The 114,257-nt window shown below is 59.6% G+C and carries 101 protein-coding genes, 1 tRNA gene and 5 pseudogenes (1 of these 107 running past the window's edge); 76 read left to right on the top strand and 31 right to left on the bottom strand.

What is annotated here, in order from left to right:
- From fliS to V0R59_RS05395, 10 genes are all read left to right on the top strand, one after another.
- Positions 1-217, top strand: the 3' portion of a protein-coding gene (fliS, locus tag V0R59_RS05440) for a flagellar export chaperone FliS (RefSeq protein WP_330072678.1). It extends 179 nt beyond the left edge of the window; only the last 217 of its 396 coding nucleotides appear in the window; its start codon lies off the left edge, out of view; it ends in the stop codon at positions 215-217.
- An 8-nt stretch (positions 218-225) separates the two neighbouring features.
- Positions 226-591, top strand: a complete 366-nt coding sequence (locus V0R59_RS05435; protein ID WP_330072677.1) for a flagellar protein FliT — start codon at positions 226-228, stop codon at positions 589-591.
- A 326-nt stretch (positions 592-917) separates the two neighbouring features.
- The gene (gene flhD, locus V0R59_RS05430; RefSeq protein ID WP_330072676.1) at positions 918-1,253 is read left to right on the top strand and encodes a flagellar transcriptional regulator FlhD; all 336 of its coding nucleotides are present in this window, start codon (positions 918-920) and stop codon (positions 1,251-1,253) included.
- A 4-nt stretch (positions 1,254-1,257) separates the two neighbouring features.
- A complete protein-coding gene (flhC, locus tag V0R59_RS05425) occupies positions 1,258-1,824 on the top strand; it encodes a flagellar transcriptional regulator FlhC (protein WP_330072675.1) in 567 nt (188 codons plus the stop codon).
- Positions 1,825-1,926: 102 nt separating this feature from the next.
- Positions 1,927-2,799 carry a flagellar motor stator protein MotA gene (gene motA / locus V0R59_RS05420; protein ID WP_330072674.1) on the top strand — a complete coding sequence of 291 codons (873 nt, stop codon included), beginning with the start codon at positions 1,927-1,929 and terminating at the stop codon, positions 2,797-2,799.
- A complete protein-coding gene (gene motB / locus V0R59_RS05415; RefSeq protein ID WP_330072673.1) occupies positions 2,796-3,647 on the top strand; it encodes a flagellar motor protein MotB in 852 nt (283 codons plus the stop codon). Before motA ends, motB begins: the two co-directional genes overlap by 4 nt.
- A gap of 179 nt (positions 3,648-3,826) precedes the next feature.
- A complete protein-coding gene (gene flhB, locus V0R59_RS05410; RefSeq protein WP_330072672.1) occupies positions 3,827-4,996 on the top strand; it encodes a flagellar biosynthesis protein FlhB in 1,170 nt (389 codons plus the stop codon).
- A complete protein-coding gene (flhA, locus tag V0R59_RS05405; protein ID WP_330072671.1) occupies positions 4,993-7,086 on the top strand; it encodes a flagellar biosynthesis protein FlhA in 2,094 nt (697 codons plus the stop codon). The genes flhB and flhA overlap by 4 nt, the downstream gene beginning before the upstream one ends.
- Before the next feature lie 106 nt (positions 7,087-7,192).
- A complete protein-coding gene (locus V0R59_RS05400; RefSeq protein WP_330072670.1) occupies positions 7,193-7,885 on the top strand; it encodes an RNA polymerase sigma factor FliA in 693 nt (230 codons plus the stop codon).
- Between the two features lie 88 nt (positions 7,886-7,973).
- On the top strand, positions 7,974-9,296 hold the full coding sequence (locus V0R59_RS05395) for a UDP-glucose dehydrogenase family protein (protein ID WP_330072669.1): 1,323 nt from the start codon (positions 7,974-7,976) through the stop codon (positions 9,294-9,296).
- Positions 9,297-9,305: 9 nt separating this feature from the next.
- Here the strand turns inward: V0R59_RS05395 and V0R59_RS05390 are convergent, their stop codons facing one another.
- A complete protein-coding gene (locus V0R59_RS05390; RefSeq protein WP_330072668.1) occupies positions 9,306-12,692 on the bottom strand; it encodes an O-linked N-acetylglucosamine transferase family protein in 3,387 nt (1,128 codons plus the stop codon).
- Positions 12,693-12,819: 127 nt separating this feature from the next.
- Positions 12,820-13,872, bottom strand: coding sequence for a FliC/FljB family flagellin (locus tag V0R59_RS05385; protein ID WP_330072667.1), 1,053 nt, complete (start codon positions 13,870-13,872; stop codon positions 12,820-12,822).
- Between the two features lie 251 nt (positions 13,873-14,123).
- Between V0R59_RS05385 and V0R59_RS05380 the strand changes: the two genes are divergently transcribed.
- Positions 14,124-14,948 carry a motility protein A gene (locus V0R59_RS05380; protein WP_330072666.1) on the top strand — a complete coding sequence of 275 codons (825 nt, stop codon included), beginning with the start codon at positions 14,124-14,126 and terminating at the stop codon, positions 14,946-14,948.
- Complete coding sequence (locus V0R59_RS05375; RefSeq protein ID WP_330072665.1) at positions 14,855-15,799, top strand: OmpA/MotB family protein; 945 nt, start codon at positions 14,855-14,857, stop codon at positions 15,797-15,799. The genes V0R59_RS05380 and V0R59_RS05375 overlap by 94 nt, the downstream gene beginning before the upstream one ends.
- Positions 15,800-16,248: 449 nt before the next feature.
- On the opposite strand, the gene ycaC (V0R59_RS05370) is transcribed toward V0R59_RS05375, so the two are convergent.
- Complete coding sequence (gene ycaC, locus V0R59_RS05370) at positions 16,249-16,875, bottom strand: isochorismate family cysteine hydrolase YcaC (RefSeq protein ID WP_330072664.1); 627 nt, start codon at positions 16,873-16,875, stop codon at positions 16,249-16,251.
- Positions 16,876-17,082: 207 nt separating this feature from the next.
- Between ycaC (V0R59_RS05370) and V0R59_RS05365 the strand changes: the two genes are divergently transcribed.
- From V0R59_RS05365 to V0R59_RS05355, 3 genes are all read left to right on the top strand, one after another.
- A complete protein-coding gene (locus V0R59_RS05365) occupies positions 17,083-17,553 on the top strand; it encodes an MbcA/ParS/Xre antitoxin family protein (RefSeq protein WP_330072663.1) in 471 nt (156 codons plus the stop codon).
- A complete protein-coding gene (locus V0R59_RS05360) occupies positions 17,550-18,041 on the top strand; it encodes an RES family NAD+ phosphorylase (protein WP_330072662.1) in 492 nt (163 codons plus the stop codon). The genes V0R59_RS05365 and V0R59_RS05360 overlap by 4 nt, the downstream gene beginning before the upstream one ends.
- Before the next feature lie 509 nt (positions 18,042-18,550).
- Positions 18,551-18,772, top strand: coding sequence for a hypothetical protein (locus tag V0R59_RS05355; protein WP_330072661.1), 222 nt, complete (start codon positions 18,551-18,553; stop codon positions 18,770-18,772).
- A gap of 182 nt (positions 18,773-18,954) precedes the next feature.
- Here the strand turns inward: V0R59_RS05355 and ycaC (V0R59_RS05350) are convergent, their stop codons facing one another.
- On the bottom strand, positions 18,955-19,578 hold the full coding sequence (gene ycaC, locus V0R59_RS05350) for an isochorismate family cysteine hydrolase YcaC (protein WP_330072660.1): 624 nt from the start codon (positions 19,576-19,578) through the stop codon (positions 18,955-18,957).
- Positions 19,579-19,832: 254 nt separating this feature from the next.
- Here ycaC (V0R59_RS05350) and V0R59_RS05345 point away from each other — a divergent pair.
- Positions 19,833-19,946: pseudogene (locus V0R59_RS05345) on the top strand (IS5/IS1182 family transposase); the annotation flags it as partial.
- Positions 19,947-19,948: 2 nt separating this feature from the next.
- On the opposite strand, the pseudogene V0R59_RS31840 reads toward V0R59_RS05345, so the two are convergent.
- A pseudogene (locus V0R59_RS31840) lies at positions 19,949-20,070 on the bottom strand (IS5/IS1182 family transposase); the annotation flags it as partial.
- Between the two features lie 485 nt (positions 20,071-20,555).
- Here V0R59_RS31840 and V0R59_RS05340 point away from each other — a divergent pair.
- The 6 genes from V0R59_RS05340 to V0R59_RS05315 all read left to right on the top strand — a co-directional run bounded on the left by V0R59_RS05340 (position 20,556) and on the right by V0R59_RS05315 (position 26,503).
- Positions 20,556-22,250, top strand: coding sequence for a carbamoyltransferase family protein (locus tag V0R59_RS05340; protein ID WP_330072659.1), 1,695 nt, complete (start codon positions 20,556-20,558; stop codon positions 22,248-22,250).
- On the top strand, positions 22,237-23,412 hold the full coding sequence (locus V0R59_RS05335) for a hypothetical protein (RefSeq protein WP_330072658.1): 1,176 nt from the start codon (positions 22,237-22,239) through the stop codon (positions 23,410-23,412). Before V0R59_RS05340 ends, V0R59_RS05335 begins: the two co-directional genes overlap by 14 nt.
- A gap of 6 nt (positions 23,413-23,418) precedes the next feature.
- Positions 23,419-24,648: a DUF6270 domain-containing protein gene (locus V0R59_RS05330; RefSeq protein WP_330072657.1), complete on the top strand. Its 1,230-nt coding sequence runs from the start codon at positions 23,419-23,421 to the stop codon at positions 24,646-24,648.
- Positions 24,645-25,229, top strand: a complete 585-nt coding sequence (locus tag V0R59_RS05325) for a D-sedoheptulose-7-phosphate isomerase (protein WP_330072656.1) — start codon at positions 24,645-24,647, stop codon at positions 25,227-25,229. Before V0R59_RS05330 ends, V0R59_RS05325 begins: the two co-directional genes overlap by 4 nt.
- Positions 25,219-25,803 (top strand): histidine phosphatase family protein, encoded by a 585-nt coding sequence (locus V0R59_RS05320; protein WP_330072655.1) that lies wholly within the window; start codon positions 25,219-25,221, stop codon positions 25,801-25,803. Before V0R59_RS05325 ends, V0R59_RS05320 begins: the two co-directional genes overlap by 11 nt.
- Positions 25,804-25,918: 115 nt before the next feature.
- Positions 25,919-26,503 carry an HAD-IA family hydrolase gene (locus tag V0R59_RS05315; protein WP_330072654.1) on the top strand — a complete coding sequence of 195 codons (585 nt, stop codon included), beginning with the start codon at positions 25,919-25,921 and terminating at the stop codon, positions 26,501-26,503.
- 830 nt (positions 26,504-27,333) lie between these two features.
- Here the strand turns inward: V0R59_RS05315 and V0R59_RS05310 are convergent.
- Positions 27,334-27,579, bottom strand: coding sequence for a hypothetical protein (locus tag V0R59_RS05310; protein WP_017676523.1), 246 nt, complete (start codon positions 27,577-27,579; stop codon positions 27,334-27,336).
- A gap of 337 nt (positions 27,580-27,916) precedes the next feature.
- On the opposite strand from V0R59_RS05310, the gene V0R59_RS05305 reads away from it, so the two are divergent.
- From V0R59_RS05305 to V0R59_RS05275, 7 genes are all read left to right on the top strand, one after another.
- The gene (locus V0R59_RS05305; RefSeq protein WP_003288362.1) at positions 27,917-28,387 is read left to right on the top strand and encodes an antitoxin Xre/MbcA/ParS toxin-binding domain-containing protein; all 471 of its coding nucleotides are present in this window, start codon (positions 27,917-27,919) and stop codon (positions 28,385-28,387) included.
- Positions 28,384-28,875 carry an RES family NAD+ phosphorylase gene (locus tag V0R59_RS05300; RefSeq protein ID WP_017676524.1) on the top strand — a complete coding sequence of 164 codons (492 nt, stop codon included), beginning with the start codon at positions 28,384-28,386 and terminating at the stop codon, positions 28,873-28,875. Before V0R59_RS05305 ends, V0R59_RS05300 begins: the two co-directional genes overlap by 4 nt.
- A 595-nt stretch (positions 28,876-29,470) precedes the next feature.
- Positions 29,471-31,750: an AAA family ATPase gene (locus tag V0R59_RS05295; protein ID WP_003288360.1), complete on the top strand. Its 2,280-nt coding sequence runs from the start codon at positions 29,471-29,473 to the stop codon at positions 31,748-31,750.
- A gap of 57 nt (positions 31,751-31,807) precedes the next feature.
- Positions 31,808-33,115, top strand: coding sequence for a condensin subunit F (locus V0R59_RS05290; protein WP_003288359.1), 1,308 nt, complete (start codon positions 31,808-31,810; stop codon positions 33,113-33,115).
- Positions 33,112-33,792 (top strand): chromosome partition protein MukE, encoded by a 681-nt coding sequence (locus V0R59_RS05285; RefSeq protein ID WP_017679353.1) that lies wholly within the window; start codon positions 33,112-33,114, stop codon positions 33,790-33,792. The genes V0R59_RS05290 and V0R59_RS05285 overlap by 4 nt, the downstream gene beginning before the upstream one ends.
- Positions 33,789-38,210, top strand: a complete 4,422-nt coding sequence (gene mukB / locus V0R59_RS05280; protein ID WP_330072653.1) for a chromosome partition protein MukB — start codon at positions 33,789-33,791, stop codon at positions 38,208-38,210. The genes V0R59_RS05285 and mukB overlap by 4 nt, the downstream gene beginning before the upstream one ends.
- Positions 38,210-39,196, top strand: coding sequence for a Wadjet anti-phage system protein JetD domain-containing protein (locus V0R59_RS05275; protein ID WP_003288356.1), 987 nt, complete (start codon positions 38,210-38,212; stop codon positions 39,194-39,196). Before mukB ends, V0R59_RS05275 begins: the two co-directional genes overlap by 1 nt.
- Before the next feature lie 22 nt (positions 39,197-39,218).
- On the opposite strand, the gene V0R59_RS05270 is transcribed toward V0R59_RS05275, so the two are convergent.
- Positions 39,219-39,449 carry a helix-turn-helix domain-containing protein gene (locus V0R59_RS05270; protein WP_003288355.1) on the bottom strand — a complete coding sequence of 77 codons (231 nt, stop codon included), beginning with the start codon at positions 39,447-39,449 and terminating at the stop codon, positions 39,219-39,221.
- Between the two features lie 444 nt (positions 39,450-39,893).
- Here V0R59_RS05270 and V0R59_RS05265 point away from each other — a divergent pair, with 444 nt between their 5' ends.
- Complete coding sequence (locus V0R59_RS05265) at positions 39,894-40,715, top strand: hypothetical protein (protein WP_057383679.1); 822 nt, start codon at positions 39,894-39,896, stop codon at positions 40,713-40,715.
- A gap of 113 nt (positions 40,716-40,828) precedes the next feature.
- Here V0R59_RS05265 and V0R59_RS05260 read toward each other — a convergent pair.
- The 5 genes and pseudogenes from V0R59_RS05260 to V0R59_RS05240 all read right to left on the bottom strand — a co-directional run.
- A pseudogene (locus V0R59_RS05260) lies at positions 40,829-41,639 on the bottom strand (ISL3 family transposase); the annotation flags it as partial.
- Positions 41,640-41,767: 128 nt separating this feature from the next.
- Positions 41,768-42,289, bottom strand: coding sequence for a signal peptidase II (gene lspA / locus V0R59_RS05255; protein ID WP_008930575.1), 522 nt, complete (start codon positions 42,287-42,289; stop codon positions 41,768-41,770).
- A gap of 53 nt (positions 42,290-42,342) precedes the next feature.
- Positions 42,343-43,782 (bottom strand): apolipoprotein N-acyltransferase, encoded by a 1,440-nt coding sequence (lnt, locus tag V0R59_RS05250; RefSeq protein ID WP_058147053.1) that lies wholly within the window; start codon positions 43,780-43,782, stop codon positions 42,343-42,345.
- Between the two features lie 294 nt (positions 43,783-44,076).
- Positions 44,077-44,838, bottom strand: a complete 762-nt coding sequence (locus V0R59_RS05245) for a ZIP family metal transporter (RefSeq protein WP_009686175.1) — start codon at positions 44,836-44,838, stop codon at positions 44,077-44,079.
- Positions 44,839-44,980: 142 nt separating this feature from the next.
- On the bottom strand, positions 44,981-45,877 hold the full coding sequence (locus tag V0R59_RS05240; RefSeq protein ID WP_033991403.1) for a cation transporter: 897 nt from the start codon (positions 45,875-45,877) through the stop codon (positions 44,981-44,983).
- A 98-nt stretch (positions 45,878-45,975) separates the two neighbouring features.
- Between V0R59_RS05240 and cadR the strand changes: the two genes are divergently transcribed.
- Positions 45,976-46,410, top strand: coding sequence for a Cd(II)/Pb(II)-responsive transcriptional regulator (gene cadR, locus V0R59_RS05235; protein ID WP_008175821.1), 435 nt, complete (start codon positions 45,976-45,978; stop codon positions 46,408-46,410).
- 329 nt (positions 46,411-46,739) lie between these two features.
- Here the strand turns inward: cadR and V0R59_RS05230 are convergent, their stop codons facing one another.
- The 11 genes from V0R59_RS05230 to V0R59_RS05180 form a co-directional block, all read right to left on the bottom strand.
- Positions 46,740-47,516 carry a M48 family metallopeptidase gene (locus V0R59_RS05230; protein ID WP_052029286.1) on the bottom strand — a complete coding sequence of 259 codons (777 nt, stop codon included), beginning with the start codon at positions 47,514-47,516 and terminating at the stop codon, positions 46,740-46,742.
- The gene (locus V0R59_RS05225; RefSeq protein ID WP_033991400.1) at positions 47,513-50,788 is read right to left on the bottom strand and encodes a type I restriction endonuclease subunit R; all 3,276 of its coding nucleotides are present in this window, start codon (positions 50,786-50,788) and stop codon (positions 47,513-47,515) included. The genes V0R59_RS05230 and V0R59_RS05225 overlap by 4 nt, the downstream gene beginning before the upstream one ends.
- Positions 50,785-52,284, bottom strand: coding sequence for a VWA domain-containing protein (locus tag V0R59_RS05220; protein ID WP_033991398.1), 1,500 nt, complete (start codon positions 52,282-52,284; stop codon positions 50,785-50,787). Before V0R59_RS05220 ends, V0R59_RS05225 begins: the two co-directional genes overlap by 4 nt.
- Entirely contained in the window at positions 52,275-53,810 is a 1,536-nt protein-coding gene (locus tag V0R59_RS05215) for an AAA family ATPase (RefSeq protein WP_330072652.1), read from the bottom strand. The genes V0R59_RS05220 and V0R59_RS05215 overlap by 10 nt, the downstream gene beginning before the upstream one ends.
- An 82-nt stretch (positions 53,811-53,892) precedes the next feature.
- A complete protein-coding gene (locus V0R59_RS05210) occupies positions 53,893-54,987 on the bottom strand; it encodes a PD-(D/E)XK nuclease family protein (protein ID WP_003291345.1) in 1,095 nt (364 codons plus the stop codon).
- A 36-nt stretch (positions 54,988-55,023) separates the two neighbouring features.
- Complete coding sequence (locus V0R59_RS05205; RefSeq protein ID WP_003291346.1) at positions 55,024-56,037, bottom strand: virulence RhuM family protein; 1,014 nt, start codon at positions 56,035-56,037, stop codon at positions 55,024-55,026.
- Position 56,038: 1 nt separating this feature from the next.
- A complete protein-coding gene (locus tag V0R59_RS05200) occupies positions 56,039-57,271 on the bottom strand; it encodes a DUF6161 domain-containing protein (RefSeq protein ID WP_126071267.1) in 1,233 nt (410 codons plus the stop codon).
- Positions 57,268-58,509 (bottom strand): restriction endonuclease subunit S, encoded by a 1,242-nt coding sequence (locus V0R59_RS05195; protein ID WP_071534856.1) that lies wholly within the window; start codon positions 58,507-58,509, stop codon positions 57,268-57,270. Before V0R59_RS05195 ends, V0R59_RS05200 begins: the two co-directional genes overlap by 4 nt.
- On the bottom strand, positions 58,499-60,022 hold the full coding sequence (locus V0R59_RS05190) for a type I restriction-modification system subunit M (protein ID WP_033991389.1): 1,524 nt from the start codon (positions 60,020-60,022) through the stop codon (positions 58,499-58,501). The genes V0R59_RS05195 and V0R59_RS05190 overlap by 11 nt, the downstream gene beginning before the upstream one ends.
- A gap of 3 nt (positions 60,023-60,025) precedes the next feature.
- Positions 60,026-60,703 carry a restriction endonuclease subunit S gene (locus V0R59_RS05185; protein WP_223656452.1) on the bottom strand — a complete coding sequence of 226 codons (678 nt, stop codon included), beginning with the start codon at positions 60,701-60,703 and terminating at the stop codon, positions 60,026-60,028.
- Positions 60,642-60,923 (bottom strand): hypothetical protein, encoded by a 282-nt coding sequence (locus V0R59_RS05180; protein ID WP_033991388.1) that lies wholly within the window; start codon positions 60,921-60,923, stop codon positions 60,642-60,644. Before V0R59_RS05180 ends, V0R59_RS05185 begins: the two co-directional genes overlap by 62 nt.
- Before the next feature lie 422 nt (positions 60,924-61,345).
- Here V0R59_RS05180 and V0R59_RS05175 point away from each other — a divergent pair, with 422 nt between their 5' ends.
- From V0R59_RS05175 to V0R59_RS05165, 3 genes are all read left to right on the top strand, one after another.
- Entirely contained in the window at positions 61,346-61,528 is a 183-nt protein-coding gene (locus tag V0R59_RS05175; RefSeq protein ID WP_033991386.1) for a hypothetical protein, read from the top strand.
- Between the two features lie 158 nt (positions 61,529-61,686).
- Entirely contained in the window at positions 61,687-61,950 is a 264-nt protein-coding gene (locus V0R59_RS05170) for a BPSL0761 family protein (protein ID WP_071534857.1), read from the top strand.
- A gap of 2 nt (positions 61,951-61,952) precedes the next feature.
- On the top strand, positions 61,953-62,555 hold the full coding sequence (locus V0R59_RS05165; RefSeq protein WP_033991383.1) for a DUF6088 family protein: 603 nt from the start codon (positions 61,953-61,955) through the stop codon (positions 62,553-62,555).
- A gap of 121 nt (positions 62,556-62,676) precedes the next feature.
- On the opposite strand, the gene V0R59_RS05160 is transcribed toward V0R59_RS05165, so the two are convergent.
- Positions 62,677-63,195 (bottom strand): hypothetical protein, encoded by a 519-nt coding sequence (locus V0R59_RS05160; protein WP_235583574.1) that lies wholly within the window; start codon positions 63,193-63,195, stop codon positions 62,677-62,679.
- 436 nt (positions 63,196-63,631) lie between these two features.
- Here V0R59_RS05160 and V0R59_RS05155 point away from each other — a divergent pair, with 436 nt between their 5' ends.
- The 4 genes from V0R59_RS05155 (at position 63,632) to V0R59_RS05140 (ending at position 69,671) form a co-directional block, all read left to right on the top strand.
- Entirely contained in the window at positions 63,632-64,099 is a 468-nt protein-coding gene (locus V0R59_RS05155; protein WP_071534858.1) for a hypothetical protein, read from the top strand.
- The gene (locus tag V0R59_RS05150) at positions 64,096-65,628 is read left to right on the top strand and encodes a hypothetical protein (protein WP_330072651.1); all 1,533 of its coding nucleotides are present in this window, start codon (positions 64,096-64,098) and stop codon (positions 65,626-65,628) included. Before V0R59_RS05155 ends, V0R59_RS05150 begins: the two co-directional genes overlap by 4 nt.
- Before the next feature lie 18 nt (positions 65,629-65,646).
- Complete coding sequence (locus V0R59_RS05145; protein ID WP_330072650.1) at positions 65,647-66,543, top strand: site-specific integrase; 897 nt, start codon at positions 65,647-65,649, stop codon at positions 66,541-66,543.
- A 68-nt stretch (positions 66,544-66,611) separates the two neighbouring features.
- A complete protein-coding gene (locus V0R59_RS05140; protein ID WP_175563952.1) occupies positions 66,612-69,671 on the top strand; it encodes a hypothetical protein in 3,060 nt (1,019 codons plus the stop codon).
- A gap of 17 nt (positions 69,672-69,688) precedes the next feature.
- On the opposite strand, the gene V0R59_RS05135 is transcribed toward V0R59_RS05140, so the two are convergent.
- On the bottom strand, positions 69,689-69,901 hold the full coding sequence (locus V0R59_RS05135; RefSeq protein WP_003282467.1) for a helix-turn-helix domain-containing protein: 213 nt from the start codon (positions 69,899-69,901) through the stop codon (positions 69,689-69,691).
- 148 nt (positions 69,902-70,049) lie between these two features.
- Here V0R59_RS05135 and V0R59_RS05130 point away from each other — a divergent pair, with 148 nt between their 5' ends.
- The 3 genes from V0R59_RS05130 to V0R59_RS05120 are packed head-to-tail and all read left to right on the top strand — an operon-like array spanning position 70,050 to position 71,732.
- On the top strand, positions 70,050-70,283 hold the full coding sequence (locus tag V0R59_RS05130; protein WP_003282466.1) for a hypothetical protein: 234 nt from the start codon (positions 70,050-70,052) through the stop codon (positions 70,281-70,283).
- The gene (locus tag V0R59_RS05125; RefSeq protein ID WP_003282465.1) at positions 70,276-71,436 is read left to right on the top strand and encodes an Arm DNA-binding domain-containing protein; all 1,161 of its coding nucleotides are present in this window, start codon (positions 70,276-70,278) and stop codon (positions 71,434-71,436) included. The genes V0R59_RS05130 and V0R59_RS05125 overlap by 8 nt, the downstream gene beginning before the upstream one ends.
- Positions 71,437-71,447: 11 nt before the next feature.
- The gene (locus tag V0R59_RS05120; protein WP_003282464.1) at positions 71,448-71,732 is read left to right on the top strand and encodes a hypothetical protein; all 285 of its coding nucleotides are present in this window, start codon (positions 71,448-71,450) and stop codon (positions 71,730-71,732) included.
- A gap of 292 nt (positions 71,733-72,024) precedes the next feature.
- Here the strand turns inward: V0R59_RS05120 and V0R59_RS05115 are convergent.
- Positions 72,025-72,101, bottom strand: a tRNA-Arg gene (locus V0R59_RS05115).
- A 283-nt stretch (positions 72,102-72,384) separates the two neighbouring features.
- Between V0R59_RS05115 and V0R59_RS05110 the strand changes: the two genes are divergently transcribed.
- The 11 genes from V0R59_RS05110 (at position 72,385) to V0R59_RS05060 (ending at position 84,222) form a co-directional block, all read left to right on the top strand.
- Positions 72,385-73,134 carry a GntR family transcriptional regulator gene (locus tag V0R59_RS05110; RefSeq protein ID WP_330072649.1) on the top strand — a complete coding sequence of 250 codons (750 nt, stop codon included), beginning with the start codon at positions 72,385-72,387 and terminating at the stop codon, positions 73,132-73,134.
- Positions 73,131-74,855, top strand: a complete 1,725-nt coding sequence (locus tag V0R59_RS05105) for a fumarate reductase/succinate dehydrogenase flavoprotein subunit (protein WP_330072648.1) — start codon at positions 73,131-73,133, stop codon at positions 74,853-74,855. Before V0R59_RS05110 ends, V0R59_RS05105 begins: the two co-directional genes overlap by 4 nt.
- Before the next feature lie 121 nt (positions 74,856-74,976).
- Positions 74,977-75,222, top strand: a complete 246-nt coding sequence (locus V0R59_RS05100; RefSeq protein ID WP_009400169.1) for a 4Fe-4S dicluster domain-containing protein — start codon at positions 74,977-74,979, stop codon at positions 75,220-75,222.
- Between the two features lie 117 nt (positions 75,223-75,339).
- Entirely contained in the window at positions 75,340-76,746 is a 1,407-nt protein-coding gene (locus V0R59_RS05095) for an ABC transporter substrate-binding protein (protein ID WP_330072647.1), read from the top strand.
- A 15-nt stretch (positions 76,747-76,761) separates the two neighbouring features.
- On the top strand, positions 76,762-77,544 hold the full coding sequence (locus V0R59_RS05090; protein WP_330072646.1) for an ABC transporter permease: 783 nt from the start codon (positions 76,762-76,764) through the stop codon (positions 77,542-77,544).
- Positions 77,544-78,401, top strand: a complete 858-nt coding sequence (locus V0R59_RS05085; protein ID WP_330072645.1) for an ABC transporter ATP-binding protein — start codon at positions 77,544-77,546, stop codon at positions 78,399-78,401. Before V0R59_RS05090 ends, V0R59_RS05085 begins: the two co-directional genes overlap by 1 nt.
- Positions 78,398-79,354, top strand: a complete 957-nt coding sequence (locus tag V0R59_RS05080; RefSeq protein ID WP_330072644.1) for a HEAT repeat domain-containing protein — start codon at positions 78,398-78,400, stop codon at positions 79,352-79,354. The genes V0R59_RS05085 and V0R59_RS05080 overlap by 4 nt, the downstream gene beginning before the upstream one ends.
- Entirely contained in the window at positions 79,351-79,626 is a 276-nt protein-coding gene (locus V0R59_RS05075; protein WP_330072643.1) for a DUF971 domain-containing protein, read from the top strand. Before V0R59_RS05080 ends, V0R59_RS05075 begins: the two co-directional genes overlap by 4 nt.
- A 346-nt stretch (positions 79,627-79,972) precedes the next feature.
- Entirely contained in the window at positions 79,973-81,415 is a 1,443-nt protein-coding gene (gabD, locus tag V0R59_RS05070; protein ID WP_330072642.1) for an NADP-dependent succinate-semialdehyde dehydrogenase, read from the top strand.
- Between the two features lie 178 nt (positions 81,416-81,593).
- Complete coding sequence (gabT, locus tag V0R59_RS05065; protein WP_330072641.1) at positions 81,594-82,871, top strand: 4-aminobutyrate--2-oxoglutarate transaminase; 1,278 nt, start codon at positions 81,594-81,596, stop codon at positions 82,869-82,871.
- Between the two features lie 142 nt (positions 82,872-83,013).
- Positions 83,014-84,222, top strand: a complete 1,209-nt coding sequence (locus V0R59_RS05060; protein ID WP_330072640.1) for a response regulator — start codon at positions 83,014-83,016, stop codon at positions 84,220-84,222.
- A gap of 262 nt (positions 84,223-84,484) precedes the next feature.
- On the opposite strand, the gene V0R59_RS05055 is transcribed toward V0R59_RS05060, so the two are convergent.
- Positions 84,485-85,471, bottom strand: coding sequence for a GGDEF domain-containing protein (locus tag V0R59_RS05055; protein ID WP_330072639.1), 987 nt, complete (start codon positions 85,469-85,471; stop codon positions 84,485-84,487).
- A 136-nt stretch (positions 85,472-85,607) separates the two neighbouring features.
- The gene (gene desA, locus V0R59_RS05050) at positions 85,608-86,792 is read right to left on the bottom strand and encodes a delta-9 fatty acid desaturase DesA (RefSeq protein ID WP_330072638.1); all 1,185 of its coding nucleotides are present in this window, start codon (positions 86,790-86,792) and stop codon (positions 85,608-85,610) included.
- A 149-nt stretch (positions 86,793-86,941) separates the two neighbouring features.
- Between desA and dibA the strand changes: the two genes are divergently transcribed.
- From dibA to V0R59_RS05020, 6 genes are all read left to right on the top strand, one after another.
- On the top strand, positions 86,942-88,834 hold the full coding sequence (gene dibA, locus V0R59_RS05045) for a phosphodiesterase DibA (protein WP_330072637.1): 1,893 nt from the start codon (positions 86,942-86,944) through the stop codon (positions 88,832-88,834).
- A 264-nt stretch (positions 88,835-89,098) separates the two neighbouring features.
- Positions 89,099-89,281, top strand: a complete 183-nt coding sequence (gene oscA, locus V0R59_RS05040; protein ID WP_007941032.1) for a sulfur starvation response protein OscA — start codon at positions 89,099-89,101, stop codon at positions 89,279-89,281.
- A gap of 57 nt (positions 89,282-89,338) precedes the next feature.
- Positions 89,339-90,346, top strand: a complete 1,008-nt coding sequence (locus tag V0R59_RS05035) for a sulfate ABC transporter substrate-binding protein (RefSeq protein WP_330072636.1) — start codon at positions 89,339-89,341, stop codon at positions 90,344-90,346.
- A gap of 87 nt (positions 90,347-90,433) precedes the next feature.
- Entirely contained in the window at positions 90,434-91,252 is an 819-nt protein-coding gene (cysT, locus tag V0R59_RS05030) for a sulfate ABC transporter permease subunit CysT (protein WP_330072635.1), read from the top strand.
- 13 nt (positions 91,253-91,265) lie between these two features.
- Entirely contained in the window at positions 91,266-92,138 is an 873-nt protein-coding gene (gene cysW / locus V0R59_RS05025; RefSeq protein ID WP_330072634.1) for a sulfate ABC transporter permease subunit CysW, read from the top strand.
- A 3-nt stretch (positions 92,139-92,141) separates the two neighbouring features.
- A complete protein-coding gene (locus V0R59_RS05020; protein WP_330072633.1) occupies positions 92,142-93,131 on the top strand; it encodes a sulfate/molybdate ABC transporter ATP-binding protein in 990 nt (329 codons plus the stop codon).
- Between the two features lie 102 nt (positions 93,132-93,233).
- Here the strand turns inward: V0R59_RS05020 and V0R59_RS05015 are convergent, their stop codons facing one another.
- The gene (locus tag V0R59_RS05015; RefSeq protein WP_330072632.1) at positions 93,234-94,109 is read right to left on the bottom strand and encodes a LysR family transcriptional regulator; all 876 of its coding nucleotides are present in this window, start codon (positions 94,107-94,109) and stop codon (positions 93,234-93,236) included.
- A 339-nt stretch (positions 94,110-94,448) separates the two neighbouring features.
- Here V0R59_RS05015 and V0R59_RS05010 point away from each other — a divergent pair, with 339 nt between their 5' ends.
- Genes V0R59_RS05010 through V0R59_RS05000 form a run of 3 tightly spaced genes read left to right on the top strand, consistent with a single transcriptional unit; the run spans position 94,449 to position 96,420 of the window.
- Complete coding sequence (locus V0R59_RS05010) at positions 94,449-95,261, top strand: energy transducer TonB (protein WP_330072631.1); 813 nt, start codon at positions 94,449-94,451, stop codon at positions 95,259-95,261.
- Between the two features lie 33 nt (positions 95,262-95,294).
- Positions 95,295-96,017, top strand: a complete 723-nt coding sequence (locus tag V0R59_RS05005; protein ID WP_042130055.1) for a MotA/TolQ/ExbB proton channel family protein — start codon at positions 95,295-95,297, stop codon at positions 96,015-96,017.
- A gap of 1 nt (position 96,018) precedes the next feature.
- A complete protein-coding gene (locus tag V0R59_RS05000) occupies positions 96,019-96,420 on the top strand; it encodes an ExbD/TolR family protein (RefSeq protein ID WP_009041659.1) in 402 nt (133 codons plus the stop codon).
- Between the two features lie 313 nt (positions 96,421-96,733).
- Here the strand turns inward: V0R59_RS05000 and V0R59_RS04995 are convergent, their stop codons facing one another.
- Positions 96,734-97,174: a hypothetical protein gene (locus V0R59_RS04995; RefSeq protein ID WP_330073011.1), complete on the bottom strand. Its 441-nt coding sequence runs from the start codon at positions 97,172-97,174 to the stop codon at positions 96,734-96,736.
- Positions 97,175-97,685: 511 nt separating this feature from the next.
- Here V0R59_RS04995 and V0R59_RS04990 point away from each other — a divergent pair.
- From V0R59_RS04990 to V0R59_RS04940, 11 genes and pseudogenes are all read left to right on the top strand, one after another.
- Positions 97,686-97,985 carry a DUF3077 domain-containing protein gene (locus V0R59_RS04990; protein WP_330072630.1) on the top strand — a complete coding sequence of 100 codons (300 nt, stop codon included), beginning with the start codon at positions 97,686-97,688 and terminating at the stop codon, positions 97,983-97,985.
- A 134-nt stretch (positions 97,986-98,119) separates the two neighbouring features.
- The gene (locus tag V0R59_RS04985) at positions 98,120-98,701 is read left to right on the top strand and encodes an alpha/beta hydrolase (RefSeq protein WP_330072629.1); all 582 of its coding nucleotides are present in this window, start codon (positions 98,120-98,122) and stop codon (positions 98,699-98,701) included.
- Between the two features lie 68 nt (positions 98,702-98,769).
- The gene (locus tag V0R59_RS04980; protein WP_330072628.1) at positions 98,770-99,711 is read left to right on the top strand and encodes a sigma 54-interacting transcriptional regulator; all 942 of its coding nucleotides are present in this window, start codon (positions 98,770-98,772) and stop codon (positions 99,709-99,711) included.
- A gap of 175 nt (positions 99,712-99,886) precedes the next feature.
- On the top strand, positions 99,887-100,672 hold the full coding sequence (locus V0R59_RS04975) for a MetQ/NlpA family ABC transporter substrate-binding protein (RefSeq protein WP_330072627.1): 786 nt from the start codon (positions 99,887-99,889) through the stop codon (positions 100,670-100,672).
- 170 nt (positions 100,673-100,842) lie between these two features.
- A pseudogene (locus V0R59_RS04970) lies at positions 100,843-101,037 on the top strand (RHS repeat-associated core domain-containing protein); the annotation flags it as partial.
- Positions 101,038-101,769: 732 nt separating this feature from the next.
- On the top strand, positions 101,770-102,702 hold the full coding sequence (locus V0R59_RS04965; protein WP_330072626.1) for an RHS repeat-associated core domain-containing protein: 933 nt from the start codon (positions 101,770-101,772) through the stop codon (positions 102,700-102,702).
- Positions 102,703-102,892: 190 nt separating this feature from the next.
- Complete coding sequence (locus V0R59_RS04960) at positions 102,893-103,558, top strand: amino acid ABC transporter permease (RefSeq protein WP_330072625.1); 666 nt, start codon at positions 102,893-102,895, stop codon at positions 103,556-103,558.
- Entirely contained in the window at positions 103,539-104,198 is a 660-nt protein-coding gene (locus V0R59_RS04955) for an amino acid ABC transporter permease (RefSeq protein WP_330072624.1), read from the top strand. The genes V0R59_RS04960 and V0R59_RS04955 overlap by 20 nt, the downstream gene beginning before the upstream one ends.
- On the top strand, positions 104,195-104,968 hold the full coding sequence (locus V0R59_RS04950) for an amino acid ABC transporter ATP-binding protein (RefSeq protein ID WP_330072623.1): 774 nt from the start codon (positions 104,195-104,197) through the stop codon (positions 104,966-104,968). The genes V0R59_RS04955 and V0R59_RS04950 overlap by 4 nt, the downstream gene beginning before the upstream one ends.
- Positions 104,965-105,846: a transporter substrate-binding domain-containing protein gene (locus V0R59_RS04945; RefSeq protein WP_330072622.1), complete on the top strand. Its 882-nt coding sequence runs from the start codon at positions 104,965-104,967 to the stop codon at positions 105,844-105,846. The genes V0R59_RS04950 and V0R59_RS04945 overlap by 4 nt, the downstream gene beginning before the upstream one ends.
- 142 nt (positions 105,847-105,988) lie before the next feature.
- Positions 105,989-106,813, top strand: coding sequence for an RHS repeat-associated core domain-containing protein (locus V0R59_RS04940; protein WP_330072621.1), 825 nt, complete (start codon positions 105,989-105,991; stop codon positions 106,811-106,813).
- Positions 106,814-106,815: 2 nt separating this feature from the next.
- Here the strand turns inward: V0R59_RS04940 and V0R59_RS04935 are convergent, their stop codons facing one another.
- Complete coding sequence (locus V0R59_RS04935) at positions 106,816-107,979, bottom strand: AAA family ATPase (protein ID WP_330072620.1); 1,164 nt, start codon at positions 107,977-107,979, stop codon at positions 106,816-106,818.
- A 263-nt stretch (positions 107,980-108,242) separates the two neighbouring features.
- On the opposite strand from V0R59_RS04935, the gene V0R59_RS04930 reads away from it, so the two are divergent.
- The 4 genes and pseudogenes from V0R59_RS04930 (at position 108,243) to V0R59_RS04915 (ending at position 114,126) form a co-directional block, all read left to right on the top strand.
- Entirely contained in the window at positions 108,243-109,328 is a 1,086-nt protein-coding gene (locus tag V0R59_RS04930; protein ID WP_330072619.1) for an efflux RND transporter periplasmic adaptor subunit, read from the top strand.
- Positions 109,325-110,392, top strand: a complete 1,068-nt coding sequence (locus tag V0R59_RS04925; RefSeq protein WP_330072618.1) for an efflux RND transporter periplasmic adaptor subunit — start codon at positions 109,325-109,327, stop codon at positions 110,390-110,392. The genes V0R59_RS04930 and V0R59_RS04925 overlap by 4 nt, the downstream gene beginning before the upstream one ends.
- A complete protein-coding gene (locus V0R59_RS04920) occupies positions 110,389-113,442 on the top strand; it encodes an efflux RND transporter permease subunit (protein ID WP_330072617.1) in 3,054 nt (1,017 codons plus the stop codon). Before V0R59_RS04925 ends, V0R59_RS04920 begins: the two co-directional genes overlap by 4 nt.
- A 223-nt stretch (positions 113,443-113,665) precedes the next feature.
- A pseudogene (locus tag V0R59_RS04915) lies at positions 113,666-114,126 on the top strand (REP-associated tyrosine transposase).
- Positions 114,127-114,257: the final 131 nt, after the last annotated feature.

Here is a 114,257-nt window from a genome sequence, read left to right as displayed (position 1 = left end):
GGCGATCAATATCGTCAGCCGGGGATTGCGTGCATCGCTGGACCTGCAGCAGGGCGGTGCCATCGCCCGGCAGCTCGATGATCTCTATGACTTCGTCGTGCGCCTGTTGCTGCGTGCCCATCTGGAGAACGACGAAGCGTCCCTGAGCGCCGCCGCGGAGCTGTTGCAGCCCATCGCCGCGTCGTGGCAGGCGATTGGCCCGGAAATCGAGGAATAACGGTATTTATGTTGCAAGCTCAAGTGATCGCGGCCTACGAACGGCTGCTCGAACAGTCCCGGCGCATGCTCGAATGCGCGGAAAACGCCGACTGGGAAGGCATCTTCGCGATCAAGTCGCAGGGACTGCTGGACGCCGCGAGCCTGCAACGCGCGGAGAGTCATGTCGAACTCGATGAGGCCGGGCAATTGCGCAAGCATGATTTGATCGTCGAGATACTTGAGCTGGACAGTCGGGTAACCAGCCATTTGCATGCGCGACAGAATCATCTGGGACAACTCATGCAAGTGACGCGTAACAAAGGTGAATTGAACAACGCCTACCGGGTACTTGGCGGGCAGGTGATCGCCATGAACCAGCGCTTGTGCCAGTAGGGCCGATGGCGGATCATGAGCAGGCTAACGATCGCCCTGTCAGGGCCAATGTAAGGTTTTCGTAAACTCGCTTGTACACAACAACCAAAGTCTGCCCCTATCTGTTATCGAGCGAATCACTTGATACTTTAGGAAAGAACTAAAGAATTTTTTCGATGCCCCGGAAGAGGGCACTCGAAGGCTGAGAACAATCGCCAGGCCGCACACGGACAGGCATTCAAGCACCACGCTGGAGGCTTCGATGAATTGGAGCCAAGGTACAGACGTGTTTGCCTGGACCGCCGCGACCTGTCGGGCGTGAGTAACTATCGAAGGGGGGGAGAAAGTTGCCAAACACCAATAGCGACCTGGCGGATATCCAGGAGTTGAATCTTTCCTACTTGCTGCTGGCGCAGAACTTGTTGCGCAAGGATCGTGAAGTAGCGATGTTTCGCCTGAAACTCAGCGACAACATGGCGGACTTGCTCACCAAGTTGAGCAGCAAGCAGATGACCCAGTTGTCACGGATCAACCAATTGATCTGCCGACCCATCTTCGAGGAAGCGGAGCGTATTTCCCGGGCCCTGGACAACTCCCGCGAGCTGGGGATGGTCGAGATGCACACTTCCCTGTTGATGGCGGCTGCCGACCGGTCCTGCGACCTGCACAGCAGCGGTGGCTGAAATCATGTCGGAGAAAAGTCTGGTCGCCGAGATGCAACAGGTGCATCTGGCCATCGAGTTGATCCAGCTGGGGGCACGCCTGCAGGTCGTGGAGACCGAGACCTCCCTCAGCCGCGGACGGCTCATCCGCCTGTACAAGGAAGTGCGTGGAGCGCCGCCGCCCAAGGGCATGCTGCCGTTCTCCACGGACTGGTTCGTGACCTGGCTGCCGAACATCCATTCCTCGCTGTTCTACAGCATCTACCGCAGCATGCTGGAGATCGGCGGGCACCGTATCGATGCCTTCATCAAGGCCTACCGCCTGTACCTGGAACACGCCGGCAGCCCGGACGACGAGCGCGTCCTCGGCCTGACCCGGGCCTGGACCCTGGTGCGCTTCGTCGAGAACGGCATGCTCGAACAGATCCGCTGTTCCTGCTGCTCCGGCGATTTCATCGCCCACTCGCACTCGCCGAAGCACAACTACGTCTGCGGTATCTGCCAGCCGCCGTCCCGCGCCGGCAAGACCCTCAAGCGGCGCGACATCGAACCCGACACCCTCGACAGCCTGCGGCCGCTGCGCCAGCGCTGACTCCGGTCAGCCCGCAGCGCGGGAGCGGCAAAGTTTTTTCAAGACGCCCCTCGCGATTGCCGATCTTCAGCGGACTTTCACTGGAACCTGGGGAGCGGCGACGTGCTCATTCTGATCGGACTATTCGTGGCGGCGGCGTCGATATTCGGTGGTTTCGTGCTGTCCGGCGGCAGCCTCGGGCCGTTGTACCAGCCCACCGAACTGCTGATGATCGCCGGCGCGGCCATCGGTGCCTTCATCGCCGCCAACAACGGCAAGGCGATCCGCGCCACACTCGGTGCGGTGGGCAAGTTCAAGCGCAGCACCGGTTACGACAAGCGGTTCTACCTGGAACTGCTGGCGATGATGTACGACCTGCTGAGCAAGGCACGCCGGGAGAGCCTGCTGGCGGTGGAGCGGGATATCGACGATCCGCGGCAGAGCCCGGTGTTCTCCAAGTATCCACGGCTATTGGACGATCCGCTGGTGCTGGGCTTCGTCGTCGACTACCTGCGCATCCTCATCAGCCTGTCGATCCAGCCCCATGAGCTGGACGAACTGATGCAGCACGAGATCGAGGAATTCGAGCACGAGGCGCACCTGCCCTCCGACGCGCTGTACAAGGTCAGCGACGGCCTGCCGGCGTTCGGCATCGTTGCGGCGGTGATGGGGGTGGTGAAGGCGCTGAGCGCGGTGAATGTCGGGCCCGACCTGATGGGGCAGATGATCGCCCATGCCCTGGTCGGGACCTTCCTCGGCATCTACCTTGCCTACGGTGTGGTCGCCCCGCTGGCCTGTCGCATCGAGCGGCAGACCGCCGAGTCGACCAAGATGCTGCACTGCCTGCGGGTGACCCTGCTGGCCCACCTGCAGGGCATCCCGCCGCAGCTTTCGGTGGAGTTCGGGCGCAAGGCGTTGCACATCATCGAGCGGCCCGGCGCCGATGAGTTGGAGCAGTACGTGCGCGGCGGCCGGCCCGAGGTGGCCACGGCATGAGCGAGCAGCCACTGATCATCCGGCGCAAGAAGAAGGGCGGCCACGGCCATCACGGCGGCGCCTGGAAGATCGCCTTCGCCGACTTCATGACCGCGCTGATGGCGCTGTTCCTGGTGCTCTGGGTGCTGTCCAACGCCGGCAAGGGCGACAAGGAGGCGATTGCCGAGTACTTCAGCACGCCGTTGCTGGTGGCCATGAGCAAGGGCGACAAGAACACCGCCAGCACCAGCGCTATCCCCGGCGGGGGAACGGTGCCGAGCCTGTCCGAAGGCGAGATGGCGCGCAAGGCGCGGCGGCCCAGCCATCTGTCCAGCGAGGAGCGCAAGCATCTGCAGGCGCTCAAGCAGCGGCTGGAAAGTGCGGTGGAGCATGATCCGAAGCTGCGCGAACTGAAGCAGCAGATCGCCATCGAGCTGAGCCCCGAGGGCCTGCGCGTGCAGTTGCTGGATACCGACAAGCGACCGATGTTCGAGCTGGGCAGCGCGCGGGTGGCGCCGTACATGAGCCAGCTGTTGCGCACCTTCGCCCCGGTGCTCAACGAGCTGCCCAACCAGATCCAGATCAGCGGCCACACCGACAGCCACCCCTATGCGGGCGGCGAGGCGTACTACAGCAATTGGGATCTTTCAGCCGACCGGGCCAAGGCGTCCCGCCAGGAACTGGTGGCAGGCGGGCTGGATGCGGCCAAGCTGCTGCGGGTATCCGGCATGTCCGACCGCATCCGCTTCCGGGGCGCCGCGCCGTTCGATGCGGTGAACCGCAGGATCGAGATCATCGTGCTGGACAGCCAGGTGGCAGAGCGGATTCTCAACCAGGAGGAGTTCGGCACCGGGCAATCGGGGCAATAGGGCGGGATTGGCGTGGGTTTTTCTCGATTCGGCGGCGACCGTGGCTGCACACAATTGCCCTTTGATTCTGCGCGGCCCCTGTAGGAGCGGCTTCAGCCGCGATGACGTCGGTGGGCTCACTACCGTCATCGCGGCTGAAGCCGCTCCTACAGGGGGCGCGTCACACCAAGGTATGGGCCGTGGCCGAAACCAGCAGCGAAGACCGGACGGAAGCGGCCACCCCCCGCCGCATCGAGAAAGCCCGTGAAGAAGGCCAGGTCCCCCGTTCCCGCGAACTGAGTACCTTCATCATGCTGCTGGCCGGCATCGCCGGGTTGTGGGGCATGGGCGGGCACCTGTACGACCGCCTCGGCGGCATCGTCGAACAGGCCCTGCTGTTCGACCGCGCCCAGCTGTTCGACACCTCGCGCATGCTCGGCACGTGCTGGTCCCTCGGCCAGTCGGCGCTGCTGGCGCTGGTGCCGTTCTTCGCCCTGATGGTCTTCGCCGCCCTCGCTGCGCCGGCCTTGATCGGCGGCCTGGTCATCACCGGCGGCGCCCTGCGCCCGCGCTTTTCCCGGCTCGACCCGATCAGCGGCATGGCCCGCCTGTTCTCCGTGCAGGTCCCCGTGGAGCTGGCCAAGGCCATCGCCAAGACCGCACTGATCGGCACCGTGCTGTACCTGTTCCTCGACGCCCATCTCGGCCAGTTGCTCGGCCTGCCCAGGCTGCCGCCGCAGCAGGCCCTTGCTGCCTTGCTGGGCCTGACCGCCAAGTCCTGCGCCACCTGCGTCGGCGCGCTGATCGTGGTGGTCGGCATGGACACGCCGTACCAGCTGTGGACCTACGCCAGGAACCTGCGCATGACCAAGGAGGAAATCCGCCAGGAACACAAGAATTCCGACGGCGACCCCCACGTCAAGGCGCGCATCCGCCGCCTGCAGCAGGCCCGCGCGCGGCGGCGGATGATGAGCAAGGTGCCCAGGGCCGACGTGGTCGTCACCAACCCCAGCCACTTCGCCGTGGCCCTCAGCTACCGCAAGGACAAGGACGGCGCGCCCCGGGTCATCGCCAAGGGCGCCGACGCCGTGGCCCTGCGCATCCGCGAGATCGCGCTGGAGCACGACCTGCCGATCCTGGAGGCGCCGCCGCTGGCCCGCGCCCTGTATTTCCATGTCGACCTCGACCGCCTGATTCCCATGGAGCTGTACACCGTCGTCGCCGAGGTGGTGGCCTGGGCCATCCGCCTCAAGCGCGTCAGCGAATACGGCGGACCGCCACCCCCGGCACCGCACAACCTCAACGTGCCTGAAGGCATGGACCAGCCCGGCCGCCGCGCCCGCCAACCCGAGGACCCCACGACCCCATGAAAGGCCTGACCGCCCTGCTGCGCCGCGACACCTGGCCCGCCCGTGCCGACCTCAAGGTCATGACCGGTCCGGTACTGATCGTGCTCATCCTGTCGATGATGATCCTGCCGCTGCCGAGCTTCATCCTCGACCTGCTGTTCACCTTCAACATCGCCCTGGCGATCATGGTGCTGATCGTCAGCATGCTCACCGAGAAGCCACTGGACTTCTCGGCGTTTCCCTCGGTGTTGCTGTTCACCACGCTGCTGCGCCTGTCGCTCAACGTGGCGTCGACCCGGGTCATCCTGGTGCACGGGCACACCGGCACCGATGCCGCCGGCAAGGTCATCGAGGCCTTCGGCGAATTCCTCGTCGGCGGCAATTTCGCCGTGGGCCTGGCGTTGTTCCTGATCCTGGTGACCATCAACTTCATGGTGGTCACCAAGGGCGCGGGGCGCATCGCCGAGGTCGGCGCGCGCTTCACCCTCGATTCCATGCCTGGCAAGCAGATGGCCATCGACGCCGACCTCAACGCCGGCCTGATCGGCGAGCCGGAAGCGCGCAAGCGCCGCAAGGAAGTGGCCCAGGAGGCGGACTTCTTCGGCTCCATGGACGGTGCCAGCAAGTTCGTCCGTGGCGACGCCGTGGCCGGCCTGGTGATCATGGCCGTGTGCGTGATCGGTGGCCTGGCCATCGGCCTGCTGCAGCACGGCATGAGCTTCGCCGATGCCGCCCACACCTACACCATGCTGACCATCGGCGACGGCCTGGTGGCGCAGATTCCCGGGCTGGTCATCTCCATTGCGGCGGGTGTGATGGTGTCGCGGGTGAACACCGAGGAAGACGTCAGCCGGCAGATGGTCGGCCAGCTGTTCAGCCGCCCGAAGATGCTGATGATGACCGCCGGCGTCATGGGCCTGCTGGGCCTGGTGCCGGGCATGCCCAACCTGGTGTTCCTGCTGCTTACCGCGGTACTCGGCGGGCTCGGCTGGTGGCTGTCGCGCCAGGCGCAACAGACGGAGCAGGCACCGGCTGCCGTGGCCTTGCCGAAATCCGCCGTGCAGAGCAGCGAAGCCAGCTGGGACGACGTGAAACTGGTGGACACCCTGAGCCTGCGCGTCGGTCATCGCCTGATCCCGCTGGTGGACGTGCGCCAGCAGGGCGAGCTGAGCACGCGGATCAAGAGCCTGCGCAAGAAGTTCGCCCAGGACATGGGTTTCCTGCCGCCGGTGATCCATGTCCGCGACCACCTGGAACTGGCGCCCAACACCTACGTCATCAGCCTCAAGGGCGTGGAGATCGGCCGCGGCGAGATCCATCCCGGCAAGTGGCTGGCGATCAATCCCGGCAAGGTCACCGGCCAGCTGGACGGCAAGGAGGCGGTGGACCCGGCCTTCGGCCTGCCGGCCATCTGGATCGAGCCGAGCCTGCGCGAGCACGGCCAGATCTACGGCTACACCGTGGTTGACGCCAGTACCGTGGCCGCCACCCACCTCAACCACCTGCTGCACCAGCACGCCAAGGACATGCTCGGCCGCAGCGAGGTGCAGAAGCTGCTGGACAAGCTCGGCAGCGACGGCAAGAGCCTGGTCGAGGAAGTGGTGCCCAAGCTGCTCGGCCTGACCCACCTGCAACGCATCCTGCAGAACCTGCTGGACGAGAACGTGCCGATCCGCGACCTGCGCACCATCCTCGATGCCCTGGTCGAGCACGGTGGCGTGCAACAGCCACCGGACATCCAGGAACTGACGGCGGTGGTGCGCGTCGCCCTCGGCCGCTCCATCGTCAACCAGTACTTCGGCAACAAGGCCGAGCTGCGGGTGATCGGCCTCGATTTCAACCTGGAGCAGGTGGTACTGCAGGCGGTGGGCAATGGCGGCTCGCTGGAGCCGAGCCTGGCCGACACCCTGATGGAGGAAACCCGCAAGGCCCTCAAGCGCCAGGAACTGGGCAACGATCCCGCCGTGCTGGTGGTGCCCAACCGCCTGCGCCCGGTGCTTTCGCGTTTCCTGCGCCGACGCCTGCGCCAGTTGGCGGTGATTGCCCTGAGCGAGATCCCCGACGACCGCACGTTGCGCATCAGCAGCATCATCGGCGCGCCATCCACCTAAGCAGCGAATACCCCGGAAAGTCCGTGGTTATTCGCCGCTTGGGCGCCTCGGGGCCGGGCCGATAATCCCGCCGCATCGCCACTCTTGTTCTTCACGGGCACGCACGATGTATACGGCACAAGGCAGGATGTACCAGCAGGAGCTGCTTGAGCAGTACCTGCCCTTGGTCAAGCGTCATGCGCTGAACCTCAAGACCCGCTTGCCCCCCAGCATCGACCTGGACGACCTGATCCAGGCCGGCAGCATCGGCCTGCTCGACGCCATCACCCGCTACGACCAGGACCAGGGCACCACCTTCGGCACCTTCGTCATCCACCGCATCCGCGGGGCGATGATCGACGAGCTGCGCTCCCGTGACTGGGCGCCGCGCAGCGTGCGGCGCAACGCCCGGCTGCTGGAGAGCACCCTGTCCGGCCTGGAGCAGCGCCTCGGGCGCAGCGCCAGCGAGCGGGAGATCGCCACGGCCATGGGCCTGTCCCTGGGCGAGTACCAGCAGTTGCTGTGCGAAACCAATGGCAGCCAGATGCTGCCCTTCGACCTGATGAGCGAAGAGCACCTGCCCACCGCCGAGGCCCATGGCCGCAACCCGTTGCATGACCTGCTCGAAGCCAGCAACCGCACGCGCCTGGTGCGCGCCATTGACACCCTGCCGGAACGCGAGCGCCTGCTGATGGCCCTGTATCACCAGGAGAAGCTCAACATGCGCGAGATCGGCCTGGTCCTGGAGATCAGCGAATCCCGGGTCTGCCAGTTGCACAGCCAGGCCATCGCCCGTCTGCGCTCGAAGCTGGCGGACTGAAATACCCCGCCGCGACGCGGTTATCCGGGGCTTTGTCGGCGAGCCCGGTTGCTAGCCTGTGGACCTGCCCTGGTCTGTAGGAAAACCCATGAAAATCAGCGTGTTTGGTTCCGGTTACGTGGGCCTGGTGGCGAGCGCGTGCCTGGCGGATGTCGGCCATGAAGTCCTGTGCATGGACGTCGATCCCTGGCGTATCGAGCTGCTCGCGGCCGGTGAAGTGCCGATCCATGAACCCGGCTTGAAGCATCTGGTCGACGCCAACCTGCGGGCCGGGCGCCTGCGTTTCACCACCGTTGCCGCCGAGGCCGTGGCCTTTGCCGACCTGCTGTTCATCGCCGTGGGCACGCCGCCGGACGAGGACGGCTCGGCCGACCTGCAATACGTGCTGGCGGTGGCGCGGGATATCGGCCGCTACATGGACGACTACAAGGTGGTGGTGGGCAAGTCCACGGTGCCGGTTGGCACCGGCGAGCGGGTGCGCGCCGCCATCGCGGCGGAGCTGACCGGCCGCGGGCGCAAGCTGCCGTTCGAGGTGTGCTCCAACCCGGAATTCCTCAAGGAAGGCGCGGCCATCGAGGACTTCACCCGGGGCGCGCGGATCGTCGTGGGCACCGATTCGGAAACGGTGCGCCGACTCATGCGCGAGTGCTACGCCCCCTACAACCGGCACCGCGACAAGCTGATGTTCATGAGCCTGCGCGCGGCGGAAATGACCAAGTACGCGGCCAATGCCATGCTCGCGACCAAGATCAGCTTCATGAACGAGATGGCCAACCTGGCCGAGCACCTGCGGGTGGATATCGAGGAAGTGCGCCAGGGTATCGGCAGCGATCCACGGATCGGCTACGACTTCATCTATCCCGGCTGTGGCTATGGCGGATCGTGCTTTCCCAAGGATATCCAGGCGCTGAGCCGCAGTGCCCGGGAGGTGGGCTACGAGCCGCAGTTGCTGAGTGCCGTCGAGGCGATCAACCAGCGGCAGAAGGCCTCGCTGTTCCGCAAGCTGGAGCGGGCACTGAACGGGCAACTGCGGGGCAAGACCATTGCCGTGTGGGGACTGGCGTTCAAGCCGGACACCGACGACATGCGCGCGGCACCGAGCCGGGCCTTGATGGAGGCGCTGTGGCAGGCCGGGGCGCGGGTGCAGGCCTATGACCCCGAGGCGATGGCGGAGTGTCGGCGGATCTATGGCGAACGGGATGACCTGCGCCTGGTGAACGACCGCATGCAGGCGGTGGAGGGCGCGGATGCACTGGTGATCTGTACCGAGTGGAAGGCCTTTCGCAGTGTCGATTTCCAGTGGTTGAGGCAGCGCCTGCGCGCCGCGCTGGTGATCGATGGGCGCAACCTGTACGAGCCGCGGGCGGCGGCCGATGCCGGTTTGACTTACCTGGCGGTCGGCCGCGGTTGAGCTGACGACTCAGGTCGGCGTGGGGGTGGCGTAGGCGACCTCGTTGAAACTGGCCACCAACCAGGTCAGCTCTTCACGTGGAAGCCCGGCCATCGGCTGCACATCGAACCGCGCCATCCGCCCCACGTACTCCGTCGGCTTCACCAGCCGTTCCACCACGTGATAGTGAGGCCGGTCCAGGTAGTCATCGAACAGCACGATGGTCGGCCGGGTCACCCGCAGGCAGGCGGTGACGAAGCAGGCGATCCGGAAGCGCCCGTCGATCAGGATCACATCCGGCGGCTCGAAGAACGGCTCGTCCCACACCTGCAGCGGATACTGGTGAAAACGCTTCCACGCCCGCGCATCCTTCGGCCGGGCCCAGGCCCCGGTCTGGCCGACATCGACCGCATGGATCCTTGGCGGCGACGCCAGGTCGGCACCTTCGATCCAGCGTTGCATGCCTTTGGCCCAGCGCAGGTCGTTCTCGACCGTGATCACCGTCTTGCCCGGCATGCGCCCGGCAAGAATGGTCGAGCCGCCGCTGCCATATTCGAGAATCACCGAGGCCTCGCTGTAGAGCGTGCGCACGTAGCGCGCCACCTCGGCCGGGAAGGTCAGCTGCGGTTCCTCGAAGGGCGTTTCCGGGGCTTGCGCTGCGGCCACCGCAGGCGCGGAGACGTCGAGCCGGCAGTGCCGCACATAGCGTCTGGCAACGTCTTCGTCGAGGTCCTTGAGCAGTTGCAGGGCCATGTCCCGGGCGTCGTAGACCGTGTGCAGGAGGAACGCCAGCTTGCGCCGACGGTTTTCGTCGAGCCGCGCCAGGCGCTGCGGATCCGGCAGGAACAGGGCGTCGGCGCAGACCATCCGCGAGGCGGCGAATGCACCGGGTTCGGCGGCCTGTTCCTGGTGCCGCAGGTCATGCAGGCGGTGGAAGGTGAAGCCGAGCGCAGCCAGGCGCTGGCTTAGCGCGGCGAGGTCCGCCTGCCCGGCATGGGTCGGCACGAAGGCAATGCGCGCCTGTACCAGCAGGGTGTCGGCCAGGGTGCGCTGGCCATGGTCGAGCAGCGCCAGGCTGTCGCTGAGGTTGTCCAGCAGCAGCCAGTCCACGGTATCGAGGCCCTCGATCACGTCCAGGCGGATCGTCGGCACCGGCAGGCGCGCCAGCACTTGCGCTACCGGGCCTTGGGTCGCGCCGGGCAAGGGCTCCAGGGTGGCACTCAAGGCCGGGTCGAGGCAGGCGCGCAGGGTGGCGGTGCTGCCGTCCCCCAGCGCGGTGTTGGCGTAGTAATGCAGTTCGCCCAGTTCGGCCAGCTGGTGGGCATTGCCGATGCGGCTGGCGGGGTCGAAGGCGATGGTCGAGAGCACGCCAAGGCGCTGCAGGGCGACGAAACGGGGCGACCCCAGCAAGGTCGCGCCATGGTCCAGCGCGACGATGCGACCCTGGAACCTGAAGCTGAAACCTTCGTCGCTGGCGGGTGCGGGCGGGTGCTGGATGAGCATGGCGCTGTCCTCGCCCTCGAAGAAGGCGCTGCCCTCCTTGTCCAGGCTCAGGGCGGTGGCCGGCTTGCCGGCGCAGTAGCGCTGCCAGATCGCCCGCAGCGCTGTGCCCAGGTGGCCGGCGAAACGCGGGGCATCGCACACCGGCGAGTTCATCAGCACCCGGCGCAGGAAGCTGCGGATCAGCGCCAGGTTCTTCAGGTCGCGGGCCAGCCCGGCGGCGCGTTCCACGTAGGCTTCCCAGCTGTCCACCACCAGCTCCGGCAGGCCGGCGTTGACCAGGTGGGTGGCAGAGTGGCGACCGGCGAAGGTGGGGCCGGGCAGGGTCACCACCGGCACGCCCATCAACAGCGCTTCGCAGGTGGTCAGGCCGCCGGAGTAGGGCCAGGGGTCGAGGGCGATATCGACGCGGTTGTAGCTGTCCAGCAGGTCGCGGTGGCCTACGGGGCCCTCGACCATGACCCGCTCGGCGGCGATGCCATGCTCGCCGAGCACGGCTTGCACATGCTCGCGCAGTTCCGGGTTGGCGAAGGCGCCGCCCTTGAGCAGCAGGCGTGAATCCGCGACGGTTTGCAGCACCTGGGCCCAATGTCCGAGCAACTCGTCATTGACCTTGGTCGGGTTGTTGAAGCAGCCGAAGGTGACGAAGCCGTTGGCCTGTGCCGGCAGCGCCTTGATATCCGGTGCGTAGGGCGGCGGGTCGTAGCAGATGTAGTCGTCGGGCAGGCGGATCAGCTTCTCGGTGTAGAAGGCGTCCTCGCCCCGTGGCGACTCGATGGCGTCGCTGAGCAGGTAGTCGATGGCATCGAGGCCGGTGGTATTGATCAGGCCGCCGACCCATTTCACCAGCAGTGGCGCCGGTTGCAGGGCCATGGTGTCCATGCGGTTGCCGGCGTTGTGGCCGCTGAGGTCGATGAGGATGTCGATGCGGTCGTCCTGGATCTGCTGCACCAACTGCTGCGTGTCCATATGGCGGATCGCCCGCCAGTCCGTGACCCGGGCGCGGATGCGCCGGGTCAGGTGATCGTTGACCTGGCTGCTGCTGTAGGCGAACAGCTGGAACTGGTGGCGTGGCAGATGCTCCAGCACGCCGACGATCATGTTGCCCACCGGGTGCTGGCGCAGGCCGTCGGAAACCAGGCCGATGCGCAGCAGGCGGTCCGGCGCCAGGTTGTCCGGGCGCGGGCGCTCGGGGACCGAAGTCGGGCCGAAGCGCATCTGCCATTCCTTGCACACCGCGAAGATGTATTCGCGGCGCTGCTTCGGGTCGTAGTGCAGGGTGGTCAGGCGGTTGGAGTAGGGCAGCACGTCCTTGCGTCCGGCCAGGTCGATGGCCTTGCGGTAGTGCTCGTCGGCCAGGTCCAGCTTGCCGATGTCCTTGTACAGGTTGGCGAGGTTGTTCCAGTGGCTGTAGTCCGCCGGCTCGCGCCTGATCAGGGTGGTGAAGACTGCGATGGCTTCGCCATGGCGATCGAGGCGGTTGAGGATCAGGCCCTTGCGTGACAGCAGGCGGCAATTGTCGGGTTGCTGCGCCAGTGCCCGGTCGATATGCCGCAGTGCCGGCTCGAAGCGGCCCTTCTCGAAGTACAGGGTGGCCAGGCGGTGGTGGGCCGGGCCGAAGTCCGGGACCAGGTCGAGGGCGCGGCTGGCGAGTTGCTCGGCGCGGTCGGCGTCACCCAGTTTCTGCGCGGCCTTGGCCACCAGTTCCAGCGCCTGCGGGTCGTTTGGCTGCAACTGCAGGGCCTGTTCGAAACTGGCCAGGGCCTGCGCCGGCTCCGCGTTCAGTTGCAGGTTGCCCAGGGTCTGCCAGGCCCCGGCATCGTCGGGGCGGCGCTGGCACAGGCGACGGGCCTGGGCAAGGTCGGACGGGGCGGCTGGACGGTGCTGGGGAGGGCGGGCGCGCTGGGGCTTGGACATGGGGATCGGCCTTGTGGCGAAGGGGAGTCGATAGCGGATGCTAGCGCTCGGGGATAGGGGGCAAAGCGTGGATAAAGCGGTATTTGTTGTCGGGAGGAAGGGGGCTGCGAGGCAGCCCCTCCTGGTCTTATTGCAGCAGCGACAGCATCTGTTGCGGCATCGAGTTGGCCTGGGACAGCACCGAGGTACCGGCCTGTTGCAGGATCTGCGCACTGGTCATGGCCGACACTTCGGTGGCGTAGTCGACGTCCTGGATCCCGGAGCGGGCGGAGGTGAGGTTGGTCACCGTGGTGGAGATGTTGGTGATCGCCGAGTCGAAGCGGTTCTGGATCGCACCGAGGTCCGAACGCATGGAGTCCACGGTGTTCAGCGCGGTATCCAGGGCGGTCAGGGTGTTGGTGGATTTCTTGGTCACCTCGTTCTCGGTGTCGATGGTGATGGTGGCGCTGGTGGTCGAGCCGCTGGTGGTGGTCTTCACCTCGGCGGCGTAGGTCTTGCCGCCCACGGTCAGGAAGTAGTCGCCGTCGGCGTCCTGCGACAGGGTGCCGCCGCTGACGGTGGTGCCGGAGCTGTCGACGTAGCTGGTGTTGGTCGAGGTGATCGCGGTGCCCGAGCTGTCGTTCAGGGTGGTGGCGGTCAGGGTGGTGTCGTAGCCGTTGACGTTGAAGTCAGCCAGGCCCAGGGTGCTGGCGTTGATCTGCTTCAGGTCGATCTCGATGGTCTCGCCGTCGTTGGCGCCGACCTGGATGCTGATCTTCTGGTTGGACGACAGTACGTCCACGCCGTTGAACGAGGTCTGGCTGGAGATACGGTTGATCTCGTCGAGACGCTGGGTGATCTCGTCCTGGATCGACTGCAGGTCGGACTGCGAGTTGGTGCCGTTGGCGGCCTGCACGGCCAGCTCACGGATGCGCTGCAGGTTGTCGTTGACCTGGTCGAGGGCGCCTTCGGTGGTCTGCGCCAGGGAGATGCCGTCGCTGGCGTTGCTGCTGGCCTGCTCCAGGCCGGTGATCTGCGAGCTCATACGGTTGGCGATGGCCTGGCCGGCGGCGTCGTCGGAGGCGCTGTTGATCTTCAGGCCCGAGGACAGGCGCTCGATCGAGGTGCTCAGGCTGTTTTCCGAAGCGCTGAGGTTCTTCTGCGCGATCAGCGAGGTGATGTTGGTATTGATGACGGACATGGTGAGGTTCCTTTTCGTGGTTGGGCACTTGTGACAAACACGTATCCGGCGCTCGACCACTCAGCGCCGTTGTCTGGCTGACAGCGCGAACATCGGCGCTGCGAAAAGCCACCTTTAGTGCCCGGCGAAAAAAATTTTCGGCCCCTGCCGTGGGCCAAGCTCACCGACAAAAGTGCCTGTATTAGCGCCTTTGCCGCGGGCCGTGCGGGGCTATAAAGCGCCCATCACCGTCACCGCCTGCGAAGCCCACCATGAATTCATCGACCCTGATCGGCCTGGTTGTCAGCCTGCTCCTGCTGGGCCTGTTGCTGATGTTTTCGGCACAGCACCCGGCGTTGCTGCTCGACCCGGGCAGCCTCGGCATCGTCCTCGGCGGCACCTTCGCCGCGACCTGCATCAGCTACCCGCTGACGGAAGTCCGCCGCATTCCCGGCCTGGTTGCCGCCGTGCTGTGTCGCGAGCGCGATCCGGCGCCGCAGGTCATCGACGACCTGGTCGGCCTGGCCCGGCGCTGGAACGACGGCGACAGCCGCGGGGTGGAGAACGCCCTTGCCGACGTGGGCAATCCGTTCCTCGCTTCCGGCGTGCAACTGCTGGTGGACCAGGTGGCCGAAGAGGACATCCTCGAACTGCTGCAATGGCGCATTGCCCGGCTGCGGGCCAAGGAGCAGGCCGAGGCCCAGCTGTTCCGCGCCATGGCCGCCTACGCCCCGGCGTTCGGTATGCTCGGCACGCTGGTGGGCATGGTGAACCTGGTCTTCATCCTCGGTGACGGCGACATGGGCAATGTCGGACGGCAAATGGCGATGAGCCTGACCGCTACCCTGTACGGCCTGCTGCTCGCCAACCTGGTGTGCCGGCCCATCGCGGTCAAGCTCGAACGGCGTACCGAGCAGCGCGTGGTGTTGATGAACATGATCCTCCAGGGCATCTCGATGATGGCGCGCAAGCGCAGTCCGGGGCTGATGCGCGAGACCTTGAAGTGCTTCGTCGCCCACTACCACGACGAGCTGCACGAGCCACTGCCGCGTCGCACTGGCAAGCCGCTGCTGACCCTGTGGCGCAAGCGCGCATGAACCACGCCACGGCAGTCGCCGACAACCGCTACTGGCTGGAGCGCCAGCGCAGCCTCGAATTCGAGCTGACGAAGGCCCGGGAGCGCCAGTGCAACCTCAAGCGGGCTGCGGGCGCGCCGGATCTGCTGGGTGTTCCGCTGGCGGAGGGCGAGAGCGATGGCTGGATGCTGACCTACCTGGACCTGATCACCGTGCTTCTGGTGATGGTCATGGCGATGCTGGCACAGGCCTTGATCCAGCGGCATCCGCCCTTGGAGACTGCGCCGGCTCGCGTGCTGGACATCGCCGGGCTGACCCGTGTCGAACCGCCGGGCTCGTTGCTGCGGGTGCCGGCCGTGGTTGCGCCGCCGGTGGTGGAGCCGATTGTCGAGACGCCGCCCGAACCTGTCGTCGCCGCGCCCGTCCCGGAGGAGCCCGCCAACCCGCTGGCGGACCTGCCGCTGGAGCAACTGGGCAGCGATATCGAGGTCATCCGCAACGAGCGCAGCGTCAGTTTCCGCATCGACAGCAGCATTCTCTTCCACTCCGGACAGGCCGACCTCGATCCCAAGGGGCTGGAGGTACTGCAACGGCTGGCGGGCGTGTTGAAGGATCTGCCGCACCGCATCATCGTCGCCGGACATACCGATGCGCGGCGCGTCCGCAATGATCGCTATCCGTCCAACTGGGAGCTGTCCGGAGCGCGGGCAGGGAGCGTGGTGCGCTTCCTCCAGCAGCAGGGAATCGCCCCCGGGCGCATGACCGCGATGGGCATGGCGGGCACGCAGCCGTTGGCGGACAACGGTAGTGTCGAGGGCCGGGAGCGGAACCGGCGGGTGGAGTTGACGCTGGAGAAGCGCGAGGGGTCGTGAGGTTGGGGGAGTCGATTCCGTACCAGGCCGAGGAAGGTCAGGTGTACGGGACTACCCAAGAAACTACCCAAGAAACTACCCAAGAAACTACCCAAGAAACTACCCAAGAACTACCCAAGAAATCGCCTCGGAGAAGGTGCGAGAGAAGATCCTGGTGCAGTTGCGACGACGGCCTACCACGATGAGGATCGAGCTGGCACGGGGTGGGAGCGAGCTTGCTCGCGAAGGGCCGCAAGGCGGCCCCAAAACCATACACTTCTGTGTGTCAGGGAAATTGCGGACTCAGGTTTTGCGACGGCTTCGCCGTCGTTCGCGAGCAAGCTCGCTCCCACAGAGTCTTTGCAAATCAATAAGTTGCGATTTTGTCTATGAGAGCCGGCTTGCCAGCGATAGCGCCCTTGAAAACGAAGAAGCCCGCTCTGACCGAGCGGGCTTCGTTCATCCAGCGATCACTTGGCAGTGAAGGCTGCATAGCTGTTCATCAGGTTGCGATAGTTGGGAATCCGCTGCGACAGCAGGTTGCCCAGCCCTTCGATATCGTTGCGCCAGTCGCGGTGCAGCTCACAGGCTACCGAGAACCAGTTCATCATCTGCGCGCCGGCCTGGGTCATGCGGTTCCACGCGGCCTGCTGCACGGTTTCGTTGAAGGTGCCGGAAGCATCGGTCACCACGAACACATCAAAGCCTTCCGCCAGCGCCGACAGGGTCGGGAAGGCCACGCAGACGTCGGTCACCACGCCGGCGATGATCAGCTGCTTGCGGCCGGTGGCCTTGATCGCCTTGACGAAGTCTTCGTTGTCCCAGGCGTTGATCTGGCCGGGGCGCGGGATGTACGGGGCATCCGGGAACATCTCTTTCAGCTCTGGAACCAGCGGGCCGTTGGGGCCTTGCTCGAAGCTGGTGGTGAGGATGGTCGGCAGGTCGAAGAACTTGGCCAGGTCGGCCAGCGCCAGCACGTTGTTCTTGAACTCGTTCGGCGAGAAGTCCTGCACCAGGGAGATCAGACCAGTCTGGTGGTCGACCAGGAGGACTACGGCGTCGTCTTTGTTCAGGCGGTTGTAGGTGGCGTTGGTCACGGTGGAAATCCTTTTGATCGAGAAGTTTGTCTGGGTTGTTGTCGCTAAGTGAGGCCAGATTAAGGAGTTCTCGAAAAAGGATAAATCGGCTGGAAACGGTATTACTGTCTCGCATGAGTGGACAATAGTTGCCGTTAAGCTGGCAGGGATACGTGGCATGTCAAATGGCGCTATCATCGCGTCACTTGTCGCCTCAGGAGGTGCACCATGATTTCCGCCGACACCCGTACCCGCAAGGCATTCAGCCCCGCCCGCAGGCCCACGGAATACCTGCTCCGCGAGGACGCCGACCTGCTCAGCCCCGTGATGGTCTATCGGCTCACCGCCGAAGGCTTCGACCTGAAGGATGTGCAGGCGATGCTCGCGCTTTCCGAGCTGTATTCCTCCAGGAAGATCATGAGCCGCATCGTCGGCAAGTCCATCCGCACCCTGCAACGCCAGGGTAGCAAGCAGGACGCGCACCTGAATGCCCAGCAGAGCGCCGTGGCCTTCCAGTTCGCCAAGGCGCTGGAGCATGCGATCAAGGTGTTCGGCTCCCTGCGCCTGGCGGAAGAGTGGCTGGGGCGTCCGTGCCAGCACCTGGGCGGTGATGTGCCGCTGGACATCATCGACAACCCGGTCGGTTTCCAGGCCGTCGAGGATTACCTGGAACGTATCGAATACGGGGTCTACCAGTGAATCCATTGCCTTGGTCCGGCGCCTGGCAGGCATGGCGCCTCGATCGCGAGGTCTACAAGGACACCTGGGACAGCGGCATTGGCGCGCACAAGCTCGGCGGCCGCTGGAATCCACCGGGCCGGCACGTGGTGTACGCCTCGGCGGATCCCTCGACGGCCATTCTCGAAGTGGCGGTGCACATCGGCTTCGACGCGCTGGATACGGTCCGGCACGTGCTGACCTGCTTCGAAGTGCTCGACCAAAGCCTGATCAAGGTGGTGCAGCCCGAGGACGTGCCCAATCCGAACTGGCTGAGCGGGGCGGCGGCGTCGCCCAACCAGCAGAAGTTCGCGGATGCCTTGCTGGCGGAGCATCCCTTCGTGCTGATGCCGTCGGCGGTTTCACGGCATTCGTGGAATCTGCTGGTGAGTTGCGAGCTGGCGGAGGGGAAGTACCGGTTGGTCAGTCAGGAGCGGTTCGGGTTGGATACGCGGTTGGTGAAGGGCTGATGTTCTGAGGGATGCTGATCGAGACAGCTACCACCCAAGAAAGCGCCCATAGTCCCTGACACACTGTACATACCGATTTTTTACGGCCGCTTTCGCGCCCGATAGCGTCACATCCAGGACCGCTTGCTTGCACTGAAAGGCGCTTGGGGATAGATTTCCTCGGTCGCCGACGCATTGGCGATTCGACCTTGGCCGGTCGGAAACGAAGGGCGCAGCAGCGCCAATCTTCATCGCGGGCGCTTTTTTTGTGCCTGCGATGTCGTGTTATGGCGGTGGTGCGCGGGACACCTTCGGGTGTGCCGGGCCCCTTTCGTCCCGGTCGGCCAACCCGTGTACCGCTGCCACCTCAACTCGCTTGGCCGCGAACGGTGGTGGATTCATAACGAAAGGAACTCATGCATGACCACTGGAAGTCCGTTCAGGATCCCCGTATCCGCTCTCCCCCGGCTGTCTTTCTCAGCCACTTGCCTCAAAATTTCGTCCAACCCGTGGAACAGGCAGGTGCAGCCATGACCCTGCACGAGCGTCTGTCCTCCATTCAGGAATTCGTCTGGACAATCGAGCTGCTTGGCGAAGCACTGGTTCAGCTCGACGAATTTCAGGAAAACGATGATCAGCCACTGCTCAACATGCGCGGCACTGCGGGCATCCATCAGGCGATCCGCACGCTTAGCCGCCAGGCAGGTGAAATGTGTGGTGGGTTGCTTGATGGTGATCGGCCAGACGGCTGATCTGTAACTGTTGCTGATGGCTCTATCGCTGCATAGGTATCCACACAACTCTGGAAAGCTGCCGGGGTCCTTGTGGGATCTGGAGGTTTGCACCGTACCTGTGGGAGCTGGCGAAGCCTGCGATGAGGCCATCGAAAACAAAGAAGCCCGCTCAGACCGAGCGGGCTTCTCTCATTCAGCGATCACTTGGTGAAGGCTGCGTAGCTGTTCATCAGGTTGCGGTAGTTCGGGATCCGCTGCGACAGCAGGTTACCCAGCCCTTCGATATCGTTGCGCCAGTCGCGGTGCAGCTCACAGGCCACCGAGAACCAGTTCATCATCTGCGCGCCGGCCTGGGTCATGCGGTTCCATGCGGCCTGTTGCACGGTTTCGTTGAAGGTGCCGGAAGCATCGGTCACCACGAACACATCGAAGCCTTCCGCCAGCGCCGACAGGGTCGGGAAGGCGACGCACACATCAGTCACCACACCGGCGATGATCAGTTGCTTGCGGCCAGTGGCCTTGATCGCCTTTACGAAGTCTTCGTTGTCCCAGGCGTTGATCTGGCCAGGACGCGGGATGTACGGCGCATCCGGGAACATCTCCTTCAGCTCCGGCACCAGCGGACCATTTGGACCTTGCTCGAAGCTGGTGGTCAGGATGGTTGGTAGTTCGAAGAATTTCGCCAGGTCGGCCAGCGCCAGCACGTTGTTCTTGAACTCGTTCGGCGAGAAGTCCTGCACCAGGGAGATCAGACCGGTCTGGTGGTCGACCAAGAGGACTACGGCGTCATCTTTGTTCAGGCGGTTGTAGGTGGCGTTGGTCATGGTAGAAATCCTTTTGATCGAGAAGTTTGTCTGGGTTGTTGTCGCTAAGTGAGGCCAGATTAAGCAGTTCTCGAAAAAGGATAAAACGGCTGAAAACGGTATGACTGTCTCCATCCGATTGACAATCCACCGCAGCCCTGTGGGAGTTGGGTTGCCTGGGGGAGTTATGGTCGGCGCATATGCAGGATCAACACCTCCATGAACTCCAGCGCCCGATACAGCACCGCCGCCAGGAACGGCCCCAGGTCCCCCACCAGCACCGCGGCCTGACGACCCGCTACCGCAAGCTCGCAACAAGTTATGCGGCGATGGTTACATTGGCCTGCTGCCGGCGGTGTTTACGTCACCTCATTTGGTACAGCGCCTAGTTGCCTTCCTTGTTCTTGGCCGAACTGGGCGCATGGATGATCGTGGCGTCAACAATCGTACCGTGGCGCAGCGAGAGGTCTTTTCTTGCATATAGTTGTTGAGGGCTTCCGGAATCCCTTCCGCGAACTGTCTGCTCGACTATGTATGTGCGCATCACGACACGTTTGAGACGTAGTCGATAACAGGGTTTTCTAAGGTGCAATAGCCACGGTAGACCGTTGCCTAGACGAAGCAGCATCACGTTACATACCACTTTTATGCAGTAATGGCCAAACGATATCTTGGAGGCCGCAAAACAGAGCTGAGCAGTGATAGACTGCTGCTTCTAGGGTTCGGTTCCGATACGGTTCCCAAGAAGATTTTGCTTCGCCACTCATATCGTGTGCATGCACAAAAGCAAGATCTGGAGCATCAGTTAAAAGCCAGAGGCAACCGTGAACTTGGCCACAATCGACAGTGAGTTACTACAGCGCATGATGGTCATTCCGGTGAGTGACACATCGAGCCGGGCAACGAATATTTATAGGGATATACATCCAGTGTTCAGCCACATAATTCGTGAAAGTTATTCTGGTTGAATCCGAGATCCTGGCTATTTGAGAATATCAATGAATAGATATATTGTTGGATTGAATATTGGTAATCATGATTCTGCAGCGTGTCTGATTAAGAACGGGGTTTTACTCTCTTATGCAGAGCAGGAGCGCTTTAGTCGAAATAAAATGGCCATTGGTGAGGCACCGGTCGAAGCCCTTCAGTATTGTCTCGAAGTCAATGGTATTACGCTTCAAGAGGTTGAGGCAATTGCTATCGGGATGGATTGGCCTTACAGGAATAAAATGTATGAAGAGCCAGATTATGAGGCCAAAAAATATTTAAAGATAGATGACGTTGATCGATATCTGCCAACGTCAATTTTCGGTGATTTCCGACCATCTATCCATTACATTTCCCATCACCTGTCACATGCCTCAAGTGCTTACCGATTAAGCGGATTCAATGATTCTGCAGTTCTTGTTATCGATAATAGGGGAGAGGATTCCTCTTCTTCTCTCGGAGTGGCTCGGGACGGAAGAATTGAGTTCTTTAAGACTCTGGATATAGCTGACTCGTTGGGTATTTTTTATGACAGCGCTTGCAGATATACCGGCCTGTATGGAAAGCATCGTGAGGTAGGTAAATTCATGGGGCTTTCTTCTTATGGCGTTCCAAATATGAAGATGCCAATAACTGCGGAGCGTAGCGGGAAAATATATTCAGGGTTGGAAGATTTAAGTGGCAAAACAATATTTGAATGTATCGGCGCTAGAAAAGTACAGCTAGAGGCATATTTCAAGAGTAATTGTTTTCCTTATGCGTCAGGGCACAAGGAAGAAATTATGAGTTATGCAAATTTTGCAGCTTCTGCTCAAAAGGCGTTAGAGGATGTAATTATCGATTTTGTCAAGGAGCTTAAAGAGGTTACAGGCCTTGATAATCTCGTAATGGCTGGAGGCGTGGCGTTGAACTGCTCTGCCAATGGTAAAGTAGAACGTTCGGGGTTGTTTAAAAATATCTATGTTCCACCTTTTGCCTCTGATGGCGGCACTGCAATCGGCGCAGCGCTTGAATTAGATTATAAGCTAAATAAAAGAACTCCCTCTTTGCGTCCTATGTCCACGGGCTCATTAGGTGCGTCATATACTGATGAAGAAGCAATTGCCGTTCTTGAAAAGTACAAGGATAAATTGCGCTGGGAAATACTTCAGGATGATTTACTGCTGCCCCGTATTGCTGCAGAACTTTCATCGGGAAATATTGTTTGCTGGATGCAGGGGGGCTTTGAAGCAGGGCCAAGAGCGTTGGGAAACCGAAGTATCCTGGCTGATCCAAGAAAGCGGAGCAGTCTGATCCGGTTGAACAATATCAAAGAGCGTGAAATGTGGCGCCCTATCGCACCAAGTGTGTTGCATGAGCACTATGCTGACTATTTTTCAGGATGCGCTGATAGTAAACGGTTCATGAACTTTGCTGCTTTGGTAAATGAAGATAAGCAAGGCCTGATTCCAGCTGTTGTTCATGTCGATGGAACCGCAAGGCCTCAGGTAGTGACTGAGGAAAATCGTAAATATTATGGGCTTTTAAATTGCTTTTATGAAAAGACGGGCGTGCCGGTTGTCTGTAATACTTCATTAAATTTGAAAGGCACTCCGCTGGTGAATACGCCTGAAGATGCAGTCAAATGTTTTATCGATAAAGATTTTGATGTGCTTGTGATAGGGAATATCGTCATTTATAAAGGGTTGGAATGTGTTCGTATTTGATGCTTCAACTATAATCAGGAAGGTGGATTTCGATTTTTTTGTTGAGAGGGAAAAGGCCTTTCTTGAGAAAAGTAAGTCGGAGCTGTTTGAGCGATATGATGTTCTTGAAAAGGCTCCTTGGAGTGGTGGTTTAGACAAGTATGAAAGTTTTAGGGATAAGTACATTAAGGTTGTGCATGAAATTTTATCTAATGTTATTGGTGCTTACCGGAGATTTCTCCCGGAAAAATGTCTGATCGTCGAATTTGGAAGTTTCGCGAAACGAACAGAACGTATTCTAAGCGATTTTGATTTTACAATTTGTTATGACGCTCCGAAAATAGAGCAATATGAGGTTGCAGAAGAGCTGATTGATTATTCCTTGGCGTGTATTTTTGGGTTTAGCATAGATCACGTCCATGGTAAGTTTCAACATTACCCCGACATGCCAGAAGTCCATAAGTATTCTGAAAAAGATAATCACTACAGGCTTGTATTTGAGGACGGTGTCATTGACTACAAATGTGGCCCTGAAACATTGAACGAAAACTTGATGCATATCAAGAATGTTAGAGATTATCGAACCATGCTTGCAGGGTACGAAGAGAAATACGTCTATGGCTGCAATATAGATTGCCTATATTCAATAGAGATTTTGGAGAACTCTACAGAGCATGATTTTTTAGGGGATTTAACAGCGCTTGAGCAAAGATATGATATCTGCGATGGGTACATATTTGACTTGAGCTCATATGAGCTGAAGCATGAATTCCAGGTTTCCGAAATAAAGAAAGTTTTGAAGAGTCGAGGTGTCGTTGAGTTTTATATATTTATTGCGGCGCTTAGGAAGAAGATAGGGTTCTGCACCTCCTACTCCATGAGTATCTCGGACTTTTGGCTCAATGAAGTGGTGCTGGAATTTTTTGGCGAAGAATTCATTGGGAAGCTGAAAAGCGCATTTTTGAAGTTTATTTTTTACTTCAATCGTATTGAGTACTCCCTGAATAAATGTGGGATTCCTTTAAGTACGCGCTGTTACAAGGTCTTTTCATTAAATGAAATGAATGAGCTTCTTGCTCAGGACTGGGGTGGGGCAACTGATATAAGCACTGTTATTGATGCAAGAAACGAACTTGCGTCAGTTGTTCAGGAAGGATTGTGCCTGGTGCAAAAAAGAGCGTGACTTATGATGAGCAAGCATGATTCTGCTTCAGGTCCAGATGCCGCAGACGACCTGATAGTTCTTCGTGATATTAGAATTGTGAAAGATAGTGTTGTTTTGCATTTTGACCAGGACAATTTTTATGCCTGGTTTGAAAACAGTAACAAGCACATTCCGGAAATCTATGAATTAGAAAGGATGGGGTCTGGATTTTATAGGTTTGATTGCGGTCTGTTACCTGATTTGTTCACGCAGACATATTTGAAGCTTTCTTTGGGCAACGACTCCAAAAGGCTTGAGTACTCCATGCAAGGGCATCTCTCTGTGTGCGTGGAAAGTGAAAGTGCGGAGTTTGTTTTAAAAGAAGAAAGAGGGATACTGCTTTGTTTTGTAAAAAATAAAAGTCAGCTTCTTTGGAGTGAAAAAATTGACTCCTTGAACGGCCTTCATCGTTCTGGCGGTTTTGAGAACTCCAGAATTGAAAGCAGCCCTAAAAAGATATGCGTTATTGGAACCTGTTTTTCTCGAAGTGTGTTTCGATCTGACGAGTATTTTAATCCGGACTATAAGAGATTTTTTACCGTTCCGCTAACATTGTTCCATAATTCGCTCATTTCACTAATGAGTAAACGTTTCGAAGAGACAGGTTATTGCTGGGACAATGATCTGTTGGGTGATCACGTTTTTCGTTATGTTGAAGTTGAATTTTTAAAAGATCTAAAAGAGCGCCTGTGCTCATCCGGGGCTGACTATCTTGTAATTGATAACTACTCTGATGCCACCCTCGAGGCAGTTGAGATTGGCGAGGGTTGTTTCTTCACGTACAATAAGTACTTTTCAGAGTCCATATTTAAACGCAGATTTTCTGGTAAGAAAATACTCGTCCCGGGCGAATTGAAACATATAGATAAATACCGTGAGGCAACGAAAAGGCTATTTTTGCTTTTGCAGGAATTGAATCTGGACAAAAGAGTCATCCTTGTCGGTGGCCGGCTTTCGGCTTTTAAAACAAGGTCTGAACTTTGGCAATCTAAAATGAGTTGGATCAAGAGGACTAACCAGAATTGGGATGCCTACGATGCAATTTTTCTGGAAGAGTTCCCAGATGCGCAGTATATCGACATGAGATCAACAGCTTGGATAAGTGATGTCAATCCTCCGATAGTTGGAGGTGCTTCGCCCTCACACTATCAATCAGGCTTTTACAAGGAGATATACAGAAAAATCATGTGTCTTATTTTCAAGGAAATTTCATGAATTATCGAAAGCTGGCTGAAGATTATTTTTCGACCTTTATAAGTACATTGCAGAAAATTGACATCGATGAGCTGGTCAAGGTTGTACGCGCAATAGAATTCGCCGTCTCGGAAGGGCGAACCATCTATGTCATGGGTAATGGTGGATCTTCTTCTACTGCTTCTCACATGCATAGTGACTTAGGAAATACGGTTTCTCAGTTAAAAGGTAAAAAAATAAATGTTTCCTGTTTGTCCGACAATATTGCGACGATAACGGCCATAGCAAATGATTATTCCTATGATTTGATTTATGTAAGGCAGCTGGAGGGAAGATTAAAAGAAGGCGATCTGGTCATTGCTATCTCAGGAAGCGGGAACTCTAAAAATATTATAAAGGCCGTAGAGTATGCAAAGTCGGTGCGGGCACAAATCGTTGCGATGACTGGTTATGATGGTGGTGAAGTTAAAAAAATCGCAGATTTAAATCTTAATGTCTTTATTGATAATATGCAAATTGCAGAGGATATACATTTGCTGTTTAATCATTTGATAGTGCATATACTAAATCTTTCGGATCAAGACTGCCGCCGTGATTATTGATCGGATAACTGAAGGTCTGGCTGATGGTTCATCCAGAATTGCCGTGTTTATAAGGCATGGGGAAAAAGACAGCTCAGGGTCCCGTCCTGCATTGATAACGCAGCAGGCCACAAAAGATTCGGAAGCCTTGGGTATAAGGCTTAGAGAATTGAATGTTTCAGTCAAGGTCTATTCCAGTCCGGAGCTGCGCTGTGTACAGACTGCCAATATATTGAACAAGGAGATCTCGGGAGCGGCTAGCACCATTGTGTTGACGTCATTCTTGGGCAAGCCGGGCATTCAGGTGAAGGACAATGACAGGTATTTGAAGCTTTTTGAAGAGTACAGTGCGCGTGAGCTATACGTTCAGTGGAAAGAGGGTAAGAACCATGATGCTCTCAGAGCTGTAGAGGATTTATGCTCCGAGCTTCACAGTTTTCTCGAGAGAACGACTACAGAGTCGAAAATTTCTCTGTTCGTTTCCCAGTCGGGAACTATTGCCGCATTGAGCTATGCATTGGGGTTGAGTGATTTCGATATAAGTAAAAATGAGTGGGTTTCTTTTCTTGATGGCTTTTTATTGGTTTTTAAGTAAGGTGATATTTTTCATCGGGTAGACGTTTAGACGTTATTGTCAGGACAGGTACTTGCTGCGAGGTGCAAGGGTTCTGATAATAGGCATTTTTTGAATTGTATTGGTTGGAAATGACATGCTCTTTATTTTTGATATGGGTGGAGTCGTTGCAAGCTCTTCATGCACAGCAACCATCTGTAAAGAAATCGGTATCAGTTTGCATGACTTTTATTCGTTTCAGCTTGATTCCGAAGGGAACAATACGTATCAGTATCTAAGTGTCGGCTCAATTAGCGTCGATGAATACTGGAGGAATTTTTCGCTAAACTCAAAAATCGAAATAATAGAAGATCTTTTTGAGGTGCTTTATAGGCCTGAGATTAATGATGCTTTGATTTTGTTGATCGAGAATCTTAAAAGAAAAGGGCATAGGGTTGTCTGTTGTACAAATACCATAGGAAGTCATTTTGAAGTCCATCGTCGGCTTGGTAATTATGAAATATTTGATTTTGTATACTCATCCCATTTGATGGGGGTTAAAAAGCCAAGTCTAGAGTTCTTTGAAAAGGTTATTGATGTGGAGCGAGTATCGGCAAAAGATATTTACTTTATCGATGATGATGAGCGCAATGTCGAAGCGGGGCAGTCAGTGGGCATGAAAACTCATTTGTTTATCTCGGTTGAGAGTTTGAAGAATGCACTGGCTGAGTTTTTGATATGAAATCCATACGCCTTGTGGCAATTGGTAGTTTGCGGATTTTACGGCCAGCAGGCTAATAAGGTGGCGGGTGTAAACCGAAATTACAGAAGGCTGCCTTGAGGCTTACGCCGAAGGTGGCAACGCTGCTCTTGACCAGCGGACACCGCCGAGCGCTTCCTGGCGTTTGACTTCCGAACACACAGGTGTGCATCGGAGCGGTCTCGAAGACGTAGTGATCAATGAATCGATTAACGGCGGTACGTTCAGCGCGACCCGAGAGGCGACGATGTTTTGGTCGATTTCGACCAGACATCCCCTGGCTGGGGCGTCGGCTTTGATTTCGAAGGTTTTGCGCTGGGCTGGATAGCCCTTACGGCGAATTTACGCTTCCCATGCCCTTTGTTAACAGCTAGGCCGCGGGTCCTGATTGTTGCCATTGGCCATCTCTGCCGCACTTGGGTGTGGCAAATTTCTGGCAAAAAAGACTTTGAGAACCAGGACAGGTTGCTTTCAGAAGCGCTAGTCCCTTGTGACACAAGGGAAAGAAGGTGGCGCACTCGGCGGGATTCGAACCCACGACCCCCCTTCGGAGGCCAATACGGTACAGGAATCTTGGTTGACTAGTAATGCTCTTGAACGTCTCTAAGTGCCGTGAAATCGAGGCTTTGCCCTGTGTCGTTGTCTACAGTTTATGGCTCTTGACGCTACCTAAGGGCGGTTACCTAAGGCACAAAACACGAAATCTGGATTCTCGGTTTTTGACCACTAGCTCGCCGGGCTTCGTCCTGCCGCTGGAACTTGTTGAGGTCAGCCGCCATGCGGCGGAGTAATCCTCGGGAGCTGGAAGCAGCTCATCCATCCTTGGAGCCCAAGTCGCTTGCGATCTTGCCGAAGGACTCCCAGTGGCCAACCAGCTCATCAACGCGATCAGGAATGCGTGGAGTCTTACTGAGTACCAGGCAACGGGTGGTGCCTACATACTCCTCGAGCAGGTAGAGCGTGCTTCCAACATCGACTCCCATTTCCTGCAGAACGTCGTGGGGCAGGCGAATGGCACCATCGCCTTCCCAGTCTTCGATCACTACATGATGTTTCATCGCGACTCCAAAAGACGGTTGGATGAGGTGTCCGCAAGGGGAGGCGGCAGGCTGCTGCCAACTAAATCCCGCGGCGTAGACCGGCAGCATAGCAAAGAGCGAGCAGGCTCGAGAAAGGTAACGAACGCGTCTATCCCAGCCATTGCTGTCGGTGGACGAAAACTCACCCGAGCAGCTCAACTGCGCAAGTCGGGAACGAGCACCCGGAATGGGGCGTCAGGAATGCGCACAATCGATTCAGACCACGAACAGAGCGATACCAGAGGCACTTACCTGCCGCATGACGCGCCAAATGACGCTACAATAATGCCATATGTCGCATCTGGAGGAATACGTTATGGTTTCCGCCGACACTCGCACCCGCAAGGCAGCACCCGCCGCCCGTAGGCCAACGGAATACCTTTTCCAAAGTGACTCTGACCAGCTCAGTCCGGTCATGGTCTACAGGCTCACGGTCAAAGGCTTCAACCTGAAAGACGTGCAAGACATGCTTGCGATTTCTGATCTGTATTCGACGAAGAAGATCATGAGTCGCATTGTGGGCAAGTCCATCAGGACGATTCAGCGCCAGGGCAGCAAGCAACCAGCACACCTCAACTCCCAACAGAGCGCCGTGGCCTTCCAGTACGCGAAGGTGCTGGAGCACGCGATCAATGTATTCGGCACCCAAAAGCTGGCCGAAGAATGGCTAGGGCGCCCTTGCAAGTATCTGGACGGTGACGTGCCGCTGGACGTTATCGACAACCCAGTGGGGTTTCAGGCAGTCGAGGACTATCTAGAGCGCATTGAGTACGGGGTCTATCAGTGAACCCATTACCCTGGTCTGGCTCATGGTACGCATGGCGCCTCGACCGTGAGCTCTACAAGGACACCTGGGACAGTGGCATTGGTGCCCACAAGCTGGGTGGCCGCTGGAACGTTCCGGGGCGAAACGTTGTATACGCATCGGCAGATCCCTCAACCGCCATCTTGGAGGTGGCGGCGCATGTCGGCTTCGATGCGTTGGATACGGTTGCGCATGTGCTCACATGCTTCGAGGTGCTCGATCAAAGCCTTATCAAGGTCGTACAGCCTGAAGATGTTCCCAATCCTATCTGGCTGACGAGTGCATCCGCTTCACCTAACCAGCAGAAATTTGCAGACGCCCTGCTGGCCGAGCATCCGTTCGTACTGATCCCATCCGCCGTCACTCGCCACTCTTGGAACTTGCTTGTCAGTCGCGAGCTGGCCGAGGGCAGGTATCGAATGATCAGCCAAGAACGCTTCGGCCTGGATACGCGCCTCGTTAAGGTCTGAGCCGCTTTGCGCTGGCTGAGCCAGCAGTGTCTTTCAGGTGAACGCCTTTAGATTGCGTGACAGCTCTTCACGTAGCCGTAGTACCAGGACGTGTACCAGCCAGAACAAAAGGCCCTACCTGTCCCCCTGATTTACAACTCATCTCTAGCCGCAGCTTCTGACAATTGAACTCGCCCCAGGCCTATTAGCTAACACCGCCCCTATTGAGCTGAAAATCCCGCAATACCACCGGGGGAATTTAATATCCCTATGCCGCATTCAGCTAATCCACCGGCAGTTCATTGATAGGTCATCGAGACTTCGCTCCGTAGCCACCGTGGCTGCACTCGTCTACCGCAAAATGTCGGTGGCAGTCCTGCAAAAACCACTGACCCGCCACAAGCGCTCACTGGGGCACCTCCGCCGAACTAGCCAAATACACCCTCGTGACGACAGAACTCTCCGCCAAATCGCCCATATCCAGCGTGCGCCTCCGGAATAGATCACTAGACCTCGACTGGTCTAGTCTTTCACTCACTCTATTCGAATGACATTGCAAGCTATATAACGAATAGCCGGCCAGAGATTGGCACCGATTGCCTAGGGAGAGAGGCGAATGATTGAGTCAATACGGATAGTGGGGGTGGCTTCGTATGGACAAGAGGTACAAGCGCTTGATGGGCTGACGAAGTTCAACTTTATCTACGGTGCCAATGGGTGTGGCAAAACCACAATTTCCAGGGTGATCGACAACCCCACTCGTTATCCGAGTTGCCATGTTGGCTGGAAGAGCGGCGTGCCCCTTCAGGCTATGGTCTACAACCGCGACTTCGTTGCACGTAATTTCGGCCCTTCCGCAGAGCTCAAAGGCATCTTCACCCTCGGTGAAAAGAACGTCGAGAACGTTGCCAAGATCGCGGCACTCAAACAGGAGTCCGGTAGCTGTAGTGGACGCATCAGCAGTCTGAGGGAGACTCTAGAAGGGCTGGATGGTCTGGGAGGAAAACGCAAAGAACTCGCCGATCTCGAGGCTTGGTTTCAGGAGACATGCTGGGCCCAGAAAAAAAAGCACGATAGTGCATTCGCTTTGGCATTCCAGGGCGTACGCAACAATGCCGAGAACTTCAAGGTCCGTGTGCTGCAGGAGCATGCTGGGAATTCTGCAGCATTGGTTTCGTTGGCCGATCTCCAGGAGAAAGCCAAGACCATTTTTGGCCCCTCACCTATGTTGGAGCCCCGCGTCGTATTGCCTTCGTTCGATGCGCTGTTGTCCCACGAATCGAATCCGATCCTGAGCAAGCGCGTTCTGGGCCGGGAAGATGTCGATATCGCGGCAATGATCAAGGCGCTGGGCAACAGCGATTGGGTGCGGCAGGGCCGGGCTTACTTCGATGAGGCGACAGGAGTCTGCCCTTTCTGCCAGCAAGCCACAGAAGCCTCGTTCGCGGCCAGTCTGGAGGCCTATTTCGACGAAACGTTTCTGGATGACAGTCGTGCCATTGATGAACTGGCTAAGACCTATGCCGCGGCGGCCGATCACCTTTTGGCGCAATTGTCCGAGATCCTTAATGCGCCTTCCCGATTCCTCGATGCGGAAACACTGAAGACAGAAGTGGCGCTGCTGGCTTCTCGGATTGCCCTCAATCGTCAGCATCTTGCCGATAAGCAACGCGAGCCAAGCCAGCTCATTGCACTGGAACCTCTGGCTGACGCTCTGGGCGCGATCTCCCAGGCACTGGCGCTTGCCAACGAGCAGATCGAGTCACACAACGCTACGGTAGCTAATCTGGGCAAAGAAAAGCAGCAATTGGCAAGCCAGGTGTGGAAACACATCGTCGCCATCGAGCTGGCGCCCGCATTGCAGGATTACTCGACGAAGAAGCGAGGGTTGGTGGGCGCGATCACTGCCTTGAACGGAAAGATCGAAGCGGCGGAAGCAGACCGGCGTCAGGTGGAGAAAGAAATAGCTGAGCTGGAGCGTGCGACCACCAGCATCCAGCCGACCATCGATGCAATAAATACCTTGCTAGCCTCGTTCGGTTTTCATGGTTTCTCCCTAGCCAAGGCAGATAGCGGTACCGCCTATGTGCTGCGGCGACCGGATGGTATGGATGCGAAGGAAACCTTGAGCGAAGGCGAACGTACCTTCGTCACCTTCCTCTATTTTTACCATCTGCTCAAAGGCAGCGATTCGGAAAGCGGCGTGACGACTGACCGTATAGTGGTCTTCGACGATCCTGTGTCGAGTCTGGATAGCGACATCCTCTTCATCGTTAGCAGCCTGATCAAGGCGCTGTTCGATGAGGTGCGCCAAGGAACCGGTCACATCAAACAGGTTTTCGTACTGACCCATAACGTCTACTTCCACAAGGAAGTGAGCTTCAACGCCCGGCGCACTGATAGAAACGCGATGCGCAGCGAGGAAACCTTCTGGGTCGTCCGAAAATCCCACCACTCTTCAAGAGTAGAGGCCCACACAAGCAACCCGATAGTCACCTCATACGAAATGCTGTGGGCGGAGGTACGACGGGCCGACCGATCCAACCTTTCAATCCAGAACACCCTCAGACGCATTCTTGAAAACTACTTCAAGATCCTCGGTGGAACCGATACCGACGACATCTGCAACCTGTTCGAGGGGCGTGAGAAGGTCATATGCCGATCGCTTTTTTCATGGGTCAACGATGGTTCCCACTTCGCACACGATGACCTGTATGTCGCTGTCGACGATGCAATGGTGGAAAGCTACCTGAATATCTTCAAGGCGATCTTCGTCAAATCCGGGCATTTGGCTCACTACAAGATGATGATGCGAGAAGCATACTCAGACGATTCTGAGATCGCGGCCAAAACTCAGGAACAGCAGGCCGATGCACAGGGGGCCGTCCATGCCTGAACAATATGAGGCTTGGATACATTCATACTGCGTAGCAGAGAAGCCTACTCAGCGCTTATGACAGCATCCGATCCGAATCGCCTTATCGCCTCGCTGGTACGGGATCAGGTCAATCTTGACCTGAAAACAGCGGATGTCTGCTTTCTCGCAGGTCTGTACCTGCGAGCGGACAAGGCTGGGCTTGCGTCGTTCGAGGAAGATCTGCTGATCGACCTGTTTGAACAGGTCTGCGATGTCGTCGAACCCGCTGCCGAAAATCCGCGCAAGCGCGCGACGCACGCCATTCAACGATTACGCGAGCAGCGCATGCTGGCCCGAGTTGATGGCGCCGGCATCGTTCGGGCGGGCGAGTATGCGCTGACACGACTTGCTGCTGCGGTTATCGAATACTTTCTGGCGGACGAGGCCCTGACTCGGGAAAGCCTCAGCCTACTGACCGGTACCTTGCGCGCTCAACTTGCCGACATCCTGGCGACAGCCAGGAAGGCCCATAACGATGAGGATTGGCGTCAGCGCGTGGTCGCCCCCCTGAGGATCACGGTCGGTGACATGGTGGCGGGTATCGAACGTCGGCAGCGGGGGCTTGATGCCCAGCAGGAGGAAATCCAGGCGGAAATCGCTAGCCTGCTGTCGAACGACTGGTTTAGCGCAATCGATCGATGCCAGAGCCTGCTCGACGCAACGACCCACACATTGCGCGAGCTCAATGAAATCCTGCTGCGAGACACACACCATTTCGTTGCGTTGCTCCAGGACATCCAGGCGCTGGCCGTTTCAGCAGAAAATGTCGAAGCCGAGGGAGCCGCACAGCGGGTCATCGAACATGTAGACCGGATCGGAGCCTGGGGCGGTGCACGCCAAAAGGCATGGTCCGAATACTACCAGTATGTACACCGCTACCTGCGCGACGTGGTCAGACTGGATCCTGATCGGGCGCTGAGCCAGCGCTTGCGCGATCAGATTGCGGAGTGGGGAAACAGGCCTTTCCATCTACTAGCTGCGCATGCAGGCTCTATCTGCCTGCTACGTACACTTGAAGCACGCGTCGAGCGTCCGGTGGTGGCCAGGCCAAAGACTGATCGTGAGGCCGAACCAGCCTGGGTGGAAGCTGAAAATGCGCTGGCAGATATCGAAGTGTTGGTGAGTCGGGCGCTCGACGAGGGCGTAGATACCTTGGCGGGGCTAACGGTGCAGGTACTCGCCACGCTGACCGACGATAGCCAATACGTGGCTGCGGGTCGCATCGCTGACGCAGCTGCAAGGCTAGCCCGATTGCGTTCAAGCCGCGAGCGGCTATGGCTAGAAGTGGGCGAACAGCTCGAAGTCGAGGAATGGACTGTCCAGGGCCGGAGGAAAGTGGAGTGAGCGATGCCGTATTCGATTCTCTGGAAGAGGTGATTGTCGACGAGCGATTCCCCGAGGTGGATCTGATGCTGCGACGTGGACGCCATATCGGTCGAGATGATGGCTGCCCCTATGATTACCTGGTGGAGGCACAGGCGCTGCTCGAACCTTTTTATCGGCGTTTCGGTTGTGAGCTGATCCAGCAGAGCGATGGCTATTTCTATTTGCTGCCCAGCGGCGAGCGGCTGGGGCGACGTCAGCTATCCGTCGGCGAAATGCTTATCGGGCAGGTGCTGGCGCTGATGTATCTCGATCCCGTGACTTTGCAGCATGGCGGCATGGCGACACGTGAAGCGCTATTGCAGCGGCTGTCCGGATTACTGGGCACCGATGTGCTAGTGCGTACGCTAAATCCGCGTAGACGCAAGTATGACGAACGCATTGCCGCTGAAACTGTGCGAGGGAAAGCGGACGAGGCGCTGCGTAAGTTAGCTGAGCTGGGTTTCATCGATGTGGTTGATGCGGCCAGATTGCGCCTGCGTCCGGCACTCATGCGCTTTGCCGAGCCAGTTCGCGGGCTCACAGATCCCAGCGACGCCCTAGAGCGGCTGGTTGCGCGTGGAGAGGTATTACTGGGTGATGCTAACGACATGGATGACGATAGCGGCGACGCGGAGGGGGAGGAAATGTTGTCATGAGTCGAACGCGTGCCGATGCTTTAGCCCTGGTCAATTGGAAAGGTGTCTTCTACGAGCGTTATCTACTCGATCGGCATGTCACTGCGCTGGAAGGCAGCAACGGTGCCGGCAAGACCACGGTGATGATTGCCGCCTATGTCGCTCTGTTGCCCGATATGTCCCGCCTGCGCTTCACCAATCTCGGCGAGACTGGAGCGACTGGCGGCGACAAGGGTATTTGGGGACGTCTAGGTGATCCCGGACGCCCTTCCTACGTGGTGGTAGATTTTGCCCTTGCAGGTGCACAGAGGCTGCTGGCTGGGGTGCATCTGGAACGCAAAGGTGAACCCTCCGTGGAGCCTACCCCATTTATTGTCTGGGGCCTCGACCCTGCGATCCGATTGCAAGATCTGCTGCTGGTTGCACAGGGGGGCGTCGAGTCTGTGCCGGAGTTGCAGGAGTTGCGCGACAACGCGGCGCGGCTCGGTGGGCGATTACAATCTTATCCCTCCGCCCGGGAGTACTTCGCCGCGCTATTCGACCAGGGAGTCATGCCACTGCGCCTTGGTACCGACGAGGAGCGCAATAAGTTTAACGATATGTTGCGTACCAGCATGACCGGCGGCATCTCAAGGGTGCTCACTTCGGAGCTACGCTCGTTCCTGCTCAGGGAGCAAAGTGGCCTCGCTGATACCTTGCAGAGGATGCGATCAAACCTGGATTCCTGCCGGCGCACGCGGGTTGAAGTGCAAGAATCGCGCCGCCTGGAGCAAGAAATCGGCAGTATCTTCGAAGCCGGCCAGGCCATGTTCGGCGCGGCCTTCCTCGCTACTCGCGAACGTGCCGACGAGTTGGCACGCCGGGTGAGCGAGGCTCAGAGCACGCGTGATCAGGCCTTCCAGGCGCAGGAAGTTGCGCGCGGAGCACTCGACGCGACTCTGGCCGAGTTGGATGAGCTCAATGCTCACAAGGGCGAACTGGATCGAGTGCTCGAAGCCGCACGCAATTGGCACTCCAAGCTGAAGGATGCCTTGGCGGCATTGTGCACCCTGCTACAGAGTGTTATCCGTCTCGCGGAGACCGAGCGCGAAGCACAGGAAGCGGGCAGGCTGCGAAGCGAGGCTGAAACGTTGCGAATCCGCAACCGCGAGGAACTCAAGCGTGCCCAGGAGGGTTACAAACGCGCCGCTGAGGGTCTCGCCGACCTGCAGCGGGGCATAGAGGAACTGCATCGCAGGGCCGCTGCCTATCGCCAAGTAACCCGACGACTGCGGGAAGCCGAGATGACTTTGCAAGTTGCCCCTTTGCTCCCGGCGCAGTTCGTCGATCACCTCGCATCGGCACGTAACACACTCGAGTCCATCGATCAGGAGCGTCGTGAAGCCAGGACACGCCTGTCCGATGCGCTGGAGCATCGTAAGCGGCATGCGCAGCTCATAGCGGCTGTGCGGCGGCTCGCGGGACGGGATGTCGAAATCATCGCTGCGTACGATGCGGCTACTGAAGCGTTGCGTCTTCACCGGCAACTGAGCGTACTTGCTGATCAGGTTCCCAGCATCGAACGTGAACTGGCCGAAGCGCAACAGTTGCAGGTCCGGCAGGCTCGGGTGCACGCACAGGCGAGCGAGTTAGGTGTGGTCTTGACCCAGGCGCCCGCCACGCAAGTCGTCAACGCTTTGCTCACCAATACTGAAGCCGAACGATCCGCACACGAGCAGGCGCAACGGACGGCTAATGGCGAACTTGCCGGGCTACGACGCCGGCGCGAGGAGCTCCAGCAACAATATCAGCAGTTGCTGGCACGCGAGCCGCAATGGCGGAAGCTGACGGAATGCGCTATGCGCTTGTCCGAACACCTCGGTATACGAGTAGAGGATCGGGGCAACCTGGATGAAGCCCGTGCTCTCTTAGGCAAGCAGTACGCCGAGGCAGGCCGGGCCGAACAGCAGGCACAGCAAGCGCAGGAGCGACTGATCCGCGAAGCGCGCGATTTACTGGCGGCCGGAGGCCCGTTCTCTCCTGCGTTGTTGCAGCTCAAGGACAGGCTCGGTGCCGAACTACTGGCCGGTAGTTACGAAGAAGTGGCGATTGAGGAGGCTGCGGTGCTGGAAGCCCGGCTTGGGGCCTTGGTGCAGGCATTGGTCGTCAACGATCTCACAGCAGCAGCTCTTGCGGCTGTGGACCGGCCAGAGGAACTAGCTGACGTGCTACTGGTGCCGCGTGATGCCGACCTCTATCGCTTGGCAGAATCCTCCGACACCACGATTGCCGGCGAAGGCGATCTTGCTATCCAAGACGGTATCGCTCTCCGCTTGTCCCGTATTCCCACCAAGCCGCGCATAGGGCGGCGGGCGCGCGAGAAAAGGGCAGCCGACCTGCAGGCGCAGGCCGAAGAGAAAGCCTCCGAGCTGAATGCGATGAGGGGTGCACGGCGCACGCTGGAGCGGCTGCAGGCCGATGGCGATGCTCTACTTGCTGGGCTGGAGGTTTGGCTGGCGGGGGATCCTGCAAGTGCCATCACCGAGGCGCAGCAGGCGATCACCTTGGTCGATGAACAGATCGAGCAGCAGCGCGAAACGGCTGATCGCAATGCTACAGCGGCACAGACACTGCAGCCGCGTATTGGCAGACTGCGTTCGTTGCTGGCCGAGGCGATGCTGCTCGATCCCCCCGATCATGGCGAGCGCGTGCAAGTCCTCAGCGAAAAAGCATCGCAAGCAGTCGAGGCCAGAAGCTGGATCGCCGCCAACCAGGAAGATGTCCTACGTGTGGAGCACGGGCTTGGTGACTTGCGCCAGCTTCCGTTGTCGGACCCGGATATAGAAAACCTGACGCTTCACTCCAATGCCTTGGAGAGGCGGCGCCAGCAGCTCGATGCAGGGATCGAAGCACTCGAATATCTGTGCGACAACGCCGAAGCGTTGTCCTGGGAGGAAGCTCCAGGTCGGCTCGAAGACTCGCAAGAACTGGTTCCGGCGCTGCAAGAGCAACTGAGCGAAGCCGAAACGCTGCAACAAGATTGCGAAAACAAGGTCACCCACGCGGAAGCCCAGTATGAGGAAGCGAGCAAGCGCTTTCTTGCAGCGCAAAGCCAGTACGACAACGCAAGACAGGAACATGAATCCGCCGCTGAACATTTCGATTCCCTCGGCATACCCGCTCCCACCGAGGATGCCCTGTCGGCTGCTAGTGCCGAGGTGATGCGGTTGGAACAAGAACTGCGTACCCATGGGACGCGGCGCGATGAGTTGCTGACGGCTAAGGGCAACCAGGAACATGGCTTACAGAACGCCCAGCAGGATCTGCAATCTGCCGACGACAAACTCGCTATCGAACGCCGTGAGGCCGAGCCGGCACGTAAGCGCTGGGATGACCTACTTGACTGGGCGATGCGCGATGGTCTGGTGGGCGAGTTGCTGACCAGAACCCCTGAAGAGTTTGCCGACATCCGTGGCCACATTAATTTTGTCCAGGAAGCCAAGATACGCCGAGGTGTCCTACTGGAACGCCTGGGTAGTGCGCGCGGCGGGGAGGTCTTGCTGACCGAACTGCAACAGCTGCGCGATACCTCCGATGCCGCCTTCGCTGATGCCATCCTGACGCTTTGGCTGGCTGTGCGCGACTGGCTGCGCCGCCGCCTGCCGGCACAGGTGGCCGAGGTCGATGACCCGCGCGAGGCGCTCATCCGGCTGCGCGACCAACTGTCTGACCTCGAAGAGCGTCTCGCCCGTCAGGAAAGCGACCTGCGTGGAGCTAGCGAAGACGTAGCACGAGGCATTGACGTACAGATCCGCAAGGCGCGTGGCCAAGTCACTCGCTTGACCAAGAATCTAGAAAAGGTCAGCTTCGGCAGCATTCAGGGCATCCGTGTGCGCATGCAGGCTGTCGAACGTATGGAGCAGATCCTTCGCGCCCTGCGTGAAGGTGCGGCCCAGGAGCTGCTGTTCCAGGCGGACATGCCGATCGAGGAGGCGCTCGACGAAATCTTTCGTCGCTACGGCGGTGGGCGCTCAGCAGGGCAGCGTCTGCTCGATTATCGGGAATACGTGCATCTGCAGGTGGAGATCCGTCGCAAGTCCGGCACCGAGTGGGAAGTCGCCAACCCGACACGTTTGTCGACCGGCGAGGCGATCGGTGTCGGTGCTGCGTTGATGATGGTGGTTCTCACCGAGTGGGAACGCGATGCAACCTTGCTGCGCGGTAAGCGCGCTCACGGTTCGCTGCGTTTCCTGTTCCTGGACGAAGCCAACCGTCTGTCGCCGGACAATCTCGGCGTCCTGTTCGATTTGTGTCAGACACTGGATCTGCAGTTGATGATCGCGGCCCCCGAAGTGGCACGTGCCGAAGGCAATACGACTTATCGCTTGGTGCGCCAGGTGACGCCCGAGGGGCGCGAGGAAGTTCTGGTGTTCGGTCGTCGCACCAGGAGCGTAGGCTAATGTGGCAGACGCCGCAGCAGCGCATCGCTCTGCTCGAGTTGCTGGTGCAGGGGACGCTCAAGCGCCGCGCCTCACAGGTGAAAGCGTATGACACTCTGGCAGAGCTATCCTGGATCCGCTCGACCGGCCGGCGTGATCAGATTGCCTTGGTAGAGGCTCGCCGCACTGAACTCGTTGCGCTGCTTGAGCGGGTATGGCCGGACTGGCAGGAAGCTCTGGCGGCACTTACAGCGGGTGGGTTTTCTCCTACGCCTGATGGTTGGGCTCGCTTGGAAGATTCGCGCCGCGCAGGGCGGCTTCCGGCGCTGCCAGGACGTCTCAATCGCCGGACTGCAGCCGCGCTAACCGCGCCCCACTCCAAAGCGGTGCTCACGCCGCGCCGGCAAGCCGCGCTTGCCGGCACCGAAGCGACCCACGACGGATTGTTACGCTTGCGACCACCGCGTGGATTGGTGGCACAGACCGAGCAGGGTGTCCTGGATCTGTGGAAGCTTGCCCGTATTCTTGGTGAAGCACCGATCCCGGAGCGGGCCTTCCTGGATGGCCTCATCTTGGAAGGTCCCTTGCGAGCGGTCTTGCTGGTGGAAAACTCTGGCGCTTGGCGTGACCTGCCGATGCTGGACGGATGGCTTTTGGCTCATGTCCCTGGCTGGGACATAGCCACTGTTGTGCATCTACTCGCTCAGGTGCAGCCCGAGGTTCCTGTCGTTCACTTTGGTGATCTCGACCCGAACGGCGTACGAATCTTCCTGAAACTACGAGAGCTTCGGTCGGATCTGTGCTGGTTCGTTCCATCCTTCTGGACCGAGTGCGTTGAGCCTAGGAAGTTGAAAAAGCCATGGCCTGCTGGGCTTGATCTTCGTCATGCGCCCAAGCTGGTGCATGATCTCGTGGACAAAGGTCTTTGGTTGGAGCAGGAGCCTTTGGTGGTCGACTCTAGGATGAGAAGTGCGCTTGAGTCGATCGTTCAACCACTCGTCAACTGAGGGGCTCAGAGGACACCGGTGCTCAGGAGTGTGCAACGAGTTGTTCTACCTCGTCGACGATTTCTGCTGCTGTGCAGCCCAGAGGGATGGCTAGCTTGAGCAAGGTGGTAATGGTTGGCTGGTTGACGCCCCGCTCCATCAGGCTGACGTAATTACGCTGCAATTCTGCCTCATGGGCCAATTGTTCCTGGGTAAATCCTGCTGCGACACGCCGCCTGCGCAAGACTTTACCGAACGCCAATCCGACCTCCACGGAAGCCCTCCCTTAAAAGGGAGGACTATCTGGGTCGAGCCATCTGTGGTCTTCACAATATACTGTGAATTTGCTAAAACACCGCTTCGTAACCTGAAGCCATCATCGGTCGCCTCGCAGGCCGACTCTCGTTTACATGGTAGCGCTTGGCATGGTGGGTCGGCTTTACCTTATTCGCAAGGAGTGCGCGCTTTGCATCCGCCAATCACGTAAGCGGATCGAACCATCAGCAAGGAATGCTCATTGAGTCCGAGAGCAGCATTTTTACGATGCCCTGCCGCTCAGAAAGTAGTCCGTCCCAAACCAATGCCCCAACACTTACAAGCCCTGGTTGTAGCGATAGGGCCAGAAGTAGCGTGACCAAAAGGTCTTCACCCATTTCCTTCCGCAAATGGATCGCGCCTCAATACGGGCATTACAAGACAAACTTACTGGAAAGATGATATGCGTTTCATAATTAAACTAGCGGCAACAGTCGTTGCTGGCACTCTCCTCGCCGGTTGCGGGGGCGAGGATTTCACAGGCAGCTATCGCGCTAAGAATCCGTCGAATAGCAAAGTTGAGCTAGTCCTTAATATCCATGGCAATGAAGCTGAGCTCATTGGGCAGGAGCTAGGTACTGGCCGCATCAAGCCGCTTGTCAAAATGACCGTCTCTGTCAAAGATGGAAAGCTTCTTCTTGACGACGTAAATAGTTCCGAACGCTTGGCCATGAAGCGTAATGTGGACGAGCAAAGCCTTGACTGCCTCAACTGCAAGATTCTTCGCATCAAGGACGATACGGTTTGGAAATATGACCCCAAAGGGCCTTATGACGTAGACCAGATGCTCAAAGATCAGGCCGGGAGGGACGAGGAGCAATTAAATGCCGAGCTTGCCAAAATACAGGAGAAAGCCTTGCAGCAGGGGATGCGGGATCTAGAAGCTCCGAAGCTAACTCCCTATGAAGGCGATTGGGTCTATCAGCGCACAACGAAACAAGACCCTTTGACCATCATGACCATCTGGCGCAAAAGCCAGATCAAAAGCTGGTCGTTCAAATTTGAGACCATGGATCGTTTGGGGCACGAGGTTCCTGGGTTCGAAGTTTCGGAAGCTGGGCTGAAGATTGGAACTGGCCCCAAGGCCCACCTGTATAGTCTTAGCCCTGACAAGAAAACACTGACCTGCATGGACTGCACCAAGCCCGAGCGCTGGCTCAAGGCTGATCCTAATAAAGACCTCAGCGATCGTTATTATGCCCGCCAGATGGCAGGCAACCCGTAAAACCTTTACCCGGATAGATTCCCCTGCCCAGCTTTACGCTGGACAGGGGTACCCTCTGAGCTTTTGGGTATCCGGATTAAGTGGTTGATGGGCCTTCCAGCCCCATCCAACCCTTAGTCCTTCCAGAAGGTTGATAGATCGACACCGAAGTTCTTCTCAGGCTCGGGGAGTCCCATGTTGTAGGTCATGGTGGCTCTGCCCAGAAACGGGGATTCCTTGACTTGTGGCGCCTTCTTCTTGTGCTTGGTGGTATAGAGCATCCGGGCTCGCATTACCTCGAACGAATAGCCCCGGCCATCACGGTTTTTGTCCTTGGCTAGGCGGTTTATCGACTACGTGAAAGCGTTGGTGATCGGGATGTCGGTCTCAAAGTAGGTCAGCATCTCTTCACGCCAGCCACTGACGGCGCTGACGAGATCCTTCCAAACCTCCTTCTGCCCCTGAGGGATGTTGTCAATCCAGGTGGCGAGAGCCTGTTCGGCACCACGCCGATTGGTACAGTCCCAGATATGGTAGAAGCGCTCCTTGTGCTCGTAAGCCGCCAAGAGCTGGGGGGAATGCTCCTGTCCAGGTCTCCATGATGAGCCGTTCGCGGTCTGAAACGTCGTGAGCGCGCTTCAGCAGGATTTTCCGGTCACCTTTGAGGGTCCGGCGCTGATTGGGCTTCAACTCCTTCCTTAGGCCTTTGCGGATCTTCTCTAAGGCCTCGTTGGCCATGCGCACGACGTGGAACTTATCGACCACGATACGGGCCTGTGGCAGCACCGTCTGGAAGGCGCGGCGGTAGGGCTTCCACATGTCCATGCTGACGATCTCGACCTGGTGGCGGTTGGCCATGCTCATGAGGCGTCTTGTCACCCTCTCTTGCTGACGACCGGGTAGCAGGTCCAGCAGGGTGCGCTCTTCCAGATTGGTTAGGATGCAGCAGAGCCCTTGGCAGCAGTCGTGCATCAGGAACGTACAGCTGGCTCATGAAGGCGTGCCGCCTTATCAAGGCCCAGGACGCGCCTATTCCGGAAGTCAAGCATGCGATAGCGAAGACGCTAGGCGATTCAGCGGCGGCGGCTGCCTGGTTGATGTCGTATTTCCGCCCAAATAAAGAGGGCGACACCGAGGAAGATCCATACGTCCGCTAGGTTGAACGATGGCCAGTGCCACTGGGCATAGTGAAAATCGAGAAAATCCTCTACGTAGCCTAACCGCAAGCGATCTGCGACATTGCCCAACGCGCCGCCGAGGATCGCACTGAGGGCGAGCCGATAACTCAGTACGCGTGGTGAACGCCAAAGCCAGTACACCAGTAATATCGAGATAACCAGGGCCAGTCCGATGAAAAGCGGCTGCTGCCAACCGCCGACATCCGCGAGAAAGCTGAAGGCCGCCCCCGTATTGTGGCGGTGGACCCAATTGAAGAAGGGTGCGGCAGGCACGCTTTCACCATGCGCTAGCATGGTGCTGGCAAGGTACTTGCTCGCCTGATCGACAAACAGTAACAGGAGCGAGAGCCACAGCCAGCGCATCGCCTTTCCCGGCTCGTGGGCTTTCTCTGCGAGCCGACTGCCATAAGTAGACATATCCCCTTCCTCCTGACCCAATCTAGAATTTGCTCGCTGCTAAATAACAAGCGTCATGTACCCAACCGATGATGCCGACGAATTCGACGGAGCAGGAGCAGGCCGAGTCCGAGTGCGGTCAGGCCAAGGACAGGCCAATCCCGCCAGCGCACATAAGGGGGCGCGCCAGTTCGCGGTGTCACTTCGGCGCTGAGGGTGGCCACTTCGAACTGCGGAGCACGCTTGAGCACTTTGCCCTCATGATTGATGGCTGCTGTGATACCGGTGTTCGTGGCTCGAAGAAGGTCACGTCCGGTTTCGATGGCACGCATGCGTGCCATCTGGAAATGCTGGAGGGGGCCGAGCGAGCTGCCGAACCAGGCATCGTTGCTGACATTCACCAGTAACTGCGCTTCGGGCAGAAGCTCAGTGACTTCGGCACCAAAGACCGCCTCGTAGCAGATGAGTGCCCCTACCGGCACCCCTGCTGCATTCAGGACGTGCGCTTCCCGTCCCGGTGTGAAGTCGGACATGGGCGCCCCGAGCACGTCGAGGGCCGACCCCAAAAGATCCCGAAACGGAACATATTCACCGAAGGGCACCAGGTGGCGTTTGTAGTAGAAGCCTGAGGGATCGGAGAGGCTTACCACGGCGTTGTAGGTACGGCCCTCCGCCTCGCGTACCGGGACGCCAATCATTAACGATGTGCCTGCCTGATCGGCTAACGCCTCAAGCTCAGCAAGATATGCTTTGGCCTGGTCATGCCACATCGGGATTGCCGCTTCTGGCCAGATCACGATATCGGCTCCGAGATGCTGCGCGGTAAGCGCCTGATAGCGCTCAAGTGTGATGTCCCGGTATCTCGGGTCCCATTTCTTGTCTTGCGCGATGTTTCCTTGCAAGAGGACGACATCGATCGGGTCAGCGGCTGGCTGCGTCCATTCACGATCCAGCAGTTGCAAGCCGGCGAGGGTAGCGACTAACACGGCACCGACTACCGCAGCACGGCGCAGGCTTGGCCCCTGGACAACCCAGGCAAGCCCGCCAGCGAGAAGTGCCACCAGTAAACTCACGCCAAGCACGCCAAAGACGGGAGCGATAGTGGCAAGTGTGGTGTCGGTCTGGCTGTAGCCAATGAAGAGCCAGGGAAAGCCGGTCAAGAACCAGGTGCGCATCCATTCACTCAGCACCCATGCCGCAGGTAGCCCTAGCCAGAGTGCCATTGCATCCATCTCAGGGCGCAGGCAGCGCACGAGGTACGCGACGCCCCATGGAAAGAGGGCGAGCAGCGAGACAAAGGCCGCCGTGACTAACACCGCCACCACGGGGCCATTGCCGTACTGGCTAATGCTGATAAAGACCCAGGAGACACCCGCGCCGAAGTAGCCAAGGCCAAAGAGGTAGGCCGACCACAGCGCCTGACGCCTTGAAGACTGCGCGGTCAGGACAAAAAATGTTGCCAGAGCGATCACCGCAAGCCATGCCCAGCCCACAGGGGCAAAGGCAAGCGGCATGGCGCCTCCAGCAAGTAGAGCCATCCCCCCTGTCAGAAGCGGCTTATAGCGCACGCCCGTGTATAGGCTAGAGGGTAGCGCGCACTTATCACCCAATGCTCTCTCGCCTCCGAATCCAGGATCAACCCTGTGGCTCATGCTTTCTTGCTCCGCTTAATCAAGCTGCGTCAATTCATTCGGCCGGCTGGCCAGGGTGGCAAAGTGAATGTTTCTGGACTCGACTAGGTGCGCCGTAAGCTGGGAGCTGCTTCGTATTCGGCCAGCACGACAGTGGCTGTGTTGGGGAGCAGTACGTTAGCTTTGCGATACCACCCCTTCCAAGCCCGCTGATACCAGAACGAACAGGACGAAGCCGCCTATGAAAGCCAGCGGTGAGATGTGCGTATCGTCACCGCTCTCGTGAGCCTCGGAGACCATATCTTCGATGGCAGCGACCGTGAGAAGGCCTGCCGTGAACGTCAGTGCCGCTAGCTTAAATGCCTCCGGCTGGTTCCTGAGTACGAAGTAAGCAAAGACGGCTGCCGAGAGCACAGGAATCGCGAAGGAAGCAGAGAGCAGTATCCGCTTGCTACGAGGGATTCCTTTATCTTTCATGGTGGCGATCGTCGCAAAGCCCTCAGGAACATCGGCGAGAACCTGACCCGCCGCCAGGATTATCGCGACCGACGGTGAGACCGCCGACCCCGCCCCGATCAGGAGGCCATCGCTGAACAGGTCGATGGATACGGCGATATAGATCATCCAGACACTCGTCTGACCGCCTTCTCCCTGCTGGCCTTGTCGCTTCTGGAGACTCTCAACGAGCTTCTCGATACCTACGTAAGCAATGCCGCCCAGCGCGAAAGCGAGGGCGATTACCCAGGCTGAGAGGTTCTCTAGCACGCGCGGCATGATTTCAACCGCCACCACCGCAATGACGAGGCCGGCAGCGCCGTGAAGGGCGTAATTGAGACGGCGCCCGGTAGTTCGGGAGGCCTCCGCAGCGAGCCCACCACTAAAATTGCCTAAGGCGGGCAACAGCGCCAGGCCGAGTACCAGCCAGATACTATCCATCATCTTCCTTCCTTGGTTGATTCCTAGATACGCTACCTTGCTGGCTCCGAGCCTTCGCGCTATATGCTGTCGTTCAGGCCTAGCGCGCTTGTACAGCCACTTCGATCAAGTGTCCCAGGCATCGATAGCTGCGTACCGTGCAGCCTCACCCCTTGAGCGCCAGGATGCGCCGAGCGCCGTTGAGGACGATCAGGCCCACGATGGTACCGATAATCAGGTCAGGGTAGCTGGACCCCGTCCAGGCGACCAAGGCACCGGCGGCGATGACGCCCATGTTGATCACCACATCATTGGCCGAGAATATCCAGCTTGCCTTCATATGCGCGCCGCCTTCGCGGTGCTTGGATATCAACAGCAGGCAACCGGTATTGGCGATCAACGCGACGAAGGCGATCGCCATCATCATCAGCGATTCAGGCTCACTACCGAAAACAAAGCGTCGCACCACCTCGACGAGTACGCCGATAGCCAAAATCAGTTGCAGTACCCCTGCCAGATGCGCGGCACGTACCTGCATTTTCGCACTGCGCCCTACGGCATAGAGAGCCAGGCCATAGACGGCTGCATCGGCAAACATATCCAGGGAATCAGCGATCAGGCCGGTAGACTGGGCGATCAGGCCAGCAGTCATTTCCACCACGAACATGATCGCATTGATACCGAGCAACACGCGCAGAGTGCCTGACTCCTGCGTAGCAGAGACTGCCGAGCTCTCAGCGGCCTTGATCGTCTCTGGGTCGGCAATGACGGTTTCCTGAAGAGAGGCGCCTAGCCCCAAGGTCGCCAGTTTCGCGGTAATGGGCTCAGCCTCGCCGTCATGCACGACCTCCAATCGGCGGTTCGACAAGTCGAAGGACAGCGTTCGAATCTCATCAAAGCCGTTCAGCGCCAAGCGGATCATCCGTTCTTCTGAGGGACAATCCATCTTCGGCACAGCATACACGCTGACCCATTCCCCTGACGCTTTGGAGGAGACCGGCATATCGGTATCCGCTGCAGGCGTTGCATCGCAGCTACATGGGCCACCACAGGCTTTACTCACGATACGGCTCCAGTTAACCAACATAGATTGCTAGTATTAAAAACTATATAGCTACTATAAGGTCAATGGGACAGATGATCCGTTGAGGAGTAAGCCTGATGCGCATTGGTCAGTTAGCCCAGATAGCGGGTATCGACACGCAGACGATCCGCTTCTATGAGCAGCAGGGCCTGTTGCCGCCGCCAGAACGGCAGGAGAATGGTTACCGTGTCTATACCGAGAAGCATGGCGAGTGGCTTGCCTTTATCCGCCGCTGCCGAATTCTGGACCTGTCACTGACAGAGATTCGCGAGCTACAGAGCTATCAGGACGACCCTCGCCAGCCCTGTACCGCCGTCAACGCCATGCTCGATGACCACATCTCTCATGTGCGGTCGCAGATAACTGCTCTGCAAGCGCTTGAGCAACAACTCGTTTCACTGAGGGCGAGTTGCAACGAGGGTCGGGAGATCAATGCCTGCGGCATCCTGACGGGGATCAGCGAGGAGAGCAAACAACAGCTGTATAGGGCTAGCTCAGGCCGTAAGGACTGAGCAGAGACATGCCGGACCTTGCAGTGACATTGTGAATGCATGGTGTGTTGATCGCGAAGCCTCACTGCGTATCTCGGCATGCGAACCTGGGCGTTGCTGCAAACTTGCAGGGGCCGTGAAGAAGAGTCGTCATCAACCAGGTAATCCGCTGAGCTGATGGTTGGTTCCGTCATCATGATATGAGCCAATCAACCAAAAAATCCGGATACCCGAGCTTTTCTGCGGGGCCCAGCGTTTTCGATTTCACGCTGCTGGTGGAACAGTCAAAACAAGGCAGCTAATCCTTGGCTATCAAGCGTTTTGGCAAGCGCGCGCTAATCAAACGATGCTCAGCCGCCGTTCAGCAAGGCAGCCGCCATACCGTCCAGTCGTTTTTTAGTCTTTTCCCATTGCGGCATGACCTGCTGCATAAGCCGGTAGAAACGCTCACTGTGGTTGTGTTCGGCGATGTGACAAAGCTCATGCAAGATCACATAGTCGATGCACTCGCGGGATGCTTTAACCAAGTGGGGGTTGAGCGTGATACGGCCCGCAGGTGAACAACTGCCCCACTGTGTTTGCATGCTTAGGATGCGCAGTGGCGGCTTGGCTGCAACCCAAAGGGCTTGTTGCAAGACAGCATCTAGACGTCGATCAAACACCTCTCGGGCGCGAGCTTTGTACCAGGCGTAAAGGAGTTCTCGGATCTTGTCTGCCGACTTGACCCGAACAGAAACCTCAAGCTTGCCCCGCAACAAACGCACCTGCTGTAGCTCATCAGGCGCCTCAATCACCTTGAGCACATACTGCTTGCCTAAGTAGTAGTGGCTTTCCCCGCTGATGTACTGCCGCGGGCGAACGTGCGTTAGCTGAGCACGGAACTCACGAAGCTGCTCATAGATCCAGCGACTGCGTCGTTTCAGCGCGGCCAATACCTGTTCATCGCTGGCCCCATCCGGCGCACTGACGCGCACGCGGCAGTCTGGATCGACCTTGATCAGAATGCGTGAAACATCGCGGGCCCTTCGCGCCCTTTCAACCTGTATCAACTCATCGGCATAGTGAAAGCTCAGCCAGCTCAACACTGCGGGGGCAGGTGGAGCGCTCATGACGATAGGCACACTCATAAGCCGGACAAGCCTACTCGCGTGATTTGCACCACCCACTCAACCATGGCCTTCGCCTGATCCATACCAGCGCCCACAGCTTTGCACTCCTTGAAGAGCAGCGGCAGTAGCTTCTTACGAATATCGCTTTCGATATTTTGTGGGTTGATTGAGTGCTCAGCCACTGAGGTCGTGACCATTTCATCCAGGCTGAAAGCCAGTTTTACCCAGTGCTCCTGTGCATGTTCATCAGCTGAAATCAAGGCCTCAGGAAGGCTCTTCTTGAAAATGCCGAAGTACGCCTGGGCATGCCGGTTACCTGCAAAAGCATCTGGCAGCTCATCGAGCTTGCGGGCCTGCACCTTCTGCTCAAATTCGTGGAATAGCAGGTATTGCTTGAGCGGGTGGTCAAATAGCTTTGCCGCCTCTTCGATGGCCTGGCGCAGCAGTTTGGAGAACGCCTCTTGGGCGTAGGGGTCATCACGCAACTCCTGCTCAATCATCTTGCTGACACGGGTCTTGATGATGTCTGTTTCGTTGCGCGTCTTTTCCTCGCTCCACTGTTCAGGCTTTTGCTGCCCCATCTTGCCGACTTCATAAACCCCAACGGGGTCTTTCACCTCGACGCCTACCACATGCTTATCCAGCAGCTTGCGTACCTGCTCGGCATACTGGTCGTAGTTCACCGTTTCACCGGCATCTTGTTTGGCGAGTTGGCGCAGACTGGAGAACTGTTTAAGAGTTTCCTTGTAATGAGCTCTGTCGGCATCGCTAAAGCTGGTGTCCTCGAAGAAGGATGCTGACTGCAAAGCGACCTTTAGGCAGGTAGCGAACTCGGTCAGCGCTTCATAGAAGTCGTCGCGTACCTTGAGATTCACATCAACCAGCTCACCATCGCGCTCTTGCATCCTAGGCACCAGTACTTGGCGCAGCTGTTCGATGTCACCTTTGTTTTTCACATCGGAGAATATCGCCCAGAGGTTCTTATGCAGCTGGGGTAGCCGTTTGTACTCGCTGCTCATCTGGTTGTAGAGGCCAGCGATGTCATTGATGTCATAGCCGCCCTGGGTGCGCGAGGCCAGATCCTGATACTTTTGGATCGTGGTATCCAGCTCGGAAAGGATGCCCCTGTAGTCGATCAGCAAGCCAAACTTCTTTAGTGGATGCAGACGGTTTACCCGAGCAATCGCCTGGATCAGGTTGTGCTCCTTAAGTGGCTTGTCGATGTAGAGCACGGTGTTTTTCGGCTCATCGAATCCCGTCAGCAGCTTGTCCACCACAATCAGGAGCTTGAGTGAGTCATCCTTGTCGAATCGCTCGATCAATTGCTTGGTGTAGGTCTGCTCATCCGTGCTGCCGACGTTTTTCTTCCACCACTGGGTTACCTCGGGAGAGGCCGCCTCATCCACATCGGTGTTGCCCTCACGGCTATCCGGCGGGCTCATCACAACGGCGCTCTCGAACAAGCCTGCCTCATCCAGGTACTGCTTGTATTTGATTGCCGAGGCCTTGCTGTCGCAGGCCAATTGACCCTTTAGCCCCTCGTCGATGTTCTTCACGAAGTGGTTAGCAATATCTAGAGCTATCAGGCGAATACGGTCATCCGCGCTATAGATTTGCCCCTTCTTGGCGAACTTGCGCTTGAGGTCGGCTTTCTGCTGCTCGTTTAGCCCTTCAGTGATTCGCTCAAACCAACTGTCGATGGCGCGCGCATTTACATCCAGATCAGGTATCCGCTCTTCATAGAGCAACGGTGTCACAGCCTGATCCTCCACTGCGCGCTGCATGGTGTAGGCATGCACGATGGGGCCAAACTTGTTCGTCGTCTTATCGTCCTTGAGCAGCGGTGTGCCGGTAAACGCGACAAAGGCCGCATTGGGCAGCGCCTGCTTCATGCGGATATGGTTTTCACCGCCTTGGCTACGATGACCCTCATCGATAAGCACGATGATGTCGGCACTGGTGTTCACGCACTGTGGCAGCTTGGTAGCGCTGTTGAACTTCTGGATCAGCGAGAAAATGATGCGCTCGTTGCCCTTACCGATTTGCTCAGCCAAGCGCGTGCCGGAAGTGGCCATGGCAGCCTCGCGATCCTTCTTGCCAGCCAGTTCGCCGCCCGAGGCAAACGTTTTGCTCAGCTGGCTTTCCAGGTCAACCCGGTCGGTGACCACCACAATGCGGCACTGCTTGAGAGAGTCATGCAGGATCAGCGCCTTGCTCAGAAAAACCATGGTGAATGATTTGCCCGAGCCGGTTGTATGCCAGATGACACCACCTTCACGACCGCCGTCTTTGCGTTTCTGATTGATCCGTTCAATCAGCCGTTTGATGCCGAAAACCTGTTGGTAACGCGCGACGATCTTGCCGGCCTTCTTGTCGAACAAGGTGAAGAAACGAGTCATCTCCAGCAGCCTGGCTGGGGACAATAGGCTAATGAGCAACTGATCTTGGCCTGTCAGTGCGAGCTCGCCGCCAGCGATCAGGTTTTCGTACCAGTGCAGATCAGCCGCTGGGCGATGGCTGAAAATTGCCGCCTTCTGCACACCAGTCAGTTGGCGATTCTTTAGCGTGTACAACTCAGAGGTAGAGATATCCTCTTCGCGCCAGGCCGCCCAGAACTTAGCTGGCGTGCCGCAGGTGGCATAGCGCCCATCGCTGCCATTGATCGACAGCAGTAGCTGGCTATAGGCGAACAGTTTGGGAATTTCGTCATGGCGCTGGTTGCGCAGGCTTTGCGAAACGCCTTCGTCGATTGTCGGGCCTTTTTGTGCATTGCCATCCGGGCGCTTGGCCTCGATTACGACCAGAGGAATGCCATTGACGAAGCAAACGATATCCGGCCTGCGCGCTTCCACACCGCCGCTGCGGAGCACGCGAAATTCTTCAGTGAAGATAAAACTGTTGTTGGCTGGATTGTGCCAGTCGATCAGCGCCACGGTTGGGCTGGCCTTTTTACCATCCACGAACTCCGTCACCGAGATGCCATACAGCAGATGGTTATAGAGCCGTTCGTTTGCAGCCATCAATCCTTCATTGAGTGCAGGGCTGCACACTTCACTGATCAGGTTGTCGATAGCTTTTGCGGAAAGCGGGTACTCACCGCCTCCAAACAGGAAGCGCCGCTTACTCAGCTGCTCACGCAGCACATCACGCAGCACCACTTCATCGCTCTTACCGGCCCGCGCAGCCAGAGCGTGCTCGGGTGACATGAATTCCCAGCCGAGGTTGCATAGCAGCGCCAGAGCAGGAAGCTTTGCGCTGTACTCCTCCTGAAATTTCGGTGTTGGTGTCATGCGCTGTGATTCTCCGGGCGGCCATCCAGTTTTCGCTGAAAACCAATCAGCTCATGAATCTGGCTGCTGTGTGGGTCATAGACCCATTCATGATCAAAAAGGCTGGTTAAACGCTGAGTCATAAAGCAATCGCCTACGACCAGGGAATAGAAGCGGTTGCCATGAGTACGCTGCTGCTCAATTTGCTGGCGTAAATGCTCTGGCAAGCTAGCCATGATGAAGTCTGAAATCATCAACAGGTCTGCTCGTTCATAGGCTTCGCTTTTCATCACACCCAACGCATGATCCAATGCCGGGATCGCATCCGTTCCGCCGTGAAAGGACATGCCTAGAAACTTGATCAACGCCTCCATGCCAAAGTCGTCGCCAAGATCCAGCGTCTCGATGCCGGTGGAAAAATTAATCAAATAGCATGCTCGCTTTTGCTGCCTGGCCTTGCCTGCAATGAAGAGCGCCACGGCTTTGGCAACCGTCTCAGGCATACCGCTCATAGAGCCGCTGGTGTCGACACAGATCACCATTGGCCCTTGTTTAGCTGCCTCTTCAACGCTACGCAGCTCTTCCTTTTGGTGATGTTGCTGCACGCGCTGAATGCCCTGCATGTCAAAACACATCAGCCGTGACTCGACGTACTTGAGGTCGAAAAGAATGGACGTTTCGGGATCAGCCAAAAGCGCCAACTCACTCGGCAGCATATGCTCGATATCACGCCCCAAGCGAATGCCGATGATCTCTTCCCGCGAATTGATATCCGGTAACTCGATGTCTTGCGAATAACGCACCTGAGCCCGCTCAATGCGCTCTGACAACTCCAGCTGGCGCAGCTTGCCTAGCAAATCACATAGCGACCGAACACCCGGATCATTGGCCAAGTAGTTAGCCCACCGCTTAAAGCGCTCGATCTCTTGTGCAGAGAAATTTCCTTTGGACAGGTCAAGTAATATACCTGGGTCCAACCCCAGAATTTCCAACTGCTGTTGAAGCTGTTGCAGTAACTGCAGAAATACCTCGAGCTCCTCCATGAACTGCCGGCGCAGCATGGATATGCGCTCAAGCTCCCACTCGACCCGCGCTTTATCTAGCGCCTTTTGCCATTCATCTCGTAAAAGGCGGGCACTTACGGTGCTATCGGCCTTACGTTTTTTGTTAACTGTTGGAGAGGCCGTCACCGCTGCTAGCTCACGCTGCCAAAAAGATTGATTGTCCGGCAGTTTGGCTACACGACAGAGCGCAACATACTCCGCAACAGCTGCTGCCAGTTCTGCACTAGAAATAGGGGGAGACTGGTTCCGGGTTTGCCAGTTCGAGAGCTGCTGCTCATATAGCGCAAAGGGGAACTCAGCTTTCAGCTCTTCAGCCGAGGCCAGTTGCCACAGCCGAATCCTCTCTGCTATGTGACCTGCAATCGAATCAGAGTCTCTTAATAGCGACGCGAAGATACGCTGAGCATTATCGCTAACATCCTTGGCAGCACTAGCCAGTAGATCTAGCGGCATAATTCTTCCAGCCGCTCGCAGTCTTTGATACGAAGTTGCAAACCTTCGATTTGTAGTGCTATTCCGGAAATTGCTAGAGAAATCTTATCTGCCGGCACAAAAGGCGAGCTCAGCTTAGTCTCGTAGGCTTTAAATTTTTTCTCTACTTTTTTCAGAGTGAAAGAGAGCTTCTCGCGAATTTCACTCACCGAAGAGGAAAGGGAGGTGATTAATCGTATGTTAATATCTTCCTTTCTGTCGCCTTTGTGAAAAAGAACTTCAGGTGTGAACTTAATGCTCAGGTAATCCACGTGGCCGTTAGATAAGATGATCTGACAGGTTCCTTGTCCGTCAAATTTGCACTTAACACTTTTTTGTTCATTGCCTTTGTTGTCTAGCGGGTGGAACTCGTCTTTTGTCTTGAGTCTATCTTTTGCGATGAATATCTCAAATGCTTTTTCGTAGTTGCTGTAGTAGCTGTTTTTAGGCTTGAAGGTGCCTTTGCATTGAAAGAAATCCTTGTTGGAGAGCTTTACCGTTTTGTAAATATCAGCAGAATGGAAAAGCTCCTTCTTTATCTCCTTGTCTAGTGCGTCTTTCTCTTTATCCAGTGCAGCCAAATCTATACCACTATCAAACCCACAGGCCTTTACCGCCTCCGCAACGATATCCCAGACAGCCTGACGATTTTCTTCATGAGTCCACAGGCAGTGCTGCAGCAGCAAGGCGTCACTATGGTTGGTTTCCTTGCGATCATTAAAAAAGGCTGCTGCCTTCATAAGCATCGCTGCGCGCTGCCAGCGGCGGTCGGAGACATAAACCTTGAGCGTTTCGTATTGCTGCCCCAGCTGTTCGCGGATCAAGTGGATGATGGTTAGCGTCTCAGCAGACAGCTTGACCTGATGCAATTGGGTCATCCATTCATCCCATTCGCTGGACTTCACCTGTTGAGCCGAGGGGATGTCGATTTTGGCTTCGGTCGGTTTGCTATTAAGTAGCTGATCGAAGTGCTGGGCTTCACGAATGGGCTCCACCATCAGCCTCACAATAAAGCGGTCATACAAGGCTTCTAGGCCTTGATTGGCATCTGGCGTTTCGTTGGATGCAGCAATCAGGGCCTTGAGTGGGGCTTTCTCAATGGCTTCACCATTACGGAACACATGCTCGTTAATCAACGTCAGCAGGGTATTCAAAATAGCGGGGCTGGACTTCCAGATTTCATCAAGGAAGGCGAAATCGGCCTTGGGCAGATAACTATCTGTTTTGCGAATGTAGCGATCTTCTTTCAGCGCTTTTATGGACACAGGGCCAAACACCTCTTCAGGTGTGCTGAAGCGGTTCATCAGGTATTCGAAATAGGTTGGCTGCTCAAAGGCGCAGGCTATACGGCGAGAAATCAGACTCTTGGCCGTGCCGGGTGGCCCGTATAAGAATGTATTCTGCCCGCAGAGTGCTCCCAGCACGGATACCGCGATGATCTCTTCACGCTCAAACATGCCCGCGCTTACGCTGGCGACCAAATCCCCGATACGCTTTTGCAAACCCACATCCAACTCCTTGCAATCACTCGGCAGCCCTCATGGCTACCACATGGTCAAAAGCCGCCAGGTAATCTGACAGACAATGTAATTAAGCCTCAGTGTGCTGACCGACTTGCGCACGTATTCCGTTTTCGAAAGTCATCAGCAGCTTCATTTTCTCAACGATCAGGCCAAGCACTTCCTCTTCATCAAAGTGATCCAGCACCCAGCTAAAACCCAGGATGCTGTTGTTCTTCCCCTCACTCCATACCTTGGTTTCGTTACCCGTGAAGAGCTTTCGGCCCTGCTCTTGCAGCGTCTCATCAACATCACACAGGTATACCCGTACCGATGGCTTCATCGTGCTGTTGGCACCGCTCAGGTAGAGCACAACGTCAGACCAAGTTTTCCAGTTGTCGGAGGCATAACGCAGTGCGGGGCCATTCTTCCAATTGTGCCGCCGGGTATAACGCGCATAGCCGGGCACCTCGGCATCGAGCTTGTCGAGCACCTTAGCGTCGAGGGCATCAATGACCTGGTCCTTGAGGCGCGTCAGCTTGTTGATTTGATGCAGGTGCTCGATAACAAAGTTGACGGCTTTGGCGTCCATGGCCTTCTCCACAGTGATGTTTTCCAGATGCAGCAGGAAGTCGCGGGCAAACACCTGCCACTTATCTACAGGATGAGTCAGCATGCGCTGAGCCAGTTGCTGACGTGCAGCGTCAATAAACTTCGCATAACTCAAGCCATGCCATGCGACCCGCACGCTTTTGCCTGATGGTGAGAGCACGGCATAAACCAGCGGGCGCTCACCGTCATTGAGTTTGCGCTGAGCGAAGGCTTCATAGTCGGCAAAGGGGTTCACTTGTCCGTGGAAAATCTTGTTTTCCAAGAGCAGATCCCATCCATCACCGGGGAGCACCAGGTCGATACGGTTGCTGTTATGGGTGACCACCTCGCGCTGGGGCGCCGCTCGCAAACTAGGCGTCAGCATTGAGGTATTGGGCAGGCAATTCAGCAGCGCAGTGAGGAAGCACTCTTCCAGTCCATGCACCTGCGCTGGATTGAGGAAGAACGCCAGCAAATCCGTGGTGGGGTTTTCGTAATAGCCGCGCCCACCCAAGGCAAAAATGCTCGGCTCTCGCTCAGGCTGATAAAAGCGCTCGGCCTTCGCCAGCAGTGCGCGCAGTTGTTCCAAATCCATGGTGTAACTCCCTGATCGAGTGAGCGGGCAATTCGGTCACTTGGATTTCTTCTTTGCACTCAGGCGCTTTTCCAGACGTTCAAGCTCTGCCAGCTCTTGAGCATCGGCGGCCAAAGCCTCGGCGCTGCGGCGGTGTTGGTCAAACGTCTCATAACGCTCATGTGCCACCTGCTTCATCTGCTCGTGGCTGATGCTGCCGGCAGTGCGTAGCAGCGGTTGCTCGTTGAAGGCCATAAAGCTGTCGATGTATTGCCGCCAATCGGCGAGCATCAAGTGCTTACGCTGCTCGGCGCGTAGCTCAGCGAAGTCGAGGAACATGCCGACCAAGCGATTGAGCTGGTCTAGTTCCTCGGCATTCAGGTAGTTCTTGGCCACCACAACATCGGCTTTGCGCACCCGGTCGCCCTTGAAACTAAGCAGGTTCATATTGGGTGCGCTGGCATCGGCGCGCTGCACTATCAGCTCGGCGGCGGTGTGGCCGGTAACGGCGAAGAACAGCTTGTTCTGCACTTCGGCAAACAAGCGGGCGGTGTCCTGCTCATTGGCGCGGTAATCCTCGGCCAGAGTGAAGAGATCACGTACCTTTTGGTAGAAGCGCTTCTCCGAGGCCCGTATGTCACGGATGCGCTTGAGCAGCTCATCGAAGTAGTCCCAGCGGGGCTCCTTCAAGCGGGCGTCGTCCATCACGAAGCCCTTCTGCAGGTACTCACCCAAGGTGCGGGTGGCCCACTGACGAAACTGGGTGCCACGAGTTGAGCGCACCCGGTAGCCCACGGCGATGATCATCGGCAGGGCGTAGTACGCTAGGTTGCGCCTGACTTGGCGTGAGCCCTCGGCTTGAACTGTCAAGTTTTCCTTGACGGTTGCCTCCTCTGTCAACTCGCCCTCAGCGAGGACGTTCTGCACATGCAAGCTGATGTTCTGTTTGCTGGTTTGGTACAGCTCGGCCATTTCTAGTTGCGTCAGCCATACTTGGCCATCCAGTACGCGGAGCACTAGTTGAGCTTCGCCGTCGTCACTGGTGTAAAGGATCAGGTCATTAGCATCCATGTTATTGGCCTCTACCTCTTAGCGTTGAGCGCAGCATCTCTGATGCTCCGGGCATGGTCGGTCCATGCTCCTGCGCCAGTAAGCCGGTTTCGCTGCGGCTGAATAGGGCCTGCAAGACAATATCTCTCGATTCCTTGTCGATCTCTGCTTCGTTAGTGAGTGACAAATATAGGTAGGTTAGCTGCTCACGCTCTTCGGCATCGCGCATAAGGTGGAACGAACTAAACGCCAGCCTCGACAATACCCTCAGCAAGAACGCATACACACCCGCAAGGGAACCGAAAAGGATAACCCCTTGTATCGTGTTGAGCTGAACGGGAGTCTCGCGGCCTTGCAGCCACGTGACAAAGATTTCTTGAAAATTTATCGCTGCGACGATAACCAAAGCAACAATAGCTAGCGTCCAAAGCCCGCCTTGTATTCCATACTTACGCGCCGATTTTGCCCAATATTCGGCAGGTTTTTTCAGTTTCAGCTTTTCTTCATAAGTGCTTTCAAGGGTCGTGACTTTCTCAGTCCATTCGGCTAATTGTCGTTCAAATGCATTGGATTGCGACTTTATCTTTCGGCGGCCTAATGCTTTTTGTACTTTAGCAAGTCTGCTGCTAGAAGCCCTATTCTGTGTATCCCAATCTGTAATTTCAGATTTCAGCTCGCCAAACTCAGTGAATAGTTTGTCTTGGGCGTCGGCGAACTGCGTGCGCAGATGCCCAAGAGACAATTTCTCACCATGGCGGCGCTTTACTATTTGAGAGTCCTGATTGGCAAATTCATAAGCATACATGTAGCCTTTGAAATGCTCGATATTGCTAATATTCTGTACGGATTTTCGAATCGAAAAGTCCAAGAATGCATTAGCTGTATTATCGCCATGTTCTTTGAGGCACTGGACGAATGGTTCAACAAAAGGATGACCACGCCAAAGCCAGTCTCGCTGTAATCGCTGAAAATAGCTTTGCTGAAGCTGCTGTAGCTGACGGCTTAGATCATCGTCGCTCCAAACCTCTATGTTGTCCTTCCAACCCTGAATCGTATCTGCCGCTCGGGTGAATACATCGCCTGCATTCAGATGTGTATGGTTAGCGCTATTTCTATCGGTCTGGACTATCTGTTTACGCTCCTTCCAAAAGCTTGCTTCTGCCTCACAGAACGTCAGAAAGGAACGCAAGCTTAGAAAATTCGTTACATGCCCAGCGCAATCGGTCAGCCGAAAATTAATAGTGCGATCCTTCACATAGCCCCCTTGGCATCAACAGTGACTCTACGCTTGCCGGTAAGTAGCTGCTGCATCAGGGCTTTTTTCTCCTGCTTTAGGCAAGCGAGCTTCTGCTCTAGCGCAATAACCTGCTTGCTGGCGACATGCAGGATATCTGCAATCCGCTCTTGTTCCTCCAGAGAAGGCACCGGAACCTTAGTGTTCATGAACTCACTAGGCTTGATGTTGAGCAGGCCATTGTTGCGAACACCAGTATTGACCAGCTGGCCAAGCTGAGGCTTCAGGTAGTCAGCCTCAAATAGATACTTGAAATAGCGGTGACTAAGACCCGGCTTTAGCTTAAAGCAGACATAAACATGAGGCACTAGGCCGGCGTCAAAAGAATCTAGATCAAATATGCAGCCAAATTCATAGGTCTTGGAGTTTCCTTTGTTGTAAGCAAACTCGCCACGCTTGAGCAGGATATAGCTCTCGACGCTCTTGCCAGCCATAAAGCGATTATATTTTTCATCCTGCCGAACAAATCCGCTGAGGGATGATATGGTAAGCACTGGGTGATCGCCGCCATCAGACTTTCTTTGAATGCGCTCTGCAATTTCGGATATACGCTTGAAGTCCTGCTCCCCATCTTCCTCAGCGCTTTCATGACTGCCAAGCAGCTGCTGCATCAAAGCCTTTTTCTGCTGCAGGCTGTTTTCCAGAAGTTGCTCGGCAGTAGCGATGGCCTGATCCCAAGTGGAGAGAATCTTGGCGATTTTTTCTTGCTCGTGATGGGGTGGTACGGCAATTTTTAGTTTTTTGAAATATGGCAGGCCAATGGTTTTTATGGTTGAGCCCACCGCCTGACGCTCAAACTCTGGTTTCATCATTTGTAGCCAGTTATATAGAAACCAGCTATTCATTTTTTGGCTATTGTCACAGCGCCATGCGATAAAATGCTGGCTGACTGCCATAGGGCTAGCCAGAATGGCACTTTTTCCAACACCCGCATCACGGGACAAAATTACGGTTCCTGCTGGGTGCAGAACAGCAGATGAGTTCTGGATGCCTTCTTCTGAGATCTCCTTATCAGTATTAAAAATGAGTCCTTTGTCTAAATTAAAAGAGTCGGCAAGCGAAACCCATTTTATGCCCCCGTTCCAATAATTGGATTTCTCTTTGTTAGGCGTATGGCCACTGCCGCGAACAGTAAAATTATCGAGGAGGTCATACTTCCAGTCAGTAGGTATGTTGCTTTCTTGAGCGCTACGCACCATAGCCTAGCTCCTTTAAGTACACATCCATCTGCACTTCCAGCTCAGCCAGCTTCGCCTTCAGCTTCTCCCGCTCTTTGCGCACAAGCAGCAAGTCGACTGTTTCCTCTTCTTCAAAGGTATCCACATAGCGAGGGATATTTAGATTGTAATCGTTGTCGCGAATTTCCTGCAGGCTGGCACGGTGGCTGTACTTATCCGAGTTAATGCGGTGGCGATAAGTTACTAGGATGTTTTTGATCTGCTCATCCCCCAGCACGTTCTGGTTTTTACCTGACTTGAAGTCTCGGCTCGCGTCGATAAACAGTACGGTTTCATCGGTCTTGGCTTTGCTGAAGACCAAGATTGCAGCGGGGATGCCGGTGCCGTAGAAAAGCTTCTCCGGTAGGCCGATCACGGCATCCAGAAGGTTTTCCTCGATCAACTGCTGGCGAATCTTGCCTTCGCTGGAGCCGCGGAACAGCACACCGTGAGGCACGATCACCGCCATGCGCCCGGTCTTGGCTTTCAGGGTTTCGACCATGTGCAGGATAAAGGCGAAGTCACCTTTGGTTTTCGGCGGAATACCGCGTTTGAAGCGCCCAAACTGATCGTGCTCGGCTTCGTCATGGCCCCACTTGTCCAGCGAGAACGGCGGGTTAGCGGTGACGATATCGAACTTCAGCAATTGCCCATTGGTATCGAGCAGCTTGGGGTTGCGCAGGGTGTCGCCCCACTCAATCTTGTGGTTGTCCTCGCCATGGAGAAACATGTTCATCTTGGCCAGCGACCAGGTGGAGCCGATCGCTTCCTGGCCATAGAGGGCGTATTGCTTGCTGTTGTGGTGCTCGCGCACCTTGCGCCCGCACTTCATCAGCAGCGAGGCCGAGCCGCAGGCCGGGTCGCAGATGCTGTCGCCCGGTTGCGGGTCGAGCAGTTCGGCGATCAGCTCGGAAACTTCCGGTGGGGTGTAGAACTCACCAGCTTTCTGCCCGCCGCTGGCGGCGAAGTTTTTGATCAGGTACTCGTAGGCGTTGCCAATCACGTCCAGGCTGCCGACGCGGGATGGTTTGAGGTCGAGCTCTTCACGGGCGAAGTCTTCGAGCAGGTGGCGCAGGATGGTGTTCTTCTGCTTCTCCTCGCCCAGCTTGTCGGTGTTGAAGGAGATGTCCTGGAACACGCTCTTGCCGGCATCCTTGAGCTTGGTGCCGTTGGCTTCTTCAATGGCATGCAGTGCCTGATCGATGCGCTCGCCATTGCCCGGCTCATAACGTCGATCGTAAAGGGCATAGAAGTTGGCATTGCGCGGTAACACGAAACGCTCGTTCTTGAGCATCTCCTCGATCAGTTCCGGCTCATCGCCGTATTCCATCCTGTAGCTGTCGTAGTGGTCCTGCCAGACATCGCTGATGTACTTGAGGAACAGCATGGTGAGGATGAAATCTTTATAGGTGTCCGCACTGATGGTGCCGCGGAAGGTATCGCAGGCAGCCCACAGCGCCTTGTTGATGTCGTCCTGGTTTACTTTGTCGCTCATGGTTCAATCCTTAATAAGGTGCTGGTAAATGCCTTGCAGCATTTGCTCTCTGTTGGTTTGCAGGCGTGCGATCAGCTCATCCTCTTCGTCCCATAGCGCTTGCAGAGCAATCAGCTTCTGCTGAGTGGCGAGTGGCGGAAGGGGAATTCTCATATCCAGCAAGGACGCTTTGCTGATGGCCTGAATCGCACTGCCGCTGCGCTCAAGGCTTCGCTGGCTTTGAGGCAGATTGATGAGCCAGCACAGGTATTCGGGTAAGACATCCTGTTTTTTTGTGCTGACAATAAAGAACTGGCTGGTGGCAACAACCGGTTGCTGCCCCGTGAAGAGAGCAGCCTTGTTGTTGTCGCCACGGGCGATCACCGCGATGTCGCCTGATTGGAGCAGCGGCGGTGAGGTGCGCGCATCCCAGCTGATGGCCGTTAGCGTGTCCGGCTCAATGGCCGAGCTTTGACGCAGATCCTTGATCTGTAGAACACGGATATCACCAGCAGGGTCATGCTCCAACGCGCCGCGGAAGGTGTATCCAGAACGGACATCGGCCACATCGCTCAATTTGAATGACGGGTTTGGCATAAGTAACTCTGGGTAGAAGCGCCATCCTTGGCGCAGGCGTTCATCAGGCTTCGCAACGCTGATACTGATTTTGTAACCACTGAGTTTTTTCGGCGTCCAGCCCAAACCAGGCGGCGTCTCCCTGCAGCCGGGTTACCAGTAAGCCGTCATCAGCATCCATTGCTGCTTTGAGGTTATCCCTTACCTGAGTGGCGCTCTGGCTCGTGGCAACAATCCAAGTGGACTCCAGCGGCCGACACCAGGTGCCATAGGCTTTGATGCGGTCATACAGGGCTTGGTAGTTACGCTGCTTACGCAGGTCATAGGCGATTTGGTACAGTTTCATAGCTTTAGCTCTCCTAACGGGTCAGTTATTGCAATCGCGGCAGGCTGCCACCTGCCGCACCTCATTTTTATCTCCGTACAGCTCGTACTGAGATGATGGCGAAATCAATATCGTCTAGCTTCCTGCTGCTGTCAATATTTTTATGCAGTAGGGGCTCTATGGAGTTCGTGCTTGGGCCAGTGGTGCGTCCTCTTCTTCTTTTCGCTTTGCCGGCGCCTCATCTGACCTAGCCGTTAGCGTGCGGCCCGATCCTTGTCATCCACGGCGAGCTGACTCGGGGCACGGAAAGCAGCGCCTTCATGCCTGCAAGCATGCCGTCCTCATTTCCCAGCCTGGGGCCTGACGAAATTTGCAGCATCTGCGTTAGCGCAGCAAAACATCGAGTTAACGTGTGCCTCGTAAGTAATCGGGAGCAGACGCTGATGAGATGGTTTTTCGTGGTGATGCTTTGCGGTGGTGCAGGTCTCTTGCTAAGCACCCAATATCAAGTACCGCAATGGTTGCTTTGGCTGCTGCTTGCGCTGGGAACCACGATATGGGGCCTGGCCAAGTGGATGGAACGGCAGGAGGCCAAGACGGAGCGCAGCCATGATCGTGCACACTGACCCGGATTGGTCTGCATGGGATCTCCCAAGACTGCAGGCTTTGCAGCTTTCTGCTCGGCAAACACTGGTTGGCATTGCACCCTAACTGCGCGCTAGGTGGCGGGCGCTGGCGAGCCAGCGGCCCGGGACTTTACGTTTATGGCCAGGAGATAGCGAGATTGACCCTTCCTTATGAAAGAACCCGCGCCATTGTCAAAACCGAGGAATTCCTGCGTGAGCTATCCCGTCATACGGGATTACCGCAGGATATCCGCAGCTATGCGAAAAGCCTGCTCAGGCACTATCCCTCTGCGGCCCAGGTTTTCTCGCTGGGACGCCTTGAGGAATGCCTGGTAAACGAAGCGCTTGAAGTCGAATACCGGCAACGAGTGATCGCCTTTCACCAGCCATTGCTCTGCTCTTCGCTGGATTCGACAGAATAGCGATGCCCCGCTCCCATTCTGAACAGTCGGTATCTCACCTCGTCACGCAGCGTGTTAAGCGTCTGCGCAGGGGGAGGCCTTTCAGCATCAGGTGTCTTGCAGAGCTTGGTTCAAGCTCGGCCATCTCCAAGGCAGTCGCCCAACTGGTTCTCCGCGGTGAGCTTGTGCGCGTGTACCGCGGCATCTACATGCGGCCGAAAACCAGCCAATACACCGGCCGGGTTAGTCGCCCTGGGCCTTGGGACTTGCTGAGTGTGATTGCCAGGCAGAGCCGTTGGAAACTACAGATTCACGGTGCTGATGCAGTGAGGCGATTCGGGCTAAGCACACAGATGCCGGTCATGCCTATCTTTTACACCAGCGGCCCTAGTCGATCTCTATCTATAGAGAAGGCCGAGATCAGGCTCGTGCATGCTGCTCCGATGGTTATGCAGTGCTCCGGAACCAGGGTCGGGATGGCTATCAGTGCTCTTTATTATCTCGGAAAAGATGGCGCCACTCAGGAGTGCATCGATGCGATTAAAGCAGCACTCCACCCCGGAGAGCTGGCCACCTTGTTGGACTGCAATATGCCCAAATGGATGCGCGTGGCGCTAGCTGAATGAGCCCTGCGCATCAGGTGGTGAGGCCGTCCGTACGCGGTTTAAAGCCTGACTTCGTGGTTAGTTGGCAGTCAGCCATCTGATCTGACTGCCCGTGTTATCTGCTTTGAAGCGAGTCTGCGCTTTATTGCTGGCTCGCCTTGATCCGCGCTTTGCGGATGTAATTCACTGATACACCCAGTTGGCGTGCAAGCTCAGCGTCGGAAACGACACCAAACGCAGATGCAATTTCAGGTGTTATTTCTGGTAACGGACGTTTGTATGCCTGTATTCCAAGCTCGTGACGTTTCTTTTTGACTGGAAAGTTGCTGATATCCAGACGATCAGCGACCTCGGTATCCGGCATCTGCCCGAGCATGGCAATGGCTTCATTGGTCCAGATGTCCTCAAGGGGTTTGAAGCGTGTCCGGGCAGTCTTGGGCTCCTGGATTCTCAGCTCACCTCGCTTTCGCTTGATGTGCTTGATGGAGACCCCGAACTCTTTTGCCAGTTGATAGTTCGTTCTTGTAGCGAGCTGCTCAATCAGCTCAGCCGGCAACTCAATGTCTTCTGGGTGAAACTCAGGAATGCCAATTGAGTGGCGGTAACGCCGGACACTGCTCGCTCCAAGGCCAAAGCGCCGCGCTATTTCGCGGTCGCTCATCTTTCCGATGCATGCCTTCCAATCTCCCATATGCGTGCTCCTAAAACGAGATGTAGCCAGGCAGTTTTTGCCTGACCTCGTATTCAGAGTGCGGTCGGACTACCCCCTATTTTTCAGATTGATGCAGTCGGGATTTGATATCGCCCCATTTTTTCGGCGTGTACGGTGCCCTTCTGATTCCGGGTTCAGCGAAGCCCATTTGCTAGTTAAACCCGCGCATGCGCGGAAATTTCAGTGCTTTCTTTGATGGCATCGTTGCAGTGTGTTCGGCGATTTTCCGCGCATGCGCGGAATTAGCAAAAGCGGCCGTTGGCAAAGAGGTAAGTCACCACGTCAATTAGCGAACAAAAAATTTCGTCACAGTCCAATTCACTCCCCTTAATCGGGGGCTCGCGCCTCGCATTGTCTAGTAGTCATATCACTAGAGAGAGGCGTCATGTTGACGATCAAATTACGCGACATCCAAGGAGTGCATCCCGAATTTTCTCGTATTGAGCGAGATCTGGATCTAGCTCCTGTAGGGGTTCCAGATCAGGCTCTGATCCCCAGGGCTATGGCCTTGCGCATCAATATGCTCTACCCGTTGGTCATCAGTAGGCCGGATGCGCTCTGTATCGGCCAAACGACGCTGTATCGATGGCTAAAAACATATATGGATCCAGAAACGCCGGTGCAGTGCATTGAATGGTCGAGGGGGCGAATCAAGGATTGCGCCTACCAACTCGTGCTGATTGAGCGCCTAGTTGCGCCTGCCCTGGCTCAGATTACGCCACAGCAGGTACGCGATTTATATGCGCATATAGAATCTGCAGCGGAGCAGTGGCCTCACGAATATCGCAGCCACGCCCATCTATCTCGGCTGGTCGGAGTAAAACCGCTTAAGGGCTGTGGGGGTGAGAAATGAGCAAGCGTGAAATTCTGCTTAACCTCGCCTCGGAGCAGGGGCAGTCACCTCGAGTTATCGGCGAAATCCTCAATCTGCTTGGTGCTCATCCTGAGCTCATTGACTTGCCACGTGCGATTGATCAGCTCCTACGAGTGCTCCGCGCATGCAGTGTTGGCCTGCCCATTGGTCTTGATAGCGCTGATGACGTCGTTTTGCATGAGGCCTGCAGATGGCTCATTTCCCTATCCCGCCAACCAAATGTCCGAGAACGTCTAGGCGAGCAATTTTGGCTAGGAAATAAAGGGTCGGCGAACAATCCTGTTCTACATAAAGGCGTAAAAACATTCGGATTTCCATACGCCACGTTCCTGCACATATTCAGAGACCACGAAAACAAACAGAACTATGAGCGACTTCTTGCACAGTTGCTCGTCGCATCTCAGAAAACCGCTACTAATCGCTTGCTAGACCAGCGCTATGATGTTTACAAGGCCATCGGCAATCTATGCAAGCTGCAAACTGTCTCAATCGCTTCCGAACTAAATATTTGGGGGAGTACTGAGGGGTTCGTGGCGAGTTGCAGAGGTTTTTTACCTAGTAAGTCAAGGTCAGAGAATTCCGATAGTTTTGCTGCTATCGCCAGATTTGTTCGTTACTGCAACGGCGAGTTGCCACGCGTGGGTGGTGGCGGAGGCGGTCATAGAGGCAAGCGTAAAAAGCAGAGTGTGCCTGAGCTGAACCACTACATCAGTGAGGATACTCGAGGTTTTGTGCTGGGGGATCCCGATGATCCTGATCAGTTACCAGGTCATTACGACGTTATCGTTGGGCATGCCGATACTGCTGGGGGTGATCTGGCGCCCGGAGAAATGAGTCCAGCAACCGAAATTTGGGTACTGGACGATGAGGGCTGTGAACGGCCATATGTTGCCGATCTGCTAGGCCAACAAAATGTCGAGGCGCATATTGTCCGTAGCCGACAGTTCCTGCCATTTTCATATAACCAGCTCACGCTGATGGAGTTGCGGAATTTATTGTTTGGTGCCAGCGACCTATTCCACTCGTATCTGCAAGAGCTTTCCTACACAAAAGACCCAACTCCGATCCAGCTCCGAATGGAGGCGATTGTTGCTCTGCATATCAGTCTGTGGCTGGGGCAGTCGACGACGCAGATTATCCAGTTATCCATCGTTGATGACGAGAAAGATGACGCCGATGGTCTGGCATTGATCCTAGGGGATTCGGCGCAGTTCAGTATGGTAGTTAAGCGCCCAGATTTGGCTGGCGATGATCGTTGGCAGGCCTCTTCTGGTGTCCGACCATCGTTGCTGCGAATTCTATTGCCCGATCTAGCTGGTAGTGCCCAGTTGGTAAAACAACTGATCAGGACATTTCCTCACTCAGCCAACCAGGTATTCACTTATCAAACTGAGCAGCTGGACGCCGAGATCAGGGCACTGCTGCTGGAATTGGGTGGGGGGGATCGACGCTATACGCGAGCCAAATTGCGCAGTTATTTGTTCCACCAGATAGTCGCTGATACTTAGGATGTAGCAGCAGCATCCATGCTGTCTGGCGTTGAAATCCCCTCGGCGCAAACCCCGCGCTATTACCTGCAGCTCGATGCCTGTCACCTTCGCAAAATTTACACCACCTCACTGGTAAGAGTGCTGACGCAGGTTTATGCCTGTGCTGGTCTCGCATATGAATATGTCGACCTAAATCCAGACCAACAGGGTGGGGTGGGTGCAACTCATTGCCTGCTGCCTGCAACCATTGCGAGCAATATCAGTGCAATGGCCAGGGTCTTGAGAAGGAAAGCGAACGGGCGTCTCAGCGAGATGGTCGCTTGGCACAACTGTTTCACCCTCTGGACAGTGCAGATGTTTATGTTGGTCACGTCCTGTAGGGCAATCCGCAACCCTCTGATGCTCATCGACGAGTTTGATTCTGTGTTGGGCATGGGTGCGCTGTCAGACAAGGACTCTGACGATCGTCATATGAGTCGGCTGATTTGCATGCCGCCGATGTTGAGGCGGCAAATAACAAGCTACTTCGCGCATTGCGCGTCTATCAGCCGACAATTGATTGGTTATCTGCCACAGGATGAGGAGGATCATCAGTGGTCGCGGGGATTTTTCCTGCAGATTAGCCAGGCTGGAGTGCGCCGGGCTGAGATTACCCCGGGCAATATCTACGACCAGATGGGGCTGGTATCTGGTTACACCACGCATCGGGTCAATGCCCACCGGAAATTCATCCGCACGGAACTCACGGAGCGGGGCTGTCCTTCAGAAGCGCTGGCTGCGTTCATGGGGCACTGGCTCAGGGGTGAGGAGCCTCAGGACGCCTATTCGACGTTCTGCCCTGCGGTATACGCCAAGGTTCTAGATGAGTGGATTACCCCACTACTCAGGGAGCTTGGCTGGTCGGCTCTAAGCAGCCAGTGGGTGACAGAATGAATCTGCCCCGTCTAAACGATCAACAGGGCAGTGTTATCTGGTCGGCTCGGCCTCATGAGCCGGAATGGATGCCCGAGATGCGGGCGCTTCTGAAATCGATTGCCGAGAAGTCCGGGACGGCGTTCGGCAAATGGCTGTTGGGTGAATGCGCCATATCCGGGATCTCGACGACGCACGTCCGTGAACTGGAGGCACAGCTCGGCACAAATCACACGTTGCGCAACGTACTGCGCAGCATCACTCAGCGAGTCCGGGACCAAATCCCAGGATTTCCGCTGGCACGAATAGCCATTGCCGTCAGGCGTGCAGCAAACCCGATCAATCCTGACGTCTACACGGCTGAGCGAATTCAACGCAGCTGCCAACTGATTCACGCCCTGCAGCAGGGTCTGAAACTGGATATCGATGCGCTCAGCACGGATGAGCGCATTGGTCTGCTACTAATGAGTGCGGCCTACAACGGCGGATTGCTCGATGTGGCTCAGCTGAATGCCATGCTCAGCACGACGCCAGACAGCATCGATTGGGTAGCGGGAATTCCCGAGATACGTCTGCCGCTATCGATCCGCGGCAATGCCGTCGCTGAATTTCGGCAGTGGTTCCCTGATCCGGCAACGCTGGCTCTGTTGATACGCTGCGTGGATGATGTTCAAAAAAGCACCGGCAAACTAAAGCGTAGAAATTGGCACATGCGCTGTGTCTGTGCATTCCTGAAGAAGGTTGAGGTACCTGAACAGTATCATCCAGAGAATCCCAGCGACCTGTTTGATTTTCTAAGGATGCAAATGCAGTTGCGGCTGCCGCAGGTGCTGGTGAATTTTGCCTGCCGCAAGGGTTTTGTCTCGCAGTCACTGCGCCCCTCATCCTGGGGCAATATTCTCGGCCTAGATGATCTCGAGGACCCTGCGGGGACTTATGACGATGAATCTGTTTCGGATGTAACTGAGGATAACCCTGACCCACCCGCATGGCTGGAGGAACTGCGCGATCGGATCCGGGACAACCTGCCCATAGAGAGCCCTTTACAAGCGGAGTCTCATGGAGAACTTCCCGGCCTAATCCAGGGTTGGCTTGCCTACATGCTGGGTGGCGCCTCCGCATACGGCCACAGTATTGGGCGAAGCACGATAAAGCGATATACCCAAGTACTAGGCGCAGCACTTTCCTCTCGGTTAGATGGCATAAGCATCTTCGAGCTCGAAATTGATGCGCTGGAACTTGTGTATGAATCCGCACTGGATGCTCAGGCCACAGATAGCAAACGGCGCACCCTGGCCAATGCAGTCCAGGAGTTTCACACGTTTCTGCAGCGTCGTTACAACTACCCGACAATCAGCCCCTACTCAATCCTAGGCATCGGCAAAGGTGTGACCAGGGTGGATGCTCGCATTATCAGCGAGGAGCAGTACAAATTGGTTATGCAGGCGCTCGGCACATGCGGGCTTGAGCTGCGAACGCCACGTCTGGTGACGGCTGCGAGGCTTTTGTTGATCTTGGGGTTCCGGTTGGGATTGCGGCGTAACGAGGCTCTAAAGCTTCGCCTACGTGATTTGCATCTGCCCGAATTTTCAGCAGCGGAGTGCGCGCATATTCAAGCTCGGCAATCGCATATGCGCAGGCTATCTAAAGATGAACAGGCCAGAATAGAGCTGCCCGTTGACCTGCTCATTCGCCCCCATGCACAGCGTGGGTTGAAAACCCAGAATGCGGTTCGGAGTTTGCCGCTGCGTGAGCTGCTTGAGCCCGATGAGCTCACGTTGCTGATCGACTGGTATCGAGAGCGGCAGCAGGAAGAAAGCCAAAATTCAACGTCGGAATTCCTGTTCTGCATCCCACAGCTGAGAACTCAGTGGGTCAGCGAGAGCTGCCTGTTCCCAGCTCTACATGACTGCATGCGAGCAGTCACGGGTTCCGAGTTCCTGCATTACCATCACCTGCGCCATTCCTGCGCTACGTGGTTTTTGCTCAAGTTGATGGGTGCGCAGAATGCGCTATCACCAGAGCTGATTTTCAAAGATCTGCCCCTTACCACTCGCTGGCTCAGAGGTGACCTCAGGTTGCGTAAGGCGATGTTGCCTGTAGAGGGCCCCACCCGGCGAATCGTCCATATTGTCAGTGCCATCCTCGGGCACGGCAGCCCAAAAACCACACTGTTGCACTACGTCCATAGCCTGCCTCAGATCATGGCAATGATGTGGCAGTGGAATCCCCAGAACTGGATATTCAACGCCGCAAACGTCGCCACGATAGCCGAAGTAAGCCAACCCACCATGAGCACTGAGCCCCGTGAAGGCATTTCAGCTGAGTGCGGCGTGCTACTCAACATCATCGGTCGCATTAGACCCCTGAAGGAGCGTAAGCGTGCTCGGAAGAAGGCGAGTCGAGGCCAGGCTGAACAGGTGGCGCAGAACTGGGCGATTGGGCGAATTCTGGCTATCGAGTCGATGCTGGCGTATGCCTCATATGCCGAGCAGACAGGTCGAGCGGTCAATCTCGACTGGGTCGAGTTTTCTGCCGAGGCGCGTGAAATGATGCTTGAGCGGGCACGCTGTATCCGCGATATGCAACAGCGACCGGGAGCAAGCAGCGCAAGCCCTAAACACAGGCTGCAACCTGCTCTGTATGCAGAAGGTTCGTCGTATCTGTCGCTGTTGCCCTCGCCTCCAAAGCATGGTGGGCGTGAGGCTGTGGCCGAGTATGCGCAGCGCCTCTACGACCTGCTCGAAGGCCCCGACAGCGAACGTGCCCAACGCGTGATTGATGATTTTGTTGAGCGCTGCTGGACGACGGAAACCACCCTGCGATTCCAGCGTGATCGTGACGAGGAACATGCTCAGGACTATTTGTGGCTGCTGACTGCCATAGGTATTCACGCTCGATCTATCGAGCTGATCGTGTACGACATCAGCAAACCCAAGGCTGCCAAGTCTTACTGGCGTCAGCAATTCGGAAACACTCGTCGGCCGTTCAGTCAGCACGCGCCAGAGAATAGCGATGTAGCGAATCCACATTTGGGCATCAGGGCGAAACTTGAACTGAAGGGTGAGGCTAAGCAGAACCATCACTCCGGCGCAGCCCTGCGCTACCTGATGCTGATGGCTTCCATCGACTGGCATTTCCGTGCCTGACCAAGTCCGGAGGGCATTCAGCCCTCCGGATCATCCTGCAGTTCCAGCAACTCACCCACCTCACAGTTCAGGTACTGGCAGATCGTCTCCAGGTCCTTGAGCTCCACCCGTTGCGCGGTCTCGTGATAGAGCCGCGTGAGGGTTCCGCGGTTGATCCCCGTGTCCCTAACCACGTCACTTATCTTCAATTTCCGCTCACCGAGTAGGCGAGATAAATGGCACTTGACCATCTCAATCTCCAAAAAATGATCTTCTAGAGATCATTTTGTACTTGCAAAGCCCAAAATGAGCGTTATATTGATCTTTAGGAGATCATTATGAGCTATCAGGAGCTCATAAGAATCCGCTGTCGTTCAATTTAGCAGAGAGGGCATTGCTATGTCTCACACCTATCTGACCACCGAGGAGCTGGCCACGCGTATGAAGTACGACGTGCGCACCATCCGTAACCGCCTGAAGGACTCGGTACTGCTCGAAGGCATCCATTACTTCCGCCCGTTTGGTGGTCGAAAGATCCTGTTCATTTGGGAGGCCATCGAAAAGGACATGCAGAAGCATTCCCGCACCTCCAGTTTGATACCTATGGCCGGCGGAGGCATTTGCCATGGGTAAGATTCGTGCCCGTGCCGACAACGAGAAGTTGTTCTTCGACTTCACTTATCTGGACAAACGCTGCCGTGAGCAAACCACGTTGCCTGATACGCCGGCCAATCGAAAAAAGCTGGAGAAAATCCTTGAGCGTATTGAGGCAGAAATCACGCTGGGAAGCTTCGACTATGCCACTTACTTTCCGCAAAGCAGCAAGGTTCAGGAGTTCGCAAGACTGCGGGCTGGCTGCGCGATATTGAAGACTCCACCATTTAGGGACTTCGCCGAACGCTGGTTCGACGAAAAGCGTGTGGAGTGGCGCGACACACATACAACGACGGTACGTCAGACCCTTGATAAATACCTGCTACCAACATTCGGCAGACAAGAAGTCAGCGCCATCACCAAGGCAGAAATCCTGTCCTTCCGCTCGGCACTCGGCAAAGTTCCCGGGCTGAAGGGGCAGGCTCTGTCAGCGACGCGAATCAACCACATCATGACGCCATTGCGCATGATCCTTAGTGAGGCGGCTGACCGGTTTGAGTTTACTTCACCGTACCTCAACATCAAATCGCTGAAGGTTCCCAAGACCGATGTGGAGCCGTTCACTCTGGATGAAGTGCTGCAGATTCTCGGTGCCGTGCGCGAGGACTTCCGCAACTACTACACGGTGCGCTTCTTCACCGGGATGCGCACGGGAGAAGTCGACGGCCTGCAGTGGAAATTCGTCGACTTTCAGAGGCGGCAAATCCTTATCCGCGAAACTTGGGTCGGTGGCCGGCTCGACTACACGAAGAATGACGGCTCGCAACGCGAAATCGACATGTCTGGCCCGGTGTACAAGGCCCTGCTCGATCAGCAGAAGAAGACGGGGAGTGGTCAGTTCGTCTTCTGTTCTCGGGAAGGTACGCCTTTTTCGTACCGCAACATCAACAACAGGGTTTGGTTTCCGCTGCTGCGTCATCTGGGGCTGCGCCAGCGACGCCCTTACCAGACCCGCCATACGGCTGCGACCCTTTGGCTGGCTGCAGGCGAAAACCCGGAGTGGATTGCCCGGCAGATGGGCCACACAACTACAGAGATGCTGTTCCGCGTCTACTCGCGCTACGTGCCTAACTTGACCCGACGTGACGGAAGCGCCTTCGACAATCTGATCCAAGCCAATTTGAAGGACTGAGGAGTACTCACATGAAATTGATCAACCGCAGCAACGTCACGTACCTGCATCCGGCGATGGAAGCTCGTGAACACCAGTACTTGAAGCATTTGGCTTCTGCCATGAGCCACTACCTCGAGAGCCCCAACGGCAATGAACTGGTCTGCATCCTTGGCTCCGGCTACGAGAAGAACAACCGCCAGGCGCTCGATACCTGGGTCGCCTATCACCGTAATGAGGTCTTCGAGAAACGGTTGGAGGGGCGCAGCCCGCTGGACTTCCTGATCGAAAAGCTGGAGAGCATGCTCAACAACTAAAGTAACGAAGGGGCCGAAAGGCCCCTTCTGCTTAGGTGCTTTCAGATGGGTTGGGAGTTGTGCCTGATTGTGGCTAATACTCAATCTCTGCGAAGTAACCGGCATGCCATCTCACCGTGCGGCACGCTTTGGGCACAGAATTGGCACAGCCTGAAAAGCCGCCGCTAGATGACACTGAGGGCAGTGCTCATCGCAGCCTGAGAGCTGGCATCAAGGGAATTTTGCTGGAGGGCGCCGATTCAGCAGCGGAAGCGGCGAAGCCTTAGAAAAAGGCCATTGAATCAAGAGGATATGGCGCACCTGGCGGGATTCGAACCCACGACCCTTGCCTTCGGAGGGCAATACTCTATCCAGCTGAGCTACAGGTGCGTATGTGTTGCGGCGAACTATTTGACCACTAGCCTGCACCCTTCTCAACTCGATGATCACTGCCTTCGGAGGGCAGTACTCTATCCAGCTGAGCTACGAGTGCAACGCGGGCGCCATGATACCCATCTTGGTGTATGGCGTCCATCGCCTTGATCTTCGGCCTTTTTCCCCTGCCACCCCGGACTATCTATATTCGATATCGGTATTTCCTCGCCCTCCGTTAGATCGCCTACTCTCTCGTCACAACTTGTTATAACAAATCACCGATCCAGTGAAGAGAACCATGGCCGAACTGCTCCCCCTGTCCCCGGTACCGCTCTACTCCCAGCTCAAGGAACTGCTGCGCGAGCGCATCCTCGATGGCACCTATCCGCCCCACAGCCGCATGCCTTCGGAGGCGGAGCTGGGCAAGGCGTTCGAGGTCAGCCGCATCACCGTGCGCCAGGCGCTGGGCGACCTGCAGAAAGAGGGGCTGATCTTCAAGATCCACGGCAAGGGCACCTTCGTCGCCAAGCCCAAGGCGTTCCAGAACGTCAGCACCCTGCAAGGCCTGGCCGAGTCGATGACGCAGATGGGCTACGAGGTTATCAACCGCCTGCGCAGCCTGCGCCATGTGCCGGCCAATGCCCTGGTGGCGGCACGCTTGCAGATCGAGGAGGGCGCGCCGGTCACCGAGATCCGCCGGGTGCGCCTGATCAACCGCGAGCCGGTGTCGCTGGAGCTGACCTGGCTGCCCCGGGCCGTCGGCGAAAAGCTGGAGAAGGCCGACCTGGTGACCCGCGACATCTTCCTGGTCCTGGAAAACGACTGCGGCATCGCCCTCGGCCACGCCGACCTGGCCATCGACGCGGTGCTCGCCGACAGCGACCTGACCCAGGCGCTGGAAGTGGAAGAGGGCTCGCCGATCATGCGCATCGAGCGTCTTACCCACGCCGCCGACGGCACGCCGCTGGACTTCGAACACCTCTATTACCGCGGCGACGCCTTCCAGTATCGCCTGCGCATCGACCGGCAGAAGGGGCCCAAGGCATGAGCATCGCGACCCAGGACTACGACATCGTCATCATCGGCGGCGGCACCGCCGGGCCCATGGCTGCGATCAAGGCCAAGGAGCAGGACAAGAGTTTGCGCGTGCTGCTGCTGGACAAGGCCAACGTCAAGCGCAGCGGCGCCATCAGCATGGGCATGGACGGCCTGAACAACGCGATCATTCCCGGCCATGCCACGCCGGAGCAGTACACCAAGGAAATCACCGTGGCCAACGACGGCATCGTCAACCAGGCTGCCGTGCATGCCTACGCCACCAAGAGCTTCGAAACCATCGAGCAACTGGACCGCTGGGGCGTGAAGTTCGAGAAGGACGAGACTGGCGACTACGCAGTGAAGAAGGTCCACCACATGGGCGCCTATGTGCTGCCGATGCCGGAAGGGCACGACATCAAGAAGGTGCTGTACCGCCAGCTCAAGCGCGCTCGGGTCGAGATCAGCAACCGCATGGTCTGCACCCGCGTGCTGCTGGATGGCGAGGGCGCTGCCGCCGGCGTGCTCGGCTTCGATTGTCGCAGCGGTGAGTTCAAGGTGATCCGCGCCAAGGCCGTGATCCTCGCCTGCGGCGCCGCCGGGCGCCTCGGCCTGCCGTCGTCGGGCTACCTGATGGGCACCTACGAGAACCCGACCAATGCCGGCGACGGCTATGCCATGGCCTATCACGCCGGGGCCGAGCTGGCGAACCTCGAATGTTTCCAGATCAACCCGCTGATCAAGGACTACAACGGCCCGGCCTGCGCCTACGTCACCGGCCCGCTGGGCGGCTACACCGCCAACAGCAAGGGCGAACGCTTCATCGAGTGCGACTACTGGAGCGGACAGATGATGTGGGAGTTCCACCAGGAGCTGGAAGGCGGCAACGGCCCGGTGTTCCTCAAGCTCGATCACCTGGCCGAGGAAACCATCCAGAACATCGAGGAAATCCTGCACAGCAACGAGCGCCCGAGCCGCGGCCAGTTCCACGCCAACCGCGGTACCGACTACCGCCAGCACATGGTGGAGATGCATATCTCCGAGATCGGCTTCTGCTCGGGGCATTCGGCGTCCGGGGTGTGGGTCAACGAGAAGGCCGAGACCAGCGTCAAGGGCCTGTATGCCGCCGGCGACATGGCGGCGGTGCCGCACAACTACATGCTCGGCGCCTTTACCTACGGCTGGTTCGCCGGGGTCAACGCGGCGCATTACGTGGCCGGGCGTGACTTCGCCGAGGTCGACGAAGCCCAGGTCGAGCGTGAGCGCGAGCGGGTATTCGCACCGCTGAACCGCGAGCACGGCCTGCCGCCGGCGCAGGTCGAGTACAAGCTGCGGCGCATGGTCAACGACTACCTGCAGCCGCCCAAGGTGACCAAGAAGATGGAAATCGGCCTGGCCCGCTTCGCCGAGATCGAGCGCGACCTGGCGCAGATGAAGGCGCACAACCCGCACGAGCTGATGCGGGCGATGGAAGTGGCGGTGATCCGCGACTGCGCCGAAATGGCGGCGCGGGCCTCGTTGTTCCGCGAGGAGAGCCGGTGGGGGCTGTATCACCACCGGGTGGACTTCCCCGAGCGCAATGATGGCGAGTGGTTCTGCCATTGCCATCTCAAGAAGGGTGAAGACGGTGAGATGACCAGTTTCAAGAAGGCGGTCGAGCCGTACCTGATTGCATTGGATGCCGATGAGCAGACGGCCTATGAGCGGCTGCGCGTCCGGGTCGATGCCGCCTGATTTTGTGCTGCTCTTGCGGGCCTCATCGCTGGCTTGCCAGCGATGAGGCCATCAGCCACCCCACAAGCCTTGTTGTCAGACACAGATAAAGAGAGCCAAAGGCTCCAAGGACACCGTGAACATGGCCTACCAAGCCCAGGACATCTTCTTCAGGAGCAGTGCCCCGGTCACCATCGACGAGGACAAGTGCATCGCCGAAAAAGGCTGCACCGTCTGCGTCGAGGTCTGCCCCATGGACCTGCTGGCGATCAACCCGGCCACCCAGAAGGCCTACATGGCCTTCGACGAGTGCTGGTACTGCATGCCCTGCGAGAAGGACTGCCCCACCGGCGCGGTCAAGGTAGAGATTCCCTACCTGCTGCGCTGAGCTAACCCCGCCATCCGGCCGAACCACCGGACGCCCATCCCGATGCCCCTCGTTTCCCACCACCCGACCCGGTGGCGGAGACGATTCCAATACCTAACGATTCGAGGGGAAACACCCATGCGCCTTGCAACCACCGTGGCCGGCCTCGCGCTGGCGATCGCCAGCCTCAACGCCAGCGCCGAGACCATCCGCGTCGCCATCGGCACCCAGGACACCACCATCAACTGCGCCACCGGCGGCCTGCTGATCCGCGAGCTGGGCCTGCTCGACAAGTACCTGCCCCATGACGGCAAGTACAAGGACGCCAAGTACCAGATCGAATGGAAGAACTTCACCAGCGGCGCACCGCTGACCAACGAGATGGTCGCCGGCAAGCTGGACTTCGGCGCCATGGCCGACTTCCCCGGCTCGTTCAACGGCGTCGCCCATCTCGACGCGGGCAAGCGCAGCCTGTTCATCAGCGTGCTGTCCGGCAGCGTCCACGGCAGCGGCAACGGCATCGTCGTGCCGGCGGCCTCCAGCGTGCAGTCGCTGGCCGAGCTGAAGGGCAAGACCATCTCCGTGCCGTTCGCCTCCACCGCCCATGGCATGCTCCTGCGCGCCATCGCCGCCCAGGGCTGGGACCCGCAGAAGGACGTGAAGATCATCGCCCAGGCCCCGGAGATCGCCGGCTCTGCACTGCGCAGCAACCGCATCGAGGCCCACGCCGACTTCGTGCCGTTCGCCGAGCTGTTCCCCAACCGTGGCTTCGCCCGCAAGATCTACGATGGCGCCCAGGCCAACGCGCCGACCTTCCACGGCGCGCTGGTGGATGCCGACTACGCGAAGAAATACCCGGAAGTGGTCACCGCCTACCTGCGCGCCAGCCTCGAAGCCGACCGCCTGATCGCTGCCGAGCCGGAGAAGTACAGCGAGCTGATCGAGAAGGTCACCGGCATCGAGGCCGAGGTCAACTACCTGTTCCACGGCCCGCTTGGCCTGCAGACCCGCGACCTGACCTGGAAGCCCGAGTACCGCCAGGCGGTGGCGACCTCCATCGACACCCTCAAGCTGCTGAAGAAGACCGACCGCGGCCTGGACACCGACAAGTTCATCGACGACCAGTACATCCGCGCCGCCTTCAAGCAGGCCGGCCAGGACTACGACATCGCGCTGAAGAACTACGCACCGCTGCCGCTCACGGCCAACGACGCGCTGACCGGCAAGCCGATCAGCGACTTCAGCCGCCTGGCGCAGATCTGGGTGCGCGGCGAGGACAAGGTCCGCCACTACGCCTCGCCGGAAGCCGCACTCGGTGCCCTGGCCCAACTGGAGCAGGAGGGCAAGGACATCCGCGCCATCTACGCCCAGGCGGCGGACAGCGGCATCAAGCTGCTGGCCAACCAGGCCTGGTTCGTGCGCAACGGCCAGGGCCAATTGTCTGCCTTCCTGCTCAAGGACCAGGCCGTGCAATACGCCAAGGCCCATGGCGGCGAGGCCGTGGACTTCGTCGACGCCAGCCGCAAGCTGGTCGCCCAGCGCTGACCGGAGGCCACCCGCATGACCAGCAACCTGATCCGCTGGCCCGTGCGCGTGGCATCGCTGCTGGCCTGCCTGTTGTTCTGGCAGGTCGCGGCGCGCCACAAGCTCGACCTGGGCCTGTTCACCTTCACCTATGTGCCGACGCCAGGTGCGGTGCTCGACGCCGCCTGGCAGCTGTTCACCTCCAGCACCCTGCTCATGCATCTGGCAAGCAGCCTGTCGCGGGTGTTTTCCGGCTACCTGCTGGCGGCCGTGCTGGGCGTTGGCCTTGGCCTGCTGATCGGCCGCTCGCGCTGGGCCGAAGACACGCTGCTGCCGCCCCTGGAAGTGCTGCGACCGATTCCGGCGGTGGCGTGGATTCCGCTGGCGATCCTGATGTTCCCATCGTCCGAGTTGTCCATGGTCTTCATCACCTTCACCGGCGCGCTGTTCCCGGTGTTGCTCAACACCGTGCATGGCGTCGAGGCGGTGGACCCGCGGCTGGTGGCGTCGGCGCGCAGCCTCGGCGCCGGGCGCTGGGCGATCCTGGGTGAAGTGGTGCTGCCGGGTGCCTTGCCGAGCATCGTCACTGGCTTGGCGATCGGCATGGGCACCTCGTGGTTCTGCCTGGTCACCGCCGAGATGATCTCCGGGCAGTTCGGCATCGGCTACTACACCTGGGAGTCCTACACCTTGCAGAACTACCCGGACATCATTGTCGGCATGCTCCTGATCGGCGTGCTGGGCATGGGCAGCAGCGCCCTGGTCAAGCGCCTCGGCGCGCTGGCCACGCCCTGGTACCGCGTGCGGAGGGCGTCCTGATGACGAGTTATCAACAGGCCCCGGAGCCGGGGCGCATCGATGCACGCGGCGTGTCCATCCGCCTGGGCCAGGGCAACCAGGCCTTCGAGGCGGTGCAGGCGCTGGATTTCGCCATCGAGCCGGGGGAGTTCGTGTGCATCCTGGGGCCGTCCGGTTGCGGCAAGTCCACCTTGCTCGGGGCGCTGGCCGGGCACCTGGTGCCCAGTGGCGGCGAGTTGCTGGTGGATGGTCGCACCGTCGACGGCCCGTCGCCGCAGCGCGGCATGGTCTTCCAGCACCACACCCTGCTGCCGTGGCGCAGCGTGCTGGACAACGTCGCCTTCGGCCTGAAGATGCAGGGCCAGGGCAAAGCCGAGCGGCAGCGCCGCGCCCTGGAGATGCTGCAGCTGGTGGGGCTTTCCGACTTTGCCGAACGCTGGCCCAGCCAGTTGTCCGGCGGCATGCAGCAGCGCGCCGAGATCGCCCGGGTGCTGATCAACCGGCCACGCCTGCTGCTGATGGACGAACCCTTCGGCGCCCTCGATGCGCAGACCCGCTCGCGCATGCAGGAACTGCTGCTGGATATCTGGACGCGGATCCGCACCACCGTGGTCTTCGTCACCCACGATATCGACGAGGCGCTGTTCCTCGCCGACCGCATCCTGGTGATGAGCCCGCGTCCCGGGCGCTTCATCGAAGACCTGCGCCTGAGCTTTCCCCGTCCGCGGCACGCCAGCCTGCTGACCAGCCCGGCCTTCACCCACCTCAAGCGTCACTGCCTGGCCCTGCTGCGCCACGAAGAGGGCCGCGAACTGCCGCGCCTGACCCCGCTCGGCCTGCCGGACAGCGACCCTCCACCGTTACGGATTGCCCTATGAGCGAAAGAACCAGCGACAACCCCGACATTCTTGAACTGCTGCCGCGCCTCAACGACACCGATGCTGCCGTGCGCCGCATTGCCCTGATCGAGCTCGCCGACCTGGAAGAACCCGACGGCCTGCCATGGCTGACCGATGCCCTGCTGGTGGACCCGGCGGCCCAGGTACGTGCCGAGGCGGCGCGGCTGCTGGAGGCCTGGGAGGATCCGGAAGTGGTGCAGGGTCTGTGTGCGGCCCTGGCCGACAGCGCCGAACCGGTACGGCTGGCGGCGGCGCAGAGTCTCAGCGAATTGAAGAGCCTGGAGGCCGGCCAGTTGATCCTGCCGTGGGTCAAGCATGCCGATGCCTTTGTCCGCGCCAGTGCCTTGCGCGCCCTGCGCGAGCTGCGCCTGGAAGACGCGGCAGGGCCGGCGCTGCTGGCGCTTGGGGATAGCGACGCAGCGGTGCGCCGCGAGGCGGTGGGCATTCTTGGCTGGCTCAAGCACCAACCGGCGTTGCCGGCGCTGGCGCGGCTGGCGGCCGAGGAACCGGATACCGAGGTTCGCCGTGCCGCCATCGGCGCCCTTGGCCTGGCTCGCGACAGCGGCGTCCTTGAGGCCCTGACCGCCGCCCTGCGCGACCAGGCCTGGCAGGTGCGCGAGGAAGCGGCGACCACGCTGGGCAAGGTCGGGCACGAGGCGGCCGGTCCGGCGCTGATTGATGCCCTGCAGGACGGCTACTGGCAGGTGCGCCTGCGGGCGGCACGGTCCCTGGGGCGCCTGCGCCATCGACCGGCGTTGGTCGGCCTGGCCGAACTGCTCGGCCACGGCATCGCCAACCTGCGCAAGGAAGCGGCGCTGGCCTTGGGTGAGTTGGGTGATGCGGCGGCGCTGCCGGCCCTGCGCGCCGCCGAAGCGGACGCCGACCCCGAGGTGCGCAAGGCCGTGCGCATTGCCTTGGTGCAGTTGCAGTGAACGTACCCCGTGGCGTACGCAACCGGCGCGAGCACGGCGAGCTGGTCCTGCAATGGGATGACGGCGAGCAGGTGATCAGCCATGCCCGGCTGCGCGGCGCCTGCCCCTGTTCGCAATGTCGAGCAGGGCGGCTGGGCGGGCGCATCGACCTGGTCGCCGAAACGGTGCGGGTGGAACGGGTCGAAGGGCAGGGCTATGGTGTCCAGTTGGTGTTCAGCGATGGGCATGAGCGGGGGATCTATCCCTGGGCCTATCTGAAGGCTCTGGGTTAGCTGGTGTTGCTGATGGCCCCATCGCTGGCAAGCCAGCTCCCACAGGGTTAGCGGTGCATGCAGTTCCTGTGGGAGCTGGCTTGCCAGCGATGAGGCCAGTGAGAACACCGCCGGTCGAGAAGTCCAACCGGCTGTTCAGTCAATCGTTCTTTTTTTCAAACGCCCTATTGTCCTTTTAGGGAGTTGCTCCTAGGATTCGTTCGAGATTTCAAACGCTCGACGCCTGCGAGTGGAACATTGGCCCGAATCCGGTGCCTCAATTCCTACAGGCTGGTGCCCACGCCGGGCACTGACTCCACAATCAATAATTCGCGCCGTCCGTGCACGGTGTTCAAGGGAAGTCGACATGCAGCTCAAAGACACTCAGTTGTTCCGTCAGCAAGCCTTCATCAACGGTGAGTGGCTGGATGCGGACAGCGGCCAGACCATCAAGGTGACCAACCCGGCCACCGGCGAAGTCATTGGTACCGTGCCGAAAATGGGCGCTGCCGAAACCCGCCGTGCCATCGAAGCCGCCGACAAGGCCCTGCCGGCCTGGCGTGCCCTGACTGCCAAAGAGCGTGCTGGCAAGCTGCGCCGCTGGTTCGAGCTGATGATCGAGAACCAGGACGACCTGGCCCGCCTGATGACCACCGAGCAAGGCAAGCCACTGGCCGAAGCCAAGGGCGAGATCGCCTACGCTGCCTCGTTCATCGAGTGGTTCGCCGAGGAAGCCAAGCGCGTCTACGGCGACGTCATCCCTGGCCACCAGCCGGACAAGCGCCTGATCGTCATCAAGCAGCCGATCGGCGTTACCGCCGCCATCACCCCGTGGAACTTCCCGGCGGCGATGATCACCCGTAAAGCCGGCCCGGCCCTGGCCGCTGGCTGCACCATGGTGCTCAAGCCTGCTTCGCAAACCCCGTACTCCGCCCTGGCCCTGGTCGAGCTGGCTACCCGTGCCGGCATCCCGGCTGGCGTGCTGAGCGTGATCACCGGCAGCGCCGGCGAAGTCGGTTCCGAGCTGACCGGCAACTCCCTGGTGCGCAAGCTGTCCTTCACTGGCTCGACCGAAATCGGTCGCCAGCTGATGGAAGAATGCGCCAAGGACATCAAGAAGGTTTCCCTGGAGCTGGGCGGCAACGCTCCGTTCATCGTGTTCGACGACGCCGACCTGGACAAGGCCGTCGAGGGCGCGATCATCTCCAAGTACCGCAACAACGGCCAGACCTGCGTCTGCGCCAACCGCATCTACGTGCAGGACGGTGTCTACGACGCCTTCGCCGAGAAGCTGAAAGCCGCGGTCGCCAAGCTGAAGATCGGCAACGGTCTGGAAGAAGGCACCACCACCGGCCCGCTGATCGACGGCAAGGCCGTGGCCAAGGTCCAGGAGCACATCGAAGACGCAGTCTCGAAAGGCGCCAAGGTCCTGTCCGGCGGCAAGCTGATCGAAGGCAACTTCTTCGAGCCGACCATCCTGGTCGACGTGCCGAAGACCGCTGCCGTTGCCAAGGAAGAGACCTTCGGCCCGCTGGCGCCGCTGTTCCGCTTCAAGGACGAGGCCGAAGTCATCGCCATGTCCAACGACACCGAGTTCGGCCTGGCCTCGTACTTCTACGCCCGTGACATGAGCCGTGTGTTCCGTGTCGCCGAAGCGCTGGAATACGGCATGGTCGGCATCAACACCGGCCTGATCTCCAACGAGGTCGCGCCGTTCGGTGGTATCAAGGCGTCGGGCCTGGGCCGTGAAGGTTCCAAGTACGGCATCGAGGACTACCTGGAAATCAAGTACCTGTGCCTCAGCATCTGAGTCGCGGTTAAGGCTTTACCTCTGCCAGCGGGGCGCGAGAGCGACGTCTCGCTGGCCTTTTTTACACAGGAACACCCGGCGGCCCGGGCCACGCCAGCAGTCGATCAACGAATACTGCCTGCCGTGAATACCGGTCGCCAATCTGAACTCGCCGCCCAAGCGGCGAATTGAGGACACTATGAGCAAGACCAACGAATCCCTGATGCAGCGTCGCGTCAATGCCGTTCCACGCGGTGTAGGCCAGATCCACCCGATCTTCGTCGATACCGCGAAGAACTCCACCGTGATCGACGTTGAAGGCCGCGAACTGATCGACTTCGCCGGCGGCATCGCAGTACTGAACACCGGTCACCTGCACCCGAAAGTGGTTGCCGCTGTCCAGGAACAGCTGACCAAGGTCAGCCACACCTGCTTCCAGGTCCTGGCCTACGAGCCGTACGTCGAGCTGTGCGAGAAGATCAACGCTCGCGTTCCAGGTGACTTCGCCAAGAAGACCCTGCTGGTCACCACCGGCTCCGAAGCCGTTGAAAACGCCGTCAAGATCGCCCGTGCAGCCACCGGCCGCGCTGGCGTGATCGCCTTCACCGGCGGCTACCACGGCCGCACCATGATGACCCTGGGCCTGACCGGCAAGGTCGTGCCTTACTCCGCAGGCATGGGCCTGATGCCAGGCGGCATCTTCCGCGCACTGTTCCCGAACGAGCTGCACGGCGTGAGCGTCGACGAGTCGATCGCTTCCATCGAGCGCATCTTCAAGAACGACGCCGAGCCACGTGACATCGCCGCGATCATCATCGAGCCAGTCCAGGGCGAGGGCGGTTTCCTGCCTGCGCCGAAAGAGCTGATGAAGCGTCTGCGCGCCCTGTGCGACCAGCACGGCATCCTGCTGATCGCCGACGAAGTGCAGACCGGCGCTGGCCGTACCGGCACCTTCTTCGCCATGGAGCAGATGGGCGTCGCGCCTGACCTGACCACCTTCGCCAAGTCCATCGCTGGCGGCTTCCCGCTGGCCGGTGTGTGCGGCAAGGCCGAATACATGGACGCCATCGCCCCGGGTGGCCTGGGCGGCACCTACGCCGGTTCGCCGATCGCTTGCGCCGCGGCCCTGGCCGTGATCGAAGTGTTCGAGGAAGAGAAACTGCTGGAGCGCAGCCAGGCCGTTGGCGAGCGTCTGGTTGCCGGCCTGAAGGAAATCCAGGCCAAGCACCCGATCATCGGTGACGTGCGTGCCCTGGGCTCGATGATCGCTGTGGAAGTCTTCGAGAAAGGCACCCACACCCCGAACGCTGCCGCGGTCAACGCCGTGGTCGCCAAGGCGCGTGACAAGGGCCTGATCCTGCTGTCCTGCGGCACCTACGGCAACGTCCTGCGTATCCTGGTTCCGCTGACCGCCGAAGACGCGCTGCTGGACAAAGGCCTGGCCATCATCGAAGAGTGCTTCGCTGAACTCGCCTGATCTGTGACGCGTTAGAAAAAAACCCGCTCCGGCGGGTTTTTTTTCGTCTCCGGGATGAACTTTGAGCGCTAAGGTTTCTAAGGGTTACAGGAGAGGTACCGGAAGGTACGCTGGAACGCGTCATGGTTGTAAGGAGATCCCGATGACTGCTGTAGACCTCGCCGCCGCGCCCAAGGTGATGATTGCCGAGGGAGACCCGTGGGTGCGCGACATGCTGACCCAGATGCTGCTCAGCGTCCGTTGCGACGCCGAAGTGAAGGTCTGTGCCAATGGCAACGAAGCGCTGGACGGGCTGGCGAGCAAGCCCGACCTGATCATCGCCGCCCGCGAGCTGCCGGGGCTCGATGGCCTCGACCTGCTGCGCAAGGTGCGTTCGCGGCCGCGCACGCCGGCGTTGCCGTTCATCATCATCAGCAGCCGCAGCGACGTGAACAGCGTGCGCGAGGCGCTGCCGCTGGCGCCGACGGCGTACCTGAGCAAGCCGCTGAACCTCGACCTGTTGCGCCAGCGCCTGGAAGAACAGTTGCTCAAGGTGGGCGAGTCGGTTTCCTGCGAGGTGCCGGCGCTGCGGGCCGGGCTGACCTTGCCGCGCTTCATCGAGGAACACCGCGCCACCGCCGATGGCGGGCCGCTGTTCGCCGACGTGCAGCAGGCGATCAAGCGCGCCCTGAACCCCCAGGGCCTGGACCTGCGGGTGCTGGAAGAGGAAGTGCGCGAAGACCCGCAGATTACCGCCGTACTGATCGCTGCCGCCAACAGCGCGGCCCTGCACCGCGAGGGTAACGTGCAGACGCTGATGCAGGCGCTGAACAAGCTGGGGACGACCCAGAGCATGAATTTGATCCTTGGCCTGGCGCTCAAGCGCAGCGCGAAGCTCAGCGACCCGTTGCTGGGCCGCTATGCCGAGGACTACTGGAACCTGTCGCTGCGCTGCGCCGAATATGGGCGCAACCTGGCGCAGATGCTGGAACTGGACCATGAACGCTGCTATTGCGCCGGATTGCTGCATTGCCTGGGCGACCTGGCGCTGTTGCGCTGCCTGCAGGAGTGGCGGCTGGCGGGAGGCGAGCTGGACGAGAACGAGATCGAGCTGTCGCTGAACCAGTCAGGGGCGGCGTATGGCTCGGCGTTGCGCACGCGCTGGCGCTTGCCGCTGGAGCTGCGCGAGCTGATCGCGGCGATCTACCAGCTGGGTGGCGGGGTGTACTCGCGGGAAGACCTGGTGATGAACCTGGCCGGGCAGCTGGCGCGGCTGGGGGCGGAGGATGGGCTGGAAGAGATTGCCGCCGGCAAGACGGCCAGGTTGCTCAAGGTGGGCAGGGCGGAGCTGGCCCGACTGCGCAAGGAATAGGCCTTTCCTTGATCTTTCGGGCCTTATCGCGGCATCGGTATCTACACATGTTGGGTGGGGTGCAACGCGGTCGGTGTGGGAGCGGATTCATCCGCGATCGGCGGCGAAGCCGTCGTAAAACCTTAATCCCGAGCCTTTCTGACACACCGAGAGCACCGGTTTTATGGCCGCTTCGCGCCCAATCGCGGATGAATCCGCTCCCACCTGGTCCGTGTTGCGCCTGATTGAGATGTTTAGATACCCATGCAGCAAGCCAGCACCATTACCCCAGGACTATCTGGTTCTTCCCCTGTCGCTTCGCCTGGTACATCGCCGCATCCGCCCGGGCGAACAGATCGTCCAGCAGGCCATCGCCGTCGGCCATCCCGGTCAACCCCTGGCTCACCGTCACGCCATAGGTCTGCCCCTCGTGGCTGAAGCTCAGCCGCTGGATCTCGCGCTGCAAGCGCTGCGCCACCTGCATCGCCATTTCCGGCGGGCACCCGGGGAACACCGCGGCAAATTCCTCGCCGCCAATCCGCCCGAACAGGTCGCCCCGGCGCAACGCCGCCTTGCCGCTGTCGGCGATGCGCTGCAGCACCTGGTCGCCTTCGGGATGGCCGTAAGTGTCGTTCACCTGCTTGAAGTCATCGATGTCCAGCAACAGGAACGACAACGGCGCACCTTCCGCCCGGGCCTTGTCGAAGGCCTGCTCGGCGCATTCGAAGAAGTGCCGGCGGTTGCTGCTCTGGGTCAGCACGTCGGTGGTGGCCAGGCGCTGCAGCTCGCCTTCGAGCTGCTTCTTCTCGGTGATGTCCTCGGCCATGCCGACCACGATGACCCGCTGGCCTTCGCTCTGCTGGTTGATGAAGCACTTGTCGCTCAGCCAGCGCACCTGGCCGTCGGCGGCGATGATGCGGTACTCGCGATCCTCCACCGCGCCCTTGACCAGCACGTCGGCGAGGGTGCGCTCGGCGTAGTCGAGGTCGTCGGGGTAGATCGCGTCGCGCCATTGGTTGTAGTCGGCCAGCAACAGGCTCGCCGAGCGCCCGAAGATGCGCTCGTAGGCCGGGCTGACGTACAGCACCTGGCGGGTTTCCCAGTCGAAGGCCCAGAGCACGGCGTTGACGCTGTCCAGCAGCGAGCTGAACAGCTGTTCGCGCTCGCTCAGGCGCGCGACTTCACCCTGGGCGTGCATCAGGGCCAGCAGGGTCTGGGCTGCCTCGGGAGGCGGATTGAACGGCGGGGACGGCGTGGTGATCTTGACCATGTTCGCAGTACTTCTAGTAAGGCGCTGGGGGCCACGGCCCGGCCCGCCAGGCGGGCGACATATCTGGTAAGAACTTGATTCGGGAGGGAAGTTCCGGAACGGGCGCCCCAGGGCGGGGCGCTCCGATCAGTGGCCGTCAGGCCAGGGCAGGGCGCAGCGAGTAGGTCTTCAGTTGCGCGGCGAACTCACGCAGCGAGTGGATGCCGCTGGCTTCGGCCTCGTGCACCCAGTCCTTGATCGCCGCGAGCATGTCGTGGCCGTTGGCACTGGTACGGGCCCAGATCTGCTGCAGGGCCAGGCGCTTCTCGTAGATCACCTTGAGCGCGTGGCTGTGCTCCAGCATGGTCTGGATGCGCTGGTGGTGACGGTCTTCCAGCAGGCTGGTCTCCCGCGACAGCAGGCGCTTGGCGCGGCGGAACTGGTGGCGTACCGAGTCATCGACCCTGGCCAGCTCCTGCTTCACCAGCGGGCCGATCACCAGCTTGCGGTACTGGGCCATGATCTGGAAGCGGTTGTTGAGGATGGCCATGGCGGTGTCCATGTCCAGCTGGCCCTTGCCCTCGACGCGGTGGGCGATCGGCGCGACGCGCTGCACCTTGGCCAGGCGCAGCCAGGTGAACAGCTTGATCCAGGCCCAGCCCATGTCGAACTCCCAGCGCTTGACCGAAAGCTTGGCCGAGTTGGGGTAGGTGTGATGGTTGTTGTGCAGTTCCTCGCCACCGATGACGATGCCCCACGGCACCAGGTTGGTGGCGGCGTCGCGGCATTCGAAGTTACGGTAGCCCACTGCATGGCCCAGGCCGTTGACCACGCCGGCGGCCCAGAACGGAATCCACATCATCTGCACGGCCCAGATGGTGATGCCGATGGTGCCGAACAACAGCAGGTCGATCACCGCCATCAGGGCGATGCCACCAAGCTTGTAGCGCGAATAGAGATTGCGCTCGATCCAGTCCTCGGGGCAGTTCTTGCCGTAGATGCGCAGGGTTTCCGGGTTGCGCGCCTCTTCGCGGTACAGCTCGGCGCCCTTGCGCAGCACGGTGGACAGGCCCTTGATCACCGGGCTGTGTGGGTCGTCCTCGGTTTCGCACTTGGCGTGGTGCTTGCGGTGGACGGCGGTCCACTCGCGGGTGTTCTGCGCCGTGGTCAGCCACAGCCAGAAACGGAAGAAGTGCTTGAGCCCGGCGTTCAGCTCCAGGGAGCGGTGGGCCGAGTAGCGATGCAGATAGACCGTGACCGCGACGATGGTCACGTGGGTCATCAGCAGGGTGACCGCCAGCAGTTGCCAGGCCGACAGGTCGAGTAAACCGTAGTACCACATAGGTGGGAGTGCCCTCTTAGAGCGGTTGGACAGCGATCGACATTATTACCACGATGTCAAATAAAACCAGTCGGCCTTTTAGATAGGAGGTCAACCGGGAAAAGTGTCCCTATAATGCCCCATCTTTTGATGTGGGCATCCGAGACGCTATGTCTGTTTCCGCACGAGACGCCTTGCGCATGGCCGCGCTGTACCTGGTGCTGTCGCTGTTGTGGCTGGTCGTATCTGATCAAATATTAAGCAGTGTTTTCGATGATCCGGTGGAAAAGGCCAGCTGGCAGCTGATCAATGCCTACACCTGGGCGGCCTGCAGCGCCGTGCTGATCTTCCTGTCGCGGGTGCGCCTGCTCAACTTCATCGGCCTTGGCGCGCGTCTGCGCCGCGAGGACCGCGAACGCCTGCGCATGGCCGCGGCGGTGTTCGACAGCACCCTGGAAGGCGTGCTGGTCAGCGACCGCGACGGCATCATCGTCCACGTCAACCGCGCCTTCATGAACATCACGGGCTACCAGCGCGAGGAAGTCATCGGCCAGCGCCCGAACAAGTTCAAGTCCGGCCGCCACGACAAGGCGTTCTACGACACCATGTACGCCGCCCTGGACAGCAAGGGCGAGTGGAGCGGCGAGGTGTGGAACCGGCGCAAGAGCGGCGAGGTGTACCCGCAGTGGCAGACCATCTGCGCGATCCGCGACGATGGCGGCGAACTGACCCACTATGTCGCCGTGTTCAGCGATATCAGCGCGATCAAGCATACCGAGCGCGAGCTGGCCTTCCTGGTTCACCACGATCCGCTGACCAACCTGCCCAACCGCCTGCTGTTCAACGACCGCGCCGCCCAGGCGCTGGCGGCGGCGCAGGCCAACAAGCGTGGTTGCGCGCTGCTCTTGCTCGACCTCGACCATTTCCAGAGCATCAACGACAGCCTCGGCCACAACATCGGCGACCAGTTGCTCAAGGCCGTGGCCGACCGTCTCAAGCTGGTGATCGATCCTGGCGTCACCCTGGCCCGGCTGGGCGGCGACGAATTCGCCATCCTCAGCGAGAACTGCGCCCAGGTGGGGCAGGCGGCGGACCTCGCGCAACTGATCGTCAATGTCCTGAAAGAGCCCTACGAGCTGGACAACCACCGCCTGTTCAGCAGTGTCAGCATCGGTATCAGCCTGTTCCCCAGCGATGCGCAGAGTGCCGAACAACTGCTGCGCAATGCCGACGCGGCGCTGTTCAAGGCCAAGGCCAACGGCCGTTCCGGCTACGCGCTGTACACCGAGGAACTGACCGCCCATGCCCAGCAGCGGGTGGAAACCGCCAGCGAGCTGCGCCGGGCCCTGGAGCAGGGCGAGTTGCGGGTCTACTACCAGCCGGTACACGACCTGTTCAGCGGCAAGATGGTCGGTGCCGAGGCCCTGGTGCGCTGGCTGCACCCGCAGCGCGGGCTGGTGCCGCCGGGGGAGTTCATCCCCATCGCCGAGCGCACCGGGCTGATCGCCGATATCGACATGTGGGTGATGCGCCAGTCCTGCCAACAGATGGTGCGCTGGCTGGGCGAGGGCAAGGTGCTCGATTTCGTCGCCTGCAACGTCTCCAGCCGCCTGTTCGCTCATCGCGAGATGTACAAGCAGGTGGCGCAGGTGCTCGACGACACCGGGCTTGAGCCGTCGCGGCTGGAGGTCGAGGTGACCGAGAGCGCGGTGATGGACGATCCGGAGGTGGCGCTGGAGCAACTGCATCGCTTGCGCGACCTGGGGCTGCGCCTGGCCATCGACGACTTCGGTACCGGCTATTCGTCGTTGTTGCGGCTCAAGCGCCTGCCGGTGCAGAAGCTGAAGATCGACCAGGGCTTCGTCGCCGGGTTGCCCAACGACGACGATGACGTGGCCATCGTGCGGGTGATCATCGCGCTGGCGCGGAGCATGGGCATGCAGATCCATGCCGAGGGCATCGAGCAGTCCGAGCAGGCGCGCTTCCTGCTGGAGCACCAGTGCGACATGGGCCAGGGCTACTGGTATGGGCGGCCGGTGCCGCCGCAGGATCTGCGCTGGTAGACACCCTTCGGGGATGACACGGCCTTTGTGGGAGCGGGTTCACCCGCGATGACGGCGGTGAAGCCACCGACGCTATCGCGGGTGAACCCGCTCCCACAGGGGGGCTGCGGCGTCTCATGGAAAAGATCATCAATTCAGCTATATAAAAATTCTTAAATAGTATTTTTAAGAATATTCAGCCCCCCATAAGATTGCTCCCACACCAGGCGCAGTCACCTTCCTACCTTGCTGCTCCCGGGCCCCCACACTCAAAGGAGCACGAGCATGAGCGCATCTCTGCGTAGCGTTGACGGTCAGGACGAAGCAACCATCCTGCGCGAAATCCAGAGCGCACTGCGTGACCTGCGTTTCGGCGCGGTGGAGATCACCGTACACAACGCTCAGGTCGTGCAGATCGAACGCAAGGAAAAATTCCGCCTGCAGAACCCGGGCAACAAACCGAGCTGAAGCTCGCCGCCACCGGGTCATACCTAACTAGAAAAAAGCCAAATCGGGAGCTTCACCATGTCTATCCGCCGTTATGCCCTGGCCGCACTCGCCAGTGCTGTTTTTGCCGGTTCCGCCATCGCCAAGGACTACGAACTGTTGAACGTGTCCTACGACCCAACCCGTGAGCTGTACCAGCAGTACAACGCCGAGTTCATCAAGCACTGGCAACAGGCCAACCCAGGCGACAAGGTGAAGATCCAGCAATCCCACGGCGGCTCGGGCAAGCAGGCCCGCGCGGTGATCGACGGCCTGCGCGCCGACGTGGTGACCCTGGCCCTGGCCGGCGACATCGACGAAGTGGCCAAGCTCGGCAAGACCCTGCCGGAGAACTGGCAGACCCGTCTGCCGGACGCCAGCACCCCGTACACCTCGACCATCGTGTTCCTGGTGCGCAAGGGCAACCCGAAAGGCATCAAGGACTGGGGCGACCTGATCAAGAAGGACGTCTCCGTCATCACCCCGAACCCGAAAACCTCCGGCGGCGCCCGCTGGAACTTCCTCGCCGCCTGGGCCTACGGCCTGAAAGCCGGCGGCAGCGACGCCAAGGCCCAGGAATACGTGAAGGAGCTGTTCAAGCACGTGCCGGTCCTGGACACCGGTGCCCGCGGCTCGACCATCACCTTCGTCAACAACGGCCAGGGCGACGTCCTGCTGGCCTGGGAAAACGAAGCCTTCCTGGCGCTGAAGGAAGACGGTGGCAGCGACAAGTTCGAGATCGTCGTGCCGTCCCTGTCGATCCTTGCCGAGCCGCCAGTGGCCGTGGTCGACAAGAACGCCGAGAAGAAGGGCAACGAGAAGATCGCCGAGGAATACCTCAAGTACCTGTACAGCCCGGCCGGCCAGAAGATCGCCGCCGACAACTTCTACCGCCCGCGTGACGAGAAAGTCGCTGCCGAGTACGCCAAGCAGTTCCCGAAACTGGACCTGGTGACTATCGACAAAGACTTCGGTGGCTGGAAGACTGCCCAACCCAAGTTCTTCAATGATGGTGGTGTGTTCGACCAGATCTACTCGGCGCAGTGATCGCGCCTGACTAGAATGCTCGCCGTTTCGTAGCCAGCATGGGCCCGGGCTTAGTCCCGGGCTTCGTGCGTTCAACCAGGGACCTATATGTCACGTCGTATATCCCCCGTCATACCCGGCTTCGGGCTGACGCTGGGCTACACCTTGGTGTACCTCAGTCTGATTGTGCTCATACCGCTGGGAGCCATGTTCGTGCATGCCTCGCAGCTCACCTGGGAGCAGTTCTGGAACATCGTCAGCGCCCCGCGAGTCCTCGCCGCGCTGAAGCTGAGTTTCGGCACCGCTCTCTGCGCCGCCATCATCAATGGCCTGATCGGTACCCTGCTGGCCTGGGTGCTGGTGCGCTACACCTTCCCCGGACGCAAGATCATCGACGCGATGATCGACCTGCCGTTCGCCCTGCCCACCGCCGTCGCCGGCATTGCCCTGACTGCCCTGTATGCCCCGTCCGGCTGGGTCGGCCAGTTCGCCACCGACCTCGGCTTCAAGATCGCCTACACCCCGCTTGGCATCACCCTGGCACTGACCTTCGTCACCCTGCCGTTCGTGGTGCGCACGGTGCAGCCGGTACTCGCCGACATCCCCCGGGAAGTCGAAGAGGCCGCCGCCTGCCTGGGAGCCAAGCCGCTGCAGGTGTTCCGTCACGTGCTGATGCCGGCGCTGCTGCCCGCCTGGCTGACCGGCTTCGCCCTGGCCTTCGCCCGCGGCGTCGGCGAGTACGGCTCGGTGATCTTCATCGCCGGCAACATGCCGATGAAGACCGAGATCCTGCCGCTGCTGATCATGGTCAAGCTGGACCAGTACGACTACACCGGCGCCACTGCCATCGGCGTGCTGATGCTGGTGGTTTCCTTCATCCTGCTGCTGCTGATCAACCTGCTGCAGCGGCGCATCGAAACCCCTTGAAGGAGGCCTGAGCATGTCTGCATCCGCAATTGGCGCGGCCGCTTCGGCCAACGCCGCCCGCCGTGGCAGCGCCACTGCCCGGCGCGTGCTGATCGGCCTTGGCTGGCTGATCTTCGCCCTGTTCCTCCTGCTGCCGCTGGTGATCGTGGTGTCCCAGGGCCTGAAGATGGGCCTGGGCACCTTCTTCGAAGCGATCTTCGAAGCCGACGCCCTGTCCGCCCTGAAACTGACCCTGCTCGCGGTGGCCATCTCGGTGCCGCTGAACCTGGTGTTCGGTGTCTGCGCGGCCTGGTGCGTGAGCAAGTACAACTTCCGCGGCAAAAGCGTGCTGGTCACCCTGATCGACCTGCCGTTCTCGGTCTCGCCGGTGATCGCGGGTCTCGTCTACGTGCTGATGTTCGGTGCCCAGGGCCTGTTCGGGCCGTGGCTGCAGGACCACGACATCCAGATCGTCTTCGCCTTGCCGGGCATCGTCCTGGCGACGATCTTCGTCACCGTGCCCTTCGTCGCCCGTGAACTGATCCCGCTGATGCAGGAACAGGGCACCCAGGAAGAGGAGGCCGCGCGCCTGCTCGGCGCCAACGGCTGGCAGATGTTCTGGCACGTGACCCTGCCGAACATCAAGTGGGGCCTGATCTACGGCGTGGTGCTGTGTACCGCGCGGGCGATGGGCGAGTTCGGCGCGGTGTCGGTGGTGTCCGGCCACATCCGTGGCGTGACCAACACCCTGCCGCTGCATGTCGAGATCCTCTACAACGAATACAACCATGTCGCGGCCTTCAGCGTGGCCAGCCTGCTGCTGATCCTGGCGCTCTTCATCCTGCTGCTCAAGCAGTGGAGCGAGAACCGCATTAACCGTCTGCGCCACAGTGCGGCGGAGGAATAATTCATGTCGATCGAAGTTCGTAACGTCAGCAAGCGCTTCAACAGCTTCCAGGCCCTGGACAACATCAACCTGGATATCAACAGCGGCGAGCTGGTGGCCCTGCTCGGCCCGTCCGGCTGCGGCAAGACCACCCTGCTGCGCATCATCGCCGGCCTTGAAACCCCGGACAGCGGCAATATCGTCTTCCATGGCGAGGACGTGTCCGGCCACGACGTGCGCGACCGCAACGTCGGTTTCGTGTTCCAGCACTACGCGCTGTTCCGCCACATGAGCGTGTTCGACAACGTCGCCTTCGGCCTGCGCATGAAGCCCAAGGGCGAGCGGCCGAGCGAGAGCAAGATCGCCGAGAAGGTCCATGAGCTGCTGAACATGGTCCAGCTCGACTGGCTCTCCGACCGTTACCCGGAGCAGCTGTCCGGTGGCCAGCGCCAGCGTATCGCCCTGGCCCGTGCCCTGGCGGTGGAGCCCAAGGTACTGCTGCTGGACGAGCCGTTCGGTGCGCTGGATGCCAAGGTGCGCAAGGAGCTGCGCCGCTGGCTGGCGCGGCTGCACGAGGACATCAACCTGACCTCCGTGTTCGTCACCCACGACCAGGAAGAAGCCATGGAAGTGGCGGACCGCATCGTGGTGATGAACAAGGGCGTGATCGAGCAGATCGGTTCGCCGGGCGAGGTCTACGAGAACCCGGCCAGCGATTTCGTCTACCACTTCCTCGGCGACTCCAACCGCCTGCACCTGAGCGACAACCATCATGTGCTGTTCCGTCCGCACGAAGTGTCGCTGTCGCGGCATGAAGTGGAAGGCCATCATGTGGCGGAAGTGCGGGATATCCGGCCGCTGGGCGCGACCACCCGGGTGACCCTGAAGGTGGAAGGGCAGAACGAGCTGATCGAGGCGGAAGTGGTCAAGGACCATGACAGCCTGACCGGCCTGGCGCGCGGCGAGACCTTGTTCTTCAAGCCGAAGGTCTGGCAGAAGGTCGAGAATATCTGAGGCCTTCAGGGCCTCATCGCGGGTGAACCCGCTCCCACAGGGCATGCAGTCTGTGGGAGCGGGTTCACCCGCGATAGAGCCCTTGAATCCACCCGGAATCGATCAGACCGCTACCAGTCCAAGATCCATCCCATCCCCCGCCTGATCTACCTCCAGAACCCGCTCCAGCATGGCCTGCGCCAACGGCGACAAGCGCTGCCGCGCCCGACTGACGATGCCGTAGCGCGCCTCGCCAATCTCCCAGCCCTCGACCTTCAGCCGCACCAGCCCGGTATCCCCGTGGCCGACGCCCAAGGCATTCGACCCCAGCACCAGCGCCCGCAGCCCCTGGCTATCGGCGCATTCAAGGGTGGCCAGCAACGGTTCCAGGCTCGGCTCTCCGCTGGGGACCGCCAGCGGCCAGGCCTGCAAGGCCTCGCTGTCGATATTGTCTTGTCGGGCCAGCGGATGCCCGGCCCGACAACTGATCTGCCATGGTCGCGCGCGCAGCTGTACGACCCGGAACGTCGAATCCTCCTCGAACGCCCGGCAGTCGGCGACGAAGAACTCCAGCACCTCCGCCTGCAAGCGCTTGCCCAGGCGGGTCGGGGTATCGACCTCGAACTGCACCCGCGCTCGCGGATAACGCTCGATAAACCCCGTCAGCGCCTGCGGCACCAATCCGCCCGCCAGCGCCGGTACACAGCCAAAGCGCAGTTCCCCCGCCTCCAGATCATTGAACTGGCGAATCTCGTTGCTCAACTGATGCGCGCCACTCACCAGCCGGCGCGCGTGCTCCAGCACCACCAGCCCTTGCCGGGTCGGCGCCAGGTCCTTGCTCGCGCGGTCCACCAACTGACAGCCGACACTCAGCTCCAGCGCCTGGATGCTGCGGCTGAACGCGGATTGTGAAAGGCGCACCGAACCCGCCGCAGCGACGAAGCTGCGGTGTTCGGCAAGGGCGAGGAGGTGGCGCAACTGGCGCAGGTCGATGTGCATGGCACACCTTATAAAGGCAATCATTTATTCAGTAAAAGCATGTAAAAACATAAATAAAGAACTGAAATGCATATGATTTCAGTCAGGGAAACTGCCGATTTCCCATGCCTTTGGGGAATATTTTTCATGCAGCAAAGGCATGGCGAAATGCCTTGTTCGCTACAGCCCTTGATCTGCAAGGGCTGCAGCGATCGGTCAAAACAATATATTCCTGAAAATTCTATCCATAACTTCAAAGATTACTTTCGGAGATAAGCGCCTGCCACGGATCATTCCTGCCAAGCGAAGGCTCACTCAACCGCCTTCGATGGAATGCACCGAACCCCCAGGAGTTGATCAATGGGTAATGTCCAGACCGCCGCCAGCGCCCGTGACGTGCTGTGGCGCCCGACGCCGGGCGAACTGGTGGATATTGGCCGGCCGCACCGTTCGCCGCTCGGGCAGCAGCGCTTGCAGCGGGCGCCGCGCAGTGCGCTGAAGCGTCGCGAGAAAGTCCTGTTGGGGATTTTCGCCTTGGTCCTGCATGGCGCGGCCGCGTACTGGATCAGCCAGAAGCCGACGCCGGTGCTGCCGGTGGTGCCGCCGGAAATTCCGCCGATGACCATCGAGTTTTCCCAGCCGGCGCCGCCGGTGGTCGAGCCGCCTCCACCCGTGGTCGAACCGCCGCCGCCGGTGGTGGAGCCGCCACCGCCGGTCGAGGACGAACTGGCGGTGAAGCCGCCGCCGCCCAAGCCGGTGCCGAAACCCAAGCCAAAGCCCGTGCCCAAGCCGACGCCCAAGCCCGAGCCGAAGCCGGTGGAACAGCCGCCAGCGCCGACGCCACCCACCCCGGCACCACCCGCGCCACCGGCTCCGCCAGCGCCTGCACCGGTGACCCCGGCCTCGGCCAACGCCGCGTACCTGAAGAACCCGGCGCCGGAATACCCGTCGCTGGCCCAGCGTCGCGGCTGGGAAGGCACGGTGCTGTTGCGGGTCAAGGTGCTCGCCAGCGGCAAGCCCGGCGAGATCCAGATCCAGAAAAGCAGCGGTCGCCAGCAACTCGATGACGCCGCGCTGGCTGCGGTGAAGCGCTGGAGCTTCGTGCCGGCCAAGCAGGGCGATGTACCCCAGGAAGGCTGGGTGAGCGTGCCCATCGATTTCAAGATTCGCTAACCCAAATTCGCGCAACCCGAGAGAGAACACATCATGAGCGTATTGGCTTCCCCCCTTGAGTCCATCGAAAGCGCGGTGATCTGGCTGCTGGTCGGCTTCTCCGTGGTCACCTGGGGCCTGGCCCTGGTCAAGACCGTGCAGTTCGTCCGCCTGAAGAACCAGGACAAGCGTTTCCACAAGCAATTCTGGGCCGCCTCCAGTCTTGATTCGGCGGCCGAGCTGGCCCACTCGCAACCCGGCTCCGCCGCCCGTGTCGCCCAGGCCGGCTACGCCGCCATCGCCGTCGGAGAGCCGGGCCAGGCCACCGACCTGAGCCATGCCATCAACCACCAGGACCGCCTGGAACGTGCCCTGCGCCAGCAGATCGTGCGTGAGCGCCGCTCGCTGGAAACCGGCCTGGCCGTGGTCGCCAGTATCGGCAGCACCTCGCCCTTCATCGGCCTGTTCGGCACCGTGTGGGGCATCATGGAAGCGCTCAAGGGCATCAGCGCGGCGGGCTCGGCGAGCCTGGAAACCGTGGCCGGCCCCATCGGTGCGGCGTTGGTCGCCACGGGCGTGGGTATCGCCGTCGCGGTGCCGGCGGTGCTGGTTTACAACTACTTCCTGCGGCGCCTGAAGCTGACCGCGGCCGACCTCGACGACTTCGCCCACGACTTCTACAGCCTCGCGCAGAAGAGTGCCTTCCGCGTCATCGCCCACCCAACGCTGCTCAAGGCCGGTAACGCCGCGGGCCAACCTGTGAAAGAGGCGGTGTGACATGGCCTTCTCGACCCAGGACAGCGACGAGGTACTCAGCGAGATCAACGTGACGCCGCTGGTGGATGTGATGCTGGTGCTGCTGGTGGTGTTCATCGTCACCGCGCCGCTTTTGACCAACGCCATCCCGATCAACTTGCCCAAGACCGAGGCCGTGGCCCCGGTGGAACAGAAGGATCCGTTGGTGGTGAGCATCGACGGGGCAGGGAAGCTGTTCATCAACAAGGATGAAATCCAGCCGGATCTGCTGGAAACCAACCTGCAGGCGGCGAAGGCCAAGGACCCGGAGGTTCGGGTGCAACTGCAGGCGGACGATGGAGTGAATTATGGGGAGGTGGCGCGCGCCATGGCCTCGATCGAACGTGCGGGGATTACCAAGCTTTCGGTGATCACCGCCCGCTGAGCAACACGCAACTCAGGCAAACTTGTGGCCGGTCCTGTGGCAGGGGCCGGCTTTTTTTGTGGTGCACTGGCAAAGATAATCAACAAGTTGTCCGTGAGCTTTGTGACAAATGGCATGCCAGGCTCGGTTGACGGAGGGTGCAGCTAGCGTTAGATTTGCCCTCGTCGATACGGACCGGAACCCGAAAGGGGGTATCGATTTCGGAGGTGAAAGCCTCTCCTAGCCAGTGAGCGGGATAAGCGAAAGCGAAAGAACAGGCCGATATAGAGATTCAGCAAAAGCCCCAAGCGCGAAAGCCTTGGGGCTTTTTGTTTCAGACGGATTTGCCGGCGTTGCGCATCTCCAGAATGTAGCGAACGTTATGCGGTTTGCCTTTCGGCAGCGAATGGCGGCCCCACGTGGCAACTTCATAAGCCGAAATGACTCGGAGCTTGAGCAGATTGCAGGTGCTCTCCGGTTTTGTGATCGAGAAGAACACCGCATAGTCGTGCAGGTCGAGGCAGTAGTACCGCTGGTTGCCATTGACGAAGTAAGGGACAGCCAGCCCTTCGTAGAATCTTCGCTCCATGTAGTCCCGTAGTTGCTTGCTGCAGTCGTAGCGATGCGAGCAGAAATAGCGGCGCTCGTGTTTGAAGCGCACCAACTCGCCATAGCCTTTGTCGTCCGTGAAGCAATGGAAACCGAACTCGACCTTCACGGTGAGAGAATCACCGGCAACGTCAAAGCACATATCGAATGGCTGCAAATGGGCCATCGATAGTGTCTTGCCGCCGATGATCAGGTCCTTCCATTTCATGGCGTTTGCTCGCGGGGAAAGCGAGGCAGCGTACGGATGGTCAAATCGCACGACAATGTGGAGTTTTTTTCAAAACGCTTCTTGGTTGACGACCCGCTATCGACTGGGAAATGGATAACGCGCTTCAAGCTGGTCTACTCAGGCAAACCACACAGGGACCGCATTCCAGACACCTGCAAACACAAAGTTTGTGGAAGATCAAAATCCTAGGACGTAACCTACGCGATCTGTCGGTCCTTGCTTCCTTGCTCATGGAAAGCACTCCTTCTAGGCTTCCCGGGTCGCTGAATGGTCAGCGTCCGGGTGTGGAAACCTGAGCAAGTTTGATAGCGAACGCTTTATGGCGGCTGTGCGCGGGAGGCTTTCGAGCCTGCCGGGTTTCGCTATTCGCTCGGTTTTCCACCCCGCGTACAGCCGCCACCCTTTGGTGTGGAAACTTCAGGGTGGGGCCTTACAGGAATAGCGAATCATGAAGAAAATCGTCCCCGATCCACCGTTAGCCCCAACCTGCTCCCGCCCCTTCGGCGCATGCCCCAACCACCCGCCGCTCTTCACCGTAAACCCGGGCATCGACCCCCACAGCACCCTGATCCACGCCTCGATGTTCCTGCGCTGCGCCTACGAATCCACTCAACTCGCCCTGACCCCGGCCCCGGGCACCAGCAGCTTCCCCTGGTTGACCCTGCACGCCGTGGAGGCCGCGAAAAGCCTGATCGACGCCCTGATCGAAGGCTATGAAACCGCCGAGTGGAACCAGACCGTCAACTGAAGCCAGGCGGGGCTGCCTCGCCGGTCCCGCTTTCAATATGGTTATTAATAAATAGCTTCTTATTCCTTTACGGATATAACTCCCTCGCCAATACTTCCTCGCATGCAAGCAACCGCAGCAGGAGGCAATTCCCCATGCGCAACGAGTCGATCCGTTACCTGATTGTGCCGGGCTGGCAAGGTTCGCCCGAGCAGCACTGGCAGAGCCATTGGCACAAGACGCTGCCCAACAGCGCCCGTGTCGAGCAGGCCGACTGGCTGACGCCGAAGCGTGGGGACTGGGTCGCGGCGCTGGAAGAGGCGATCGCCGCCGACGAGGCACCGGTGATCCTTATCGCCCACAGCCTGGGTTGCATTACTGTCGCCCACTGGGCCGCCCAGGCCAGCGCGGCCTTGCGGCGCCGGGTTCGCGGCGCGCTGCTGGTGGCGCCGGCGGATGTCGAGCGCCCGGCCTGCTCGCCGGCCCTGCGCAACTTCGCACCGATTCCCATGGACCTGCTGCCATTCCCCAGCCAGGTGGTCACCTCCGACAACGACCCCGCCGTCAGCGCGCCGCGCGCCATGCAACTGGCCCGCGCCTGGGGCGCCGAGGCCGGGGTACTCGGCGGTGCCGGGCATATCAACGTCAAGTCCGGCCACAGCACCTGGGAACAGGGCTTCGCCTACCTGTACCGCCTGCAGAGCCGAATGGAACAGGGCGCCCTGCGCCGCGCCTGATCCGCCGCCGTCTTTCTTCCTTTTTCTTTCGCAACGCCCGGGCCAGGAGCCCGGGCGGGAGCTTTGTCATGACCGCACAAGACACTTTCGGCCAGCCGCTGCTGACCTTCCCCGAGCTCGACAAGAGCCCGCTGAGCATCCGCGCCAAGGCGCTGGTGTTCGTCGATCCGCGCTCGCGCCAGCTGCGTGAGGAGCTGGAGTTGCTGGCGCCGCTGGCCCTGCCGGTGCTGATCCGCGGCGAAAGCGGCACCGGCAAGGAACTGCTGGCCCGGCAGATCCACCGCGCCAGCGACCGTGGTGGCCTGTTCGTCTCGGTCAACTGCGGGGCGATCAGCCCGACCTACGCCGACGCCGAGTTGTTCGGCTATACCGCCGGCGCCCATAGCGGCACGGCCAGCAGCCGCGCCGGCTGGTTCGGCTCGGCCAACGGTGGAACGCTCTACCTCGACGAAATCGCCGACCTGCCGCTGCCGATCCAGGTCAAGCTGCTGGCCGCCCTGGAAAACCGCGAGGTCTACCGCGTCGGTGCGCAACAGCCGCATCCGGTGGATGTGCGCCTGGTCGCCGCGTCGAGCATCGACCTGGCCGAGGCGGTGGCCGCCGGGCATTTCCACCCGCGCCTGTTCGACTATCTGCACGAAGGCCGGCTGGAGCTGCCGGCGCTGCGCGAGCGGGTCGGCGATATCCTGCCGCTGGCCGAATACTTCGTCGGCATCTACAGCCCCAAGCTAAACCGCCCGGTGCCGCTGCTCAGCGAAGAAGCCCAGCGCGTGCTGGAACTGCACGACTGGCCGGGCAATACCCGCGAGCTGGAGAACGTCATCCACTTCGCCCTGCTGCAAGGCAGCGGCGACGAAATCCTCGCCGAGCACCTCAACCTGCCGACGCCGTTGCACGCCCTGGCCCAGCGCCTGGAGCGCATTACCGAGCTGGGCGACGCCCAGGAGCGCCGCGCCTTGCAGAAGCTGCTGGAGCAAACCCTGTTGCGTCTCACGCAAGCCGCTAGCTAGAGCGTTGCGCAGGGTGCATTGAGAGGGATTTCAAAAAAGGAATAAGCGGCTAACCAAAAGATATTGTTCGGGAATAAAAAATCCCGATATTGTCCGCCTCACGCCGGGCAGCACGGGCCCGGCCAACCAACACGATCGACGCCCACGAGGCGCGCAATACCAATAAGGACTGCACATGAAAAAAGCTCTGTTGATGACTGCCCTGGCGGCCGCGCTGTCGGTTGCCGGTTTTGCCCACGCCGCCGAGAAGCTGGTGGTAGCTGCTACTCCGGTTCCGCATGCCGAGATCCTGGAGCTGATCAAGCCGACCCTGGCCAAAGAGGGCGTGGACCTGGAAATCAAGGTCTTCACCGACTATGTGCAGCCTAACGTGCAGGTCGACCAGAAACGCCTGGACGCCAACTACTTCCAGACCCTGCCGTACCTGAAGAACTTCAACGAAGGCAAGGGCACCCACCTGGAAACCGTGATCGGCGTTCACGTCGAGCCGTTCGGTGGCTACTCGAAGAAGGTCAAGAGCCTGTCCGAGCTGAAGGAAGGCGCCACCGTCGCCATCCCTAACGAGGGCAGCAACAGCGGTCGCGCCCTGCTGCTTCTGCAGAAGGCCGGCCTGATCACCCTGAAGGACCCGAAGAACGCCCTGGCGACCCCGAAAGACATCGCCGAGAACCCGAAGAAGCTGAAATTCCGCGAGCTGGAATCTGCCATGCTGCCGCGTGTGCTGGACCAGGTCGACCTGGACATGATCAACACCAACTACGCCCTGGAAGCCGGCCTGAACCCGGCGAAAGATGCGCTGGTGATCGAGGGCAGCGACTCGCCTTACGTGAACTTCCTGGTAGCCCGTCCGGACAACAAGGACAGCGACGCCATCCAGAAGCTGGCCAAGGCCCTGACCTCGCCTGAGGTGAAGCAGTTCATCGAGAAGAAGTACAGCGGCGCGGTACTGCCGGCGTTCTGATTCACCGTAGTTTCGACTGTTGATGAAAAACCGCTGCCAAAGCGGTTTTTCTTTTTCTGCTGCGAACCTGACAGTTCTGCCAGTTATGGGCGAAACGGTGTTGCTATACGCTTGGAGCGTTCCAATCTTTCCGGGGACGAGTCATGACGGCAGCGCATCGGTACAGGGCCTTGTCGGGCTACAACGGCGAGCTCCTCGAGTCCGTTACAGGCCACTACCTTCTGGGGATGGGCTATCGCGCCTACAGCCCGGTGTTGAGGATCTTTACCCAGCCCGATAGCTGGAGTCCGTTCGGGGCCGGTGGGCTCAATGCCTACGCTTACTGCGAGGGCGACCCGGTCAACGCTGCCGATCCTACCGGGCATCTGCCGATTTTTGGCGCGATACGCTTTCGGCACAGATTCAGGCCGTTGCCGGACCCCTATGCCAGCCCGCCCGGCAGCCCTTACACGGCCGGACGTGAAGCTTCTCGACTACTGGGGGAGTTTCTCGAACCGCCTCCGGTAGTCGCCGCAACGGCTGCGGTAGTCCCCGGAACCTCTGCGGGTACGTCGCCGGCGAGGCTTCGTTTGGCTGCCGCTTCGCCTTCTGGCTCTACATCAAGCTCTGTCGTGGCAGCTTCCGCAGGAAGCGCCGGGGCATTGCAGGTCACCCCGCCGCCTCGCAGGGCGAATCTGGTTGACGCTGAGATACGTAACGAGCGCATACGGACCCAGCTTCCTGCCTTGATTGAGGCCAGGGACGCCCAGGGAATCCGCGCCCTTGCCAATGAGCATCGGAGCAGAATTCCGGTTATGAAGGCGTTGTTCCGGGAATTACCTCTTAGCGTCAGTGTTCGTGCTGACGCCTTGGCTTCCCAGGGTAACAATCCCGTTATTCGGCAAACGCATCTCCATTCGCTACGTCGGGAAGCGTTGTTGAGAAACCGCCTCGATGACGAAGAATTCTATCGGGCTCTGCGGGTCGTTTTGGATGAAAGGCGCCTATAGCGGAAGCACGCCAGTTCTGGCTCAGATGCCGCCATGCGCATGGTCCTGAGCAGGACAGAGCCCGCATCGGCATCGATCGTGAACACATTTTCCGGGCAGGATAGCGCCATGTATACACCCGCAAATCCTTCTGCATCCTTGACCGCACAATCTGACTGTCGCGTCCTTGGGCCCGGCGTCAATCGTCCAGGCGGGCTCGGATTCGACGGCCAGTTCCTCGAATCCCGAACCGGCCATTACCTGCTGGGCAACGGCTACCGCGGCTACAACCCGGTGCTGATGCGCTTCAACCAGCCAGACAGCTGGAGTCCGTTCGGCAGCGGAGGACTCAATCCCTACCAGTATTGCCTTGGCGATCCGGTCAATCACCGCGATCCCACCGGCCATGCCGCGCACGGGAACTCAGGTTCGGATGACTCCTCGCCCTGGTTGTGGATCTCCGTGGCGATTGGGGTGGCGGCACTGGCTGTCGGCATTGGTGTTCTGGGACCCAAGAGAACATGGTTGGATGCCTTCTCCACGCAGCCGAGACCGATTTCACCACCTCCTCCTCTTCCGCAGGGCCAGACGCGGCAGTCAGTGATTGTCCCGAATCCGTCCAGGCCCCCGGTAATCCCGGTGAGCTCTCCTCAGCTTGCTGGGGCGAGCCCATCAACACCACCCTCGGCGTCTGGAGCTCCCCCTGCAGGCGGCGGTGGACCACCGGTGATTGGGGACCTCGATTTCTCGCTTCAGCAAGCCGTCAGGAACCTGGATATTGACGCGTTCATCCAGCATTCCGGGACGCATGGCGGTGGATCAGCTGCCCAGAGAGCACTGAGTAACTACCTGCCATTTGGCGGATTAAAGGCAAGTGGCGCGAAAGCCCCAAGAATCCTGGAGAAGGATTTTGACAGTTATCTTAGAACGGTGAAGGAACAGCCCCAACCCGATACCCAGTTGATTGAATTCATCAAAGGCGTGCGACCGCACATCTGGAAGATCCGAACGGGACGCATGGAGCGCCACGAGCGCAATTTGCTTACACGCAAGCCTTGGTGAAACTCATCAAGTGTCCCCGGTGACAATAACGAAACAGGTCAGGTTTCACGGTGCATATCAATATGCAATAACGGTATTTAAATAATAATTTTTATACCTTTAGAGTCTTTCCCCAGTAAGGCTTACCCGCCTTCAACACTGCGGACAACCACCCCGGCAACCCCGGGCCGGTTCGGAAAAGACTTCCCCCATGAGCTTCGATTTCGCTTTCATCCTCGGCACCCTGCCGGCCTTCCTCAAGGCTGTCGGTGTCACCCTGCAGGTCGGCCTGATCGCCATCGCCACCTCGCTGCTGGTCGCGGTCATCAACGCCGCCATCCTGCTCTATCGCACCCCGGTCCTGCACCGCCTGGTCGGTCTCTACGTCGAGCTGGCCCGCAACACGCCGCTGCTGATCCAGCTGTTCTTCGTCTACTTCGCCTTGCCGGCCCTGGGGGTGAAGATCTCCGGCTTCGCTGCGGCGATCATCACCATGACCTTCCTCGGCGGTGCCTACCTCACCGAGGTGCTGCGCGCCGGCGTCGAAGCGGTGCCCGCCGCGCAGCTGGAATCCGGGCGCTCCATCGGCCTATCCGAAGGCCAGCTGCTGCGCCATGTGATCCTGCCCCAGGCCGGCATCCTCAGCTTGCCGGCGCTGTTCGCCAACTTCATCTTCCTGCTCAAGGAAACCACCGTGGTCTCGGCGGTGGCGGTGCCGGAAATCCTCTACACCACCAAGAGCTACATCGCCCTCTACTACAAGACCTACGAGATGCTCGCGGTGATGACGCTGATCTGCGTCCTGCTGTTCCTGCCGCTATCGCTGCTGCTGAGCCGCCTGGAAAGGAGGCTGCAACATGGCCAGTTCGGGTCTTGAGCTGCTGCTGGTGTCCTTGCCGCAACTGGGCAAGGGCGCCGCGCAGACCCTGGCGATCTCCGGCCTGGGCATCCTCTTCGCCACCCTGGGCGGCGTGCTCTACGGCGTGCTGGCGACCCTCGGCAAGCGCAGCGTGAATCTTGCGCTGAGGATCTACCTGGAACTGTTCCGCGCCATCCCGGTGCTGGTCTGGCTGTACCTGCTGTTCTTCGGCCTGCCGATCTTCCTCGGCGTCAGCCTGCCGAGCTTCTGGTGCGCCGTGCTGGTGCTGGCGCTGTGGGGCGCCAGCGAAGTGGGCGAGGTGGTCCGCGGCGCGCTGCAATCGCTGCCCCGCGGCCAGCGCGAGGCGGGGCTGTCCATCGGCCTGTCCGGCTGGCAGCTGTACGGCCATGTCCTGCTGCCCCAGGCGCTGAAGCGCATGACCCCGCCGACCATCAACATCTACACCCGCATCATCAAGACCAGCTCCCTGGCGGTGCTGATCGGCGTGGTGGATGTGATCAAGGTCGGCCAGCAGATCATCGAGCGTACCTATGAGTCGGTGCTGATCTACGGCGCGCTGTTCCTGTTCTTCTTCTTTATCTGTTACCCGCTCTCGGCCGCTTCCAGGGCCCTGGAGCGGCGCTGGGCACACGCATGAGCGCACTGATCGAATTCAAGGGTTTCAACAAATACTTCGGCGAGCAGCAGGTGCTCAAGGACCTCGACCTGAGCGTGGAGGCCGGCGAAACGCTGGTGATCCTCGGCCCCAGCGGTTGCGGCAAGAGCACCCTGCTGCGCTGCCTCAACGGCCTGGAAGCCGCCCACAGCGGCAGCCTGCGCCTGGAAGGCCGCGAGCTGCTGGGCCCGAAGACCGACTGGCGCGAGATCCGCCAGCAGGTCGGCATGGTGTTCCAGAGCTATCACCTGTTCGGCCACATGACCGTGCTCGACAACCTGCTGCTCGGCCCGCTCAAGGTGCAGAAGCGCGAGCGCCACGAAGCCCAGGCCCAGGCCGAGGCGCTGCTGGCCCGGGTCGGCCTGCTGGACAAGCGCGACGCCTGGCCGCGCCAGCTCTCCGGCGGCCAGCAGCAACGCATCGCCATCGTCCGGTCGCTGTGCATGAACCCGCGGGTGATGCTGTTCGACGAAGTCACCGCGGCCCTCGACCCTGAGATGGTCAAGGAAGTCCTGCAGGTGATCCAGGGCCTGGCCCGCGACGGCATGACCCTGCTCATCGTTACCCACGAAATGGCCTTCGCCCGCGCGGTGGCCGATCGCATCGTGTTCATGGAGTCCGGCAGGATCCTTGAACAGAGCCCCCCGGAGCACTTCTTCACGAACCCGCGGACCGCACGCGCGCAGCAGTTCCTGGAGAAATTCTCCTACGTCGAAAACCTGCCGGAGCGACCTCAAAAGGAACTGACATGAAGACTGCCAAAACCTCGAAACTGCTGTTGTCCCTGTTCGGCCTGGCCTTGCTCGCCGGCTGCAACAAGGCCGAAGAGCCGCCCAAGTCCGCCGCTGCGACCCCGGCGCCGGCCACCTCCAGCTACCTGGATACCATCAAGGCCCGCGACAAGCTGATCGTCGGCGTGTTCACCGACAAGCCGCCGTTCGGCTTCGTCGACGAGACGGGCCGCTATGTCGGCTTCGATACCGATATCGGCCGCGCCTTCGCCAAGTCGCTGCTGGGCGACGAGAACAAGGTGGAGTTCGTCGCCGTCGAGCCGGCCAGCCGCATTCCCTTCCTGCAGAGCGACAAGGTCGACCTGATTCTGGCCAACATGACCGTCACCCCGGAGCGCAAGGAAGCGGTGGAATTCACCAACCCCAACCTGCGCGTCGCCGTGCAGGCCCTGGTGGCGGACGGCAGCAGCGTGCAGAAGCTGGATGACCTGGCCGACAAGACCACCATTGTCACCACCGGCACCACCGCCGATATCTGGCTGACCAAGAACCACCCGGACTGGAAGCTGCTCAAGTTCGAGAAGAACAGCGAGTCGCTGCAAGCCCTGGCCAATGGCCGTGGCGATGCCTACGCGCAGGACAACCTGATCCTGTTCAGCTGGTCGAAGCAGAACCCGGGCTACCGCGTGCTGCCGGAGTTCCTTGGCGAAGAAGCGCCGATCGCACCGGCGGTGAAGAAGGGCAATATCGAGCTGCGTGACTGGGTCAACGCCGAGCTGGCGCGCCTGGGCGAGCAGAAGTACCTGCTCAAGCTGTACGACCAGTACGTGCGCAAGGAACTGAGCGACGACACCAAGCCGGAAAGCGTGATCGTCGAAGGGGGCAAGTGGCAGGGGTGAGGTTCGGTCAGTGTCCTGTCCGATAGATGGTCGCAGCCGGGGGAATATCCCTGGCTCGACCTGACAGATCTGCCAGCTAGGCAGGGTGGCACCGGTGGATATGCTGTAGGCACGCCTTGCGCAAACTCCTCAGGTGCCGCCCATGTCCGACAAGACCGCGAAATCCCTGGATTCCCCGGCCCGCAAAACCGGCTACTACCTGCTGGGCCAGGGCTATCGCGCCTACAACCCGGTGCTGATGCGCTTTACCAGCGCCGACAGCTGGAGTCCGTTCGGGCGGGGTGGGTTGAATGCCTACGCCTATTGCGCAGGGGACCCGGTGAATGCCAGCGATCCCAGTGGGCACTTTTTGTGGTTCGGGAACATGAAGTTTCAGCTCACCTCACTGGCTTCACGGATGTTCAGTTCTTCAACGCGTTTCCGGCCGCAGCAGAGCGATTGGTATTTCGAGCCCACCGGTCCGCAAAGCGATAGCCCCAGAACAAGCGTAACCATGCTGTCCTCATACTCATCAATGGCATCATTGGGTGCTACAGCGCCTACGACGAGGCCGGTGTCCACGACATCGAAACCCGCTGCTCTTGAGCTGGCCTTAAATTACCTTCCTGCGGATGACCTCACCAGGTTGCGCTTGGTGTCAAAGGAAATGCGCGGTGCAGTCGACAGGTTTTCCAGGCGCAACTTCGACGATTACCTCAAGAGGCCTGCTGCACATCCCGGCATCGAAAATCGTGGCCTTGCGTCCGATGTCGAAAAGGTCATAGGCGCGGCGGCGGGCAAGGTGCCGGGCGTCTCGATGGCGGAGGCATCGCTGAACATGAAGCTGGTTGACGCCAAGACACGCTTCAAGGCGACACATGACTACACGTGGGACGTCGAGGTAGGGCTTGGCCAGCGGCAGGAGTATTTCAAGGGAACATGGAAACAGCCGACTCACGTCTTGGTAAAGGCGGTGAGAAAAACCTGACCTCACTCCGGCCAGTTCCATGCTGGCTCATCCAGCATCCCCTGTCCCACCACCCGGGTCTGCCCGAGGTGCTTTTCCAGGACGATGGAGTTGCAGGTTGCATCCCCTTCCAGCGCCTCCATCAACCCCCGCGAGTGCGATACCACCCATACCTGGCAGTGTTGCGAGGCCTTGATGATCAGGCGCGCCAGCGCCGGGATCAGGTCCGGGTGCAGGCTGGTTTCCGGCTCGTTGAGCACCATCATGGTGGGCGGGCGCGGGGTCAGCAGCGCCGCCACCAGCAGCAGGTAGCGCAGGGTACCGTCCGACAGCTCTGCCGCCGACAGCGGCCGCAGCAGCCCTTCCTGATGCAACTGCACGCTGAACAGGCCACCCGGCACCGCATCGATAGCCAGGCGTGAACCGGGAAAGGCGTCGGCGATGGTGTCGTGCAGGGCCTGCACATCACCCACTTCCATGATCGTCTGCAACGCCGCCGCCAGGTCGCGACCGTCGTGGTGCAGTACCGGCGTGCGCGTGCCCAGGCGTGGAGAGCGTACCGGCGCCTGGGCGTCGGTGCGCAGGTGATCGTAGAAGCGCCAGCCACGGATCTGCTCGCGCAACACCAGGACTTCCGGCGACGAACGCAGGTTCCCGACCTGGTCGAACAGGCTGTCGGCACAGGACGCATGCTGCGCCAGCACGTCCCATTGGCGCCCCTCGCGGGCCTTGATGACGCCGCCGCGGCGATCGACCAGCAGACTGGCCGGGCGACAGAGAGGTCCGGCCCAGAGGCTCTCGCGCTTGATTTCCGGGTCAAGGGCGAAACGCGTGACAGACGATGGCGCTGGCAGGCCGAGGCCGATGGCATAGCCGAAGTCCTCGCCGGCGAACCCCAGCCACAGGCGTTTCACCTTCTGCCGTGGCCCGCCCTCGATCTCCACCTCGCCCTGGCTCATGCGCCGCGTAATGCGCTCCGGGCCGGCCCAGAAGGTCGACTCCAGCCCGCCTTCGCTGGCCAGCGCGTTGACCACCCCGCCATGGGCGGTCTCGGCCAGCAGGCGCAGGGCCTTGTACAGGTTGGACTTGCCGCTGCCGTTGGGGCCGGTGATCAGGTTCAGTCGGCCCAGGGGCAGGACCAGGCGGTTGATCGAGCGGTAGTTGGCGACGGCCAGGGTGGTGAGCATGGGTGTGTTCCACAGAGGGAAAAGATGCCCAGTATCGCCGATCGAACCTGTCAGTTCTGTCGGTGAAGGTGCTTTTGCTTGCTGAAGCTGGACAGGGCCGGCAAAAACCAAAGTGAACCAACCACCTGCGAAAACCATCGATCTCTATCGAACACGAGCAAGAGAGACCGGAGTGTCGCGTGGGCAGTATCCAAAGCCTGATCTACGCTAACAAACGCATCAATCTCGTTACCCCTCGAACCGGCACATGCAAAGGAGCCCGCATGAAGCTGTCGCGTTCTTGTTTTTTCGCGTGCCTTGGCCTGGCACTGGGCCTGGCGGGATGCCGTGACAAGCCTGCGGAGCAACCGCAGCACCCACGCGTGGCGGTGCAGAAGGTCGAGGCGGCGGACTTTGCCGCCAAGGTGACCCTCACCGGCGATGTGCAGGCCCGGGTGCACAGCGACCTGTCGTTCCGCGTGGGCGGCAAGATCATTTCCCGCAGCGTCGATGTAGGCGATCACGTCAAGGCCAACCAGGTGCTGGCGCGGCTCGATCCCAAGGACCTGCAGACCAACGTCGATTCGGCCAATGCCGAGGTGCTGGCGGCGCGGGCGCGGGTGACGCAGAGCTCGGCAGCCTTCGTGCGCCAGCAGAAGCTGCTGCCCAAGGGCTATACCAGCCAGAGCGAGTACGACTCGGCCCAGGCCGCGTTGCGCAGCAGCCAGAGCGCCTTGAAGGCGGCCGAGGCGCAGCTTGCCAATGCCAAGGAACAACTGAGCTATACCGCCCTGATCGCCGACGCGGCCGGGGTCATCACCGAGCGCCAGGCCGAGGTCGGCCAGGTGGTCCAGGCCACGGTGCCGATCTTCAGCCTGGCCCGGGATGGCGGGCGCGACGCGGTGTTCAATGTATACGAGTCGCTGCTGCTGTCGCCGGACAGCGGCAAGGCGATCACCGTCAGCCTGATCGACGATCCCAAGGTGCAGACCACCGGCCACGTGCGTGAAATCACCCCGACGGTGTCGGCGCAGAGCGGCACGGTACAGGTCAAGATCGCCCTCGACGCGGTACCGGACGGCATGCAGCTGGGTTCGGCGGTGAGCGCCACCGGCAATGTCCAGGGCCATCCGGCCATCGAGCTGCCATGGTCGGCGCTGACCAAGGACCTGCACGAACCGGCGGTCTGGCTGGTGGGCGAGGGCAACAAGGTGCAGTTGCAGAAGGTCACGGTCGGGCGCTACCTGACCGGCAAGGTGGTGGTCAGCGAGGGCCTGCAGAGCGGCCAGTCGGTGGTGATCCGTGGCGGTCAGTTGCTGCACCCCGGCATGCAGGTGGAAATCGCCGATAACGCGGGGGTGAAGCCATGAAGGCCGGCGTGGTCGTGGTGGGTTGCCTGCTGCTGGCAGCCTGCGGCGGGGAAGAGCAAGCGCCGGAACCGATCCGCCCGGTGCTGTCGATGCAGGTGCAGACCCACGGCGCGCTCGATCTCGGGCGTTTCGCCGGGACCATCCAGGCCCGCTACGAAAGCACCCTGGGCTTTCGCGTGGGCGGGCGCATCGCCCGGCGCTGGGTGGATGTGGGCGCCACGGTGAAGCCCGGTGACGTGCTCGCCAGCCTCGATCCTACCGACCAGCAGAACCAGTTGCGCGCCGCCGAAGGCGACCTGGCCCGGGTCCAGGCGCAGTGGATCAATGCCCAGGCCAATGCCCGCCGCCAGCAGCAGCTGTATGACCGTGGCGTTGGTGCCCAGGCGCAGCTGGATATCGCCCAGACCGACCTGAAGACCACCGGCGCCACCCTCGAACAGGCCAAGGCCAGCGTGCAGCAGGCCCGCGACCAGCTTGGCTACGCGCAGCTGCGCACCGATCACGGCGCGGTGGTCACCAACTGGCAGGCCGAGGCCGGGCAGACCGTGGCCGCCGGGCAGGCGGTGGTGACCCTGGCACGGCCGGACATCAAGGAAGCGGTGATCGACCTGCCGACCTCACTGGCCGACGCCCTCGGCCAGGGCGTGGAATTCACCGTGATGGCGCAACTGGACAACAGCATCCGCACCCGTGCCGTGGTCCGTGAGATCGAGCCCCAGGCCGACGCCAGCACCCGTACCCGGCGCACCCGCCTGACCCTGGACGAAACCCCGGAGGCCTTCCGCCTCGGCACCTCGATCAGCGTCGCCCTCAGCTCGGCGGTGACCCCGCGCAGCGAGGTGCCGCCCAGTGCGGTGCAGGAGGTCGACGGCAAGGCCCGGGTCTGGATCGTCGACACGCAGCAGAAGGTGGTCAATCCGCGGGACGTGCAGGTGCTGGAACGTGGGCCGGACAGGGTGCTGCTGGCGTCGGGGGTGCAGCCTGGCGAACGGGTGGTCACGGCGGGCGTGAACAGTCTCAAGCCGGGGCAGAAGGTCAAGGTCGATGAGGAAGGCACGCGATGAAAGGAAGCTTCAACCTCTCCGAATGGGCCCTGCGCCATCAGTCGTTCGTCTGGTACCTGATGTTCGTCGCCCTGCTTATGGGCGTGTTCTCCTACTTCAACCTCGGGCGTGAGGAAGACCCGTCCTTCACCATCAAGACCATGGTGATCCAGACCCGCTGGCCTGGAGCGACCCAGGACGAGACCCTGCTGCAGGTCACCGACCGCATCGAGAAGAAACTGGAGGAACTGGACTCCCTCGACTACGTGAAGAGCTACACCCGGCCCGGGGAATCCACGGTCTACGTGTACCTGCGCGACACCACCAAGGCCGTCGACATCCCGCAGATCTGGTACCAGGTGCGCAAGAAGGTCCAGGACATCCGCGGCGAGTTTCCCCAGGGCATCCAGGGGCCCGGCTTCAACGACGAGTTCGGCGACGTGTTCGGCTCGATCTACGCCTTTACCGCCGATGGCCTAAGCATGCGCGAGCTGCGCGACTACGTGGAGCAGGTGCGCGCCGAGATCCGCGAGGTACCGAACCTGGGCAAGGTCGAGATGATCGGCACCCAGGACGAAGTGCTCTACCTGAACTTTTCCACCCGCAAGCTGGCGGCCCTGGGCGTCGACCAGCGCCAGGTGGTGCAGGCCCTGCAAGCGCAGAACGCGGTGACCCCGGCCGGGGTGATCGAGGCCGGGCCGGAGCGGATTTCCGTGCGCACCAGCGGCCAGTTCGCCTCGGAGAAAGACCTGGCCGAGGTCAACCTGCGCCTCGACGATCGCTTCTACCGCCTCGCCGATATCGCCGAGATCCGCCGTGGCTACGCCGACCCGCCGACGGTGCAGTTCCGCTACAACGGGCAGCAGGCCATCGGCCTGGCGATCGGCATGAAGGCCGGCGGCAACATGCAGGTGTTCGGCGAATTGCTGCGGGAGAAGATGGACCAGGTGACCACCGAACTGCCGGTGGGCGTCGGCGTGCACACGGTGTCCGACCAGGCGGTGGTGGTGAAGGAAGCGGTGGGCGGCTTTACCAGCGCGCTGTTCGAAGCGGTGGTGATCGTGTTGCTGGTGAGCTTCGTCAGCCTCGGCGTGCGCGCCGGGCTGGTGGTGGCCTGCTCGATCCCGCTGGTGCTGGCGATGGTCTTCGTGTTCATGGAGTACAGCGGCATCACCATGCAGCGGATTTCCCTCGGCGCGCTGATCATCGCCCTGGGCCTGCTGGTGGACGACGCGATGATTACCGTGGAGGTGATGGTCACCCGCCTGGAAATGGGCGAGACCAAGGACCAGGCGGCCACCTTCGCCTACACCTCGACGGCCTTCCCCATGCTCACCGGGACCCTGGTGACCGTGGCCGGCTTCGTGCCCATCGGCCTCAATGCCAGCTCGGCGGGGGAATACACCTTCACCCTGTTCGCGGTGATCGCCGTGGCCTTGCTGGTGTCCTGGGTGGTGGCGGTGCTGTTCGCCCCAGTGCTGGGCGTGCATCTGCTGAGTAATCAGGTGAAGAAGCACGAGGCGGAGCCCGGGCGGGTCGGCAAGGCCTTCCATGGCGGCCTGCTGTGGTGCATGCGTCATCGCTGGCTGACCATCGTCGGCACCGTGCTGCTGTTCGCCCTGTCGATCTTCTGCATGCGCTTCGTGCAGAACCAGTTCTTCCCGTCCTCGGACCGGCCGGAGCTGCTGGTGGACATCAACCTGCCGCAGAACGCCTCGATCGAGGAAACCCGCAAGGTGGTCGACCGCTTCGAGGCGACCTTCAAGGACGACCCGGACATCGCCCACTGGAGCACCTACATCGGCCAGGGCGCGGTGCGTTTCTACCTGCCGCTGGACCAGCAGTTGCAGAACCCGTACTACGCGCAGCTGGTGGTGGTGAGCAAGGGCTTCGAATCGCGGGAAGCGCTCAAGGCGCGCCTGGAAAAACGCCTGCGGGATGATTTCGTCGGCATCGGCAGCAACGTGCAGTCGCTGGAGATGGGCCCGCCGGTGGGGCGGCCGATCCAGTACCGGGTCAGCGGCAAGGACATCGACCTGGTGCGCAAGCACGCCATCGACCTGGCGACCCTGCTCGACAGCAACCCGCATATCGGCGAGATGATTTACGACTGGAACGAGCCGGGCAAGGTGCTGCGGATCGAGATCGCCCAGGACAAGGCACGGCAGCTTGGCTTGTCGTCGGAAGACGTGGCCAACGTGATGCAGGCCATCGTCAGTGGTGCGCCGGTGACCGAGGTGCACGACAACATCTACCTGATCGACGTGGTGGCGCGGGCCGAGGACAGCGAACGTGGTTCGCCGCAGACCTTGCAGAACCTGCAGATCGTCACCCCGAGCGGCACCTCGATCCCGCTGCTGGCCTTCGCCACCGTGCGTTACGAGCTGGAGCAGCCGCTGGTATGGCGGCGCGATCGCAAGCCGACCATCACCATCAAGGCCTCGGTGCGCGACGAGATCCAGCCGACCGATCTGGTCAAGCAGCTCAAACCTAAGATCGACGAGTTCGCCAGCAAGCTGCCCACCGGCTACGAGGTGGCGACTGGCGGTACGGTGGAGGAGAGCGGCAAGGCCCAGGGGCCGATCGCCAAGGTGATACCGCTGATGCTGTTCCTCATGGCGACCTTCCTGATGATCCAGCTGCACAGTGTGCAGAAGCTGTTCCTGGTGGCCAGCGTGGCGCCGCTGGGGCTGATCGGCGTGGTGCTCGCGCTGGTGCCGACGGGAACGCCGATGGGCTTCGTGGCGATCCTCGGGATCCTGGCGCTGATCGGCATCATCATCCGCAACTCGGTGATCCTGGTGACGCAGATCGACGAGTACGAGGCGCAGGGATATGCACCTTGGGATGCAGTGGTGGAAGCCACCAACCACCGGCGGCGGCCGATCCTGCTTACCGCGGCGGCGGCGAGCCTGGGGATGATCCCGATAGCGCGGGAGGTGTTCTGGGGGCCGATGGCCTACGCGATGATTGGCGGGATCATTGTCGCGACGTTGCTGACGCTGTTGTTCCTGCCGGCGTTGTATGTGGCGTGGTACAAGATCAAGGAGCCGGAGAGGGCCGCGCGATGACCGTGTGGGAGCGGGTTCACCCGCGATTACTATGGGGATATCACCGACGCAATCGCGGGTAAACCCGCTCCCACAGGGTTCGTGTTGACCTTGACCGACAGTGCAGCCAGAAAGGCTGAGCGGACTCCCACAGGGATTGCGGACATATGGTGAACCATCTTGTCTGCACTCAGGGTTGCAGCGCTGGCTAGGTTGAAAGTCTCGACTTTCAAGGTTCCGTCCAATGTCCTACCCAGCCTCCAAGCGTCTGCGTATCGGCCGTTACTCCGAGTACGGGCGGCTGTACTTCCTGACCTGCTCCGTGGAGAACCGCGAGCCCTTGTTCCATGACTTGTGGATGGCCCGTGCGGTTGTGCAGCAATTTCGTCTGGCTCAGGAGGAGGGGATGGCCACATCGCTTGCCTGGGTGGTGATGCCCGACCATATCCACTGGTTGGTCGAGTTGCATGAAACACAGCTGGAAGTGCTTATGAGACGGTTCAAGTCCCGCAGTGCTTACGTGATCAACAGGATCGAGGGACCCGAGGACAACTATGGCAGTCCGGATTTCATGACCGTGCACTGCGGCGGGAGGACGATGTCGTTGCAGTCGCCCGCTACATCATTGCCAATCCACTACGGGCAGGCCTGGTAGACAAGGTTCGGAATTATCCCCACTGGGACGCAGTCTGGGTCCCCGTCTAGCGATTCAGCCCAGGCCTTGTGGGAGCGGGGTGACCCCCGCATTGGGGCGGGGGGGGACAAACGCCATCGCGGGGGGACCCCCCCCCCCCCGGGGCGCAGGGGAAGCCCCCCGAACGCGCGGGTGTTGAACC

This window comes from Pseudomonas ulcerans (genome assembly GCF_036324125.1).
Classification (GTDB): domain Bacteria; phylum Pseudomonadota; class Gammaproteobacteria; order Pseudomonadales; family Pseudomonadaceae; genus Aquipseudomonas; species Aquipseudomonas ulcerans.
Note: the sequence above shows the minus strand (reverse complement) of the source record. Positions and strands in the feature narration are given on the sequence as shown.

Excerpts from the sequence above, each read along its gene's own strand:
- motB (WP_330072673.1), top strand. The coding sequence starts at position 2,796 with ATGAGCGAGCAGCCACTGATCATCCGGCGCAAGAAGAAGGGCGGCCAC.
- V0R59_RS04965 (WP_330072626.1), top strand. The coding sequence starts at position 101,770 with ATGTATACACCCGCAAATCCTTCTGCATCCTTGACCGCACAATCTGAC.
- desA (WP_330072638.1), bottom strand. The coding sequence starts at position 86,792 with ATGTGGTACTACGGTTTACTCGACCTGTCGGCCTGGCAACTGCTGGCG.
- gabT (WP_330072641.1), top strand. The coding sequence starts at position 81,594 with ATGAGCAAGACCAACGAATCCCTGATGCAGCGTCGCGTCAATGCCGTT.
- lspA (WP_008930575.1), bottom strand. The coding sequence starts at position 42,289 with ATGTCTACTTATGGCAGTCGGCTCGCAGAGAAAGCCCACGAGCCGGGA.
- ycaC (WP_330072660.1), bottom strand. The coding sequence starts at position 19,578 with ATGACCAACGCCACCTACAACCGCCTGAACAAAGATGACGCCGTAGTC.
- V0R59_RS05060 (WP_330072640.1), top strand. The coding sequence starts at position 83,014 with ATGACTGCTGTAGACCTCGCCGCCGCGCCCAAGGTGATGATTGCCGAG.
- V0R59_RS05105 (WP_330072648.1), top strand. The coding sequence starts at position 73,131 with ATGAGCATCGCGACCCAGGACTACGACATCGTCATCATCGGCGGCGGC.
- V0R59_RS05055 (WP_330072639.1), bottom strand. The coding sequence starts at position 85,471 with ATGGTCAAGATCACCACGCCGTCCCCGCCGTTCAATCCGCCTCCCGAG.
- V0R59_RS05140 (WP_175563952.1), top strand. The coding sequence starts at position 66,612 with ATGCCCGAGATGCGGGCGCTTCTGAAATCGATTGCCGAGAAGTCCGGG.
- V0R59_RS05220 (WP_033991398.1), bottom strand. The coding sequence starts at position 52,284 with ATGCCGCTAGATCTACTGGCTAGTGCTGCCAAGGATGTTAGCGATAAT.
- V0R59_RS05355 (WP_330072661.1), top strand. The coding sequence starts at position 18,551 with ATGACCCTGCACGAGCGTCTGTCCTCCATTCAGGAATTCGTCTGGACA.
- V0R59_RS05145 (WP_330072650.1), top strand. The coding sequence starts at position 65,647 with ATGCTGTCTGGCGTTGAAATCCCCTCGGCGCAAACCCCGCGCTATTAC.
- dibA (WP_330072637.1), top strand. The coding sequence starts at position 86,942 with ATGTCTGTTTCCGCACGAGACGCCTTGCGCATGGCCGCGCTGTACCTG.
- V0R59_RS05035 (WP_330072636.1), top strand. The coding sequence starts at position 89,339 with ATGTCTATCCGCCGTTATGCCCTGGCCGCACTCGCCAGTGCTGTTTTT.
- V0R59_RS04995 (WP_330073011.1), bottom strand. The coding sequence starts at position 97,174 with ATGGCCCATTTGCAGCCATTCGATATGTGCTTTGACGTTGCCGGTGAT.
- V0R59_RS05125 (WP_003282465.1), top strand. The coding sequence starts at position 70,276 with ATGGGTAAGATTCGTGCCCGTGCCGACAACGAGAAGTTGTTCTTCGAC.
- V0R59_RS05290 (WP_003288359.1), top strand. The coding sequence starts at position 31,808 with ATGACAGCATCCGATCCGAATCGCCTTATCGCCTCGCTGGTACGGGAT.
- gabD (WP_330072642.1), top strand. The coding sequence starts at position 79,973 with ATGCAGCTCAAAGACACTCAGTTGTTCCGTCAGCAAGCCTTCATCAAC.
- V0R59_RS05275 (WP_003288356.1), top strand. The coding sequence starts at position 38,210 with ATGTGGCAGACGCCGCAGCAGCGCATCGCTCTGCTCGAGTTGCTGGTG.
- V0R59_RS05015 (WP_330072632.1), bottom strand. The coding sequence starts at position 94,109 with ATGCACATCGACCTGCGCCAGTTGCGCCACCTCCTCGCCCTTGCCGAA.
- V0R59_RS05210 (WP_003291345.1), bottom strand. The coding sequence starts at position 54,987 with ATGGATTTGGAACAACTGCGCGCACTGCTGGCGAAGGCCGAGCGCTTT.
- V0R59_RS05205 (WP_003291346.1), bottom strand. The coding sequence starts at position 56,037 with ATGGATGCTAATGACCTGATCCTTTACACCAGTGACGACGGCGAAGCT.
- V0R59_RS05175 (WP_033991386.1), top strand. The coding sequence starts at position 61,346 with ATGAGATGGTTTTTCGTGGTGATGCTTTGCGGTGGTGCAGGTCTCTTG.
- V0R59_RS04955 (WP_330072624.1), top strand. The coding sequence starts at position 103,539 with ATGGCCAGTTCGGGTCTTGAGCTGCTGCTGGTGTCCTTGCCGCAACTG.
- V0R59_RS04930 (WP_330072619.1), top strand. The coding sequence starts at position 108,243 with ATGAAGCTGTCGCGTTCTTGTTTTTTCGCGTGCCTTGGCCTGGCACTG.
- cysT (WP_330072635.1), top strand. The coding sequence starts at position 90,434 with ATGTCACGTCGTATATCCCCCGTCATACCCGGCTTCGGGCTGACGCTG.
- V0R59_RS04935 (WP_330072620.1), bottom strand. The coding sequence starts at position 107,979 with ATGCTCACCACCCTGGCCGTCGCCAACTACCGCTCGATCAACCGCCTG.
- V0R59_RS05400 (WP_330072670.1), top strand. The coding sequence starts at position 7,193 with ATGTATACGGCACAAGGCAGGATGTACCAGCAGGAGCTGCTTGAGCAG.
- V0R59_RS05435 (WP_330072677.1), top strand. The coding sequence starts at position 226 with ATGTTGCAAGCTCAAGTGATCGCGGCCTACGAACGGCTGCTCGAACAG.
- lnt (WP_058147053.1), bottom strand. The coding sequence starts at position 43,782 with ATGCCGCTTGCCTTTGCCCCTGTGGGCTGGGCATGGCTTGCGGTGATC.
- V0R59_RS05225 (WP_033991400.1), bottom strand. The coding sequence starts at position 50,788 with ATGACACCAACACCGAAATTTCAGGAGGAGTACAGCGCAAAGCTTCCT.
- V0R59_RS05315 (WP_330072654.1), top strand. The coding sequence starts at position 25,919 with ATGCTCTTTATTTTTGATATGGGTGGAGTCGTTGCAAGCTCTTCATGC.
- V0R59_RS05190 (WP_033991389.1), bottom strand. The coding sequence starts at position 60,022 with ATGAGCGACAAAGTAAACCAGGACGACATCAACAAGGCGCTGTGGGCT.
- V0R59_RS05385 (WP_330072667.1), bottom strand. The coding sequence starts at position 13,872 with ATGTCCGTCATCAATACCAACATCACCTCGCTGATCGCGCAGAAGAAC.
- V0R59_RS04920 (WP_330072617.1), top strand. The coding sequence starts at position 110,389 with ATGAAAGGAAGCTTCAACCTCTCCGAATGGGCCCTGCGCCATCAGTCG.
- V0R59_RS05110 (WP_330072649.1), top strand. The coding sequence starts at position 72,385 with ATGGCCGAACTGCTCCCCCTGTCCCCGGTACCGCTCTACTCCCAGCTC.
- oscA (WP_007941032.1), top strand. The coding sequence starts at position 89,099 with ATGAGCGCATCTCTGCGTAGCGTTGACGGTCAGGACGAAGCAACCATC.
- V0R59_RS04945 (WP_330072622.1), top strand. The coding sequence starts at position 104,965 with ATGAAGACTGCCAAAACCTCGAAACTGCTGTTGTCCCTGTTCGGCCTG.
- V0R59_RS05340 (WP_330072659.1), top strand. The coding sequence starts at position 20,556 with ATGAATAGATATATTGTTGGATTGAATATTGGTAATCATGATTCTGCA.
- V0R59_RS05000 (WP_009041659.1), top strand. The coding sequence starts at position 96,019 with ATGGCCTTCTCGACCCAGGACAGCGACGAGGTACTCAGCGAGATCAAC.
- V0R59_RS04950 (WP_330072623.1), top strand. The coding sequence starts at position 104,195 with ATGAGCGCACTGATCGAATTCAAGGGTTTCAACAAATACTTCGGCGAG.
- V0R59_RS04975 (WP_330072627.1), top strand. The coding sequence starts at position 99,887 with ATGAAAAAAGCTCTGTTGATGACTGCCCTGGCGGCCGCGCTGTCGGTT.
- V0R59_RS05020 (WP_330072633.1), top strand. The coding sequence starts at position 92,142 with ATGTCGATCGAAGTTCGTAACGTCAGCAAGCGCTTCAACAGCTTCCAG.
- V0R59_RS05330 (WP_330072657.1), top strand. The coding sequence starts at position 23,419 with ATGAGCAAGCATGATTCTGCTTCAGGTCCAGATGCCGCAGACGACCTG.
- V0R59_RS05245 (WP_009686175.1), bottom strand. The coding sequence starts at position 44,838 with ATGATGGATAGTATCTGGCTGGTACTCGGCCTGGCGCTGTTGCCCGCC.
- V0R59_RS05010 (WP_330072631.1), top strand. The coding sequence starts at position 94,449 with ATGGGTAATGTCCAGACCGCCGCCAGCGCCCGTGACGTGCTGTGGCGC.
- V0R59_RS05080 (WP_330072644.1), top strand. The coding sequence starts at position 78,398 with ATGAGCGAAAGAACCAGCGACAACCCCGACATTCTTGAACTGCTGCCG.
- cysW (WP_330072634.1), top strand. The coding sequence starts at position 91,266 with ATGTCTGCATCCGCAATTGGCGCGGCCGCTTCGGCCAACGCCGCCCGC.
- flhC (WP_330072675.1), top strand. The coding sequence starts at position 1,258 with ATGTCGGAGAAAAGTCTGGTCGCCGAGATGCAACAGGTGCATCTGGCC.
- V0R59_RS05130 (WP_003282466.1), top strand. The coding sequence starts at position 70,050 with ATGTCTCACACCTATCTGACCACCGAGGAGCTGGCCACGCGTATGAAG.
- V0R59_RS05310 (WP_017676523.1), bottom strand. The coding sequence starts at position 27,579 with ATGAAACATCATGTAGTGATCGAAGACTGGGAAGGCGATGGTGCCATT.
- V0R59_RS05135 (WP_003282467.1), bottom strand. The coding sequence starts at position 69,901 with ATGGTCAAGTGCCATTTATCTCGCCTACTCGGTGAGCGGAAATTGAAG.
- V0R59_RS05005 (WP_042130055.1), top strand. The coding sequence starts at position 95,295 with ATGAGCGTATTGGCTTCCCCCCTTGAGTCCATCGAAAGCGCGGTGATC.
- mukB (WP_330072653.1), top strand. The coding sequence starts at position 33,789 with ATGAGTCGAACGCGTGCCGATGCTTTAGCCCTGGTCAATTGGAAAGGT.
- V0R59_RS05230 (WP_052029286.1), bottom strand. The coding sequence starts at position 47,516 with ATGAGTGTGCCTATCGTCATGAGCGCTCCACCTGCCCCCGCAGTGTTG.
- cadR (WP_008175821.1), top strand. The coding sequence starts at position 45,976 with ATGCGCATTGGTCAGTTAGCCCAGATAGCGGGTATCGACACGCAGACG.
- V0R59_RS05100 (WP_009400169.1), top strand. The coding sequence starts at position 74,977 with ATGGCCTACCAAGCCCAGGACATCTTCTTCAGGAGCAGTGCCCCGGTC.
- V0R59_RS05325 (WP_330072656.1), top strand. The coding sequence starts at position 24,645 with ATGAATTATCGAAAGCTGGCTGAAGATTATTTTTCGACCTTTATAAGT.
- V0R59_RS05365 (WP_330072663.1), top strand. The coding sequence starts at position 17,083 with ATGATTTCCGCCGACACCCGTACCCGCAAGGCATTCAGCCCCGCCCGC.
- V0R59_RS05380 (WP_330072666.1), top strand. The coding sequence starts at position 14,124 with ATGAATTCATCGACCCTGATCGGCCTGGTTGTCAGCCTGCTCCTGCTG.
- V0R59_RS05150 (WP_330072651.1), top strand. The coding sequence starts at position 64,096 with ATGAGCAAGCGTGAAATTCTGCTTAACCTCGCCTCGGAGCAGGGGCAG.
- V0R59_RS05180 (WP_033991388.1), bottom strand. The coding sequence starts at position 60,923 with ATGAAACTGTACCAAATCGCCTATGACCTGCGTAAGCAGCGTAACTAC.
- V0R59_RS05095 (WP_330072647.1), top strand. The coding sequence starts at position 75,340 with ATGCGCCTTGCAACCACCGTGGCCGGCCTCGCGCTGGCGATCGCCAGC.
- V0R59_RS04990 (WP_330072630.1), top strand. The coding sequence starts at position 97,686 with ATGAAGAAAATCGTCCCCGATCCACCGTTAGCCCCAACCTGCTCCCGC.
- V0R59_RS05165 (WP_033991383.1), top strand. The coding sequence starts at position 61,953 with ATGCCCCGCTCCCATTCTGAACAGTCGGTATCTCACCTCGTCACGCAG.
- V0R59_RS05305 (WP_003288362.1), top strand. The coding sequence starts at position 27,917 with ATGGTTTCCGCCGACACTCGCACCCGCAAGGCAGCACCCGCCGCCCGT.
- V0R59_RS05090 (WP_330072646.1), top strand. The coding sequence starts at position 76,762 with ATGACCAGCAACCTGATCCGCTGGCCCGTGCGCGTGGCATCGCTGCTG.
- V0R59_RS05295 (WP_003288360.1), top strand. The coding sequence starts at position 29,471 with ATGATTGAGTCAATACGGATAGTGGGGGTGGCTTCGTATGGACAAGAG.
- V0R59_RS04960 (WP_330072625.1), top strand. The coding sequence starts at position 102,893 with ATGAGCTTCGATTTCGCTTTCATCCTCGGCACCCTGCCGGCCTTCCTC.
- V0R59_RS05390 (WP_330072668.1), bottom strand. The coding sequence starts at position 12,692 with ATGTCCAAGCCCCAGCGCGCCCGCCCTCCCCAGCACCGTCCAGCCGCC.
- V0R59_RS04925 (WP_330072618.1), top strand. The coding sequence starts at position 109,325 with ATGAAGGCCGGCGTGGTCGTGGTGGGTTGCCTGCTGCTGGCAGCCTGC.
- V0R59_RS05085 (WP_330072645.1), top strand. The coding sequence starts at position 77,544 with ATGACGAGTTATCAACAGGCCCCGGAGCCGGGGCGCATCGATGCACGC.
- flhA (WP_330072671.1), top strand. The coding sequence starts at position 4,993 with ATGAAAGGCCTGACCGCCCTGCTGCGCCGCGACACCTGGCCCGCCCGT.
- V0R59_RS05265 (WP_057383679.1), top strand. The coding sequence starts at position 39,894 with ATGCGTTTCATAATTAAACTAGCGGCAACAGTCGTTGCTGGCACTCTC.
- V0R59_RS05195 (WP_071534856.1), bottom strand. The coding sequence starts at position 58,509 with ATGGTGCGTAGCGCTCAAGAAAGCAACATACCTACTGACTGGAAGTAT.
- V0R59_RS04940 (WP_330072621.1), top strand. The coding sequence starts at position 105,989 with ATGTCCGACAAGACCGCGAAATCCCTGGATTCCCCGGCCCGCAAAACC.
- V0R59_RS04985 (WP_330072629.1), top strand. The coding sequence starts at position 98,120 with ATGCGCAACGAGTCGATCCGTTACCTGATTGTGCCGGGCTGGCAAGGT.
- V0R59_RS05160 (WP_235583574.1), bottom strand. The coding sequence starts at position 63,195 with ATGAGCGACCGCGAAATAGCGCGGCGCTTTGGCCTTGGAGCGAGCAGT.
- V0R59_RS05155 (WP_071534858.1), top strand. The coding sequence starts at position 63,632 with ATGTTGACGATCAAATTACGCGACATCCAAGGAGTGCATCCCGAATTT.
- V0R59_RS05120 (WP_003282464.1), top strand. The coding sequence starts at position 71,448 with ATGAAATTGATCAACCGCAGCAACGTCACGTACCTGCATCCGGCGATG.
- V0R59_RS05395 (WP_330072669.1), top strand. The coding sequence starts at position 7,974 with ATGAAAATCAGCGTGTTTGGTTCCGGTTACGTGGGCCTGGTGGCGAGC.
- V0R59_RS04980 (WP_330072628.1), top strand. The coding sequence starts at position 98,770 with ATGACCGCACAAGACACTTTCGGCCAGCCGCTGCTGACCTTCCCCGAG.